This is a genomic window from Bacillus sp. GS3m_15504 (assembly GCF_055825275.1).
Genome location: NZ_JBVVNL010000002.1, coordinates 1 through 115,343 on the forward strand (window position 1 = coordinate 1; position 115,343 = coordinate 115,343).

The window sequence follows — 115,343 nt, forward strand, 5'->3', positions numbered from 1 at the left end:
ATTATATTTATTATTACAATAATAAAAGGATTAAGGCAAAATTAAAAGGATTGCCTCCTGTAAAATACAGAATTCAATCCTTATTAGCTGCTTAAATATATGTCTAACTTTTCGGGTCCAGTTCAAATTGCCGGCAAGCGAAAGGGCGGTTCTAAACGCAAAAAATAAGTTTAAGCAACCGACCACCTTGCGGTAGCAGTTACTTGAAGAGATGTGTCCAGCATCTCTTCTTTTATTATATACATACTGTATTACTGTAATACTAATACAGTAATTATATCAAATGCACATAAAAAATCAATGAGCACGTAATAGATATAATGTACAAAAGAAAAGACACCCTAAGGCGTCTTCTCTGACAGTTTTTTTAGCAGAAGCAGCTGCACCCGATAATAATCAATAAGATAAAGAGTACAACAAGTAAAGCAAATCCTCCAGCGAAACCACAGCCCTCGCCGCAACTACCACCATATCCCATAACAATAGTTCCTCCTTTACATCAGAGGGTAAAACTAGGGTTCATTCCGTGTAATTTAATGGGTTCACTTTACCTTATGTTTTTGCGAAGAAATTGAGCATGGCTATTTGAAAATAAAAAAAGACGCAATAAAGCGTCTCCTGTTGGGGAAATAAGAAGTAAGGTTTCTAAGATAACTGAAAAAAATAGAACAGGTGCTTAGATTTTATCACGATTTTTTTCTGAATGAACATGCATTATTACATATCATAACAAATCCCTCTATTTTCCATTTGATAAAATACATTACAAATATTGACAAAATTTAAACGGATATTTCTACAAATTCAAAATATTTACAAAATTACAAAAGTGATACATTTAAGGTACAAGTTATAGAAAATATTAAGGGGGATTTATTATGTTCAAGAAATTAGTAGTTGGAGCATTAGCGACAGGTATTGCATTAACTGGAGGAATTGGAGCAGCGTCAGCGAGTACAGAAGGTGTAGAGAACACTAAAAAAACAGCACCATCAATCGCAGAATTAGGAAATACAACATATTATTATAATTCTGATTATGACTTCTGGTACACACATGATAGCAATAGAGATGTATATAAAACTTATGAATTTTATAGTTCAGATGGCTATTTTGTTAACTATTTTGAGGATACAAATAAAAGAATTAAATGGTACTTTAAAGGTGTAGTTGGAGGTGCACCAGGTGGCGGTAAATATGGGCATTATGAAGGCAGACAATATTAATAATTTTACTAAAAATCCCTATTCAGGGCTTTTTCTTCATGAAAAAGACACCCAAAGGTACCTTCCGACTTGAACCACTTTAATTTTAATAATATGTATTGGACTCCCATCCAAATATTATTTTTTCAAACTCGCTTCGTATGCCTTAACTTGATCAACAGTATTGAATACTTTTAAATCAAATATTTTTTCTCCGTCAATACATACAACGAGTACACCATCTTGAGCTTGAAGAACACTACCCACATTACCTTTACCGAGAGAAATACTGAAAGGATTCTCTACATTTAATGATTTCTTTTTAGCAAGATAATCTTTAAATGGCATACCAATGGATAGTTCGTCTTTTAAGCCTTTAATAGTGTTACCAGAAGTTGTTGTTGGTTGTTCCTTTTTTGTAGACTCTTCTTGCTGTTTGCGTTGCTTTTCAGCCGTCTCTTGTTCTGCTTTCTCCTTTTTCACAGTCCCTTTTTCTTCAGCTTTCTTTTGTACTTCTTGCTCAACTTTAGATTCTTTGGAAGTACTTGCTGTCTCGTTAGATGAACATGCTGCTAATCCCATAAATAAAGTGAAACAAGTAAGTGTTGTTAATAGTTTTTTGTTCATAGTATGTATCCCCCAGCGTTTAAAATGTAAGATTTATCTGAACTATCATAACAAATATAATCACAACTATTTTGTCATATTATGTCGAAATGAAATAAAAAAAGACACCCAAAGGTGCCTTTCTCCGACTTGAACCATATTCATTTTGTATAAATTTATCCGTATTATCCCTTTGTTATACGTGTAAACACATCCTATAAAACAGAATCGTCTATATACACCAGATTGTTGGTTCACAAAGTACAAGAGATTTGAGATCAGTATTAGAGTGACGGTATATCTTTTATAATGGGCGATATGTTACGTCTTTTAAAAGAATCTGCTTTATAGAACGTGTCCACAATTTATATTTTACTACATGTAATATTCATTTAGTGTGAATTTTTCATATATGTATAATTACATAAAGTTTATGAGCAATAGAGAGTATAATTTGGTATTGTGTAATAAAGATAAGACCCATCTAGGGGAATAGGTGGGCCGTTAGGGTACTACTATCATATTGCACAAAAGGGACTTTGCAATAAAATGATAGCATATTTTTAAAGTTGTTATATTGAGAAATAAAGAAAAGACACCCTAAGGGGCCTTCTTCTGACTTAAACCACGTTTATTTAATTTAAACTTATCCGTATTATCCCTTTGTTATACGTGTAAATCTATGTTTAAAACGTATAGTATACAATTAAAAGAACTGTATTAAAATTGAAGAGTTTATCGTGAATTGTAAGGCTCCTCATAAATATATGGGTGAAAAAACTGATGACGATTTCCCCTTTTAAAATACATCGTAAAACATATTTTACGATGTATTTTGTTGTATGTTGGAGAGAATAAGGAATATTAAATAATTGTCCTGCTTTTGAGATGCCTTGAGGGGATTTTTCTCGTAATGTGGAAGAAAAACAGTTTTGGAAGGTGCTCAATTATATATCATATTCATTGGCAAGGGAGAGAAAAGAAGTGGAGAATTATGAATGAAAAGGGGGATATACTATGTGACGACAATTAAAGCCTTTGTATATGTGAAGTAGAAAAAGTAAAAGATTACCTGTAAAGGGCGGTTAAAAATCGGTCTTACTATTTATTTTTTAATGCTCTTTTTAAGAGTTCAACAATTTGTTCTAGCCATTCTATAGGAGTAAGGTTTAAAGCAGGAAAATAAATTTCGGCATTATATATAATGAATTCTTCTTTTTCATGAATAGATAAACCACTTTGAAGGAATGCTGTAATGTCTTCAATAGTATTCTCTAAACATATAGTAGTAACGGCAGTGATAAATTCGTTTATGGCAAATTCGAGTGATTCAATATCTTGATTGAAAGTTCCTGCTAAAAAACAACCTAATTCTTCATATTGTGTGTATTTATCTTGCATGTAAACTCTCCTTTATCTTTCTGGATATCCTGTACTCATAAAACTACTATTTTATGAGAATCTATTTCCAAATAATCTATTTCCTCAATTTAATATTTTTCAAGTTCCCAAAAACTAAAGTATTTACTGAATTCTTTATAAGGAGATAAAAAGCTTTTTAATTCTTGACTAATATCTTCTAGATCACCATATATATTATCTGTGGCTAAATTAATTTCCTCATTAAAATTATATAGCTGTTCATCTACATAACTAAATCCCTCACAGCAATTATTATGTATCAAATTAGATATAAATGGTTTTATTTTCAATACATTTTCTTCATTTAGAATAAATCTATCCCATAACAGTCCCATTATTATTTTTACAGGTAATTTTTTATCATACGTCCCTTTTACGTTTTTTAATTTAGGTACGATGTCAACCAACTTATCATTACTAGATAGAGAAATTTCTATAATTTCAATAGAAGGGCTATCTAATGCTTCAATTGTCTGATCAGCCCAATCAATTACTTCAGTTTTTGAAAATAAACCAATTTGTAACCCTATACTCAAAACCTCAGCTATTATTTTTATATTGGCCATATATATAACTCCTTAGATTTTTTGATAATTATACATCGCAGTAACCTAAATTTCAAAAAGGGTGTTGCTAGTATGCAGTAAATACAGGGATTTTTAAACTTAGGATCTCTTCACATTGTTACCAAGCTAAAAGATAAAATCCTTCCTAAAACGAAAAAAGATGAACAAAATAATAAAAAAGGTTCATTTCTATTTCTTTTTTAGTTTCTATTCTTTAGTAAAAGAACTTAGTAGATGAAAAGGGTAGATTGCACAATTAATTGGGAGATAAGTACAAGTAACTTTGAACAATATTAAGTTGACCATTTTTATGATGCCGCTTTTTCTATAACGGTAATAACGGTAAGTTCAAATTATGTTTCTATTAAATAAAAAATACATCCTAATAGGGATGTATTTTTTATTAATGATAATGTTATAAATTATTCTACATGAACCGATATGCTTTTAGATAATACTTGCATTGAGAAAGGAACTCTAGCTTCAAAAGCTATAGTGTTTGTTGAATTTGGTGTGTTTGAGAAGATGTACGAATCTTTGATACGTAATCTAAATGTTTTTTCAGATCCGAATGGACCAGTATAAGAACTGACTTCGTCTAAAGAACTTCCTGCATATCTAATGCCATTAATAGTTAAAGCTTCTGAATATGAATCCGGTGTACCTACTTCACTAACTTTAACATAAAGGTAATCGCCCTTAAGAACAGGAATAGATAAGTAAGAACTTGCACTATACATTTTGTTATTATCGCCTACAGCACTAATGCTAACACTTCGTAGTGGAGAAGAATCCGCTTTTGAAATTGTTGGTAAAAATGCTAGTGTAAGTGCAAAACACATAAATAACATGCTCATAAATTTTTTCATATTAACAACCCCTTAGGTATTTATTTAATATCCTGTATTTTACAGGTTAAAAATGTAAATTTCAATATTGTTATATAAAGAATAATTATGTAATTATGCATATTTAATATAAAGTACACCAAAACTCAGATACATAAATCCCTTGCTGTTACATTGGGGATACGAAAATAACTACAAGAAAAAGGCGTCTACAGAAAAAATTTCTATTCTTATATTTATAGAATAGTTTTAGATAAAAAAATAAAGAGTTTAGTAATATATATATGTCTTAATGTAAAATATATATTGCATTTATTTTGTTGATAATTTAATATATAAAATATAAGATATTGTGGTATGAAGTTAACTTTACAAATGAGGTTTATTTAATGTTTGTAAGTAAAGAGAAAATGGGAAGAATTAAAAAAGTCTAACTCAACAGGAGTTGGCCGATGTTGTAAACGTTACGCGACGAACCAGTAGCCTTATTGAAAGCAATAAGTGTAACCCTTCTTTAAAGCTTTGTATGCATATAGCTAAAACAATAGATAAGAATTTAGATAAATTATTTTGGGAGGAACTCTAAAATGGAAAAACTAAAAAAATGGTTTTCACTCAGTACACACTCAGATGAAAGAATTCAACAAATCGAAATGAAAATTTGGGCGCAATCTGGAATTATTGTCCTACTTTTAGCTTTTATAGATGTTGTAATAAGGGGAGCATATCTACACCGCCCATTCCTAGAATGGATTGCTTCATTAGCCATTATAATTTGTTATATGATATTCTTTTTTATTAAATCTATTCTGACTGGCGTTTATGAAACAGAGATTAATAATAAAGAACAATTAAATGAAAAATTAAAAGAAAAAATGAGTAATACCTTTATTTTTTGTTTTGTCGCAATAGGTGTTACTACATACAAATATTACTTCCCTGAAAATTTCGGTGGATGGTTAGTAGCAATAGCAAAATTCATTATACTTTTCGTTTTTCTATTTGGTATTCAATATCTTATTACAGTAATAGCTTGGAAGAGATCCAACAAAATTTAATAAATATGGACAAAAAAGCTTATCATTTAGTACTTAATGATAAGCTTTTTTATTATTTTTTTATCGTTTTTTTTGTTTTTGGTGTATTTCCTTCTCTTAGGTTGATAGCGATGTGGTGGTACTCCATCACTATCTATTTTAAAAAATGATTCCACGTTTTAAGAAGAAATTAAGTTGTTTTGATTGAAAATAGATTATAAAGTTAATATTTAAATATAAAGAATTTGAATATTAATATGTTATCATTTGAATGATTCAGATATGGTATACAAAGTTAATATTTGTATCTGAGGTCGTTTATACATATGAAAGAATTAAATTATGAAAAGGCGGTATTTATTATGAAAGCAATTAAATTAGCAGGCTTAACAATTGCAGCAGGTTTATTATTGGCAGCGTGTGGTACTGAAGAAGCGAAAATAGAGCAAGATGCGAAGAAAGAGGAACAAATAGAAAAAGTTAAAGCATTTCAGGTAGAAAAGCAGCAAGAACATAGGGAAGTACCTGTGCAACAATCGACGGATAAATCAAAACAGCATGAAAATGTAGAAAAGGAAACAGTTAAAGAAGAAGCAAAAGCAGAGCCAACGCCTGTTGAACAACCGAAAGCTAGTGGGTTAAATGAAGCACAAGCACAAGAAAAAATGGAACAATCAAAGACAGCACAAGGCCAGGGAGCACGTAATAAGGATGTGAAGTTAAGTCAATTAGGAATCCAAACAGCAAAGGATGGAATAAAGGTGGCTGCACAGGCACAAGACGTCCATATTGAAGCAGAAGATAGCCTAACTAGAATTGTTGTTATTGTTCCAGCTGGAACATCGAAAGAACGAGCACAACAAGTAGGCGACATAGCAGCACGCCAGGTGGCAAGTTTTGGAACAATGGGATTATATGTAGATTTGAAAACACCGTCAAAAGACTATTTAGGGGAATATTGGGAAAACTTCTCTGGTGATATCGGTATCTATGACAGCAACGAAAAACAATTAGTACGTGGATATATTTCCAAGTTAAATCCAACAAAAATTAAATGGTAAGAAAACAAGGTCCCTACACAATGTGTGGGGATTTTTCCATAAAAAAAAGACACCCAAATGTGCCTTTTCCAATAGTTTTTAGCAGAAACAACTGCATCTGATAATGATTAATAGTATAAAGAGTACAACGAGTAAAGCAAAGCCGCCGCCCCAACTACCACCATATCCCATAATAATGTTTTGAGGGCTGAAATCTGTCCAAATCCAGGCTTACCTCACTGTCGCTTGCCAAAATATGAAAAAAATAGCCCTCCATCTAATCAAAAAAGGGTTAGTGGAGGACTATTTTTAAATTCTATTATTTACTGTTGTTTTCTTTCATTAAAATCAAAAAAAATTTCAGAGTGTCTTTCAGATATTCGCCTTGCAGGAGCAGCAGTTCTAACTACAATTAATAGTAAGAGGGTATAGATATATCCTCTTACTATTGATTAAAGGCATGAAACATAAGAAAAGACACTATATAGTGTTTTTTCTTGTTGATATAGCTCTAAAGAAAATGTATTGATTAATCAAAGATTGTTGGATGCTTCTTGTTTAACCTTAGCATAACTTGAACTACCCCCACTTTCACTTCGTTTAGAAGTGAGGGATTCCTAAGTAAAGAGTTCTATCGAACTCTAATTGATTAGGCTAACTCCGCAGTCCCTGCGGTTAGAAGTCTTATTGCTTCATTCTTTATATTGATACTTGCGTTAATATCCCTATCATGGTGTGTACGACAAGAAGGACAGTCCCATTTACGTAGGTTTAGATTTTTAACGTCTTTGTTTTGATATCCACAACAAGAACATAATTGGCTGGAAGCAAATGTTTTCGATACGACAATGACTTGTTTACCATACCATTTTGCTTTATATTCCAACATGGTTCGAAACTGTGACCAAGATACTTCACTAATTGCTTTTGCTAACTTACGATTCTTTAACATATTCGATACTTGCAAATCTTCTATACCGATAACATCGTGGTTTTTGATGATTTCAGTTGAGATTTTGTCTAAGTAATCTTTTCTAGCATTTGATATGTATTCATGAATTCTAGCTACTTTTACTCGTTGTTTATTCCAGCGAGAAGATCCTTTCATTCTTCTAGAAAGGACACGCTGTGCTTTCGCCAACTTATCTTCTAATGATCGGAAAAACTTCGGGTTTTCATAGGGTTTTCCATCTGACAAAATAGCGAAATCTTTTAGTCCTACATCTATCCCAATGTAAGAATGTGTTTTCGGAAGTTCTTGTACTTCTGTTTCAACTAATAGTGACACAAAATATCTACCAGAAGGGTTACGTCTAACTGTCGCATTTACAATACGTCCCGTTATTTCACGACTTTTGGCAAATCGAACAAGACCTAGTTTTGGCAATTTTATTTTGTTTCCTACAACGGCAATGTTTTTATTTGTTTGTTTTGTGATATAAGATTGTACGTTATTCTTCTTGGATTTGAAACGCGGGGCACTATTTTGTTTTTTGAAAAATCGTGTATACGCATCCGCAAGGTTGCGAACAGACGACTGAATCGCAATACTATCCACTTCTTTGAGCCAAACAAACTCTTTCTTCATGGCAGGAAGTTTGGCAGAGCATGTACCATATGTTAAACCTTTTCCAGTTTCTTTGTATGCGTGATCCCATAGGGATAGGAAATGATTGAATACAAAGCGAGAACAACCTATCGTTTTATTAATTAGAATTGCTTGTGCATGATTTGGATAGATACGAAACTTAAAGGATTTATTAATTATCATTTGATTCACCTCCATTTCGGTATATGACTATTATACACCAAACGTACATTCGGTTTATAGTGAAGTAACACTTTATGTATGTCGAACAATTAAGATGGCTTCCTGCCATCCCTTGTTCGAAGCCAATTCATCTCCCGCCTACTCACTTCGCGTTCCTTGAGGAAGGAGTCTTCTTGGCTAAAATGATAAATATGAGATTTAATTAATGAAACTTTATATATTAATATTATATAACTGAGTTTATCTCAAATACTATTAGGAAAATCATATTTTTCTATATTTAGAACTAAGTTAGTAGGATTGGTAAACCAAAAGACTATTATGTTATACATAATAGTCTTTTTTATAGTTATATATTCAAATACTAATAATTGTAATAGGTAAATCGATTGTAAAATATATACATTTATAGTTAGTTGTATTAATATTAATATAAATATTGGAAATTGAGGGTGGTAAATGTAAATAATTTAGATGAAATTTGAAACTTTCTATAGTAAGTTTATAGTTTTGGGAGAAGAAGAAAAACTAAATTTTGGAGGTTAATTCACTATGTTAAAGAAAATGATGTTTATGTTAATGGCTCTTACTCTAGTTTTTGTCCCAACTCTCGCTTCAGCTACAACTATAGAGGATGGGAAAAAATACAACGTAACACACGAGGAATTAGAAGCTCAAGTTAAAGAATTAGAATATATATTTTCGGTATTAATGGTAAAAGATGAAGAAACAGGTAAGTATGTTCTTAATAAAGAAGAGTTAGCGAAATCTTCATATAACAATGAAGAAAAAGCAGCTATTATAGCTGGTGTTTATGTAATGAATGATGAAGAAATTCCATCTAATATGTACTCTAGTAACGTTTGGGAAAGATGTTGGCAGGATGCATTAGGTATTAGTAAATCATATTTTAATCAAATAAAATCGTATCTTAAGAAAGAGGATTACTGGGGAGCATTGGGAATGCTTTCGTTGCTTGGGCTACCATATAAGCCTGCGTTGTTATTTGCTTTTGCAGTAACTTGCGGGCCAGCTCCAGCTTATATTGCACCTAACCCTCATGAATAATAAGCCTGATATCTTATAGGTAAATGAACTAAAATTAGAATCTCTTTTGTGAATCTATTGATGCAAAAGAGATTCTTTTATCTTTTTAAACAAGTATTTCTGTTAAATATGAAAATATTAAGTATATTCTGTTGAAAAAAAGTAGATTTGAAGTAAGTTAAACTTTCATATGATATGCTTATTCTATACTAACTAATTTTCAGGTGAGGAGTTGATCGGTTATTACTAGTATAGAGAATATATATAATGTTTCTGTATTCTTAATGCTTTTATCTACTTTTTGTTTTTATCTGTATTTACGAAAAATAAAAAGAGAAAGAAAGCTCACTGGTTTCGAATTTACAATGTATATCATAACACAAGTTAGTTACATTCTTTGGGGAATCTATATTATTTATATAAACTTTGGATGATATTTTTTGTTTTATGAAAAAAAGGCTATTAAAAAAGGGTTTGAGATAAATATCAAACCCTTTTGACTATATATAATTATTTCACTGCCTCTTTTAATTCTTTTCCAGCTTTAAAAGCAGGTGCCTTTGAAGCGGCGATTTGCATTTCTTCACCTGTTTGTGGGTTACGTCCTGTACGTGCAGATCTTTCACGTACTTCAAATGTACCAAAACCAAGAATCTGTACTTTCTCCTCATTTGCTAACGCATTTGTTATTGTATCTAATAACGCTTGTGTTACAGCAGCAGCATCTTTTTGTGTAAGTTCAGCTTTTTCTGCTACTATTTTCGTTAATTCTGTTTTATTCATTTTCTGCACCTCTTCATATGTAATTAGGTGACTATTATAACGTGTGATTACTTATGATGCAATTATACTGTACATAGGAAAAGCAAGAGATAGGTGACAATTTCTGTGTAAAAGGCATAAGAAGTTTATTAATTATCGCGCTAAATCTTGTTCATATTTCTTTACTTCTTCCAAAGTTTTAAATGTTAACACATCAAAAACTCCTTTTTCATTCCCACATACAACAACAAAACCATCCGTTGCTTCCAGAACTCTACCGACGCCCCCATCTGTAAGCGTAATACTGGTGAGCTGTTTTACGTTCAGTTTTTCTTCTTTTCGAATGTAGGTAGTTATGGGTGTCCCAACAGGAAATGCGTCTGTGAGCTCTTTTGTTGTATAAGTGCCATCATCTATTGATTGAGTTTTAGCTGTAATAGAATCAGTTTGAGTGGCACATCCTGTTGAACATATTAAAAGAATTCCAGTAATAATACTTGCACAAGCTTTTTTTACCATTCACAAAATCCTCCTATAACTGATCGTATTGTCAACCCATTTAGGGTAACAAATTGTATATACAAAGTTTGTTGGATTATGTGAGTCGTAAATTAACAAAGATACAGGTATTTTGGCAGAATGTGTTTCAAACAAAAAAAGACACCCTAAGGTGCCTTCCTGCGACTTGAACCATCGTAATATGGTATTGGATGCCAATCCAATTATTATTTTATCACATTAAATAATTTTGGTTGTTGAGAAATATAATTCAAATCTATATGTTGTTTACTTTTGCTTTGTTAGCCTTTTGGGGTGTGGATTCTTGAATCTGTTCAGCTTTGCTTTTAATTTCATCGGTATTTGCTATGTCGACACTTCCTTGAGCCTTTTTATATTCTTGAATTGAAGCATTAACATTCTGATTAAATGAAATCAAGTTACCAGTTGGTGAAGACATTTTTTCATTGAGCGCCGTTATAATGTTATCTATCTTTTTATATTCTTTTGGGTGTTCTTTAGAAGCTTCTGAAACAAGTTTTAATTGTTCCTTCATTTCTGTATGGAATATATCAGCATGCTTAATTATGGGCTCAGATTCTATTTTTCAAGCGTATTCTTTTTGTAGATTCATAGGGGAGGAAGGGGAGATGAAGTGAGCTAAGATAAAGTTGCTTTAGTAGATTTGTTTTATTCTAAAATATGTTTGAACGAAGGGGATAATTTGCTAAATATACTATGTTGTTCATTTCCTTCTTGAATCATATTTGCTTGATAAGTTGAAAACCCTTTATACGTTTTTCTTTTCCATTGCCATAAGCCATTACTTTGATTGAATTCACCATAGTAATGATTGTAATCCAATTTGTTCCCAGTGTTTTTATTAAAATTATTGCTGATAAAAATACGGCTGTTACTTGCATAGATTTGGTTATTGGTAATTACATTATTACGGGTATCATAATTTAATTCGATTTGGCCATTCTCTTGATCTTTTGTATCATTTTTATAAATTACATTGTTCGTAATCGTGTTATTTTCAGCATATCCTTGCTGACTGTCATATCCACCAATTGCAATACCACTCATGATATTATTGGATAATGTATTGTCTCTAACGGTAATTTGGCTTGCGCTTTTTCCTGCATGTTCGCTTGCCACCTCAATACCAAGGTCGTTTTCATAGCTTTGATTTTGCTCAATGATAATTTCTTTTCCGCCATCCACGTAAATACCATCAGCTGAATATTCATTATAACTCGTATTATTAATTGATGAATTGTGATGAACAATGTTATTACGAACGACTCCATTCCGTGCTTGATCTAAATTAGCTACTGGAGATACTCCTTCATGTCCAATCAGAACAATTCCGATGTTGTTGTTATCATGTACTCTGTTATTGGTAACTTCAAAAGAATCTACATTCCCATTCACAGCAATTGCTTCACTAAGCCCTAATTTTAAATTTGTTACTTCATTATTATCAATGACAATATGATTTAAATTATTTTGTGCACTAGATGAAGTACCGTATACAGCAATGCCGTGTGCATTTCCATTCTTTACATTTGCTTCAATGTGATGGATATAATTATTTCTAATCTCAATATTACTTCCTGTTCCAGTAATATAAATACCAATAGGGGTTTCATTAACTTTTGTTGATTTTAAATTGCGAAACTCTAATCCTTTTACCTGGATATAATTTTTGTCCTCTATTGTAAATAACCCATCATCCTCTAACTTGACTGTGGAACCATCAAGGATTACTTTTTCGTCTTGGTAATTTTGAAAAGTAATAGGTGCTCCTGAGGCACCGGAATGAGTGGCACGAACCTTTTGGTTATAAATCCCGCCTCTTATGTAGATTATACTTCCTTCTTTTGCGACATTAGCAGCTTTTTGAATGGTAGCAAAAGGTCGATTTAATGTGCCGGGATTGAGGTCGTTACCTGTTGGAGATACATAGTAATTTGCACCAGAAATTACATTGTCATTGGATTGTGCAAAGGTAGAGGTAGGGAGTGTGAAAATTAACATACTGAAAGAAAGTATAAAGATAAAAAGCGATTTTGTTAATGAGGGAAATATTGTTTGATATTTCATTATGATCCTCCTTCTTTTTATAAGCATTCCTTCTCAACTATATAGTTAAAACTGACGATTTATATCTTGTACTAATAAAAAAGACCCAGTAATGTATTCTGGATTAAGAAACACCAACTCCTATGGTCTACGTCTTCTATCTCAAACTAAATTTTTAATAATTCATGGTTTTTCGTATAAAATCAAATCATATATACGTGTACTTAAAGAAATATGGATATTAGAATCGGTAGACGAGGGAATGAGGGATACTGATACTAATTTTAAGGAAAGTTATTCAAAATATGTTTTCTATTCAATTAAAGCTTACCTGTGTATCATGTTAACTGTTGTACTAATTGGATTGGTACGATTAACAGATAATTATTTAAAGTGGGGTATTTTCGAGGTAGATGGATTTCATATGTCATCAGTTTTTATGCTTTTGATAGCTGTGTTTATCGTGTTTAAATCGGTGACAGATTATTTCTTTCAACATTTCGTTAAGATACGAAAGAAATATCTTGTTATGGCAATAGGCATATCTATTTTTCCTGGAATTGGATTGCAAATATCATTTAGTTTTGTCGCTAATTTTATAAATGCATTCAATCCCAAACGTTATAGCATATCCCTTGTAAAAACTTTGTGAAATATTATGTATAGCATACTTTTATTTGAAACTTTATTAAATCAGAAATTAACACGGTTTAATATAAGTATTCGAAAAAAAGTTTATCAAGTTTTAATATTCAAAAAATCATTTATATAAACAAGTATATTGTGGTAACATTTAACAAAAGGGGGTAGCGTATATGAATGTTGAAATTATTTCTAAAGAAGAAATCACAAAATTATTAAACGACTGGTATCAAGCTATAATTTCACAACGTGTATTACAGTCTAATAAAATAAAAGAAGAGATTGCAGATAAAATCAATAATATTAAGGAAGACCAAACAATATTAGTCTACTATGCTTTATTGAATGCGCGGTATAATCTGCTAATTCGTGATATGGATAGTTCAAAAGATATTTTGGATAAAATTGAGCCATTACAAGAGCCTACAGAAACATTTTTAGAGTACTATCACCATTTATTTAAAGCAATTTATGCTACTAATACAGCAAACCATAGTGAAGCAAGAATACAATTTGAAGAAGCTGAAAAGTATTTAGAGTACATGCATGATGAAATCGAAAAAGCTGAATTTAATTATTGGCTTGCAGTTCATTACTATCACATATTGAAACCAATCTTAGCAGTTCAATTTGCTACGAAGGCAAATGAAGTATTTTCAATTAGTCCAGGGTATGAATTAAAAACTGCTGCTTGTTTGAATACTTTAGGGATGGCACACACTCGCTTAAGTGATTTCGAAAGTGCAGAAGAATATTTACTTTCAGCATTGGGTACTTTCCAAAAATCTAATGATGAAAGTCTTATTAAACGTGTAAAGCACAATTTAGGTCTTTTATATGCAAGTCAAAACATGTCAGAGTTAGCAATTAAGCATTTAGAGGAATCACTAGAAAACAACGCTAAAACGATGTTTCTTTTAGCAAGAGAACATTTTAAGTTAGGTCACAATCATAATGCTAATGAATATATTGAGAATGGCTATAAGATTAGTGACTTATGTTATCGTCATCATTTTCAAATTTTAAAAGCATTACATAACTATGCACCACAAGAAGAATTAGAAAAGGCGGTCATGGAAGGTATTTCGTATTTTGAAAGAGAAGAATTATATGATTGGGTAAAAGAATATGCTTATCTTTTAGGTAACATATTCTATGATTCAGAAAATCACGAAAAAGCCAGCAAGTATTTACACATCGCTTTAGATGCAGACAAAAAGAGTATAGAAAGAAGGGCGCTAAAATGAAAAAAGCAATCTTATTAATGATGATGTTATCTGCTGTTTTTACTTTTGGTCTTACTAATGTAAACGACGTATCACAAAATGAAACTATTCAAGTGTTTATGGATCATGGAGAGCATATTTAATTATCTAAAAAAAGACGGAGCTGCGAGCACCCTCTTTTTTAATTATGAACATATTGATTTAGAAATAACATAAGTAGCAGTAGGAATGAAAAATATAAGGGATAATGTTCCATAGTACCAAATACGGTCTGATTTACATTCTTAAATACCAAAACATACATTGTTCTTTACACCCAATGCTTTTAAGGGTGGAGTAGCGGCTAGAACGATTGAAACGCTTCTATTTACATCACCGACTACTGCTAACATTGTATGCATAGGATCTAATCCCATTTTGATGCAGCTTACTGAAGCGTAAAAACTTCATAGAACTACACATAAGATGATTTTATTCGTTAGGATTGAATAGTCAAACGCTGTGATTGCCCCTTCATAAAAGAGCGTGTGTTCTTTTATGAAGGGGAATTTTAAATATAATGTAAAAAGAATCTTTTATATTATAATTACTAAATGTTGTTAATTATGATTTTGAAAGGAGTGAAAATAATGGTAATGTATCCAATCGGTATTACATTGTTAATCTTTATTCCTATAAGAACAATGGGTATCAAGAACCAAAGGAGACTTTAGAATTTGGAAATCGAGATACTGATAAAAATGAATGGATGCATATTGAAATATATCCTGATGAAGTATTTATGCGTATAAATACTTTTTGGGGAAGAAAACATAGTAAGAAGATTAATATGAACCGTGATTTGAATAATGAAGCGTTAATTTTAGAAGCTATAGGGATATTTACAAATTATTGGGGATGAATAGTTTGTATCAAACTATTTTACATCAGGATTTAACAGCTATATTTTTTACCCCGTCCTATATTTAGGGTGGGGTTATGCGCTAGTTTGAGTTTGATTAAAGAGTAATCAGAACAATTCCAATGTTGTTCTTATCATGTACTTTGTTCTTGGCACTTCAAAGGAATCTACATACCCATTCACAGCAATTACCTCACTCAATCCTAATTTCAAATTTGCTACTTTGTTATTAAAGATAGAATTTTTAAAAGGAGAAATTATTTATGAGTTTCTAAATTAAGCATAAATTTTAGCTGTATTTCCAATTATATATTTATTAATAAATATATATAGTATATATGTTATAATATTTTAATTGGAAAATAAAGTTTATTTTAATTCTACAAAATAATATGGAGGAAAAAGAGTGGAAATCATTAAAGACATTAAACTAAAAAGACAATATTTACAGATGTTAGATGAGAAATGTTCTTGTATATTTCATAATTCACATAGGGTATGTGGAATATATGCTATTTTCAATAAAATTAATGGTAAAGTGTATATTGGTAAAACTACTAAAAAAATATTTCATTATCTTCGTACCGTACGTTTATATGCATTAAGAGAAGGGAGTATGCATAATAAACAGTTACAAAGCGATTTTAATACTTATGGTGAGGAAAATTTCGAATTTTTTATAATAGATAAATTTGCAATTGTTGATGAAGGTTCAACTATGTATGATGCTTTAAACCAAACTATAAATTATTTAGAGGTTTTCTATATTAGCCAATTAAAGACAAATGAAGCAGCCTTTGGCTATAATATTTTAATTGGAGGGGACAATGATATAACAATAACAGGGATTAATTCATTAGTTTATCAAGAAAAATTAAGGAGAGAACAATGGGTGTATGGAGATCTAGTTGGATCAAAAGAATTACCATTTGCCATTCCAGATATATATATTCCTAGAAAAAGGCTAAAATGTCCTAATAATCCACCAGGATTAGGCTCTATTATAGGTTCCTATATGAAAAAAGATCGAAAAGCAAATAGTTTTAATCAATACGTTAATATATTCTTAACAATGTATCGTGAAAGAGATTATGTTCAAGCACACATTCATTTAATACCATACTTACTGGCTCAGCAAGTACGAAAGGTATACCCAAACACTCCAATAATTAAAGTAGATGCGACTTGTGATTTTTGTAAGAAAGATGTCTCAGAAAAGGTTAAAACATATTGTCTTTCATATATAGATAAATTTCAAGGCCACATTTATTGTTTTGAACATCAAAACTTTAAAAAAATATTTAATATACAGTTTGAAGAATTATAAATCTTACTATTTTTAGCTCTAGGTTTAATTAAAGTATATTACATGTATATGTAATATATTGGGGGTGTTGCGGAATCTATCGATAGTCTTGTTACATTGTTTGTTTTACAAGTTTTTTTAATTTCTGGGACATGATAGCACGTTGAACGTTAAGTATAATTTAAAATGCTAAATTATTTACCTTTTTCGTTTTTTTCTATTATTTTAATTTTAGATATTTTAATCAGGAGTAATAAAAGAAAAATAATAAATATGCTTTCTGAGTGGAATTAAATTACACTGGTAAAATAAGGAGATATGTTATTGTTGAATTTAGGGGATTTATTTAAAAATTAGTTCATACTACCGAGCCATATGAATTTATTTTACGCGAAGCATGTATAAAAATAGTTTGGAAGAATACCAGTTAATTGCTTTGTCTGAAAAGTATAATAAGAATGTATACCCAATAGGTCTTGTGGATATTATTAATTAAATAGTAATGAGCTTATTATTTTGAAGAGGAAGAAATTAAAGAGTTAAAATACAAATGAGGGGGCAATGTAAAGTTTATGAAAAAAAAATATATGAATGAAGAGCAAGTTAAAAATACTGTTATAGTCCCATATTTTAAAAAAATGGGATTCTTGACAGACGAAATAGAATTCGAAACACATTTTAAAATAAATATTCCAAGGCAAGGAAAGATTCATATTGGGGAAGAAATAACAAAGAATGTTTACTCAGATATATTATATAAGACTTTAATAAATGGAAAGTTGAGGAATATTATTTTAGTAGAAGTTAAGAGGGAAAATCATACAATTGAACAAAAAGATATTGAGCAAGCCATTAACTATGCTAGATTGCTAGATGAAATAGCTCCTTATAGTGTTGTAACAAATGGAAGAAATACAAGGATATTTGATACTATAACTAAACTCGAATTAACTAATACAGATTTGAGTAAGAGTAGCTTTATTGTTTCAGGTTATAACTTAACGATATCAGAAGATATTCGAGAAATCGCTCTAAAAACTTTTATTGGATTAGATCGAAAAAATCTTCTTAATTTTTGTCAACTTCAGAGTGAGCGTAATTTTTATGATATAAGATCAAAAACGATTTCAAATAAAAGTATTATAGATGGAATTCATTGTAATAGAAATAAATATATGTCTGAATTTAAAAACTTTATGAATTCAAAGAGTAAAATTTATGCAGTGATTGGTAATTCAGGGGCTGGAAAGACAAATTATTTATACTCATTGTGGGAGAGTTATAAAGATCATTTTCCAATATTATTTTATAGTGCAGGTTTACTTAATCAGAGGTTAATCAATGCTATTCAGGAGGATTTTCAATTCCTATTAAATCAAGAATATAGTATATCAGAATTAATAAGAAGATTTGATGATATTACTAAAAGGCATGAAGATCAACGTTTTTATATTATAATTGATGGTCTAGACGAACATCCTAATAATATAGAACTACGTAATGAATTAAACGATTTAATAAAAAAAATTCAGGATTCCAATATATTTTTAATTGTATCCTGTAAGACCACAAATGAAATTAATGATATCTGGTATAAATTTACACATTTTAAGGGTGCATTAAATTCTCTTGGAGACAATATTTATATGCCTAAAAACTTATCATATAGAAATAAGTTAGGTGTATATGTAGATAAATTGGATGACCAGGAGCTAATTTATATTTGGAAACAATATAAAAAAACATATGGGATTAAAGGAGACCTTGATAATGAAAGTAGAGAACTTGCAAAAGAGCCCTTTTTAATGAGAATGATTGCCGAAGTATATCAGGGAAAGGAAGTAGTAAACCAGATTACTGAAATAGAATTGTACAATAAATGGTTACATCGAAAATTAGGAGAAACATCTAAACCAGAGATGTCTAAATTAATTTTTAAGAAAATTATAAATCATATGGTTGAACTTAAGAGTGAAACAATAGAACAAGATGATTTCATGGAGATATCGAGTATAGTGGATAATGGTTATTTGTATTTTCAAGAATTATTAAATATAGGATTGATAGCTATTACAAAAGATTCTAATCAAATCCAATATATATCTATATGTAACAGTACATTAATGAAATATACTTATTGTTATGAGATTAAAAAATGGCATACAAAAAGGATGACCGATTTAATTTATTTCTTCAATACTCATATAAAAGAAGAGTTTCTACGTCAATTTCCAATCTTTCTTATCACTTTTAAACAGCAAAGTCTATTTAAGAATGAAAATAAGATATGGAATGAAAGTTATATAAATAATGATCAACCAGTATGTATTTGTTGTAACAATACTATACAGATACAAGATAAAGTAACAATTGTATTAAGAGTAGATAAGAATAATATACTTGAGAAAATTCTAGGTGATTTTCATATTGTTCATGAGAAATGTGCATGGAATGGTCCGAGTATGCTAGATTTAAGAACTGAGATACAACATGCAATCTTAAATGTTAAAGATTTTTTAGATTTACATAAGATTTTTAGTTTGCTTAAGTTTATGACTGATGATCATAAAGTGAAATTAGAAAGAAGTGTTAAGAAAGAAAAAATAAAAAATTCCCCCAATTACGAATTTTTACCTTTAATAAAATCAAAAGGTGAGCCGTTTTGGACTATTATGGAATTTATTGATGAAGTTAATACAGGTAATATCAAGAGTTGGAAAATTAATACAAAAGACTATTTGTTATTTTTTGACTCGAAAGAAAAAGCTGAGTTTTACCTTAATTTTAATCAAAAAGCTGAGAATCCAGAGACAATAGAGAGAGTTGTTGGAATAGAGAAAAAATATATCAAGCGAATGGAGGACATTTACAAAGCAAGTAATGTTAATATGCCACCGGTGGCAGTTGCTATAGGGTTTAAAGATGGTGGAGAAGCATTAGTTATTCAATTAGAATTTAAAGAAGTTATAAATGTGGTAAAAAGCGGTTTATCTTTTCCTCAATATATAAAGAAAATAAGGGGGAAAATAAAATTTCAATATTAAAAATTTAAGGTTAGATTTAAGAAACGTTATTCGTATTAGAAGTATTTAGACTAACATTCTATAAAATATAGAAAAAATAAACAAGCACAGAAAGAAGAGCATAAACATCTATACTAATATTATTTTATGTTAAATCTGACTATATAAAATTAGTTATATTAACACAAGTTTTTTTATAATCACACTTAAGTAGGAAAAAAATTAAGAGATTTTGTAAATGAAAAACACGCTTTTTTAACAATAACGATTTATGCTATAGAAAATGGAGAGGAATATCACAATATAATCACACTTGCTAGACAGAGATATAATATTACTACTAATGATTGAAAAAAATTCCATTAAAGAATAAGAGAAAATGATTTGAAGCTTGTTTTTCTGCCGAGCAAGGATTAATACATTTCAAACATAATAAATCTTAATAATTATTGACGCTTCAAGATTTTTAGATGAGTGCACTGTATAAAAACAGACTTTTATGTACTACATTTCTACCCATATTAAAAATTTATTACGTGTGATTATTAATATTTTCTTTTAATCATTCACATTAAGTTGTTGAAGGAGTTATGTTTTTTATGTATTGAAGATTTTTGTTAATATAAAGATGATAAAAGAAGTTAATGCCCTAAATATACTAGATAATTAACTTCTTTTTATATGGATTTTTTTCAGTATCTTTTTAAAGAATGTAGTTTTTTAATTAATTGTCACTTAATTCTTTTAATACCTCATTATAGATCCTTTCAAGGTAAATTCTTTCTTCCACATCTGTTGTAATTTCGTTGAATTTATCAAAAGCCTCAATTATTGTAAGGGTATTATTGACTAAGGTAGAATTGTAATAATCTTTTGCCTTATCCCTAGCTTCTTTGCTTAGCTTTTGTGTGGAAGAATGAATTTTCTTAAATATCATAAATAATTGATTATCGCTTAATTTATTCATTTTAATACTCGTTATATGTTGTATATTAATATCTTTTAATTCATTTATTCTATCTGAAAAAGAAAGTTTTTCCTGAACGTTACTGATACCTGTCGAATGATTAATATTGAATACGTAGTTTGATAGACCGCTAAAGCTTTTACCTTGTTCATTTACTACGGTATATCTTAATTCTAGAGAGAACGTTCCCTCTTTTATCTCATTATTAGAAACATAGACTCCAAAGTAAATTTCTCCTAAATTCGGTATCTTTATTGGGTTTTGTTGACTGAAAAATATCTTAATTTCTGAATCAGATAAGTAAGCTTTTTCTAAATTAAATGACGTTTGATTTGCCTTTGAATATTTATGAAGAGAGATTAATGTTAGGTAAATAGCAAGGTGATTATCGTAGTTGTTGTATCTTGTGGAGGTTAATCCTCTTAAAAACCATTCATTTCTATTTTTAATTAATCTATATTGTTTTTTTAGAGAAGGTAATTTTTCAAATAATTGGGTTATGTTTTCTCTTAATAGATCATTATAAGAATTTGAGATGCAAAATTTCGAAAATTTCCCCATATTGAAAGCGTTATCTAAAAAATCATATGAAAAATCATAAATTCCAGTTGCGTTAAAATCTTCATCAAACAATTCATTGTTAAATCTTAAAATTATCTCATAATCGTCAGAAAGCCCAATATACTCAATGTTTTTTAATTCCTCAACTATATCTAGTTTTTCTTCATCAACTTTTTCAAAGTACAAGAGTAGCTCTTTAGAACCATTAATTAATAAGTTGGATTCTGAATCATACTCATTTAAAGGAAATGTCTCGCCTATTAATTTATCTAATTCTGATTCTCTAATTAGGTGTTTTAAGTCTTTAAATTGAGCAGGGGATGAATTTAATTGACTGTTTATTTCAACTTGGAAAATGTGATTTTTCATTATTTACCTCCAATTATATGATAGTTAAATTTTATCACATTTTGTATAAAAAAGTAAATTCGTGGTGAGTGATGTAGCGTTCTTATGAAAGGCAGATTCAAGTATAAAGATAGGGAATTATAATTAAATGACATAACAAATTTGATCGTTTTTATGTATCATTTCAAGATACATTTGTGATTCTGGAAATATTTCCTTATCTTTTATTAAGAACTTTATCGGAAATAACGAATAGGAATATTATTCGTTGAACAAGAAGAATTTTGTTATGTATATTTTTTATCTTTATATTCTTATAGACTCTTAATATAATAGAAATAAACGTTTAGAAATACCAATTGTGAGGAGAGTGGTAATTGTGTAAACGGATTCAGACACAAAAAAACAATATCACTTTTAGGAAGAAGGGAATGTATGTCTAGTAAAGATGTGTGGCGATGGTTGCTACCTAAATTTAGTAATGAAGTTTTGGTTCAAATATACATAGAAAAAGAAATTACATTTAAGAGTGTCCGGACTAATAAAATTAAGTCTATCATTAACAAAACAAATAGAAATATGCTTATTTCAAACTTGCTTGACACAAAGAATTATCCAAAATTAATGTCCTGGTCCAAAGGAATCGAGTCAAATCTATTAGAAGGATTATCGTTGGTAGATAAAGAGGTAAACGAACTAGTAAATATTGCAGAGCACAGTAATGCGGCTACGGTATTTGCAAAACTATTTTCTGAAGATCAAGAAAAAAAGGCAGTTCAATTGTATGCACTTTTAAAAGACGAACAGAGCGAATTATTAAATGTTCCGAATGAATCCATTACATTGAAATCAGAAAACACTAAATCGGACGATAAAAAAACGATGACAAAACAAAAACCAATTTCTAATGAAAAACTAAAAGAGGAAACGACGACCTCTAAAAAAGACCAAAAGAAGATACAACAACTCGAACAAAAGATAGACAATTTGACGAAGGAGTTACGAAAACGTGATGAGAATCATAAGAAAAAGATAGACGAGATGAAAGAAAGCAATAAGAAAACAACTGAAAAATTAAATGAAAAAACCCGATTGTATAGCGAGTTATTGAAAGAAAACGAGGTAGTGACTAACGAGTACAAGGGGGAACAAGAAAAATGGAACAAAGAAAAATCCGAGTACGAAGAAACAATAAAAAATTTGCAAGGACAATTAAATCATTTACATGCAAAACAAATGAACGAGAAACAACTACAAGAACTATCGAGGGAAGATTCTGATAACAAAACAACAACTGAAATGAAAGTAACTTTGAAGCAAACAAATAAAACTCGAATTCTTGTAATTGGAAAACCTCTATTTACACAACCATTCCAAGATGAAAGAATCGAATTTAATTTTGTAGAATCAGATGATGTCCATAAGTACCCATTTACAAGAGATTATGAAGATTATTGGATTTTATCATACGAACTTAATCACCAAAACCAGATGCTGTTGAATACAAACGATTCGTATTTACAGCTAGAAAAGAAAAAAATCAAAATTTGCAAAGATTTTAGTGAAGTAAGAGAGTTATTGAGTCAATATAATGGAAGAAGAGAGAGGGTTATGTAGTATGTACGGAGCAAAAAGATGGGATATTAATATTGCAGGGATTTTAGCAAATGATGGAGAGGTTTCAACAGGAAGAAGTTCTATTATTATCAATCGAAACAATAATTTACAATTTTATATAAAAATCATTTCTAATCCGCCTGAAAGTTTCCCTCGACAAATAAGAGATGTATGTTGTTATGCGGAGGAGTTAAATAATTGGGGATTTTATGACGATATTACTGGGAGCGACTTCGACAGAAAACAAGCGCTTCGCGACTTTTTGAATCGTTTTATTCTCTTTTTCAAAGTGGAGTTAAAAAAACCAAATGGAGCAATGGAGTTCCATGTGGCACGGGATATAACTATTGTTAAAAAGTCTGATTCCTTCCTTTCTGATACAATTTTGGAGACAATTCCAATGTTTTCAGAAGAAACAACTGAACGTACAAAAGAGGTGTTTGAGCAACAGTTACAGGGTCGAAAATATATAGGAGAAAATAAACAAATCTCTAAAGATGACGATGATACTCCATCTATGATTTTATGGAAAAACCAAACAGACAAACCAGAATACACTCTATACGGTTTATTTGAAAAACATGATTACGCTCATGGTGGTTTTCGATTCCACCCATCATCAAACCAAGTGAATTCTATCAATTTACAAACGGAATATGTCATGAATAGTTATGTACATGACCAAGTTCTTTTTATAAGTTCAAAACAATACGATGAAGTGCAAGGTTTGCTTGAATCGCATGGAGAACCTATTGGCGGTTTAGAAGCACAAGACGCTCAAAGAGAGCAAGTATTAGATGACAAACCTGTAGAAACTGTTACACCAGAAGAACACGGTATTGGTTACAGAGAGCATGAATTTATGGAAGTATTTCAAAATGAATGCAAACGTTTAGGACTCTACTATGATACTAAAGATTTATATAATTTCCATACTGCAATGAAAACGGGAAGTCTTGTAATTTTAGCTGGTATGAGTGGTACTGGGAAATCAAAGCTTGTCCAATGTTATGCAAATGCCTTGAAACTAACCAAAGACCAAATGTTATTTGTACCAGTTCGTCCGTTTTGGCAAGACGATGCAGATGTAATTGGTTATTTAGATACATTGCATAACGTATATCGACCAGGAGATTCCGGTGTGATGAATATCCTAGCTCGTGCCAAAGATTACGGGGAAGACTTGCATATTGTTTGCTTTGATGAAATGAATCTTGCTCGTGTTGAACATTATTTCTCACAATTCTTATCGGTACTTGAATTAGAAGAAAATAAACGAATCTTACGTTTGTATAATGAAGAGTTTAGTGCAAGAATTTACAATCAAAATGTATTTCCGCCTAATTTACGTATAGGAAGTAATGTAATTTTTGTTGGAACTGTAAATCTTGATGAATCTACATTCCAATTCTCTGATAAAGTATTAGACCGAGCAAATGTAATTACTTTAAACATGCAACCATATTCCAATGTGTTACAAATGGAAGAACAACGTAAACAAGAATCAACTATACCGCAGTCAGAACCATTTACATTTGATGAATACGAAACATTCAAAAGAAAAGAACGTGAAATTTCATTGCATGAAAATGAATCTAAATTCCTCTGGGATTTACACATTGAATTGCAAAATTGCAGTCGAAACTTGGGAATCGGATGGCGTATTATTCGTCAAATCAGCAATTTCCTAAATAACATTCCGTTAAATGCTCCTTTTAGTAGAGAAGAAGCCTTTGATATCCAGTTAGTACAACGTGTTTTAACAAAAGTTCGTGGGTCGGATGAACAATTTACAGAATTACTTGGTCAATATAATCCTGAAACAAGGCAAGTAGAAAATAGTAAACTGTTAGAGTTATTATCTACTATGCCAACTTCCTATGAATTTAAACAAACACGAAAATTGATAGCGGAAAAAACGAAGGAGTTACGTTTATATGGTCATACCGTTTAAAGTTATTTTTCGTCAAAACCCTAATCATCCAAGTGAAAAAGAAATACCTGTTACTAATTTCGTACAAGATGAAACGCATTTGTATCGAATGGAAGATGAAAATGTACCGGAAGTCGTAGAAAACAAACATTTATTATTAGAATTTATTTGTGAGGATGAAACAGCCCGTCTTTATATGGATGGGTTGGATACCCTTCCAGAAAGGGATTTAGAATTTGGGGAAGATGATATTGCATATATATCTCCTGAACTAAGTCCTGTATATTTATATACTAATGGTAGGGATTCAGACAATCGAGATGGATATTATCCACTGATCCCTGGACATTATCGTATCAAGGTAGTTGTAAAAAATGTATCTTACTATTCTTGGCTCAAGGTACAACCAAAACAAATTACAGAAGAACAATGGGTTTCAATGCGTGATGAAGTAGAAGAAACATTGAATGGACTAGCCCAGGACTTGGTAAGGAAAAATGCAAGTCTAGGAATTAATAGCTCTCTTCCTATTCCCATTCATATTCTCCGAAAGTTATATATAGTAAAAAAAGATTACTTAAAATGGGTTAATTCTTTAAAAACGATTCAAACCGAACCTCGTATGCGGGTTCGTAAGGAATATAATTTAGTGCCAGGAGGAAAAGCTGGAATTGTCGATGCTACTAGTATCCGCTATCGTTCTAGGCATCCAGAAAGTAGAGATTACGTTTACACACCTAAACATACTCGAAATCATAACTTATTAGAGAATCAATGGATTAAAAAAATCGTACGTTTTATCTCAAGAGAAATGAACGAATTATTGGACTATCTCCATAGTCATAAAGAAAAAATACAACGTGAAATTAAAGATGAACGACGTTTTCATCACGATGAACACATTAAAATTAGATTGAACTCTAAAGTATTAGATGAATTGATAGAATATGAACGATTTGTTCGACGTGTAAGAAGTGAATGCTTACTTGTATTAAAAGAAAAATGGATGGAAGAAGTGGAAGAGGCACAAGCATTGAGTATTCCTCATGTCTTGCATTTGGATTCAAGATACAGACAGTTATATCAATTATATCGATTGTTAAAAAATGAAGAGTTATCAATTACACTTGATACCAATTATGATTACTATTGGAAACGAACAGATTTATTGTATGAAATTTGGGGATTTTTACAATTGATAGACGGATTACAACAAGAAACTGTTGGATTTGAAGTGGTGAAGGGTTGGATTTTCGATACGAATCCTAATTCAAAAACAATTAAAGTTCCATTCTTAGAACCAGGAACGGTAGTTGAGTTTAAGAAAGAGAATATTCGATTGCGTTTGGTTTATGATGAAATCTTACCATTCGATAAGAAAAATACAGCTCTGGATAAACCAATTTATGCAAATGATACGCATAATCGACCAGATGCCCGAATGGATATATATAAAGATGATGAATATATTGGAACAATTATGGTCGATTTTAAATACAGACCTGTAAATGCTATATGGACAAATTCAAGGAGAAAAAAGAATGATGTTATGCGTCAATTAATTTCTTATCGTGAAAATATGAGTTCTCCGTTCCTATATAATAATAAGTTTTCAAGCCAATGGCATATATTTAGACCGGTGCATGAAGTTTGGGCAGTGTATCCGAAGCACGAGTATAATAGGCAACCTAAAAACCCTATGGATAGCTACCAAGTTCGTTTAATGGAATTAACACCATTAGAAGAAAAGAATGGTTTCCATCTTGGAATTGCAGAAGCAATTAAAAAAGTAGTAGATGATTATCATCATATTTTACAACAAGCTTAATATCATAATATAGTTAATAAAAAAGCATAAAAAAGCACCTTATAGGTGCTTTTTTAACGTTTTGATTTTACATATCCATTTTCTTGTGCTTCTTTTTCTGTGCAAAACCAGGAAATGTTACTTGTTGCTTTATCATAAAAATCTCCATCAGGAACATGATAAATCTTGCTGTTTGCATTATCTTTGATTTTCCTCTTACAATTTACGTTACTTTCCTTATTATCGTTTGAATTGTTTTGAGAAGAGGTAGAATTTGTTTTAGCTTGATTAGAGTTTGTTGAAGAACTTGTGTTGAAATCATTAGCAGCATAATTTTCAATGCTCGATATCCCAACTTCTTTTTTCTATGCTTCTTTTTGAATTGCATAAAATTCACCGATGTGAGTTGTGTTTAGCGCATATACATAAGCAAATTTATTTACCATTTTGTCCTTTTGAAATAAATTTGCATTATAAGTTGTAAAAAAAACTTGTTCCGACAAGCTCGAAGGCGTTTTTAAGATATACCATGTATTCATACTACTAAGTTAATGAAAGAGCAAATTCTACATGTTTGTGAACTGTATGTAACTGAGCCATGGTCACAGAAGACATTAGCAGATAAATTTAATGTTTCAGTATCACAAATTAGTAAGGCTGTGTGTGGCCAAGTAAAATAGCGACCTACGGTGCGGGATTCGAATGAATGTTGGGAATGGAGAGGAACGAAAGACCGTTATAGCTACGGAAGATTTAATCTAAATGGTAAAAAAGAGAAAGCACATAGAATTTCTTATGAGTTACACGTTGGACCGATTAGCCCAGGTCAAATTGTTAGGCACAAAGTGTGTCGTAACCGAGCATGTTATAATCCGAATCATTTGTTGTTAGGGACAGATAAAGATAATCAACTGGATAAAATAGAGGATGGAACAAACTGGAGAAATTTATCGTACATTAAGGTGTTGGAAGCGAAATTTCTAAGGGGAAACGGAGCGAGCGTGAGGAATATAGCAAAGTTTTTTGGTGTTAGTACTAGAGCAGTTTATGGTCAGTTAAGCCAATTATAGGCTGACGAAACGCAGTTGTTACACTCAGAACGCGGTAAGCGCATTACCGGTAAAAAAGAAGCTCAAAGTAGTTCGTCTATATCAGTAGTTATTGTCAGGATAATTGGGTAAATTGGTTAGCTTACTAGAGCAGATTTTTCATTGTTACCAATCAAAACAGAGCACCATCTTGTTATTTGTGAAAAGGAGGAAATACTAGAGTCAAGATATTCAATACTAGATAACGAAACGGGAGAGATTGTAAAAGAGATAAATGGGCGATTTATTTCTGAAGAGCAGGATTAGGCATTTCGTAAGAAGCTTGTAAAACAAAACGGACGCTGCGAAGGATTTACATTCATGGACATAGAGGCTGTACAAGAGATTATCGAACAATTGTCTACTGAGGATTTGGGACGATTATTATATTTGCAGACATACATTTATTACGGTACCGTCTTAGTAATTGGTCAGAAACATAAACCAATTACTAAAAGGGATATTCAGTACCTTATTGGACTTGAACCCCATGCATTTGGTCAATTTATGAAGCAACTGTTGTTTCGGAACATCCTGATAGAGAATATAGATGGGTTATTTTAAATGAACGAACTGTACCATTTGTTAATTTATCTTTGGAAGTATAGGTGTACCAAGCGTTCTGCTAATCATGTGAAATTAGTTGTAAAGGGAAAATGCTTAATGGTATGAAATTGATCATAAAGCGGATATTGACGCCAAAAAAATCCCTTTCGTAATTAATATAGAACAGTAATGGTCACTAAATGAAAGTGTGTTCACGAACCGTTCGGAATGTGAACGCCGACTACCTTGAAATGAGCATAAAACAGATGTAAACCGCATAACGACGGGCATTAATGCACCAAACGAACGAAACGACACAAGCCATCTCAGCACGAGAGCCGGCCACCACCGGAACCGCACTACGCCTGGTGTAACGTACACATTCGCACCAAAAACACGAACTTCGTCGACTGGTAACGTATGGGACCATCCCTGCTAAGAATGGCTGATCAGTGTGATAACGTATGTCGCAAAAAATTTTTACGAAAACTTTGCTGACGGACAAGGAGAATTTAAAAACTTTGTGCATATATGTATACGCTTGGAAAAGTAGTACGGGTGAATACGTTAAGTGAGATATTTATATATGTGATTTTATAAACGTACGAAGACTGACAAAACGACGGTAACGAATGCAGACGGCGCGAAAGTAGAGATGGACAAAAGTGTTACAAACGAATGGGGCGGTATCGCAACAATCGTCCTATCGGTGGCTATCGGAATAGTGTTGGTGATGCATCCGGAATATTTGGCCGACACGGTCGTACATCTGAAAGGTTTGCTGAAGAAATAGACGCACAACTCGTTGGTTGACGACCAGGACGCCGGGAACGTCTTCTGACGAGGTTCTTTCTATAGTCGATATTCTATAATTTTAGGTGTTATATCGATACAAGGGAAACACATATTGTTGCTTGGATTTTTAGTAGATACCCTTCATTCGTATTGTAATCCTCTTCGGTTTATGAAGGTATGGTATGGCATTAACTGATGTTTTGGTAAAACTGCAACGAGAAGGCGATGTCAATACAATTAAATTATGAATCTGGTTGTTTAACAAAGTAATAAAAAGCCAATTTTTAAGTTGGTACTAACCTTAAAAAATTTCATTTAACTATTGTTCTTTATGTAAACTTTGTCCATATATAAATTTATTAGATTTGTCACAATAACGAAGTTAAGAAAATAAGCAATAAAAATAAGCTCACCACCGGTTTAAGTGATGAACCTTATTTTTTGCCTGTAATTCCTACATGTAACTTTACTTATGTCGCAATGAACATACCTTAATATATCTTTACTTTTTTAAGCATAAAAGTTATCAATAGTTTTAAATGCTTTTTTCTTATGTAGATGTATTTGGTTAATTGGTATTATCTCATCTTCAATTTCAGTAGTAGATTTTTGAAATTCTATCTGCCAAGGATTATCTAAAAAATTTAGCAATTTATTTGATGTGAGTTTCCCTTGAAAAACCCCCTTCATTTTTAGTGGCATAAACTGTTTTACTGGTCTGCCATTTTGTAAAATAGTAGGTAACCTTTTATACAGTAAAGTGGTGAAAATTGTATAGTCGGTTATGATTACTCCATCTATAGCTAACTTACTAGCTAACTTACAAGAATAGATAACTATTCTGTATATTTGTCTCGGCCTCCAATCGGATGTATAAGTACTCCGATGCTTATTGTTAAACTCATCAATTACGTAATTTAGATTTGAACTGTAAAAATCACAGATTCTGTTAGTTTGTTCTACATCTCCAGGGATCTTCTGATTATAAAAATCATATCTCTTTCTTTGTGTAAGAGGCTGAACCGTATGTTTACATTCACACAGAAATAAATCTTCTCCCAAAATAAAAGCAACATCACACTGGTATTCTGCACTTTCAACCTTTCTTTTAATGCTTACTGCTGGAATTTTATTTGTATTCAAATCGTTAAGAATTCTATCTTCAAAGCAATAACCTTTAAAATCAAGATTCATATCTTCCTTAGTTGCCATCGAGATAAGTGCTAGAACGTCTTGAATCCTACTGGCTATTGATGGAATCGTTATTATTTTTTCACCAATTTCAATAAACGGAGAATCAAACCAATCTACAGAAGTTTTTTTAAACTTAAATTTATTGCAGATTATCTTTGCACTTTTTTCATCTATTCCATGCATAGTAAACAATTGAACCCACTTATCTAGAGTTGATACATAAAGCCAATTATCAGGAATACTATGTTCAGGGAAAAGGTTAGTATTTAAAAATTCTCTATTATAATGTCTAACCACAGCGTATGCCCTTAGCCATTTTACAATTTCAACACCGTTAACTTTATAATCTAGTTTTTCACTTGAAAAATACTCTAAATACTCATTATACGAGGTTTCTTCTGATTTATCCCAAAAAGCTTCTGGAGCTAATGTTGTAGCTAGGGATATCTTCTTTACGTCTTTATCTTTAACTCTATAGCCCCAAATGTTATGTTGTCTAAATGATTCAAACCTTTGAGTTTCGATATTCTCATCTAAAAAGCTTTTTAGGTCTTTAGGCATTATTTTTACATTTTTCTCATCTCGTTCTAGAACTTCATAATTCCCAAATTTCCAGTCTTCAAATAAATCAAATAGAACAGCCCTTAGGTCAATTAATGGAAGGTAATTAAATGATTTTTTGATATCGGAAATATCAAATTCTTTATCAAGTACACAATATTTAAATTTATTATTACTGTAAAGGTAACCATAAAAAATAAAAGCTTGAACGACTTTACTTGCTTGTTGAAAAAGATAATCAATGGCATCAGTGAACTGATTAGTTGATAATCCTTCAATCCCAACGATTTTACCATTAATATTTTTTTGTATATCCATATCTCCGTAAAAATCTTTATTTCTTCCATTATTAAATTTAAGATCATTTAATGCTCGTACATAGAATTCTAATGCTATAAGAAATGCAAAGAATTTGTTTTCGTCAGCAACCTGTGTCACTTCTTCAAACTGACTATTTGAATAAAAATCATGGAACAATCTATTCAACGTTTTTACTTCCTGATTATACTTGTCAACCATATGTTTCTTGTTTTCTGCTGATGCTTTTGAATAAATTTTAGGGAGAATATCCAAATATTCGTTATGTGATTTTGAGTTTGGGTAAGCATTTACCCCAAAACCATTACCTTTAAAAGCAATCAATACATCCTCTAGCATATATTTTTCAATAAAAGGGTCAAACTTATAATTTTTCTTTTTATCTTTTAAAACATCCATTAATTCATAAAAAGCTTTACTTTTCAACGTTTCACCAGCTTTCATGCAATTTTATTTAAGTGCCAACATTAACCACAATAATATTAAACAAAATCAGACATGTTAACTAATTAAACCACACTAGGTAGCTTTGACTTATTTATCGAAAAATCAAGTAACACCTGTTGAAATCCATTGGGTGATAATACTGGCATAAAAATGTGAGCTCTCACCTAATTATACTACCATTCAATCAGCATATAAGCGTTTATAGTGGGAAAATCTTAAAGAAACGCTAAAGTTATCTAATTAAAAATATCCTTCATTATCAAACAGTCAATTAAACGATACCATTACGCAAGTAAACGTCTAAGAGAGTCGGAATATTAAGATTGAGTATAAGGATCGGGCCACCCTATCATAAGAGAGAGGGGGACATCATCAGTGCAATATGCCTAGTGTTAAGCGAACGTATACGAAAAAACTCGAAATCTTGCATAGAAAGGTGACCTTGAAAACAGGAGGGTACCTTATTGCGTAACAGTCAATGGTACCCGGAAAAAATTTTTATGGTAATTCGGAAATCTCGGGAGTACTAATTATAAATACTACCTAAAGAAAGAACCGTCAGCTAATAGCTGCGGCTCGAATTGCTTCTTTTATTTGATCAACGCACCAATTGATGCGCTTTTTTATATCCGTTTTCCATAACACTAACATGCTGTGACCACATTTAATTAAGTAGGTTGCCTTGCTCTTGTCACGGCTCTTATTTTTTATTTGCACAGCAATTCGGTTACATTCATCATATACTTCAGGGTTACCGTGCCAATAATACATCGGCTTTTGTGATTCGTAATGTACATCCAATTTCCCTAGCTTTGCCTGTATAGCTCGTTCTATTGAGGTGTTTCCTAGCCGATCATTCTTGGCATTGACCTTCAAAGATATCAAATAGGCATCTTTAGGACCATGAAAGCTACCTTCGTAATTAGGGTTATGTTTACCAGATATTTGCTTACTATGATAAGCGTCAGCACATTTTCTATCACAAAAAAATCTTGCTTACCTTTTCTTAACCTTCGATAATAATATTCACCTATTTTTTCTTTTTCTCCACCACATTCAGAACATATTTTTGTAACTACATTGGGGTACAGTTTATTAAAGGTACTTAAATTTGGAATTTATATCAGGAGAAGTTATTCATTTAAGATAATGAATTAATGTTAATTTTGTTTAAGAAAACTGTGAATTGGATGGAGCAACGTGTGTTGATGAGTTATATAATCTCATATTTAGACCCGAAGATACATAATCGAGAAGAGGAACCGCTATTCTCAGAGTACTCTTATGGAGATGGTGAGAAAAATGGGAGGATTTTGAAAGCTCAAGTTTCAAAGGAAGGCTTCCTTTTTTATAAAAGTATAGAAAATATCCTCTGTATTACCGCATTTTTACGAAATGGAAAAAACGGATGTTCATAAAGCGGCCGCCGTTCCTAAGGTTCGCTTTCATGATTTACGTCATACCCATGCAATGCTACTACAAGATAAGGGTGTGAATATTAAGATTATTTCTGAGAGATTAGAACATAATAACATTAAAATCACATTAAATGCATACTCGCGTGTGCTGCGAACAATGCCAGAGGATGCATTCAACAAAATTGAGTAGATCTTGTAAGTAATGTGACCAATTCTATGAACATTGGTGTTATAAAGTATGAAACTAATCAAATAAACCTCCACCCTATCAAGGTGGAGGCCTTTTAGCTAATTTAGTCTTCCTTTTGTATTAAAAACTCCCAAAATCTCTTTAATTCCTCCTGCTTTTGAGGAGAGGCACTTTTAATAGCTTTAAACCACTGTTCTAATTCTGTATCAGTTACCTCAATATTATCTCTTGTAATGAATTCTATTTCTTCTAATAAGATTTTTGTACTTATATTCATGGCGTTTGCTATTTTTTCTATTACTAATAGTGTTGGTTCTACTGGTTTTCCAGTTCTGGAATCTACGCCTTTTTCAAGTTTGTCTATATAAGTATGACTAACATCACATTTTTGAGCAAACTCGCGTAAGGATAGTTTATTTGTTAAACGATAATTTTTTATAATTTCACCAAGAGTTTTCTTCATATATAATCCTCCTAGTACAATTGTAAACAATAATTTACAAAAAGAAACTAAAATAGAGAAAAAACATGTAAAACATTGTTGACGATTAAGTAAACTATGGTTTACAATTGTTTTGTAATCGTATGAATACATAAGTGGAGAGGAGTAGAGCAATGAATAAGATAGCTGAATTAAGGAAGGAAAAATTAATATCACAAGAAAAATTAGCGGCACAAGTTGGTTTATCGCGCACTTATATTTCTGAGATAGAGAATAATAAAAAACAACCTAGCGTTAAGTTAGCTATAAAAATAGCAAAAGTTTTAGGAACAAGCGTGGAATCTATTTTTAGCCCCTCTTGTAAACTATAGTTTACAATGATGGAGGTAGAGAATTTGATTGCCAATATAACTGTTCCATCATAATTTAGATAGTCCAATTAATAGTAAAAAATACAGAAGAGGAAGTGTTCAATATGAATTTGAAAACATTTGAAATGCGTGAAAAACGATTAGCAGAACTACTAGGTGCAAAAGTACTATGGGAGTTTATAAGTGCTGTAACAGAGGAAATAGAAAAGCAGGAATTAGAATCTACTCCAGGTTTATTAGAAGATCTATTCATACATGTGAAAGAAACCATTCAAATTCAAAATATGAATCAACGCATAACAAAAGCCCCTGTAAAAACAGAGGCAGGTAGTATAGATAAAGAGACATTATATATGGAAGCATATGTAGAATTAATTAATCATAAGTTTGTTATTTCTGAATTAGCTGTAGAGCTTTCATCTGTTCTAAAAGAATTAAATTGTTTTGTTCAATCATCTTTGCCACAGCTTCAAAATAAGCTTGATTCTCAAGAACCTCAATCTGCTTCTCTGTAGGGAGTGATTGAAGTATTTCTTTTATTTCTTTACACTCGTATATGTTATTCCTTGAGCCTTCATTATATATAATATAAAACCAATAATTATTAAAATATTAGTTATTAATAGTTATATAGTATGGAATACTATTAGTGATTTAAGTTTTTTAGGGAGGGCTGAGTCAAGAGCTTTGAAGATGACTAGAATTGATGGATTTGTTTCCAAGGAGACAATACGACTATGACTGGAGAATTACGAATCGTTCGCTGTAGGTGGATTGGTTCTCTGATAGGCCGCCTAACTTTATTGGACCTGTTACCAGGATTGTTGGATAGGTCTCGTCATATTTGAATTACGCGTTGCTAATACACCTAAAATGGTTCCTAATCCTAGTAAAGAAGCCCAAATCCATCCTCATTTATTGTTTTCATTCGCTAAAATCTACAAAGGTGTCAGAGTGTTGGGAAACCCCTAAAGGGTTTTCCGACACTCTGAGAAAAGGACGCTTGTGAGAACGTCCTTTTTTATTCCTTTAGAAGGTAGGTTACCTTGTTTAAAATAGCTTCAATTTGCTGTGCATTTTTACTATACATTTCACTTGCCGTTTTTGATTTCGTTTCTAAAGAAAATAGTTCAAGATCAGCATAGCATTTTTTTAAAGATGCTAGTAATAAAGGTTTGTTTTGAGGAGAAGGCATTTGGAGTTTATCATTATAAATGTCGATAGTAAGTTGTCCGTATGAATCAACTTGACCGAGAAAGACATTTTCAATGACAACACCGAGTTTTTCTAGTTCAGAATGTAACCAAGCGCGGTTATGCCCACTAGCTGAAAGAGGTTCATCTAGTACATTTCCATCCATAATAACAGTTTGTGGTTCCTTTTTATTTGGTACTTTCAAGCCAATATCTTTTGCTGTAAGTGGTTGAGATTCTTTCTTTAATAATACATTTAATTCTCCGCTTGGTTCTAAGACGGCAAATTCTACTTCGGATATACTTAAGGCTCCACTTCCTCTGAGAAGTTCAAGTAATTCATCACTGGTATACTTTTCTTTCTTTAAATTATCCTCAAGTATTTTGCCATCCTTTATTAAAACTGTGGACTTGCCTTCAAAGAAATCTCTTGCGGCTTTGTTTTTTAAGGAAAGAATTCCTACAAAAAAAGGTATCGAAGCGAAAATAAGTATGGCAAAGACACCATGGAAAAACTTTTGGTCTAGCCCTGTAGATACTTGAGAGGCGATACCACCGATTGTCATTCCAGCTACGTACTCAAAAAAGGAAAGTTGAGAGATTTGCCTTTTTCCTAAACATTTTGTGATAGTAAATAAAATAATTAATATGAATAAAGAGCGGAGAATGACAAGCATCCATTCGGGTAGGTGAGACATATTAATTTCCTCCAGTATACTTAAACCCTCTATATTAAGGTTCTTCACGTTCTAATACGGAAACTCTATCCTTTAAATCAGCAATGACGCTGTTCATTTCTAACATACATGACATACACGTTTTACTTCTTCATCTTTTGAATTTAATGAAAAGGAACTTAAGCTTGCTTGAGCGCCTCATAAACTAGTGAGTGAGGCATGTTTTTGCATTTTTACTGGTGCCGTTGGAGGTCCATTGTTATCACTAATTTAAATAAGTCATATATATAGTAAATGCCACTATAATTTTGGTAGTTTTTTTGCTGCTTTATTAAAGAGGATTGTAACCACCAATCAAAAATGTTTTTTTATCCTTATTAACCTAATTAGCTAGAAGAAAATAGAAAATAAGATTACTCAAACATACAAGCACCACTTACAATGGTGTTTGTATGTTTGAGTAATTATTTATTGAGGTAACATGTAATCAATTAATGTTCTATTAAGTTGGATAAAGGAATTTCTTGTTCATTCTCTGGTTCGTTAAGAGGATAAATTCTAGCTGTTTCATTATTTTCAGTCACATTTTGAATATAAATTGGAACTCCATTATACGTTACGTTAGCCATGACTGGTGAAGCGGCAATCTCTTGTGCTCTTTGTTTGTTCATTATAATGACCTCCTTTTGATTTGTAACAGTTATAATATTTACTTCAAACTACTTAAGTATTCTTATTACTCAATAATAAGTAAACAGGGAGCTAGTTTTACGGTTACTTGACTAATGAAGACAACGGTTAGATTTTGATTTCCTAGTTGGTTGCAGGATTAGTTTATGTAGAAAGTAAACTTTTTGTTTTAAAATCAGGATGCTTAGCATGAGTATTTTGAAAAGGCAAGTAGCCTGGTTACAGTGACAATTGTTAGGAAATAAGAAGTAACTGTATAAATTTCTGAAATGTACCTATAAACAGAAAACACCTCTTGTACCATATCTAATAAAATAAGGCATAAGACGTGTTTTTTCTTGTTTTATTCTATTGGATTACATTATATTGTTGTACTTCAATTAGGTTTTCCTAAATGTAAGAATCCGTTCTAAGCCAGTAATAATCTTTACATTAACCTATTATTGATTATTCTTTTCTTGAATTTCTTTAGAAGGTTCTTCACTTGGATCTGGTTCATTCTCATCAACGCCATTGCAATCGCACAAGAAACTTACAGATAAAATAGTAGACATGATAGCAAGTAAATATTTTCTTTTCTTTAAGTGATTATTGCTCCTTTCAGAGAAATATTTATCATTTTAGCCAAGAAGACTTCTTTCTCAAGGAACGTGAAGTGAGTAGGTGGGAGAAGAATTGGCTTCGAACAAGGGATGGCAGGAAGCCATCTTAATTGTTCGACATACATAAAGTGTTACTTCGCCATCCATCGAATGTATGTTTGGTGTATAATGATCATATATCGAAATGGAGGTGAATCAAATGATAATTAATAAAGCTTTTAAGTTTCGTATCTATCCAAATCAAGCACAAGCAATTCTAATTAATAAAACGATAGGTTGTTATCGTTTTGTATTCAATCATTTCCTATCCCTATGGGATCACGCATATAAAGAAACTGGAAAAGGTTTAACATATGGTACACGCTCTGCCAAACTTCCTGCCATGAAGAAAGAGTTTGTTTGGCTCAAAGAAGTGGATAGTATTGCGATTCAGTCGTCTGTTTGCAACCTTGCGGATGCGTATACACGCTTTTTCAAAAAACAAAATAGTGCCCCGCGTTTCAAATCCAAGAAGAATAACGTACAATCTTATATCACAAAACAAACAAATGAAAACATTGCCGTTGTAGGAAACAAAATAAAATTGCCAAAACTAGGTCTTGTTCGATTTGCCAAAAGTCGTGAAATAACGGGACGTATTGTAAATGCTACAGTTAGACGGAACCTTTCTGGTAGATATTTTGTGTCACTATTAGTTGAAACAGAAGTACAAGAACTTCCGAAAACACATTCTTACATTGGGATAGATGTAGGACTAAAAGATTTCGCTATTTTGTCAGATGGAAAACCCTATGAAAATCCGAAGTTTTTCCGATCATTAGAAAATAAGTTGGCGAAAGCACAGCGTGTTCTTTCTAGAAGAATGAAAGGATCTTCTCGTTGGAATAAACAACGAGTAAAAGTAGCTAGAATTCATGAATACATATCAAATGCTAGAAAAGATTACTTAGACAAAATCTCAACTGAAATCATCAAAAACCACGATGTTATCGGTATAGAGGATTTGCAAGTATCGAATATGTTAAAAAATCGTAAGTTAGCAAAAGCAATTAGTGAAGTATCTTGGTCACAGTTTCGAACCATGTTGGAATATAAAGCAAAATGGTATGGCAAACAAGTCATTGTCGTATCGAAAACATTTGCTTCCAGCCAATTATGTTCTTGTTGTGGATATCAAAACAAAGACGTTAAAAATCTAAGCCTACGTAAATGGGACTGTCCTTCTTGTCGTACACACCATGTAACGCAAGTATCAATATAAAGAATGAAGCAATAAGGCTTCTAACCGCAAGGACTGCGGGGTTAGCCTAATCTATTAGAGTTCGATAGAACTCTTTACTTAGGAATCCCCCACTTCTAAACGAAGTGAAAGTGGGGGTAGTTCAAGCTATTATCTTCTACTTAGAGAAAGAATATGCTAAAATTTTTTAACATTTTTTCCTTTATATCAAATTAGAATTTAATTCAATTATTAAGGGATTTCCTAGATATTTGTGAGTTTACCGCAAAATGTATTTCAAAGAAGAGTAACTTTAGTAAAAAATGTGCAAAATTATGTGCTGTGATTTATCAAAAATATCGTCAGGAATGTTTCAAATCCACAAAAATTAATTTTTTATATACATTTATAATCCAGGTAACAAAAGAATTAAATAAATATGTAGTATTGCCAATAGCTATACTGGTTAAGATTCCTATGAAGGCACTTCCTATGATATCAAATGGATAATGATGCCCTAGCCAGATACGTGAAAAACCTGTCAAAATTGCTAAGAACCACATGATTGAGCCAAATAAACGTTCACGAAGTAAGACGGAGGTCGCTAAGGCAAATGCTAAGACTGTATGTTTACTAGGAAATGAGGAATTATTCTTTGATGGGATAAGTAAACGCACACGATGTATAACAAATGGACGAGGTTTAAAATAAAAGAGCTGGATAAAGCGGTTTATAAATAATGCGAATCCTACTGATACCCCTGCAAATAAAATGATTTTTTTGTAGGAATTGTTTTTAAACCACATTAAGACTAATAAGAAAATGTACAGCAATCGAGTCTTTTGTGAAATAAATATCATAAATGTATCCAATGTTGAGTTACGACCAGCTAGACGATTGATAGCTCTAAACATCTTATAATTCATGCAGATGCTCTCCTTTATTTTTGAATTGTTATATACATACCATTCCCTCACGAAAGAGAAATATGTAGTGTGCATGCCCTTTCTTATTATTCTACTCCATTTAAATAGATAAATAATATATAGTTACCAATTGAACATGTTTAACTTGATAATGCTCCTCTTACTGGTTATATACATTTTTAGTTTAGTCACAAAAATTTATAGAAAGCGCACGCCCTATATTCTCTTGGCATTATTAACTTGACATTGATATAGAGCTACACCTTTTAGAGCATTTGACGAAGGCTGTGAATATGTCTATTTTCAATGTGAATATTTACTAGACAAAACCACTTTCCCCATTAAAAGAGCTGTTCTTAAGTGTAAACTAAGGCAAACAGTGCCAAGTAATTTGTATACGAAACTGTATTTTTTCAAATACTTTAAGCAGAAAGCCTTTCAATAGGAGTGAAAAAAGTGATAAGGGACAAAAGTAAAATGATTCATCTATTTTTATTATTAATTGTTACTGCAGTTTTTATATGGTCTGTTATTAAGCCTGCAAGATACTCGTCATGGGCAGCGGAAGCTATTCCTGCCGTTCTCGGTCTAATCATTATAATTGCAATATACAATAAGTTTCGCTTTACTACTCTCTCTTATATCATTATTGCAATACTAGCCATCATAATGTTCATCGGCGGTCATTACACATACTCAAAGGTTCCTCTTTTTAATTGGATAAAAGATGTCTTTGATTTAAATCGAAATCACTATGATCGATTTGGACATTTGATAAAAGGCTTGTTTACAATTGTGATAAGAGAAATATTATTACGGAAAACTCAACTCACCGAAGGTCCTTGGTTAGTTACGATTTGTATAAGTGTTTCGCTTGCTATTGCTGCGCTATACGAAATCATCGAATGGTTAGCTTTTAAAATAGCAAAGGGAGGAACAACAGCAAAAGACTTTTTAGGTATGCAAGGCGATATATGGGATGCACAATGGGATATGTCACTTGCCTTAGTAGGCTCGATTCTTGCGTTACTCACCCTTTCGACATTACATAACCGACTATTGAAAAAGAATTGATAAATTTCCAATCTAATAATACATACCTTTTCAGTTCTTTTTTGATTGAAAAGGTAATGGAAGAGCAAAATTTACCTAGCGGCAATTAGGAGACAACAAAAATAACTTCTACAAGGCAAGATGGCAAACGACGACATCAACTTTATATAGAAGGAATAAAGCACGTGTGGCCTATACACGTGCTTTTATTGCGTATATTTACATGGAAAATGAGTGGAAAGAACATCTTGAACGGCTTAGTTAGTATAAACGATAATTTTATTGGAAAGTGTACGTGGGTATGATAGCTCATGCGACTTAGTAAGTATGAGTAAAAAAATTCATGCTTTCTGCGCAAACTGAGTGAGTCTTGTGTCATATAGGGTGGAGAGGTTAAAGATCATAAAAAAATTGTGGAAAAGCGAGAGATTGTCATTTTTAGAGAGGTAGATAAACAAATCACAGGAAAAATCCAAGACGAAACAAAATACGAAAAAATGATACGTTATCTAAAGGAAGTGATAGTTAAGTGTACAGTGGGGAGCAAATAAATGAGGAATCTCTTTATTATTACAGCAATTAAGTCTTATAAAAGAATGGTTGCGAGGAAAGATGGAAATAACGAGAGATTGGAGTGCAGATGGCTAGTTTCCTTAAAATTATGACGGATGCTTTTACTGATTTGTAATCTGTTTGTGCACTACAGTTGTGGGCCTCGACATAAATAGGAGGTGTTGTTAGCACAGTTCGCAATAATAACAACAGCTTGCAGCACTTCCGCCACTTCTTATACATTGACGGTAACATTCCCAACGCGGGTCAGTTTGTTGCCCATAGGCATAAGTCAGATATTGCTGTGAACTATAAGGTGTTACTGTAGGTACTGTATACGATGGTTGTACTGAGTAGGAATAAGTAGGAACCATGTAAATAGGTTCACACCATATACGGCAATAATCGTAATCATGACCACTACCTAAACAAGCTTGCATACAAGTTGGACGACGAAACATACGTATCACTCCTTATTTTGACATTCGTTTCCATACAGTTTATTGAATTTAACATAAATTAGATGATTGTCTATCCATAAATAGGTAGTTGTCTAAATCAGTGGTACTGATAGTTAAGAAAGGTTTAAAAACACATGGTTACTAAAATACTATCTTTCTTTAATTGTTCATCTTTCATGTATCTGATATAACAGTTTCCTTATCTCATTTTTCCTACGAGTCATCCCAGCTTCAGAAACTGTGTAGCGGAAACCAAAGAAATATGAAGCCAATTAATATAATAATAAAAGAACAATTTAAAAATATGTTGAGATTATAAAATGGTGCCAAGAAAGGATTGCTCATTTTATGCTTCTACAGTTCATACAATAAATTGATGAATTTCTAAAAGCGGAAACATATTCGGAAATTTAGGTTGATGGTGAGTAAAGTGAAGAAGCTTGGTGTTGTGAAAAATGAGGGAGTTTAAAAGGGGACTTTTTATGAAGAATGAACGAGTAGTAACTTTAAATATTGAAAATGAAACAAATTTATAGGGGGCTTCCATTTCATATAGTTTGGCGGCGTAACGCAAATATTTCAGCTAAATTAATGAATAAATTATTGGACAAAAATAAGCGCTCTAACTTTGAATAGAACGCCATTTTACCGTAATATATGGGCCCCGGAAAGGGCTCGAACTCAAGACTTCCACACTGTAAAGGTGGGGGTTTAATTTATTACTTTTCTTCCTGCATTATAAAATTCCAAAAACGTTTTAATTCTTCACGCTTTTTGGATGGAGCAAGTTTTATATCATTTAACCATTGATCTAGTTCTTTATTGTTTCTGTCCTCTTTAACATTAGAATCTCGCCCTAGAAGGAAATCAGTAGATACATTAAAGTAATCTGCTAAACGTATCAAGGTATTGTAATCAGGTTGACGTTCATTACGCTCATACATACCAATTGTACTTTCACTTAGTTGAAGCGAGTGAGCAAGTTCTTTTTGTGTAATTCCTTTTTGTTTTCTTAAATCACGAATTATATTTCCAAACGTTTTCATTCTATCACCTGATAATATATTAACACAATATGTGTTAAATAATTAAAATTTTTAAAAGTCGATAATTAAAATCTATTGACAACACATTTCGTGCGGTTTATATTGTTAAATAACAACACGAAATGTGGTTTTGGGAGGGAGAATGCATGAATTATGAAAGAGTGGCTAAAAATCTAATTAATTTAAGAAATAGAAAATCTAGAGAAGAGGTGGCAAGAGCTGTAGGAATCAGTGTTAGTACATTGCAAATGTATGAAAATGGCCAGAGAATTCCACGGGATAATATAAAAATAAAATTAGCAAATTTTTATGGTGTTACAGTCCAAACAATTTTTTTTGATTCAGAACAACACGAAGTGTGTTAAATAACATTAGATTTTTAAAGTTATATAGTAATTTTCTAGAAAAGTGAATATAGAAAGTGTTTTAGGAAATTTTACATAAGAAATGATGTTTTTATCATTATATATAAATAATAGGAGTGTTTTTGTATGAACATGAAAACATTTGAAATGCGTGAAAAACGATTAGCAGAACTACTAGGTGCAAAGGTACTATGGGAATTTATAAGTGCTGTAACTGAGGAAATCGAAAAGCAAGAATTAGAATCTACTCCAGGTTTATTAGGGGATCTATTCATACATGTGAAAGAGACTATTCAAATCCAAAATATGAATAAGCGTATAACAAAAGCCCCTGTAAAAACAGAGGCTGATTGTATAAATAAAGATACAATATTTATGAAAGCGTATGTAGAATTAATTAATTAATTAATCATAAGTTTTTTATTTTTGAATTAGCTGTAGAGCTTTCATCTGTTCTAAAAGAATCAAATTGTTTTGTTCAATCATCTTTGCTACAGCTTCAAAATGAGCTTGATTCTCAAGAACTTCAATCTGCTTCTCTTTAGGGAGTGATTGAAGTATTTCTTTTATTTCTTTACACTCGTATATGTTATTCTCCGAGTCTTCAATTAATTTATTACGACGGTTGGTGTATTCAAGTGCACCTAAAGTCGCTAATGCACGAGGATTTAATCCTAGAATTTCCATGTATTCCTCTCCTTTCCTCTACAAATAATTCGATAGGGGAAAGGAGATTCCTTTAGTGATTTGGTAGAGTTTTTATATAGTTATATAATATGTTATTTATTAGTGGGAATGTTATTTAGCTGGAATACAATAGAATTAGACTTAAAAGAGCTTCAAAAAAGGATGAGAAGAAAGGGGAATCCAGTAAGTCTGACTCCTTTCCCTTAAATAATCTACTTATGGAACGGTTGTTTACTTGTAAAGTGAATTTTAAATCAGATTTCTTGAGGGAGATTTGATTGACGGAGGGAATGGATAGATAAACAAAATTAAAGAGAATTGTAATGGAAAGAACTATAGGAAATATTAAGGAGTTATTAGATAATATGTTTTTTAGTATTTAAGAAGGGCCCGTGTATAAATTATTAAATATCGAAATAAACGATTAGTCATTAACTAGACAGAAGGACACTAGTTGTTTGTATAAATGGAATACCAGAGAGTAGGAAATTAATATAAGTAGAGGGTGCAATCCTCAGTATTTCTTGAATGTTAATAAGCGTTAAACTTTATATTGCAATACTTACAGGTGATGCACCAACTGTTACTACTGTATTTACGGTATAGTCAACGGAGTTAAGGATAGTAACCGTGTTTTGTTCTGGTTGAGCAATATAGATAAATTCTCCATCAGGTGTAAACGCAGCGCTTTTTGGGTCGTTTATGGAAATAGTTCCTGTGGATTGGTGTTGTGCTGTATCAATAATATTGATTTCATCTATAGTTTCTTCTCCTAGCAAAGCTACAGGTTGATTAGGTGAAAGAGCAAGGAACGAGTAGTAATACGTTCCAGTAATAATACTGCCAATCTCTTGAAAAGTGGACAAGTCAATAACTGCAAGTAGGGTCCCAGCCCCCGGAAGTTCTTCTGTAACATAAGCTAAGCCATCAAGCAAACTAATTTCTATGATGCTTGGATAGTCCATTGAAGTAGGAAAATCTACTATAATTTCTCCTGTATTTAGATCAACCTTTACAATACTCCAAGTTGTATAATTTACGATGTAGGCGTATTGTCCATTCGGATCAATTGCTATACTTGAAAATCCAAATCCTCCAAGTGAGATGGTATTAGTAATGGTTTGAGTTAAGAGGTTAATAACAGTAATGCCCATTGAACCAGTTAAAAAATTTAGTATATACGCAAACTGATTATCCGGAGAAAACCCAATATCAATTGGATTGTTTATTGAGAAAGTAGAGATAATGGTAAGTGTTTCATTATTAATTGTAGAAACACGATTATCATTTGAGTGCAAAACTAAAGTGTATGTTTTGTTTGGATTAACAGCAACTTTAATTGGCTGATATGGAAGATTGATTACATGCTGGACAGCCTTTGTTGCTGTATTAATTACTGAAAGGGTATTATCATCTTTGTTTGCTGTAAAAGCATAAACCGGAGGATTTGGTGGCACTGGTAAAACAGAAAGGGTGCCATTTAAGATAAATGTATTTTCATCTTGTGGCGTAACTGTTAAACTCTTAAGTTTAAAGCTACTAAAATCAAAGCAGCAATTCGGATCAGTTGTATAATAAACAATCTGATTGATAGAGAATTTATGCCATTTAGAAAAAGCTGCATCTCCTTGTCCATATTGATTTTGAACAGGAGAAATACTAACAAGCATTGTAAGTACTCCATATATGCGAACACTGTGTACTGGATAGGAACCATCTGGTAGATCAGTTTGAAGAAGGCAAGGATTCGGTGTTTGCAGCGTACATGGTTCAAATGCACATTTTAATCGGTTTGTATTCCAGGTGACAGCACCGGTATAATTCGTATCATTAATCATATATCCTTCAGGAGTTGTAATTAAAACCTCAAAATCTACATATTGATTGCACATACCTTGGCAAGGTACCATGGACCTCACTTCCTTTATCAGATATTATGTTCTAATCAATTTGGTATATAAAATTGATTACATACCGTATTAAGACAAAAATTTAAAAAATTATGCTTTTTAGTAAAATAATCATGTTTGAAAGGCAGTTTCTATTTGATACAACATACAAATACATAGCGCTGTTCTATATTATGTCCCATATTCTCTAATGCTTGGACATATTGTGATTATTACTCTCAAGATAAAACCAGAACAAATAATGGTAAAACATTCTGATGAAAAATTAAAAAAGCGGAAGCACGTATTGCGTTTTTAGAAGCGGAATTGACATTCCTAAAAAAGTTAGACGAACTCGAAAGGAGGCGTTATAGAAGATGCGTTAACACCACGAGATACATACAAACTGATTGAACCAACTATACGTCGATTCCAATTCCCACGTATGTTTGGTTACCTTTGTACACTAGCTGTATTAACTCATTTTATTTTTTGAAGCAATATTTCTTATGGGCACTATCCTCGTAAGTCATTCTTCTCGGTATTCTTCAGCTAAGTGAGAGGGATATGATGAAATAGGAGGACCAATCTTAAAGTGGGATAAATTGGCCTTTGAAATCGGTATACAGTTCTTTAATAAATACAGTTTTTGCAATATGTCTTTATCTATGGGATGAAGCATGCCATCTGTCATTATGAAATAATTGTTATGATAGATAAATATTTTTCCTTCGGGTAGAATTGTGTGATTAGATAAGTTTGCATAAATAGGTGGCCCATCTGAAAATTGATCTAAGCTACGTTTTGAAACTTTAATAATTTCTTGAACTGTAAATTTAAATTTGCGAAATGCTATCGTGTTAATGAAAGGACGTTTTTGATTATTTTCTATATAAAATAACTCTTTTTTTTCATTTTGCACAACCCGTAGATTTGGAATTGATTCTGTAAGGGTTATGGGGGGACCTTCTGCATATTTGTAGATAAATGGATCGGGGATTAAGACAATTTCATTTTGATTATATTTGAAGTAGGAAAGCATGTCTTTCGAAATGAGCCTACGTTTTAAATTATCAATTAAAAACACTTCACCTTGTGAATTACTAAACAAAATACCATTTAAATCTTTTGAAGGGAGGTTAGCATATAGGTTTTGGAAAGAAAATGGTGTTTTAAAAGTAATATCGAGCACTTTGCTAATGGGATAAAAAGGTTGGAATGTATTTAGGCGTTTCCAATACATTGCATCTCCAACAAACCAATATAAAGGATTTGTATCCCAATATTCACAGTATTTTTCATAAGCTTTTAATAATATTCTTCTAGTATGCATAACTGAACAGTGATCTACAATATTTGCAGCTGTATATAAAATTTCTGAAGCTTCTCTCACAAATTCATGTATAGGTTGTAGGTTATAGTCAACATATTTTACGTATTGAGAAGAGTACACTACATCTATTTCAGGATGTTTTTCTAAGAAAGATAACATTTCAGCTAATCTATTTGGAAGGTACATAGTATCATCCGTTAAATAGCAAATATAATCCCCATGGGTTAATGGAAGTGCCTCATTGATAAGTGTTGCATATCTTGTGGTTTTATATCTCGCATTATCTTGTATAAAACTATTCTTATAATTAATTCGAGGATCATCTAAATGATTTTTTATGATATTTATAGTTTCTGGACAGGAGTTATCATCCATAATAAAAAGTTCCCATTTGTTATAAGTTTGCATTAGAACACTTTCAATAACTTGATTTATTAATGATGGTTTATTATAGCTAGTAAGGATAATTGAAATTAGCGGTTGCAAAGTCTTCACCTCTTCTGAGAATAATAAATAAAAATCCTTTATAGATACTCTCTTTTTTGTGCTTGAATAGTTTATTACTTTTTCATAGATATGGTATGGACTATAGTGGAATGAAAAAGGTACATGGGTGAATATAAATACTGCTATAAACTTTAATAGATGTATAAATCTTTTTAAAAAATATCGGAACGGATTGTCCTTACTGTTTATATAATAACGTAACTGTTTTTGTATTCGTTGATAAGGAGGAGAGGGATATTTGCCTAAAATTTCAGTAATAATGACAAGTTACAATAAGCCTATGTTTGTTGAAAAATCGATATTAAGTGTATTAAACCAAAGTTTTCAAGATTTTGAGCTTTTTATAATGGATGATGATTCTAATGAAATGACCCAGAAGGTAATTCAGCCATTCATAAATAAGAAAAATGTCCATTTTTATAAAAGTAATGTGGCCCATATTTCTGAACGGACAAAAAAAGTCAGATATGCTGCTTTAATTAATGAGGCACTTAAGCATGCGAAAGGGGAATATATCACTTATATTACAGATGATAATCAATATGAAAAAGAACGACTCGAAAAGATGTCTAGTTATCTTGATGAGAATAAAGATGTTCAAATTATTTACTCTGCATCAAAAACGATTCATATAGATGAATTAGATTTGCCTATTAAAACGGTTGAAAGACCTGCGAAAAAAATTACTAATAATGCCCCATGTACCATTGATCATTGTTCTATTATGCATAGAGCCTCTATTTTACCAATTATTGAAAAAAGGTGGAATTCTTACTGGGATGAAGATCCTCAGTTTTATCGGATAGGAGATGCACGCTTTTTTTGGAGATTAAATCACTATTGGGATTTTTATCCTTTAGATGAAATTTTAGATATCAATTATATTACTCCTTATTCAATACATGCGCAGTTATTTGCCGAAGAAAAAAATGAATTTATACAATTATTACCACCACAAAGAACATGTAAAGAATTAAGAGAAGACTTAAGAAGAAAAAGAGGGTGAAAAATTGAGTGACATTTATTTGAAAAATTACTGGTTATTAAATCTAGAGTATATAAATATTTTTTCCGAGTTAAAGCATTATAACATTCCTTTACCATTAATGAGTAATTTTTATCAATATTTAGATGCAGATGTAAAAAATAAAATGAAAGAAAATAATTTTTATAAGCAATTGTCAATTGAGCCTATAGAGGAAACACAGTTACAGTTAGAGTTTGAAAAAATAATGTCATCATTTCAATCAAAAATAAAAAGAAAAAATCGAAATGGAGCGATCCTCCTAAATTCAGATTATCTCCGTTTTTCAGTAAGTAACTTTACCCACTTTAATCCAAATCAAACAAAGATATTAACAAGATCAAAAAAGACAGAACTTTACGGTCTTCCTACAATTTGCGCACCAGATTATGTAAATAAAGCCTCTAATACCGCACATGTTTTCATAGAAAAAGCTAAAGAACTCTTTTTAAAGTTTAATAAACACCCACTATTATCAAACATGTTTTTTCAAAAAAAATTACTCAGCGATCTTCCTATCATGATTGAGAAACTTAATATGGCTTATTTTATTTTTAAAGAACAAGATATTTCTGGTGTGATTGTTGGTACTACGGAAGATATAACAAGTAGAGCTCTTACTTTTCTTTCTAGTAGTGAGGGGATACCAAGTTATTGTCTGCAGCATGGTGCAATAATGGGAGAAGAAGCATACTTTCCGGTTTTTGCATCAAAACAGGTCGTATATGGGAAATATGAAAAAGATTGGTACCTTCAAAAAGGGGTCAGTCAATCTCAAATTGAGATACTAGGGCACCCCAGATATGATGATATCTTCGATAGAGCATATATGGATAAAAAAACTATTTTTAATAAATTAAAAATAGACCCCTCTACAAAAGTGGTTTTTATTGCAACTCAGCCATTTAAAACTTCATTTTATATTGAACTGACAGAAGAATTAGTGAAAGACAAAAATATTACGGTTATTATAAAGCCTCATCCTTGGGAAAAAGGGCGTAACCTAGTGGGAGAATATATTAGGTTAAGTAACGTATATCCTAATGTTAAATATATAACAAATGAAGTGAACATGTATGATGTTATTTTACATGCAAATCTTGTGGTTATCTCGAATTCAACAGTAGGGTTAGAGGCAATGTTATTAGATATACCTGTAGTTGTTTATAAATCGTTATTAGAAGATAGAGATTATAAATATTATGATTCATTAGATTGGCTTGTAATTCACTCTATGGAGGATATGCTTAGCGCGGTTGAAACAATCCTAAATGATTCTTCACAATCAAATCTAGCGAAAGAAGTAAGAAGAAAATTTATAAATGAAAACTATCCGCAAGAAGCATGCACTAAAAAATTGATAAATTTAATTCAAAGTGAAAAAGATTGAGTCCATCATCACTTATTTATTTTTGAAGTAAGGGATTCCTAAAACAACACCATATTCTCAGATTTCAATGATCAATATGTAACATGAATTTGCAATGAAAACGTATGTTTCAATATACAAAAGCTAGTTTATCTCTCACTTAATTGTTTGCCTATAGAACTACACACAAATTGAGGGAGAGATTGTTCTTGGCTAAAAGTTATTTTAATAAGAGGAGGTATACATTTCTATGTTTTTTAAAGATAAAAACGTTTTAATTATTGGCGGAACAGGAACAATTGGAAAAAGTATTCTTTCTAATGTTCTACAGGAAAAGCCAAAAGTTGTAAGGATTTTTAGTAGAAGTGAATATAATCAATTTTTATTACAAGAAGAATTTAGGGGAAATAATCAAAATATTCGTTATTTAATCGGGGATATTCGCAATTATGATCGATTATTTAGTGCGATGGAAAATATTGATTATGTGTTCCATGTGGCAGCGATGAAGCATGTTTCTTTTTGTGAATATAATCCGTTTGAAGCTGTTTTGACCAATATTTTTGGAACACAAAATGTAATAAAAGCCGCAATTGCACAGAAAGTAAAAAAAGTGATTTTTACAAGCTCTGATAAAGCAATTTCACCAACAAATAATTACGGTGCAACAAAATTGACTGCTGAAAGATTGATTACGTCAGCGGAATATTCAAAAGGTTCGAGTGAGACTATATTTGCAAGTGTTCGTTTCGGAAATGTTATGGGGTCAAGAGGTTCTGTTATTCCCTTATTTGAAAAACAAATTAAAGAAAACCAAAAAATAACTGTAACGGATCTTAGTATGAGTAGGTTTATGATGACACTGAACCAAGCAACTATGTTAACAATGGAAGCAATGAAAATAGCAAAGGGTGGTGAAACTTTTATATTAAAAATGCCAGTTATTTCATTAAACGATTTAAGTGAAGTGATGATAGAAGAAGTCACAAAGTTATATGGGTTGCCCAAGGAGAATATTAAAATTGAAGAAATTGGGTTAAAACCTGGTGAAAAAATGTATGAAGAACTTATGACACATGATGAATCTTTACAGGCTTTTGAATTACCAGATATGTTTATCATTCCTAGCCCATTAAAAAAGGGTACTCAATATGAAAATGCAAAAAGGGCGAAGGCAGGGTTTTACCGTTCTGATAATCAAAATGCTATTTCAAAAGAAGAGCTTAGAAATTTAATATTAAACCAGCAACTATTAACAGGAGGGGAGAAACTATGAAAATATTAGTAACTGGTGGTGCAGGTTTTATTGGTAGGTGGGTTGTAAAAAGATTATTGCAGGATAAGCATGAAGTATGGATATTAGACAACTTAGCAAATTCAACTACTGCAAATATTACCGAGTTTGCACACGATCTAAATTTAAAACAATGCATTCAAGGAGATATTAAAGATAAAAAATTAGTTGCTCAATTATTTGAAAATAATTCATTTGACCTTTGTTATCATTTAGCAGCGAGTATTAATGTTCAAGATAGTATAGACGATGCTAGAACAACTTTTGAAAATGATACAGTAGGTACTTTTAATTTGTTAGAACAATGTCATAAGCATTATGTCAAAATGGTCTTTATGAGTACGTGTATGGTGTACGATAAAGCTACTAATCTACAAGGAATATCAGAATTAGACCCGATTAAACCAGCTTCTCCATATGCTGGGTCAAAAATTGCTGCTGAAAACATGGTTTTATCTTACTATTATGCTTACAAGCTGCCAGTTGTGGTTATTCGTCCATTTAATACGTATGGCCCATTCCAGAAAACTGGTGGTGAAGGTGGGGTTGTTGCTATTTTTATAAATAATAAATTAGATAATGTACCACTAAATATTTATGGAGATGGGAAACAAACGAGAGATCTTTTATATGTTGAAGATTGTGCGGATTTTGTTGTGGCAGCAGGATACTCTGCAAAAGCAAATGGCCATATTATTAACGCTGGAACAGGACAAGATATATCCATTAATAAATTAGCAGAATTGATTTCGGGAAATAAAGTAAGTATTCAACATGTAACTCATATCCATCCACAAAGTGAAATCCAAAAATTATTATGTAACTATGAAAAAGCAAAAACAATATTAAACTGGGAACCGAAAGTTTCTTTAGAAGATGGAGTTATTAAAACAGAAGAGTGGATTAAATCTTTAAAAATTACCTCTAAGGAGACAGAGTAATGGTAAGAGGAATCCTCGGTATGCATGGTGGAAAGCCTGTCAGAGAAACATATTTACCATATGGTCAGCAACAAATTGATGAATCTGACATTCAGGCGGTTGTAGATGTATTAAAAGGGGATTTTTTAACAACAGGGCCAATGATTCAACAGTTCGAGAAGGCTATAGCGAAATATGCGGGAGCAAAATACGCTGTTTCCTTTTCAAATGGTACAGCCGCATTGCATGCTGCCTGCTATGCAGCTGGCATAACTGAGGGAGATGAAGTAATTACAACTCCAATGACATTTGTAGCAAGCGCTAATTGCGTATTATACCAGGGTGGAAAGCCAGTATTCGCTGATATTGACTATGAAACATACAACATTAGTCCTAAATCTATTGAGGAAAAGATTACAAACAAAACAAAAGCCATCATTCCCGTACACTTTACGGGCCAACCTGTAGAGTTAGATGCAATAATAAAAATTGCAAGAGAAAATGATTTAATTATCATTGAAGATGCAGCCCACGCATTAGGAGCCACATATAAAAATAAAAAGATTGGTTCAATTGGTGATATGACAATGTTTAGTTTTCATCCAGTGAAACATATTACTACAGGAGAGGGTGGGGTCATTACTACAAATAATCCACTGTTTTATGAAAAACTTGTTCAATTTCGTACGCATGGAATTGAAAGGAACCCTCAAAAACTTCTTGAAAATCATGGGCCTTGGTATTATGAAATGCAAATCTTAGGTTACAACTACAGAATAACAGATATACAAGCTGCTCTTGGCTTATCACAGTTAAATAAATTAGACTCTTTTATTAAGATTAGAAAGAAATATGTAGACATCTATAATAAAGAATTTAGTTGTCTATCTGAAATTATCATACCAAAGCAATTACCCCAAACCGAATCAAGTTGGCATCTTTACATTATTCGTTTAAATACTAAATTATTAAAGGGCAATCGAAAAGAAATTTACGAGGCCTTACAAAAAGAAAATATCGGTGTGAATGTGCACTATATACCCGTATATTTACAACCGTTTTATCAAAATTTAGGTTATAAAAAAGGCATTTGTCCACAAGCAGAAAACGTATATGAGGAAATCATTACGCTGCCTCTATTTCCTAAAATGACAGAAGCTGATGTATGGGATGTAATAAAAGCAGTGAGAAAAGTTCTTTCGTTTTATAGAGTTGCTAAACATTAAGTGAAAGGGGTGTTATTAAGATTGCAAAATGAAAAATTGTTAAAAGCTGTTACAAAAGTTTATATTAAAAAAGGAGAGATTATTACAGCTAATAAAGTAGCTATGGAACTAGATGTTTTTGAAAATGCACTGAACCAGATTGAAGCAGAGGAATTGTTACCTCAGATAGCTTTATATAATTTGCCTGCAGGTACCCCATTATCAAAAGAGGTTATTGAACCTCCAAAAGTAGTAATAATTGTACTTTGCCGGTTAAAATCTACTAGGTTACCTTTAAAGGCATTATTACCAATACACGGAATTCCTTCCATTGAAAGATGTCTTATAAATACATTAGCTATTCCAGGAAAACATCAGGTCATACTTGCTACTTCAGATATTGCACAAGATGACCCTTTGGAAAAATTTGATTTAGATGGGAAAGTTAAGGTTTTTAGGGGTGATCCAGAAAATACCGCTGATCGCATATTCCAAGCTGCAAAACAAGAAAATGCAAATATTGTAATACGGATTACCGGAGATTGCCCAGTTGTATCACCAGAAATTAATAATTTTTTACTAAATCAACATTTGAAAAGCGGTGCAGACTATACCCAGGCAGAGTTAAGTACGTTGCCTGTCGGAACAGCAGGTGATATTTTTACTTTAGAGGCAATCGAACGATTGCTACAAACCCCAAAAACTTTAACCTATACAGAATACCTTCCGTTTTATTTTATTAATAATCCACATTTGTTCCGGGTCAATATAGTAAAACTCCCTCCACCATTTTGTTACCCTACTTGGAGGTTAACATTAGATGAACAACCAGATTTAGATATGTTCAATGAACTTTATAAAAGTCTGAATGTAAAATCTAAACCTTTATTTTTTCATCAAATAAAAGATTACATCCTTCGAAATCCTGAACTTATTCAAATTAATAGTCATGTGAAATTAAAATGGGCAAATCAACAATCATTAGTAGATGAACTAAATAGAGAAACGAAATTATAAATTAATAAATTGTAGCGCTTTTAGTGAGGAGGGAGTAACTTGCTTGAGAAAAAAATTGCCTTTCGCGCCGACGCATCTATTGAAATAGGTACCGGTCATATTATGCGTTGTTTAACACTGGCCCAGGTATTACGGGATAAAGGGGCTCGAATTTATTTTATTTGTCGTAAGCTGCAAGGTGATTTGCATCAATATATTTTAAATAAAGGATTTCATGTGTTTTTATTAGATGCAGATGGTGAAAATACGAATTTCTTAAGTACAGTACACGGGAGTTATTTAAATTGGCTAAAATATCATTGGTTTGTTGATGCACAACAGACCAATGATATTTTGTCGCAACTTCCCAACTTTGATTGGTTAATCGTGGATCATTATGGATTAGATAAAAAGTGGGAGTCTGGTTTAAGAAAAACTGCAAGAAAGATTATGGTAATCGATGACCTTGCAAATCGAATGCATGACTGTGATTTATTACTAGATCAAAATTTATATGATAACCTAAATACTCGCTATAAAGATTTATTACCAGAGCAATCATTAATGAAATTAGGACCTAAATATGCCATATTACGACCAGAGTTTCATGCTGCTAAAAAATTTTTAAGAAAAAGAACAGGCGAGATTGAACGCATCCTTGTATTTTTTGGGGGGCATGATGCAACGAATGAAACATTAAAAACATTAAGAGCTATACAAAATATAAGTAGTGATACTTTAAAAGTAGATGTAGTAGTAGGAAGTCAAAATCCCCATAAAGAAGAGATTGAATCTTATTGCAGGAGTATTTCTAATGCCTCATTCTATTGTCAAATAGAGAATATGGAAGAGTTTATCGTACGAGCGGATTTAGGGATAGGAGCTGGTGGCACAACCACATGGGAACGCTGCTTTCTTGGATTACCTTCTATAACAATTACAACTGCTCAAAATCAAATAGAAGTAACTAGGGCTGTGGCAAACGCTGGAGCTACATGGAATATTGGTACAGCTGAAAGTGTTTCGGATGAAACGATTACGAAATGTCTAAGCAAGCTTTTATCAAATTCTAATATAGTGAAAGAAATGTCTAATAAAGCTCTTTCTATACAGTGTGCCAGTAATTCAGATGAAATAGCAAAAATTATTTTAGGAGGATAGCATGTTAGATATAGGGGATTTTCAATTAAAAAGTTTAGAAAAGAATGATTTAGAACTTATTTTAAAGTGGAGGAATACAAAAGAAATTCGTTCGGTTATGTATGAAGATCATGAGATAACAATAGACGAACATTTAAAATGGTATGAAAAACTAGTAATGGACGATACAAAGGTTGCAAGATTATTAACATATAAAGAAAAGCCAATTGGATTTGTTAATTTTACAAAAATAGATGAAATGAATCAGACTTGCTATTGGGGATTTTATATAGGTGAAAAGGAAGGCGTAAGACGTGCTGGAACTGTATTAGGTTTATTAGCATTAGACTATATATTTGAAACAAAAGGCATACACAAAGTATGTGCAGAAATAATAGAATCAAATCGTATCAGTTTAAACTTCCATCAGAAACTTGGCTTCCAAGAAGATGGAAGATATGCAAACTATATTTGCAGGGATAATGATTATATGGATGTCATTATAATGACCCTGTTTCATGAACAGTGGACGGAAAGGAAAGAAACCATAAAAAAAGAACTTGAAGGTGAAAAAAATGAGTAATATATATATCGGAGGTAGAGAGATTGGCGATAGCTTGCCACCATTTATAATTGCAGAAATGTCAGGGAATCATAATCAATCATTAGATAGGGCTTTGCAAATTGTAGAAGCAGCTGCAGAGGCTGGAGCACAGGGATTTAAAATTCAAACATATACACCTGATACAATGACTTTAAATATAGAAAACGGTGATTTTTTAATTCAGGATACGAACAGCTTATGGAAAGGTAAATCACTTTATCATTTATATAAAGAAGCATATACACCATGGGAGTGGCATAAACCAATTTTTGATCGCTGTACAGAATTAGGAATGATACCATTTAGTACGCCATTTGATGAAACTGCTGTAGATTTTCTAGAATCTTTAAATGTTTCTTGTTATAAAATCGCATCTTTTGAAAATACTGATATTCCCCTCATACGTAAAGTAGCTGCAACAGGAAAACCAATAATCATTTCGACAGGTATGGCTTCGATTGCTGAATTAGATGAAACAGTAAGGGCTGCGAGAGAAGAGGGATGTAAAGAATTAATTCTATTAAAATGTACAAGTACGTATCCTGCATCACCAAAATCTACAAACATAGCTACCATACCTCATATGAAGGAGTTATTTAAATGTGAAATAGGTTTATCTGATCATACACTTGGAGTAGGGGTATCTGTAGCAAGTGTTGCTTTGGGGGCCACAGTAATTGAGAAACATTTAACACTCTCGAGGTCTGACGGAGGTGTAGACGCTGAATTTTCAATGGAACCTGCTGAATTTAAATTATTAGTAAGTGAAACTGAAAAAGCATGGGAATCTTTAGGTAATGTATATTATGGACCAACTAATTTAGAAAAAGATTCTTTAAAGTTTAGAAGGTCATTATATGTTGTAGAAGACATAAAAGCGGGAGAAGTATTCACGAATGAAAATATTAAAGCTATTAGACCAGGTAATGGTTTATTGCCAAAACACTTATCCAAAATTCTCGGAAAGAAAGCGAGTAAGAATATCAAAAAAGGAACACCTATTTCATGGGATTTAATTTGATAGAGTATACTGAAGTACTAATAGGAATTCATTTCAAGTATGTAGTAGTAAACATGTTAGCTTGTGCTAACCGATATGCATCTCCTATTTATTTATCGGTGCAATCACACCTTCAGGAAAATTAAGGATGGGGTCTTCTGGCGGAAAAAGATAAATTAAAATGCCTTTTCATAAAATTAAAAAGGCATTTTAATTTATTCAGAATGATTATAAAAGAAAAGAAATTTTTAATTTAATAAATCAATTAAGTTGTGATTGTAATATAGTCGTTATAAAATTGATTCTCTCATGAAAAGTATGTTGTGTAATAACTTTTTTGTAAATTTTTTCGACCATCAATTCTTTTGAAATCGTATCATTTAAATGAAAAGATGTTTTATTTAAACAGTCTTCAAAGCTGTTATAGGATATAATTTCATCTTTATTGAAAAAAGATGAAAGATCAGATTTTTCTTCAATAATTTGAAAGCCTTGGCAAGCTGCGATATCAAATGTACGATTATTAATGGTATTACTTTTTACTCTATTTTTATTTTTATTCTGTGGAAACAGATAACTACGATGAGGATTTAATATAAGACTAGCGTTATTATAATAGAACGCAACTTCTTGAGGTGGAATCCATTCTTCTATAATCTTAATTCTTCGGTGATTTTTCCATTTTTTAATTAACTTATTTCTCCAGTGTTGACCAATAACAGTATAGTGATAAGGAGTTTTTTCTAAAAGAAACTGTATCAATTTTACTCGGGTTGGATAAGGGTACCCAATGAACAATACTTCACTTTTATATTTTGAATTTTTTAGACCAGGTTTAAATACATCTATATTAGTTGCTAAGGGTAAATGATATACATTGGTATATCCTAAAGCTGTGTAATATTTAAGTGCTTCGCTATCAATAGTAAATATAAAATCAAAGTTATTTAATAGAGGAAGAGAAGTATCTATATAAAATGGGTCCTCAGTTAACCAGACAGCTAATTTAATATTCCTTTCTTTAAAATATTGAACTGCTTTTTGCGGTAGATAATTACCTAATAAGGTGAAAACAATATTAGGATGAAAAGTTGCTGTAATGAAATCCAATTGCTCTATTAATTCACTCGGCTGTACTGCTAACCATTCGAAATTTTGATTGATAAGTGTTTCCTGTATGCTTTGATCTAGATATTGATAGATTTTTGAGTAACCAGAAGTAATGTATAAGAGTTTCATATTTCAATCCCTGCTTTAGGTATAAAATATATTATGAGCTAAACGTAACACTTTCTATTTCTTTACAACTGATTTTAGTAATACTTATAGTCGGAGGAGTAATTGAATTTTCCTCCTCTAATGTGACGATACAAGTATTAGAATTGAAATTTGTAAAAACAGCAGGTCCAATAATATTTCCAGATTTACCAGTCACAGTAACGACTTCGCCTGGTTGTAAATTTTTAAAAATACTACATACTCCACCTGAACAACGAAATAAATTGCATAAGAACAAATTTTTCCCTCCTTTAAACAATATACTGTATCATATGAAAGTATGTAGAAGGATGTGTAGACAAGTAACCTTTAGAAGGGGGAAGAAATTTAAATTAAAGAATATTATTGAAATAAAAAAAGACATTCTAATGAATGTCTTAATTATAGATCGAACTAAAACCATTTGAATCATCTTAAGGGGTGGTTAATGTAACGCTTTCTATATCTTCACAACTTATGAATATAGTATTGGTTGAAGAGGGGGTTAGCACATCTTCTTCAACAAAAATCACCGCACAATTTTGCGGAATGAACTGTGTAAAAGTAGCAGGACCAATAATTTGACCGGATCTAGTAGTAACTGTAACAACCGTTCCCACTGGCCATGAAGAGAATATAACACAAGCTAAACCTTTACATGCTGCCATATTAAACCCTCCTAACTCTAATTTTTAATAATGTAGTAGATTCCAAATATTTTATATTGTATGGGGTAGCAGTATGAAGCGCTTGGACTATTAGAAGTCACCTTCCGGTTTTATCCCTTCATGATTAATATGGTAACTGTGAAATACTACGATACGCAGGTTTAAAAAATAAAAATGGTAAGGAGGTTTACGAGGAAGATATTGTGTGATTTATTGATTAGCTATTCCAAGGTCCAAATGATGAATGGAATTATAAGATAGGATGTAACGAGTACATGGAGTTATGCTACACGGTATTTGATTAGGATAAGATAGAAGGCTTAAGTTTTCGGCAGCATTTATGGAAATTCAGAGTAACTAGAAAAATAAATAAAATTCTTATTTGCGCGACTTGTTTTCTTATAAGTGTGCAAATACGAAATAGGAGGGTTATCAATTTAATGACAACAACTGTTCGACTGAAAGTAGGAATGAAAACCGTCAGGTTGAGCTGAAACTACTTATCTAATACTCCTACATGCAAGGCGTGATAGTAATCACAAATTGTATGAAGCTAGATGAAGTCGGCTGAACAAAACCTAATTGAGAACTCGTATGGTAATGGATAGGTCGGGATGCTACAAAATATCTATGGTGAGAATGTCCAAAATAACGGACTGGCAAACTTGCGAACGTACGGGTCTAAATTATTAATACATTAGAAATGTGTATGTCGTCAAGGAAGACGTTATCTACCGAAAAGTAAGAGTAAATAATATGAGATTCGGAACATCTAACGATGAGGATGTAAAGATAACAGGCTTAAAGTAAGCACCTAAGGATATATGTATAGCTAAGTCAATCGGAACGTGGTAAGCAAGAAACTGTCACTAACGCCTACTAGGAGACAGATGTATATAAGGTTCTAACGAACCAAAATTGCTTTATTCTTCACAGTACCAACGAGGCATGTAACAAATGTGGAGGGATAGTCCCTAATCTTGTTCGTTGAAAGCTAAATCAACTATATGTAACTCACAGAATCGAGTAAGATGATTGGACTTTTAGTAAGAAAAGGGAATGAATACATAGGTGAGTACAACATTGTTTGTAATCTAGTTGCTTTAGCCTAAAAGGATAAGATGGGACGCTGCAAGCAATGAAAGTCGCACGTAAAGTGTTAAGCCGGGGAATAGATGGAGATAACTTCAAATTTTTACCTATCGCAACGATATCTAAATTGTATATGTAGAAAGGAGCACCTAATTAAAGTGCTCCATAGGAGATTGATTATAAATGTCTGTTCATTAACTATTATTATGTTTATTTTATCGAATGGTGAAAAACTTGGACAAAAACTTCATTTTGCACAACAAAGCAGCTAGTTAATAAAACTAACTGCTCGTTGTACAAAAGAAACGCTACGCTTACAGAAATAATTTGTAACTTTAAGTTACAGAAATAGTATCAACAGGGTTAAAAATATTATTCGGAAATGAAAGATAGCTAAACAAAAACTTTATTTTAAAGCTGCACTTCGGTGATGGATTTTGTGTTATTTATATAAAACGATAATTATGATTTTTGTAGAATAAATAAGTCGGAAGAGGTGGGAAAATAATACTATATATGGATATGAAAACATTTAAAATGCGTGAAAAACGTTTAGTAGAACTATTAGGTGCAAAAGTACTATGGGAATTTGATCAGTGCTGTAACAGAGGAAATTGAAAAGCAGGAATTAGAATCTACAGCAGATTTACTAGAAGATCTATTCATACATGTGAAAGAAACCATCCAAATTCAAAATATGAACAAGAGCATAACAAAAGCCCCTGTAAAAACAGAGGCTGATTGTATAAATAAAGATACAATATTTATGAAAGCGTATGTAGAATTAATTAATTAATCATAAGTTTTTTATTTTTGAATTAGCTGTAGAGCTTTCATCTGTTCTAAAAGAATCAAATTGTTTTGTTCAATCATCTTTGCTACAGCTTCAAAATGAGCTTGATTCTCAAGAACTTCAATCTGCTTCTCTTTAGGGAGTGATTGAAGTATTTCTTTTATTTCTTTACACTCGTATATGTTATTCTCCGAGTCTTCAATTAATTTATTGCGACGGTTGGTGTATTCAAGTGCACCTAAAGTCGCTAATGCACGAGGATCTAATCCTAGAATTTCCATGTATTCCTCTCCTTTCCTCTACAAATAATTCGATAGGGGAAAGGGGATTCCTTTAGTAATTTGGTTGAGTCTTTATACAGTTATATAAATTGTTAATGATTAGTGGACATGTTATCTAGCAGGAACGTAGGAGAAATAGAGTAAAAAAATCCTTAAAGATAATGAGAAGAAAGGAGAATCCAGTAAAATACACTCACTTTCCCTAAGTAATCTTCATATGAAACGATTATTTACTTTTATTATAGATTTTAAATTAGATTCTTTGATGAAGAGTAGCTAGATATATGGAATAGGGGATGAATTAGCAGTTAAATTAGTATGATTTTTATGGAAGAATAAAAGATTTGTTAAAGTTTTTTAATGAATTCAATTTCATTATCTAATAATAATGGACGAGTTAAGTGTGAAGAGTTTTCTTCAACCTGTGTAGAATTTTTTGCACCAGGAATAGCAACTGAAACAGCTGGGTGACTTAAAACATACCGTAAGGCAATTTGCGTAATACTTCGATTTGATCGTACAAGTGAACGTAATTTATCTACTTTGTCTAAGCTATCTTTAAACCACTTTTCTTTGGGCCAATCTTTTCTTAAATCATCGTCTGAAAACTGGGTTTCATGATTAAATTTCCCAGTTAAAATTCCCATCTTAAGTGGACCTCTTATTACAGCACCTAAATTATGTTTTTCAATATAAGGAAGGATATCTTTTTCAGGTTCTTTATTTAAAATACTATAATCAAATTGCACAACATCTAAATCATCATTCTGATTAAAATGTTTAATATAATCTAAATCATTAGTAGAAACACCAACTGCTCTCACTTTACCAGATTTTTTTAAGGTTTGGAAAGCTTGTAAAAAGGCTTCTGTTTCTTCAGGTTTATCCCACCAAATATGACAAAAGTACACATCTATATAATCCGTTTTAAGCCGCAGTAAACTAGCATCAAACGCATCAATGACCTTTTGAGGATTTCCATAAACGGCTGGTTGATTGGGATCATAATGATGACCAATTAATCCACCTTTTGTAGAAAGAATAATATCCTGCCTACGTTTATTTATAGCTTTTGAAACGAGTGTTTCACTATGACCTAGTCCATAAACATCAGCAGTGTCAATAAAATTAACCCCTAGGTCAATCGCTTTCTCAATTGCATCAATGGATTCATTATCTTTTACTGTGCCCCATTCATCACCACCAATTGCCCAAGAGCCGAATCCTATCTCAGAAACTATTAATCCTGTGTTACCTAATAATCTATATTCCATTATGTACGAACTCCTCCTATTCAGATTATGTTATTAGAAATATATATAGTGATCAGTTGGAATATTCTAGAATTTATTTTCAGGATATAAATTAGAGTATATATTTTAATAAATATAATTGAAGGAGACTTGTCCTTGATAAATCTAGGTCTGGATCCAAAGAAAGTGGGTTATTTAAAGAGTAGCGTAGAGTTAATAATACTTTTGGGTGGAGAAGTTAGGTACTAAGGAGAACGTGAGCAATCTCAAAAGTTAAATGTTCAGTCTACAAAATTTTTATTAGAATTAGCTAAGGATGAAAATGCACGTTTTCATTATATATCGACTTTAATTGTGGTAGGGCAGGCTGAGAGCGATCTATATTCTTTGAGTCTAATTTTGATAGGGAGAAAAATTTAGATAATGTGTACTTAGAAAGTAAATTTTAAGGTGAGAAATGGTTAGAGAGGCAATTGGAAAAAGGAGCTCGTACCACGATATACTGTGTGGGGAATTTAGTTGGTAAATCTAAAACGGTTAAATTTTAATTCAATATGAATGAAAACAATTTCTGTAGATGATTGAAAGGGATGTGCTTATTTAACGTAGCACCTGAAATCAATACATATTTAGATTTAACGCCTGTCGACTATGAAAGTTTAGCTATTACTGAAATGTTTTATAAGTCTAATATAGTAACTAAAACCATGCATATTTTTAATCCGATTCTACTTAAATGGAACCAATCTATTCATAGTTTACAAGCTTTCGACTACGATATCATGTTAATGAAGCAAGAAACGTATATAGAACAGTTTTAATCCGAATCTCAATACTGATGATCAACAAGCTTTAGAGCTTATAATAACCGTTACTAGAATCTGTAGTAGAGCTATCAGTAGGTATTTCCATCTTGTTCGTATACGCCAGGATATCTGAAGAATGTACATTGTTTAGAGTCAAATCAAGAATATATCAATTTGTTATTAAATTATGCTATGAATATAGAGTATGTACCATTCATTAAAGAACCGATACTTTTATAGCATATATTATCGATTTTGAATAAAAAAGAACCTGTTTTCCATGGAGAACAGGTTCTTTTTCTGGAAAGATAACTAAGGGATATGGAAAAGATTCATTCTCAATAGGAGTGGGAACGCACTATTGAGAATATAAATATGCAATTATGCATTTTTATATAGATTATTATTATAGTAATAAAATTTAATATATAATTAAGAAGTTTTTTGAAAGCTGCATCTTTATATTGTGAGCATGTAGAAGAATGAATCTGTTCTAAAATTCATCGTTTACGGAAGTGCTAGCTATTAAATTTATAGGTGAAACATTTTATTAGTAAAATATAAATTAGACAGAATTACTTAGCTTGTCCTTATGAGAAATATCGGTATTTATATAACTATATATAATAAATGCTGGTTTTAAATTATATATTTAACAATGAAATAGGAGGTCTATTGTGAACAAAATTAAGAAATTATTTCTAAGTTTTATGGTATGTATTTTATTATTTGGTACATTAGGAACGACTTATGCAGAACAAAGTAGTCAAGGGAATTCATTATCTTTTATTGACGTTCCTAAAACCCACTGGGCGTATAAAGAAATGATGTATATGGCTGAGAATAAGATTATAACGGGATACGGAAATGGGTATTTCGGTGCTACGGACCCTATTACTCGTGAACATCTCGCTGCTTTCTTGTATCGATATTTAAAACCGCAAGATAGTACAAATAATCCATTTGTTGATATTGGTGAAAGTAATTTCAAAAAGGAAATCTTGGCACTAACAGCACGAGGTATTTTCAGTGTAAATGCTGAGAAAAAATTCAATCCCAAGAATATTATGACACGCGCTGAAATGGCTACTGTGCTTGTAAGAACATTTGATTTAAAATCACAAGGAAATGTTGAATTTACGGATATGAAAGGTCATTGGGCCAATGAATATGTGAAAATTCTAGCTGGAAACCAGATAACAAGTGGTACGGGTGATGGTAATTTTAATCCAAATGGAATTGTTACTAGAGAGCAATTTTCTATGTTCTTATATAGGGCGATTATGAAAGTAACAGATATGAAAAATGATGAATCAGCTGGCTGGGTGAAGGAGAAAGAGAATTGGTACTATTACAACAAAGATGGGAGTAAGCAAAGAGATAATATTACGTTAGATGGAATAGAGTACTCCTTTTTTAAAGATGGAAGGCTATTCCAAGGAAGAAAGCAAGTAGGGAGAGATACTTTATATTATAGTGAACCTGGTAAACTAAAGACTGGATGGAGTTTTTCTGCAACTTCATGGAGCTATTTAAAAGATGGGAAGTATGTGACAGGAACATTTACCTATCAAGGAAAACCATTTGAAATTAATAAGTACGGGGATATGGAAAAGGGATGGATTACTTTACGTTCTGCTGTTAAAAGAATCTATCCAAAGCCAGAAACAAAATTTCTATTTAAATCTAAGACTGTAAAGGATGGAGATGTTTTAGAGGTCATATCCAAGCAAGGTTTATGGTATCAGGTAAAATACCAAGGAGAAATTGGATATGTTCGAGTACTGGAGTCTGTTGTAATTGGTGAATCACCAGTTCGTTCATGGGATGTAGCAAAAGAAGCAACGAATTTGTCTCAGTTTATGATAACTGAGTATCATAAAGATCCAGAAAAATATTTTCCACAAAATATTCAAAAGAAATTTGATAAACAATTAGATAGTGATACAGAGATTCTTGCGAATGGATTACAATGGATTGATAAATTAAAAGAAGCACTCTATTTAGATAATAAACAAGGGTGGGTACAAGAAGAAGGAAAATGGACGTATTATAAAAAAGATGGCCAAAAAATAACTGGTTTCCAAACAATTGATGGAAAACGATATTATTTTGGTACCGATGGGTTTATGCAAACGGGATGGGTACATACAAATGGATCAGATTATTATCTGGGAACAGATGGTGTAGTACAAACCGGAATCCAACATATAGATGGGAAAATCTATTACTTTAGTCCGTTAGGTTCTGTACAATCAGGTTTTACACATGTTGATGGAAAACCATATTATTTCGATGCTTCTCATGAGTCAAAAAATGGTTGGATGAAGCAAAAGTTTAATTGGTACTTACTACAGCCTTCAGGTGCATTACAAACAGGAGATTTTACATATAAAGACAAGAAATTCTCGTTTAATCAAGACGGAGAAATGATTAAAGGGTGGGTTACATTAGAATCCCTTGTTAAAAAAATATATCCTGAGCCAGACTTAAGAAAAACATTACGTGCAAAAAGTGTGAATAAGGGTGAAGTGATAGAAGTAGTGGGGAAAGTCGGTTCTTGGTATGAGGTTAATTATCAAGGAGAAAAAGGATATGTACGTATTCATGATGCCATTATTTTTGATCAGGAGGCTAAAAGTCCACTTACTTTGCTTGATGGAAAAGTAAAGATATTTGAAGGTGTATTAGATTACTTAAAAAGTGACGAAACATACATAAATAACACGATCAAAATTTTAGAGGAAGAAGAACAACGTTGGGTAGATGATGCAGAAAACTTAGAGAATCTTTCCAGAGACATTAATGATGCAAAGCAGGATGTTCAGTATAAAAGGCAAGTCATTAAAGAAGCGCATGATAAGTTAGAAGAATTAGTGAATGCCATGAAAGGTGACATAAGAAACTTAACGGTTACGCAAAGGAAAGAGTTAGTAAAATTGCTTGGAGCCGATGGGAAAGAATTACTAGACTTTGGTATGGATACATATGTTTTTATACTTCAACAATATGTATCTATGGCTCAAGCGTATGAGAAAACCTATCAAGAATTAGATGTGGTTGCGGGTAAAGTTCTTGAATTGCAAAAAGATATTAACGCACTTATTCATCAAATCACATTGGATATGCAAGTGTTATCGAAGGGATTATCTGGTGTCATTAAAGACTTAGGGCCAGTCGTAAATAGCTCCATTCGCTTGAAACATTCCATAGATGAGGCGAAACCTGGGATGGAGGAACTTGTACAAGTAACAAGGAAAAATATTCCAGTCATTGCACAAGACTTACAAGCATTGGATGCGAAAGTCCCAGGATTCTTCACAGATTTCAATATGGGAATAGATCTTGCAAATACATTGATGGACTCCGCTAATAGAATAGCAAGTCATAAAATTGATATTCCTGCGGCTGCCATCAATGTTGGAAATATTGACTTGAGTAATGCACTACGCGATTTAGGTGGCGATCCATCTAGGGTATATGATCGAAAGAATGATGGAGATTTATCATTCGTATTAGGTATGACGCCTATAATTGGTACAGGAAAAGAAATTGGACAACTCGTCAAAGGTGAAGACTTGGTAACAGGTCAAAAATACGGTCCAGAAGATTATGCGTGGGGTACACTGGCCGCCGTATCTGGTGGTACAACACGAGTTGTTGGTAAAGTTGTTGGAAAGATTGGAGACCTAGAAAAGAAAGCGAAAAATCTTGAAAAAGCAACACAAGGTACTTCAGGTATCGGATGGAGTATGCCAAGAGGTGGAGGGGTCATCAATGGTCGTAAATATTCTGAGCATGCTTTAGAAAGAATGGCTCCCGATACAATACAAGTACGCGCTGAATTAGAGGCACGCGCGAAAAGTAGAGGGCTTGTACCTGGTACACAGAAATTTAAAGAATTTGTGGATCCTAGAGGTATTACACCTTCTGTAGTAGAGGATATAATCAAAAATGGGACAAAAAAAGCTGGAAATAAACCTGATTCATGGGAATATACTGGACGCGACGCTAGGGTCATTACTAATGGTAAAGGTGATGTAGTAACCGTTGTCCCTTATTAAGGATAAAAGGAGTCATCGCGATGGGAATTATTTATGATGAATTGGAATTATTAGAGATTTTCTGCAATGAACCTAAGGTTATAGATGCTAATGCAAGTATATATAGTTACAAATCGACAGATACGTTAGGATATACCTTGGAATTATTTATATCTGTTTATGAAAACTATGTAAGCCTTGAATTGACGCACGAGAACTTAAAATTGCTTATTTACGATGTTGTAGTGGTTAATGTAAATAAAATAAAAACTTGGGAAAATACTTTAAAAGTTTACGATGAAAGTGAAAAACAACTATTACAAGTTGCTTTTAAACCAAATTTTTCATTACAGACTAAGTTTTAAAATAATAAAAAGGGTTATTTTCGTAATCCTTTTTATTTTATGTTTAAGACCTAGAACACCGTACATACCTTGAACATGATATAAAAAAGTGAGGCATAACCAAACTTCTTCTAACTCATTCGTTTGCACATTAATTTATATTTACCGTAATAATGAAGGTTTATTACCAAGTGCTTCAAATAGGACTTGGTATGAAGCGAATATAAATTATATATGAGAGTATCGAGGAAATGATAGAATTATTTATTCCAGTGATAGATTTAGTGTATAAAACTTCTAATCATTATAAAACGTTTACAGAAGTAAAATGGGAAATAGAGGGATTAAATTTATGGAAATAGTAAAATTGGATGGAAGAAAATTCACTAGTAAAGAAGTATTGCATCAAACATTAAAAAAACAATTAGACTTCCCTAGTTTTTATGGGGAAAATGCGGATGCTTTGTGGGATTGTTTAACTGGGTTTATAGGTCTTCCCATAACAATAGAATGGGAGTTTTATAAAGAAAGCCAGATTATGTTAGGAGAAGAAGCAGATTTGATTTTAAAAACATTTCAAGATGCTCAAGAAGAAATGATAGACAAATTCTATATTATTGTAAAATAGTAGAAAGAGCCTTAGGTAAACATAAAACCGTTGAAATATTTAATTTCTGGGGTTTATATTATATCAATTTGATTCTTTTTCATATTGGTTCTTCATACTTCAATCCGTTTCTGTACCTCTGCAATATTATAAATCTCTTTTTAAACGCTATGCTTGTTATAATCAAGCATTAGATGTGGGGCAGGTGAAACTGTTGAATTTTAAGTTTAAAGATAAAAATATATAAGGGGAATGTGTTATGAAAGTAACTTGTTTATATAATACCGGTAATGACCTATCTAAGATAACAGAGGAAACATTTAATTTAGCCATTGAAGAAGAGTATATTGTTTATGGAATATGCAAATTACAAAGTGGTGAATTAACATATTTAATCTTAGGAGAACGTGAAAATATGCCATCATGGTATCCAGCAGAATTATTTAAAATATCTGATGCGTTACAACCTATAGAATGGTATTGTGCAGAACACAGACATGTCAAAGATGCAACTATAGATTATATATGGGGATATAAAGAGTTAGCATTGGATGATACACATGCTCTTGGTTTAATAGAAAGAGAGAATAAGGATATAGAACTATTTTTAAAACGTAAAGCTGAAATTGATGAATTTGAGGAATTGTAATAGTAAGTGAATGAATTGATTAGCCTATAAAAAGCGTAGAAATTAAATATTTCTACGCTTTCTTGTACATAACATTTAAATAAACAGCTTATTTTTTGAAAAAGTTGAAAGATGTCATTTATGTTGGCGCGAATATCTATTACAATGTACTTTATATAAAAAAGTAGCTGCAAGTGCAACTACTTTTTTCACAAAAACATTTTTATTCAAATAACACCTTTAGCGTAAACTTGCGCTTAATGGTACTTGAGAATAAATTGTGAAATTGTTACCATAAGTACCGTGTCTTGAAAATGAGGAAGAAATTGAACCGTTCCAACTTTTGTAGGTAGCCCCAGATGTATCTGTTCTTAGAAGTACGTTTGAAAAGCTAGCTTGGCTAAAGTAATTACGTCCAGTATCTTCAACCCCCTGAAACATTTTTACTGGTTCATATTGAGAAAATGAGCCATATACAGGTTGATTTGCATATCTAGGGCTTCCATTTACATACATAGTAACCGTACCATTTCCGTTATTAACTATTTTCAGATTTACTCGATCACCATCTTTAATTGACGCATCATACTGTGTGTTCCAATACTTACTGTTTTGACCCGATTCATTATATCCTGAATTTAGAAATACTTTATATCCACTTGGTGTTTTGGAAATACCACCCTCAACTTTAGATGCTCCAATACCTAAATACCAATTCACATACCCATCTTTAACAACAACTGATTTTGGTAGATTTATATCAGCTGCAATCCCGGTATAGGTACTATTTGTAACACTTTTTACAGCACCTTCTGTAGCTGCAAAACTAGTAGTTAAAAACATTGATAGAGAAATTAGAAGTGAACCAACTAGATACATCATTTTTTTCTTACTTTTCCTTAATACTTGATTCATGTTAGATCCCCCATATTTTAAATTATTAAATTGTATGGAAAGTTGGCCAACTAACTACAACTTACAAATTAAAGATAAATCAGGTTTTATTTAATGTATATATTTTCCTGTTATAAGTCATTGAAATGTCAAATAAATTTATTTTTTCATATTTATCAATATAGGTGGAGTTGACAGATTAAAGTGGTATGTCTATTTAAATGTAAGAAGATTTTGTTAAAAATACAATTAAAACCTATCAATGTGTTGGGGATAATATGTACTACGATTCATTTAGAGGAGAGAAATATGGAATGAATATAGTTTGATTTATCAAAGAGTATATCTGAAATGTTTAGAAATGGATGAAAAACAAAGAAAATAAATGAATCGTTTTTGTTAAGGAATTCATTGAAATAGTTCGTAGATGAAGGGGAATATATGATTTATAAGACATGGATTTCCTATATAAAAGAAGAAAGGGGATCCAGCTATGGGAAATACAAAATCAAAGTTAGATAAAGCAGCTATTGAAGAGGATATAGAGGCATTAAAAGATGAAAATGAATGTTTACGTATGGAAATCGATTACTTAAAAAAGTTAAAGGCCTTCTTTCAAAAAGAGATGGAATTACAGAACAAGACAAAGCGAAAGTAATTTATCTTACAAAAATCGGAAGTTCGGAACATATTAAGATAGTATTAGATAATTATATAGGTCATTACAATCGCAAAAGAATCCAAGTACAGTTAAAAGGAATGAGTCCAGTACAATACCGGACTCACATTCAAATAGCTGCTTAATTTTTTGTTTAATTCTTCAGGTCCATTTCATCATAGGTGATTGATTGTTGGTTTGCTACGCTCAGTGATTGTTATTCTTTAAATCATCTCATATTACGTTAGTTTAAGTATTGAGAGTAAAAGAATAGGAATAGAAAAATGAATGTTTTGCTAAATAATCTATTAAAGAAACTTAAAGGAATAACAAGTTCTCCTATTGTAAGGATTTTAAGTTTATCCTTATTTAGTCCTTTTATTAATTCTTTTAATGTTTGGAAGTTTATTTTATTAACGAAAGACCAACTTGGCACAGCTTTTGTATCTGAACCTATTTTGAAAATGATATGAATACTATGTGCATGAAAACCGCTTATTATTAAAATAAGCATAAATCCTAAAATAATGAACCAAGTCATTTTTCAACATCTCCTTTCAGTATTTAATATTAAGATATTAAAACTGTTGAGAAAGTGTGCTGTTGTCCATGAAAAATATTGAGAATTTGTTGAGGAAATGTTGAGAATGTTGCAATGTTATTGATTGTAGCGGAGTTAATAATGCTTGTCATATTATATGTGTGAAAAAAGGAAATAGGAAAGAGAACAGTTGCGGAGACTGTTCTCTTAAGGAGCGGAAGTGCTGAACATTTTCAATGACAATGATTCAACCATTCCGTTAATAGTATGTGCAAATATTTATAATTCATGCAAGAAAGGCGGCTATTTTTAATAGCCGCCTTGCCTCAGGGAGAATTCAAGAAAATTAGAGATTGATTATGGATACAGATTGGCTGTTACCAATTTATTTATATTATTAGTAAGGATGCAATAAATTATTCATAAGTTAAAATCTAGATTCATCGTAGCATGAGTGATATGCAAAGTAAAAAAGGCAGTTTTTAAGATGTGCATTAGGACTTGAAAGAGGCATCAATGACAATTTAGAAGGAGATTATCACTATACAACATATGGGGATGTTATGGAAAAGTGACAATAATTTTCTTGTTAATAATTGATTTTCATAATGTGAATTCCTTTTTTGGAAAACCATGTTGTTACAATGGATTTTTCTGAAATTATATATGCTATTAACTGTAGAATGGAAGCTTCAGTAGCATAAAAGCGGGTACGAAAAATTGTTGTGCGAAGTTTTTAGCTGTTGCTTTTGGATAATCTAAAAATATTTGATGTATTAATAATTGATTACTAGAATGAAATAGGATATGACAGATCCCATGGCTAAAATCCTCCCATTGTTCTTGCTGAGAGATATGATTATCAATAACTCAGTTTGCTATTTAATTTCTTGAGTGACTTGCAAATGGATTACAATACAGTCAAATGTTTAGCTATTTGCAATCTCAATCCTGCCAATCTGCTTGGGAGCAATAATAGATAAGCATTTGTGCAAGTGCTGGATACAGTCTTAAGGTTATGAGTGGTTTATGTTTCCAATAAATTAATACATGATTAAATTATAATGTTTTATATATAGAAAGTTAAAATAAATAGTATTCAAGACGAGATTATAGATAGATGAAATAAGAAATTCGATTTCTATTAAATCTATAATGCGTGAGTAGCATTTTAGGTTTGGTGGGGAATTATTGACCAATATATATGATAATATCTGTTTATGTTTTGAAAAATAAGGTAATATATATATGGTAAATTATTCATGAATTTTCGTTTTTTACAGTAGGAGTGAGAATGTGATTAAAAAGGCAATTGACTTTGTTTTAACTGAAGTTGACGTACCAGCACTTAATCATCCTGGGATAAGTAAGGAGATTAAGTATAAAGTCACAAATACTAAGGTTAGAATTAATTCTTTCAGGAAGATAGGAGATTTGAAAATTTATATGAATAGATTTTAGGATACCTCTAAAAATGGAAATTATTTAGTGTATAAATCGCTAAAGAATAAAGGACTGAAAACTTACGAGGATATATATCCTGAGTTCAAAGAGAAGTTTCAATGTTATTTTGATGATATTACAGTTTTAAATGATTTTGTTATAGGAAAAACATATACATCGTGGGATATTTCTAATTTTGCTAGAGATTATGATAATAGAAAAGGTATTTATTTAATAGGAGGAACCTCTAATTTAAAGGCGATTTTTATTAAAGTGACGTTAGAAAATGGGAAATATGCTAATGAATGGTTAGAAGAAAATAGAGTCCTCAAATATTATTTTAAAAATAGAGCAAATAAGTTTAAGTTAGAGTACCAAGATAATTTCGCTATTTATAGTACGAAAGAAACGGATGTACCAATCTATGTATTTATTAAAGAAGATACAAGGTGTGTATTACATGGTGTGTTTAAATATATACAGCATGTGGAAGAGACAGATGGATCAAAGTGGTTTGAATTAGAAAAGATTGATTATTATCAAACTTTACATGCTTTAACTAATCAAGAATATGAGAATGACTTGGATATAAAAGTAAAACAATCTCAAATTTCTAATGGCTCTGCACGTAAAGAGCGCTTAAAAAAAGCCGCCAGGAAACCTGACGTAGTGGAAGTGGTTACTACGCAATACAAAAGAAATCCAGATGTTATTGCGGAAGTATTAGAGAGAGCAAATGGATATTGTGAAGAATGTAAACAAGAAGCACCATTTAAAAGAGCTAAAGATGGTACCCCTTATTTAGAGGTTCACCATGTTATTCCTCTTGCTCAGGGAGGAGAAGATTCGGTAGAAAATGCTGTAGGCCTATGTCCAAATTGCCATAGAAAGGCACATTATGGATAATGATTTTAGTAGATAGGGGCAATATTTATGGATATATACAAGGAACTTGGAAATGCCTTAGTAAAAATTTATAAAGATGAAAGTTTGAATGATGAATATAATTGGAAGGTAACTGTAGACAATTTAACATATGGGTTTAAGCATATAAGAAATTATGGTGGAAAAATGGCACAACCAAAAAATGAAAATGCATTTGATGGTAAACCTAAGCTAGGATTATTTGATTTTAAGGTAAAAACTGAATCTAAAAGGTACAATGTAACTCATAGAGAAACTATAATAAATTTACTAAATTACTCCACCCTAACGAACTGCGAGAATATTTGGTACGGCAGAGATCCTGAACGGTATGCGACTAGTTTAGTAGAATATCAAACATTAATAACATTAGCATTATTAATGTTTGAGCAAGAAATAAATTGGGGCGATGAAATTTTTCAAAGAAATACCTTTTTTTCACCTCATAAAAATGCAAGACCTAGAGATATGTTAATGGGCTTCATAAGAATGTTTTTTTGGCTGAATAATATTGATAGTTATCCGTTTTGGATAGAGAATAAGTCGACACCTACATTTCCTAAAGGAAATTACAACAAATTAGATAAGGAAATGAAGGAATTCTTTGAGTATTATAAAACAATACATTTAAATGAAAATCCTCCTCTTATTTATGGGGAAAGTAGAAAATATATGAACAAGCTAGCTGCTAATGCTAATGATAATGAGAGATATCTTTTAAATAAAGGACGAAAACGCTGAAGTAGTTGATGTCTTTGTATTGCATCAATTCGTAAATGAATTTGAATAAATATTTAGGGAACAGAAGCTAAAAAATATTTCGTTAGATGTTTTGTTTGAGAAAACAAGTAAAGGATATGTATTGATTAAGTACAATACCTAATAATGATATGGAAGAAGAAAGGTAAAAAGTCTCGTTCTTTCTGTTCATTTCCATTCTTTTCGTCTATACTGAAGTAATATGTCGAAAGGATGTTCGTGAAATATGATAAATGTTATAGAACTATTTGCAGGAGTGGGTGGATTTAGAATCGGATTAGAGAAAATCGGCCACTTTCAAATAGTATGGGGAAACCAGTGGGAACCTTCAAAAAAGGCACAGGATGCTTTTCATTGTTATGCACAACGATTTCAGGATAAGGGGATTCATTGTAACCAAGATATTGCTACCGTAACCGATGAAGAGATTCAAAAAATAGAAGCAGAAATGATTGTAGGTGGTTTTCCATGCCAAGATTATTCAGTTGCACGTAGCTTATCTGGAGAAAAGGGTATACAAGGAAAAAAAGGCGTATTATTTTGGGAAATCAAGAGATTAGTAAATATAAAACGCCCTAAGTATGTGTTGCTTGAGAATGTAGACAGGTTATTAAAGTCACCATCTAAACAAAGAGGTAGAGATTTTTCTGTAATGTTAGCTACGTTTAGAGATTTGGGTTATCATGTAGAATGGCGTGTCATTAATGCAGCTGAGTATGGACAAGCACAAAGAAGGCGTCGCATTTTTATTTTTGCATATCGAAATGATATCCCTTATACGATTACGCATAAGGATGAGACAGATTATAGTTTATTACATCATAAAGGCTTCTTCGCCATTCCATTTCCTGTACAGGCTGAATCCTCACCGAAACACCCAGCTAAAGAGTTTGAGTTACCGCTTGATATTGTTGATGTATCTGATAATTTTTCAGCAGGTTACTGGAATGCAGGGATTATGAGGGATGGGCGAATTTATACAGCCCAGCTTATAGCGATAGAAGAAAGTCCTATTCCATTAAGATCTATATTAGAAAAAAATGTAGATGATAAATATTACCTAAGTGAGATGGCTATTGAAAAATTTGAGTATCTAAAAGGTCCTAAAAAAATTGAAAGAACCGCAGCAAGTGGTCATAAATATATTTTTTCTGAGGGTGGAATGGCATTCCCGGAATTGTTAGATAAACCAGGCAGAACAATGCTAACAAGTGAAGCGAGTATAAATCGAAGTACGCATGTAGTAAAAGATGAAAAAGGACTTCGATTTTTAACACCGATTGAATGTGAACGACTAAATGGTTTTCCAGATGATTGGACAAATACAGGAATGTCTAATCGGATGCGGTATTTCTGTATGGGAAACGCGCTAGTTGTAGGGTTAATTGAGCGTATGGCCAAAAGGGTATATGATATAGATAATATAGTTGAAAAACAACAAGAGATTAAATTTCAGGAGATGGTATAAGCCATCTCCTTTATTGTTGCATTAATAAGAACTATATTAGGCAGTTTTCATTTGTTTTTTTAAAGGAAAATTCGGAATTGATTTACCTTGTGTAAAGGATTTTCATACCAATGGTTATATTACAAAGAAGTTTAGAAAAACAATAGTTTGAACTACCCCCACTTTCACTTCTAAACGAAGTGAAAGTGGGGGTAGTTCAAATTCGATATTAAAATAATTGAGCTCTGCTTGTGCAAGGATAATGTTCACCTAATTTATAGAAAAGACATGGATTGAAAACAAATCCATGTGTTATCTCATCTCTCGTGATATTATTTTGGAAATAAAAAAAGCTACAACGGATTAAGTTACTATTTTATCTGCAGAAATGCGAAGAGTTGCAATAGTTATTATCAGATTAACATCACGTTCGCTAGATATTAAAAAATTTAAAAACACAAATCACACCCAAATGAATAGCTACAAATGATCGTACCTAATGATTGATTCTGCTAACAAATCATATACCTGCTCAAGTCTATATCCATTGCCGGCTCCCAGCGGTTTAATCAGAACCATGTTCATGTAATCCAGTGGTTCTGTAAGCTGGTTGTCAAACGTATAGTGATGAGCAATAAATACTTGATTTTTCCCTACTTCAGGCGTTGATTCAAGTAATTGCGGCAATTCGGGTTGGATAAGGCGCTCTTCTAGCTGAATCTGTTCTTCTCCGAATGCAATCTGAGCGGTTTCCTTTGCTCGATTAATTGGACTGGAACGGACAGGAGTTTGAAACGGGATGTGTCTATCAACGAACAGTCCTCCCATTTTTCCTGCCTGTTCTCGACCAGTTTCGCTAAGAGAGGGATTTTCAGGGCCTGCATTTTCAGGCTGCGCGTGCCGAAAATATAAATTATATCCTCCTGTTTGAAGCAAAGAAAATGGATTTTGTGTGGGTCTGATTAGCCGCCACAATGCCCACTGTGTTTTTGAGAAGCTTTTCCCTGTCATCAACTTCTTATCCTTGAGTTGTTGTTTCATTTGTTCTCGTTTTTCTCTTGCATCCTCGCCGCCTTTAGCCTTTAAAGAAATTTCAACAATTGTACCATTTGTGATATACCAGCTTTCGACACTCGTTTTTAAGCCATGCCAGTTTCCTTTGTTTTTTTGTGCTCGTATTGGGCCTAAAACATTTAATTGATTGACGAGTTCTGCAAAATCCAATCTCTCCCATTCTTTTAAACGGAGCGGCTGAGGCGCATGTTGCATAATAAGATTTCTCCACGCTTCACTCCTGTCAGGAGAAGCGATTGGGATGTTAACCTTGTAGGACAAACTAAGCGTTTTTTGTTCCTCACTCCACTCTAATTCTAATTCATAGTTCGGGTCGGATAAATCAAAGCCTGACGAAGCTGCAGCTTGCAATGCTTGCTCCAAAGCAATCGACGGCTCCTCGCTTTGCGAAAGCTTGATTCTGTACTTAAAGGTTAGTTCCCATTCGTCTTTAATCGTCCGCGTATAATCCAGCCATTCTGATACAAGGTTAAATCTGGGCTATCCAAAAAAAGAATGTCGAACATATCAATTTCTTGAATTTTCATGTCTAATTGGTCTAACTGAAGTTGATTCTCTTCAGTCAGCACTTGGTTTGCATCAAGCAGTAGTTTGACTTCAAATGGGATTTCGGAATAATTCATATAAACACTCCTTAGAGAATTATAGACCATAAATAGGTATGGCAGAAATTACAGTAGAACGCCTCTATGTAGGATTCCTGGGCTCTGCAGAATCATTGAGCTGCAAGCCAATCGAGTACGATTCCAAATTTAGTCTAGCAACAGGGCATGCTCCATACGAAATACGCCCTGTTGTATATTTTGTTACTTTAATTCAACTGATAAGAGTTCCCAATGTTCGATTAAAGATAAGGGGTTAAATCTGGTGGATTCTGCTTCCAATACTCCGCAAGTAAAGCTGGAGCTGTAAGGAATAGCAGTCCGTTTCCTTCTATCGATTTTTCCGTACCTAAGGGAACGGTGTGCTTGACCAACTGTGCATACAATTCATCCTCTGTCAGCTGTCGGTTGAATTGATTGGAGGCTTTACAATAATTCAGCAAAAGCGCCAAAGCCCCGGCCACATGAGGTGTAGCCATCGAGGTACCAGACAATACTTTGTACGGATTACTTGGATCCGATACCAAATCGAGGGGATATGCAGACAGAATGTTTACCCCGGGAGCTGTCAAATCCACTTCGTTGTTGCATGATAAGAAATCGGCTGCTTTGCCGGTAAAATCAACGGCACCGACGGAGGTAGCTTCGTTATATCCTGCCGGGTAGCGCAATTCGGATCTCCCACCGTTACCAGCAGCACAAGTGACGATAATACCTTGTCCTACCGCTTGCTGAATTACCTTATGAATCTTCGGATTATCTTTGGTGGTAGATAACGACATGGTGATGATATGGACGTTCTGCTGAATGGCGTACTCTATGGCCCGAACAATCCATTCTGGTTTACCAGAACCATGACGATTTAGTACCTTGAGAATTAGCAGGTTTGCTTTAGGAGCGACTCCGACAACGCCGTTATCATTCTTGGAAGCAGCAATGGTACCTGCTACATGGGTTCCGTGACCATTATAGTCTTTATAGTTGTCAACAGCTCCGTTGTCATCATCGGTGAAATTTCTCCCGTCGATAATTCTGTCTCGCAGGTCGGGATGATTAACATCACAGCCGGTATCAAGAACGGCGATGGTTACACCTTGGCCATAGTTACCATTTTCCCAGAATTGCGGGGCTTGGATCATTTGAACACCTTTAGGGATTTCCTTGATTGGTCGGTTGACCTCTTCTGTTTGGAAGGGGAGCAGATTGACTGTATCCTCATTCCGATTCGCTACTGACATATAGAATCAAAACCTTTCTTTTAATGTTATTGGTGAAATACTCCAAAATCGATGATCTCCGCCAGCTCGGGAAGATCAATTAAAGGGTTGCGGTTTCCCTGAATGTCGAAAATTGCTTGGTTGCGATGCTTTTCGTACAAGTGTCCTGGAGGATCCTGTTTATGCCATTGAAGCAACACGTTTGTATCGATCTTACCGTGAATGTTTGCATCGACGGCATCGGGATAACGCAGGAAGAAGTATAGCATCGCGCGGGCTACGAAACCTTTACCATATTCGGGTTCGAAGACGCCGCCTTCCTCACCACTTCCGCCTTCGCCTTTTCCACACTCATCGAGTACCCATTCTGTACGAAATTCTTCTGGGGTGTAGTCGGCGAAATCCTTATACACCTTGTTACCTCTTTTGTTATTACATTCTTTTTCACAGTAAAATAAGTGATGCATATCTCCTCTCATAGGCTCTTGCTCATTAAACCAAGACTGCGAAACTACGTGCTCGATGTTTGCAATATGCCCTGTAGATGTAGTTACATCCGCTGTCAATTGCGTAAGACTCTCCTCAATAACAACTCTAGGATCCGCCTCTTTTCCAGAATAAATGCTTCGAAAGGATCTATCTTCATGTAAATCGACCCATGTTTTTAAATGCTCATCGCTATTGGAATAGCGTACTTTTGTGCTGTGTGTATTCTCTAGCAATTCAGAGAGTTGCTGAAATAAAGCCTTGCCGTTCGTTTCATGAGGATTTATTCCTGTATAATACTTCTTGATATCCTCTTCATCTCGTACTGCATCATAATATGCTCTTTCCTCAGATTGAATTCGTTCTAAATTCGTTTCGAGCGTGGCAATCAGCGCCTTCTTAGAATCTACTATGCTTTCTTGATCTTGCTGTTTCGTGTTTTTCATTTCTGTCTTGTACCTCCCTTGATGTTATCCCATTTTTTATAAAAAATTCTTGTAGCGTTTTTATTTCTTGATGTTTCAATTGATTATGAAGAATATAAACGTTACTTTCTAATCTCTCTAAATGGATATGTACAGTAGACGGGGGAAGATATCCTGAAATATACTCCAACTGTATATACGGATTTAACGAATTTATATCAATGTATTCTTTGTTGAGTAAAATTTCACATTCAAAATTACCTGTTAGTGAATAGTTTCATCAAGTTAAATACTCACTTTTTTTGAGAGTATTTAACTTGATGATAACAAAAACAATTAAATAACTTTTTTATCAATCTACAAAGATTATTAATAATTATGCTTAATCGAAGTAGTGAAATACACTACGGGACTTTAAAAAATAAAGAAAATAGGTAGTTTTAATGTTCGGTTTTATGATCTATTTTTAGGATTATTCTATAAGGTGAAAAATTAATTATTTCACATAAGACGTATAATCTTTATTATCTTGAGCATAATAATTTTACAAAATTTATTAATAAGGTACTATATCTTTGTTTTTTAGTGGCAAAAATATAGAAAAGTTTCTTACTGGTACATAGGGAAGAAGGTTCTCATAGATCGTTTTCCAAAAGAATATAATGCTAAGTCATAATTTTGATTATTTAACTCAATTGTATGATGTTCGCTAAGTGTGTCAGCAAAACGAGCTGCTCCTAGAGCTAATAATCCTTCGGGACTAATACCTATAAAAAAGCCACCCTTCGGTTTATATAGTAAATAACTATCAGTTTGAACGTCTGAAGCTTCTAACGTGAAAGCAAAAGTAATGACGTCGGGAACTGAATTTTTATCTCGTGGACCTAAATAAGTAATTTTATCATTTTCTCCAAGTTGATCTTCCAGATAATACTTATACCAGAAATGATATCCACTTAGACTACTGCCTTTTTTCTTTTTTTCTCCAACGAATACATGTTCAAACCCACTTAGGTTTACACCAGATTTGCTGTTGAACTGTAAAAACCATATGTTATGCAAATACGTATACCATTGTTCATCAGATAAACTCGTACCTTTTCTTGTTTCAACAAAAGTTCTACAAAGCTTCATAGGATGAGATTGTATAGCATACTTTAAAAGTTCATCTACTTCTTTTTGTTCTTCAACAGTATTATCTTCTCTTAAGTGTGGATTTAAAAAGAAATTATTAAATAATTTTTTAACTAAATCATATGATTGTATTTTACTATTTGGTATGTGTACTTCTTTTATTAACATATGGTCTTGTTTTTCTTCTTTTGTTCTAACTTTTGTAGGTTCAACTAATACATAGCCCTTGTTGTTATCTACATTATCTTTATTAAATGTAGGTTGTATCCCATTTCCAAGCATATCTGCATCCCATATTTCCTGATAAATATTTGACATATATTTATCACTCCTTTTCCTTAATAAAATTGTTCATTCAAGATATATTGTTTGTTAAATCACAAAATCTATTCATAATAAAAATGAAAAATTTTAGAAAAAGGAAGAGTAAAGAATCCTATGTCTTGAGAACTGTAAAATTGATATTTGTAAATAAGTTTATACAGATTTTATTATATTAATAGACCTATCAACTGTGTTTCCTAGTAATTCATTTAAGTGATATTTTTTCAGGAGCTAAGAATGAGATATATTCCAATCATTAAGTGTGTTATCCGAAATTAAAGAACTTAATATATTGGTGATAATAGTATGTATTGCTCCACTTTCTTCCTTTCATGAAAGGAAGAAAATAATGTCATTATTAAAAGAACAAGTCAAGCAAATATGTAATCGACTTGCTCCGCATGGATGGGGAGAGTTGCTTTATGCAGTAAACTTATTCTTATCATTGATAATGAGGCCAGTTATGCTTATAAGGATTAAAACATAACAATTTAATTACATTGTTGTTATATCTAATAGCGATTAATATCGCAATCTTATATTTTATATAAAAATTAATATAAAAATATATTAATTATCAAAATGAATATGAACATAAAAAGTAGGTGAGTATATAAGTTGATATGCCTTATTGACCAGTATTGGAGGAAAGAATAATGAATGAAAAATATTTATTATTCGCCATGGTGAAGCGGAAGATAATGATTACGATGGTCCTTTAAAACCAGAGGGAGTAAAAAAGCAAAACATATGGTAGTGTCACTTCTACAAAAAAAGATATAAAAGAGCGCTAAATAATTTCTAGTAGATATCTTAGGGCGATACAAATAGTTCACATCTTTTCTTAATATTTAAATTTAGATTATTGTACATATTCTAGATTGAATGAAATTAATGACGAAAGCACAAAAGAAAATCTCAAGGAGGAATTTAAATGAATTACCCTTTTAAAAATTTAGTTTTTGAGGGAGGCGGAATTAAAGGTATTGGATATGTAGGTGCCTTAGAATATTTAGAAAATGACAAAAAAATACTGTCAAATATTCAAAGGTTTGGAGGTACATCTGCAGGTGCAATTACAGCTTTAATTCTGGGACTAGGATACTCAGTTAAGGATCTAACGGAAAAATTAAAGAAGGTACAATTTGAAAAATTTAAAGATGATGATGGAATAATTATAGATACATTTCGGTTACTAGTAGGTGGATATGGTAGATACAAAGGGGATGAGTTTTTAAAATGGATAAAAGAAGATATCATTAAACCAAAGATGGAAGAATGGGCTCAAAAAGGAATTATTAAAGAAGAAATGAAGGATAAAGATTTAACTTTTGAAGAAATAGTCAAAATAACAGGGAAAGAAATATATTTCCAGGGCACAAATGTCTCAACTAGACAAGTTGTAACTTTTTCACATGAAACAACACCTGATATGCCTGTAGCAGAAGCGGTTAGAATTTCTATATCTATTCCATTTTTTTTCGAACCCATTGTTTGGAAAGGGGAATATTTTGTAGATGGAGGGGTATTAAATAATTACCCTGTTAGATTATTTGACCAAAAAAAGTATGTATTAGATGAAAAACATTATGAAGTCACTTCTTATTATGAAAGAGCGGCAGAATTTTTAGAAACAATATCTGCAGAAAGAGTTAGTGCTAATTTGGAAGATGTGCAGGTTTATAATAAAGAAACATTAGGATTTCGTTTAGATTCAAAAGCAGAAATAGATGTCATGAGAAATATTGCTGCACCAGTCTCTCACGAAATAGACAACTTTTTTGATTTTACTTGGAATTTAATGGGGACTATTGTGAAAGGGCAGGATAGTATGCATTTACATAAAGATGATACTGTACGAACTATTTACATTAACACAGTAGGGGTAACGGCGATAGATTTTAATATTTCAGAAGAGAAGCAACTGGAATTAATAGCATCTGGTAAACAGGCAGCGGAAGAATTCTTCCAAACATATGATGATCCAAACAATCAAAGTATAAATAAAGTCATCCCGAGTGTTTGAAAATCCCCCTAATTTACTTTAATGTTATTTACTTTTGTAGCCTATGTTCAGCTTCAACAATTGCTTTTAATTACAAATAAAGATGTTGAAATATGTCAGTCATGTTATTCAGTTAAATGGCAATTTTCTTAAATGATAGAAAGGATTATTTGTAAGTAAATTGAAGTTGATTCAGAAGCAGTTATTAAGTTAGCATCTGGACGTACTACTCACTATTAAGGAGGAAATTGATTATGAGCAATACACAGACATTCCGAGGACTAACGACAGTCAGTTTGTGGACAAATAATCTAACAGCGGCAAAGAAGTGGTATGCCGAACTATTGGGCTTAGAACCATACTGCGAACGTCCTGGATATGCCGAGTTTCGCCTTGACGATTATTAGCACGAACTGGGCCTGATTGATAGCCGCTACGCACCTAATGGTTCAGCGACCGGTCCAGCAGGTGCTGTAGTGTATTGGCATGTCGATGATGTAACAGCCACATTCAAAAAGCTGTTGTCTATGGGAGCAAAAGAGTGCGAGGCACCAACAGAGCGAGGTGAGGGATTCATTACTGCTTCTTTGACACTCCCACGGCTAAAGCCGCAAGCTGACTAACGTCAGTGGGATTCTTACTACCAAAGGCGAAGTCCATTTCTGGTATCGCTGACGTGCAAGATTGCGGTGTGCCATCACCACTTCCACAACAGACCATATAGGTTCGTGGGCTACGGTACTGTGACCATACCGTACAGATTGTTGGTTCTCAAATGTTTTTACGTCTTGTTCTTGACGACTTAATACATTTTACGGAGTAGAAGAATTTGCTACTCCAACCTCATATGTATTCTGTTTTCAGAGAACAGTCGTTTTAAAGTCTTTTGCATGACTATGAATAGAGTATACCATGTTTTGCTATGCAAAAACGATACTTTCATCCCACGTCTAAAGACGGACTAAAGTCCTGTGTGGGCTTTCTCGTATCATAAGTTCTGTAATGTGTTAACTTTAATTAAAACTTCTTGAAATATATAACGTTATTATATAATATATAGTTGTATTGCTAGTTTGATTGATTCCGTTTATTCCCACACCTTTTTGTGTTGTGGTTGAGTTGTAGAAGCAAGTTACGTCTTGTTTCAATTGTGAAAGGGCTTCTTTGAGCCGATTAGTGTATATATAGCTTATTTTGCTATGCACATTTTTAATCGACTTGAAGAAGCCTTTTTTGTACTGTTTTCAAGTTCGCAGGCTAGGTTATGAATCTTAACAAACTACAAGAAAGAGGAGATATGAAAATGAAAAAAGATAACATTTGGACAGTATTAGATGATTCAAAAGAGCAGGAAACAAGACAGTAATCCAAAGAGCTGGATGATATATTTGCTGGAAGGGATGCGCTATCTAAAATTACAGGTGAAGAACTGCCATTTTAATAAAAACTAGGTAGTTTACTGAGGGGAAAAGGAAGAACTGAGTGATGTATATACTTGGATCTTCCTTTTTTATTGCAAAAAAGAACTGGGGGGTAATTATTATGAGTGTAGGAAATGTTTTAGTCGTGAGATTTTATCTACCCACACTAATAGTAGGGAAACACTGAATGCGGATAAGCGTATGCTTGTACATAAACAAGATTTTGTATTCTAGGATAAATGGATTGTTGAAGTAGATACTTCTCAAAAGAAAGGGAATGAAAAAGCAAAGTAATCGATGCGTAATTTGAATTCGATTTATTTGCATAATGGAGAGGGGAATACCATGGTTACAAACATTTTCATCGGTCTATTTTGTTATGTATTTTTTGTAGTTTGTAATTCAAGAAAAAAATTTCTAATAGAAGAAGCCAAGAGGGAAGAAAAAGAAAATACACCGGTAGAACGTCCCGTTTATTGGTGCCCGAGAGAAAATAGACCTATTGGTAGGGAACAAGAGCGTATTACTGTCCTAACAAAAGAAATCACCTTAGAAAAAGATGTAGCAGGTATATATGATTTAGTTGCTATTACTGTTCAAAAGAATTTGGATGAAGAATTCAGTAATAAGTTAGAACAGGAAATTGATGCTGAAGTAGTGGAGTATGTTAAGAGTTTTCACTATACTCCTGCTTCTGAAACAGTATATGATACCTCATTTCCGAGTGATGAGGATATAACATTTTACAGCAATATGGATACACTAGAGGAATTATTAGGATATGAAGATACATTTCCTGAACTAGAACAGCTGAAAATCCCACAAGAAACAGCACATGCTACTTCTGTTCAAAATTTAGTGTCAGAAGAGAAAGAATTTCAGGTTGTGATATGGGCGGCTAAATTGGTAGAACGAGAGCAAGAATTCACCTGCGTCATAAACATATCTAATAACAAGGGCTATTGGATTCATACAGGGGGAGAAATATTACCAGAAAATCAACTGCTGTATTTAGAAGTGAAAATTGATTCATCGTATTCCTATACATTAGTTAGATGGAGTGGTAGATAACTAGGAAATATCTAAATGTATTTCCTGGTTGTATTTTCTTAGTTAAATAGCATGAAAAACAGCATTTTCTCACTCATTTGTACAAGGGTAAATTTTTTTATTTTTGTACAAATGAGTGAGATAGAATGATTCACTATATTAGGATATTCTACTATAATGGAACACTGTACGTCATTGTGATATTAAAATGTTTTGAGATTGAAGTGATTAACAGTCTTAAAACAGGAGAATTGAGAACTCTTCGTAATATTACAATGCTTTAAATAGATAGCATCAAATCATGAGAAGTGTATGAAGAATTATTTTATCAAAGTAAATAGGAGTGATAATATATGGCAATCGATCATATAAGCAACAACGTAGTAGAAAAATTAGAACAAACGGTGCGCTATGAAAAGAAACAAATCCAGGTATTACGTGTAAGTAAAAGTAAAAGTAGCTCTAATATACATGCTTACATGATTTTTCCGGAATTCTCAGAGGTTAAAATTTCAAATACCGAACTGGATGAATATATAGAAAATCTATCAATAAGCTTGAAATATGTCATTGATCGGAAGTTGAGTCAACAAGAAATTGAAAAACAAAATCATTCTTTCATTATGACATGTGCAGTTGAGGAGGATGGAGTGATAGATGATGAAACAATTCATTTTAATACGACGTATGTCAAACCACCAACAATTGCAAATAAAGTATTTAAGTTAGTGTGTGGATTAGGCAATCGCTTAGATAGCTTAAAAGAGTTACATATTACAGTATTAAATAATAATATTAATCGAATTGAAATTGAGTTTTACAATGAAAATGAAACATATGTGGCAGTAGAAAAAGAAGAAATTGCAAATGCAATTATGGGGGCATATACAAAAGCAAATATCTATTATGCAGCAGACCTATATTATGTTGCAGAAGGAAATCAAATCAAATTAAAGAGCGTTAAACCAAAATTAGCGGGTGATGTGTGATGAAACAAGAAAAAGGGATGATAGGAGTCTTATGTATGCTTGTTTTAATGGTTTTACTTCTTACCCCCTTACAAGCAGCTCAGGCTTCTGTAAAAGTAGATTTTAATAAATTGAAGGGGAACGATGTTTCGTCATCCTTTAAAGAGGGATTAAACAATCGAAAGAAAACAACTGAGAAAGATGATTCATTTGGTTCATCAATCATACAAAAAGTTGAAGGTATGTATGCACCGGCTTTTAAAGTAGGAGTAAATATCTTTTCTATTTCATTTATATTAGGCGTTATTGTCATGGTTATGGCATTAATTACAAAGAATGGTCAATGGATGAAGTGGGCAACCGGAAGTATGATTTTCTCATTTATTAGTATGATGTTTATGAGACTAAGTGTGTATTTTCTGTTCAGTTCCGATGTATTTTCGTTTATGAACATCTTTACGGATTTTTTAGACCTGTTTAAAGCAACAGCACTTATTTTCACACCATTTATGTTAACCACGGGTATTCGTTTAAGAAAAATTCATGAGAGCACGAAACAGCCTGAGTATTACCGTTGGTCCAATCGTGTCATAACGGGCTCTTGTTTGCTGTGTATGTTAGCTGTACTCGCTCCATGGCTATTTGCTAATATGTAAAGAACCTTATATAAGGATGAAAAAGGTACTGAATCTACATTCAGTACCTTTTATCTACCCATTAGGTTGTTTCTTTCATATTCTTCAAAGACTTCTTCTGAAATTGGCGATAGTATGCCGCTCAAATACACAGCGGTATATAAAAAGTATTGCTCATCCCTTGTTTTAATTGTATGAGTACCGTGTTCCTCATTGTTTGGAATAATTCGTTCAATTTTGAGTTGTTTTTTATCACAAATGATCTCTTTTACTCTATATAAATTATGTATCGGTAAACGATCAATATACAAACAAAGGTACTCTAGTAGAAATAGAATAACAGTCATTTGTAGAATGAAAGCAATCTTTAATAGAGTTGGTATGGATGCAAATAATACTAGAAATATAGAGACCAAGAAAACATTTAACTTTGAAAACCACTTTTCGTTTTGATTTAAAGAAATAATACTTTTCTTATTCTGAAACACCTGGAACCTCGTTATAAGAAAAATAATTGCAAAGATTCCTTCATAACTAAACCAGGTTTTCCACTCCGTATCAGTAAGTTCTAGCAATATATATATGATACCGGTAGATACGAGCAGTGGTACCAGCTGTACCAAACTAAATAGTATGGTATGTTCTAACATTCTTTTCTTGTAGATACGATTAGTAATTGAATCCAAGTTTCTTAACTCCTTCTGCAATTTTCATGATGACACCACCAATAAGAAGATGGTATTCGCCAATTCCTTTTTCATTTACGTACCAACACATATAGTGCCGGATACCATCTTTTGCACCATGGTCATGTAAAGGGAAAGGAGATGCGTATTTTTTAGATGACATATTATTATCAACGAAAGGTACCTGTTCTGCAAGTGCAAAACGTTTCTTCGAATCATTTATAATCCAACAACCATAGTTTACTGACCCATACCATATTGCGTCTTTATGAATTGGATCAATAGAAGGTTGTGCTGGATAGCTTTCAGCTAGTATTTGCGCTTTTTCTTCGCGAAGTTGCTGATGTATGTGTGAATTTAATGGATCTTCCGTTCCGATTTCATAGGTTTCCTCAAAATTCCCACACTCATAAGGAACAAGAGGATTATTTGAATCAGCTGCTAATTGTAGACTGCAAGAATCTGATTTTGAAAGATAGTATACACAGTCTTTGCAAGTGAAAAAGTTTGAAAAAGCTGAATCTGTTTCTTGTTCTGTTACGGTATTATCTACTACAAGTTTTAACACGTCTATCACAATCCTTTTTAAGCTAGTTCGTAAATTAATATAGACGTATCATATCATGCTTATAAATAAATGTAAATATTTTCCAAATAAAAATAACCTTATTAATTTTGAAAGGACTGTTTGTATTGAATAGAAATCGAGAATATATTGCTTTGCGAAATTCTATATTAATAGGCTGGTTACTGACATGCATCGTAATAGGCTTATCTATCTATTTTTCTTCTGTTGTTTATTTATTAATCGGATGTTTCATTCTATCGTTAAAATACGGATTAATGGGTACCGTGAAAAATGTGGAAAAACGTTTGCCTACCTGGGCCAACTTTGGCGTCATTGAAAAACCAGTAAATAGAAGGGTGACCAGACCTTTTCAGTTTCGAGGTGGGCTCCTTGTTTCATTAGCATTAGGATTCGTAGAGATGGTGATAAAAGGCTTATGTATCTCATATTTTATTTTAGGATTAGAAACACATGTATTTCGTTTAATGCGCAGAAACGCAAGGATGTAAAAAGGGGGGCTTCTATTATGAAAGTGTTGATATTTGAATTAATTCTCATTGCGGTTCTGATTCCGTTGAATATTGTTGTAAAAAAACATGTCCCAAAATGGAAAGGGAAAGTGGGAGAAAAATTAGTAAAACGTATATTAAGTAAATTGGATTCAAAAAGTTACTATGTGTTACATAATGTGACGGTTTATACGGAGTATGGTGATACAACGCAAATTGACCATATTGTTATCGCGGAAACCGGTGTATTTGTTATAGAGACGAAAAACTACGAGGGATGGATCTACGGAAATGAGAAATCTGCAAGGTGGACACAGGGTATTTTTAGAAAGAAATCCTCTTTTCAAAACCCATTTCGCCAAAACTATAAACATATAAAAGCCATTGAATGGTTAATAGAACAACAGCTGCCGTGTATCTCTATTGCAGCGTTCCATCCAAAATGCAGTCTAAAAAGAGTAAATGTTCATTCTAAAGAGAAACATGTCCTGTATTATAACGATCTACAAAAATGTATTGAATCATATACTGACGTGCAACTAACAAATGATGAGATCCAGCACATCTACCTAACAATATTGCGAGCGAACATTATGGATAAGGATATTGAAAAGAAACATGTGAAGTATTTACATAATAAGTTCGCTAAACAATAAGAAATGGGGAGAGAGACATGTTATATGTAATAGGGTTCTTAGTAATCTCCATAGTAGCTATTCGTCTTAACATGAAGTATTACAAGTTAAAAGGAAACAAAAAAGATTTTGTGATGAAAAAGAATGGTTAAAAAATATATTTTAGAAATAAAAAGTGTTATAATTATTGTAAATTAATATAGTGATATTATGTTGCAAAAGGACACACCTACGCTATGGTTATGCGTAGGTGTGTCCTTTTTTGTTTAAGGAGGAAAAAGTTATGGGGAAAACATTATTTATTGCAGAAAAACCAAAAGTGGCCAATGAAATTATAAAATCACTTTGATTCTAACTTTTAAAAGGAACAGACACCCTAAGATGTTGATTTGAAATAAAGTCGTACCGTTTAGAAAAAAGATGTACCGTTTAAAATAAAGTTGCACCGTTTTAACCCTTTGGATTATGTTGTGTCCAAAGGGTTTATTTATCGAAAAACAGTATTCCACAAACGGGCCATTTAATCCCAGGCGCCGGACGTCTTTTAATTACTGGCGACGAGATTTACCGTATATACTACCTCGATTTTGTGGCCCTCGGTAGTGTTATAGAGCGTAGGGAATGTTTGGAACCCAGCGATATCGTCAAATGGTACCTTTTTGCTGTACGGGCCAAAATATCTCAACTCTTCAGCGTTCCCGGAGACAACATAGTGTTGCGTCAGGTCGTACTGAAAGACCAACATTTGGTTAAGATGCCCTTCGCTCTCCTCGCCGAAGTAATGTACTGTAAGTCGCTTATTTACGCCGATAGTCCGACTCTGTCCTGGCGGAATGTCCATTGGCCCATCGTATAGGGTCTCTGACTGAAATATCTGATCATCGTCTACAGCGCGGACAATCCTGCCCCAAATAAAGCCATCTGGCGAGACGTGCTTAGAACCATAGTTTCTTATAGTTGCGATTGAGACGTCAATAATCTTGGTTGACATAGGTACCCTCCTAAAATGTTGTGATCAAACTACACGCATTTGCCCGTGGAGGAAAAGATTTACAATCGGTCTTTACTTCCATGCCAACCCAGCGCCTTTATTTTGTCGGCAATGATATGTAACTCCCCGTTCTGCATGCGGACGACGTCTTCAAGTAATATGCCCTGAGGGTTCAATTCGTATTCCCGGGCGTAAAAGGAATTTCTCTCTTTTATAATCTTGGCATTGGTTTATCTCTTTCCAATGCCAAGATTTTTTATTGTTTTCTTGTATTATTGTGTTGTAAAGTAAATAGGTTATAAATGGACTTGTCCCTCCTGTAACGCTATTCTACGAACAACTAAGTCAGAAATGAACATAATCTTCGGTGATTGTGATATTCCCTTTGAGATAGAAAATTAGTTATAGCAGGGAAATAGAGGACTATATCTTCTATTTCCTATTTTCGGGAGAAAAAAAGCAATTAGGTAGTTCATCTCGAAGTGGTATGTTATTCCATTAAAGGGCGCGATTGTGGAGCAATATAGATAGGAAATGATCAAACTTTTTTATAAAAGAATGAGTCAATTGAAAATATTAAGAGCGTGTTTTGATCAAACTTTTTTCAAAACACGCTCTTTTCTATGAACGTTTATCAAGGTTATTAGTATTAATTTGATCAAACTTTATTTTAAAGCAACATAAGATACCTGTTTACCCTGTAACAAATATAAATACATAGTACATGAAAAATAATAGAGATAGACTTGCAATTCTGCCAGCAATCGACTCTTTCATAAATTTCATAAGTATAACTTTGACAATTAATGCTAGGAATAACGGTATAAATAGTACCATGGCAAGTTTGATTGCTATGTCATTCATAACTGGACTTAATGGCTCGAAATTAATTATGATATACACCTCATTTACTTATAATTACTATATATTTATAATATAATTTATATTACTTTGTCCATAAGAAAAGACACTCATTTGAGTGCCTTTTCTTCGACTTGATAACCACTTTAAATTTAATAAGATGTATACGAGCTACCATCCAAATATAATCATATCATATTTTCTGAAAAATGAAAGCGGATTCCTTAACTTACTTAATTATTTTGTCCATTACTTCTTTATATTTGTTAAATTGGGCATCTTCCATGTCACCATTCATTTGTAAAAGAAAATTACCTTTTGCGTAAGTATGAGAGAATAACATATGATTACCGTTACCTAAATCGTCATAGTACTTTTTCGCTTGTTCAAGATCTTGTTTGTTTTTAAACTCAAATATTCTACCACCACTATCTTCTCCTAGTACTGGTACAAGAATGCGTTTCGCATCTTTTCTAGTATTCCCAAATTCTTTTTCCGGTAGATCACTAGGCTGTTCTGCTTTAAGTCCTGCAGCCTTAAATTCTTCAATTACTTTTCCTACTGTAACATCGCTAGCCACCGATTTGATGCTATCACAGGCTGCTAAACCAAATAATAGCAAAGTACCAATAAGAAATACTGATAATTTTTTTAACATATTTATGCGTTCCTCCTACTGTAGATAAATCCTTCGATATCATAACACAATATACATTTATAAAATGTTATATATTGCCGAACGGATATTTATATGGCAAATTTTTTTCGAATTAGAATAATATCCTTACATTTATGATAAACAATCGTCTTCTCTTTAAATATTAAAACATTAGTTCCGTTACGAGTGGGACAGGGTACTACATTTTAGTATGTATTTTAATGCAGCACAAATAAGGATAAAAGCAAAACAGAAATGTACCCTTTTGCTTAGTATATTTTTTAATAAAACGGTGACGTGATATATTTGAGCATAGCTGTAAGAGTAATGAAATACCTGATATCTACAAAATGTATTAAGTCATATACTGGTTTGCAACTAACAAATGATGAGGTCCAGCATATCTACCAAACAATATTGCGAGCAAATATTACGGATAAGGATATTAAAAAGAAACATGTGAAGTATTTACATAATAAGTTCGCAAAACAATAAGAAATGGAGAGAGGGACATGTTATATGTTAATAGGGTTTATTGTATTGTAATCTCTGTAGTAGCTATTCGTCATAACATGAAGTATAACGATCTAAAAGGAGATCCAAAAGAATTTGTAATGAAGAAAAATAAGTAAATTTGCTATATAAACTTTTAAATTAGAAGATAAAATGAATGCGGTCACACATTATTAAAATGGAAATAAAAGTGGGTTCTTTAACTTACTAAAGTATTTAGGTCATAAGAATTCAAAACTACATCAAATTCTTTGTTACATGTAGTTTTGAATTTACTTATCTATTATATTTAAATGTTTAGCAAATAGTGTGTTGATCTCGATATTGTTTTGGAGTAAATCCTGTGTATTTTTTAAAAACTTTATTAAAATAACTTTGGTTATTAAAATTTAGAAAAGTACTAATTTCCAATAAAGAATAGTTAGTTAAAGTTAAAAGTTTCTTTGTTTCTTCAACTTTTTCTCTATGAATATATTCACTTATAGATATTCCAACCTCTTTTTTAAATAGTGTAGATAAGTACATGGGATTCTTATTGGTAATATGTGAAAGTTGTTTGAGGGATATTTCTTGATATATGTTTTTAGAAATATAATTTTTACAATCCATGATGGTTTTTGAGTAATTTTGATTTTGATATCTTTTTACACAATCCGTAAAAATACAAAAGGCTTCTTCAATTAATTGTCCTATAGATTTTATATCTTTTAGTTTTTCAAGACTTTCTATGTAAAAATCACTAATTGTAAAGGCTTTATCAGAAGGGACACCACCTTCAATTGCATATCTAGTAGCTACCGCAATCCCAGCGATGGCCTGATTTTTTCGATTTCTCAATTCGCTATTAGAGCACAACACTCCAACTCGCTCAATAGGAAATGAATGCCAAGTCTTTAATAATTCTTCTTTATCTCCTTTTTTTATTGTTTCAAACATTTGTATGGACAATGGGATTTCATTACGTAAAACAGTATTCTGATGACAAATTGAAATTTGTAAATCAATTTCCTTATCATTACATATAGGTTTATTTAACAAACGGTTTCTATTTGCAACTGTATTGAAATTTAATTCTTTTTGATAAATTAGGTAATATAATAAAGTGCTAATATTTAACAATTTTTTCTTTTTTATAACTGGGGTTAACTGATAGTAATTCAATACTGTTTTCTTATTTAAAGTAACATGAAAATCATTCAGCAATCGTTCTATCTTCTTTTCTAAAAGTTTCGAGTATGTAGATGGTCCGATAATAAACGTTCCATCCGTACCTCCATACTTTTCAACATGAATTAAAATGTAATTTTCTAAATATTTGTTCGTTCGGATAATAGGGAAATTAACAAAGTCATTCTCTACATAAAGTTCATCTAATTGTTCGATTGTAGAAGAATAAAAAGGGTTTGGGATATCATTAAAACTATATTTATGAAGGATATTTTTATTTTTGTCTAAAAAACGAACAGGAATCTCAAATGTCTGAAATATTAAAAGGCAAATATATTCTTTATTTATTGAGTAATCATCTTTTCTCATAATTGCACCTCTTAGAATCGTGATAACTTTATAATTTTTATAAATTTCATCTACTTTATGTTAAAAAATACTAACTTAATATCACATAATTACTAAATTCAAGTAAAAATCGTTATATTTTTCTAATTATATTATCAAAAAAAAGTTTATATAGCGTGTAATATTTGAAATGAAGAGTATGTAATAATGCATATGTGTTACTTACTCTTTATTTATTTAGCAAGGGAATTCTAATAAATAATTTATCAGGAGTGATGAATGTGCTTAGTAACAGTATGGTACCTTATAATGTCTTAAGGAATATAAACATGCCCACCATATCGGGTACTAGGTGGGATAAAGAAATGTTTAGCAGTGCGCTTGATAATACCTCTGTTCTTTTAAATCTTATCGAAAAAGGGATTAATGAGGGCGATGATCTGTTAGGCTTGTTCAGTTTTATTGGATTAACTGCATTAGAAGCGATTCCTATTGTGGGTGGAGCTTTGTCTAAACTTATTTCAATAATCTTCTTCTCGTCAAAACCTAGTATTAGTTACCAAAAAATATGGGAGGAATTAGTTAAAGCAATTAATCAAATAGTTGATAAAAAAATAGAAGAAGCACTTGTATCGGAACTAATACAAGAATTATCCGGTTTTGCTAATGTGTTAAAAGAATATAGAGATGCCTATGATTTATATAATGGTAAAAGAGTTTTTGAAATACCAGATAATCAAACACCTGGGGAATTTTTAGTAGCTGTATTTACTTCAGCAAATCTGCAATTTCTACAAAGAATACCGAGATTCCAAAACCCTAAATTTGATGTAGTATTTCTTCCATTCTTTGTTCACGTTGCAGAGATGCATATTCTTTTAATTAGAGATGCAGCAATACATGGTTTAGAGTGGGGAATGGATGTAAAAATACATCAGAAATTCAAAAGGGATTTTAAAAGTTATATAGGAGAATATACTGCTTATTTGTTGAAGATATACAAAAAAGGATTGAAAGAAGCATCAGAAAGAGAACTAAAAGATAAAGATTTTCCAACAACTAGAGACAAAAACCATTATATTAATACAGTCAGATGGAATGTAATTAATCAATATAAAAGAGGGATGACTTTAACTGTCTTTGATTTTGCTTATAGATGGAAATATTATCAGGAGGATTATCAAAATAATATAACATTAAATCCAATTAGAACAATTTATTCAGATATTGCTGGTTCAGTATATCCTTATGAAAAAACTACAAATGAAATCGATATTACTATTAAAGACCGTAATCTTAAATATCGTGGATTATTAAAAAAATTACAAGTTTATCATGCGGAGAGAATTGATAGTATACAAAGCACTTATTTAAGAAATCATGAAATAATTAATGGTAATAAAATAGGTGGGAATGGTGGGAGAATATCATCACTTGATTTAGAAGATCACATAAATAACCCTCTAATACAAGTAAATATGTGGTCCGAATTAGTACCAATTTCTCTAGGGTTCAAATTTTATAATGAAAAAGAACAAAATATTGGAGGGGGTTCTTGGTGGCCTAATCCCCATAAGTTTGGTGCTTATCACTTTGTAGGAAATAAAGTATCCTCTATTATAGGTTTCGGAAAAAATGAAACTGGTGGATTTAACTCACTAGATGCAATGGCAGTTGGTTTTAAGTTAGATGATTATGATTCTAAAAATAGATTATTTGGTATAAATAAAAATGGTGAACCTGTCACCAAAGTAATAGATGCAGGAAATTTTTACAAAGAAAATTTTAAATCAAATATACATGTAGCCGATGAACCAATCTTTGGAGATGGAATTTTACAATTTACAAATTACTCAAGCCATCAAAATCAAGATAGCTCTGTGACGTATCAAATTGATGTTGATATAGAAGGAATTTATCAATTACACACAATTATAGGTGCAAAGAAACAGAGAGATAAATTATCAATAAAGGTAATTCTTAATGATGAACAACAAGAAAACTTAATAACTGATTACTTTGATAGTAGTAATACTTGGACTGGAATGTCATTAAACAATGAATGGGTTTATAAAAGAGTATTAATAGGGAATTTTCATCTTAAGAGAGGAATAAATAACATTACTATTCACAATAGTATCCTTCAAGCTTCAGCAAATATAAAAACATGGAATCTAGGTTCAATTGAATTAACTATGGATCCTAATAGTATAAAAGACCCTGATGTGACAACTTTATATGATAGAGATAATTATGCTGGAACAAAAAGGTTTATTTTTGAGGATACAAGACGTTTGATTGATTTCAATGATAGAACATCTTCAATAAAAGTTGGTTCTTATGTACCAGGCCTTAGATTTTATGAACATTATGATTATAGGGGAGATTTTATTGATCTTGGGAGTGGGGAGAAATTAAGCTTAAAAAATCATAAGCTTAATAAGAAATTATCATCTGCAAAGTTTGCTAATTTAGTCTTATATCAAGACGATGATTACAAAGGAGAAAAGACACTAATTTTTCATGACATTCCGGCTCTAGCAGATTTTAATGATAAGACATCTTCATTAATTGTTAGTCCTAATGTATCTAGTACTGTTAGACTATTTGAACACAATTTTTATAATGGTGAATATATGGATGTTTCAGGAGGACAAAAAATTAGTTTAAAGGGGCACAATTTGAATAGAAAAATAAGTTCAATTAAGTTTTTAAAAGAGCATGAAGATTTTAATGGTTTATATGAAATTGTTACAGCTATAAATAATAAAAGTGTTGTAGATTGGTCAAAAGATAAAAATTCGAATGTTCATTTATGGGAACGGCGTAATCAAGATAATCAAAAGTGGTATTTTAAATATGATAGTAAAAAACAAGCTTTCCAAATTATAAGTAAGGCTGATGAATATGAAGTGCTAGCTTGGAATGATTTTAAAAATTCAATGAATGTATTTGCTACATATAATTCAAAGAAGGATGAACATTACTGGATATTAGACTATTTAGGAGAAGGTAATTATCTAATTAGAAATAAAAAGAAACAAAATCTTGTGTTAGATGTTGATGGACATAAAACTGCAAATGGCACAAATATTAAAGTAAATGAGCAACATGCTTTAGATAATCCATCGCTAGAAGCGCAAAAATTCAAGATAAATCTTGTGGATAATTAATAGTTACTTAATTTTTAAATATTCTAATGTAAGCTCTAAATTCGTTATTATTTTTTGCGGCAAGTATTGTTATTGATTAAGTAATACTGCCTATATATTGAATTTGTATATTAAATTAAATAAAGTTAATTTGTTTTTTAATTCATTACAAATTATTAAAGTAACTAATATTCTAGGAGTGGTAATATGACATATATGAATAAAAAAATGGGTAAAAGCATAGTACTTTCAGAATGGATGCGGAAAATACCAGATTCATGGACACTAGCACAATTGTCGATTCCAGGGACACATGACAGTGGTACTTTTAAGTTAAGTGAAGGTTTGATAAACAGAATATGGGCAAAGACTCAAAATCGGGATTTTACTGAGCAGATGCTTATGGGTGTGAGATTTTTTGATATCAGAGGGCGTGTAACTGATGATAATACAATTGTTCTACACCATGGTTCTATATATCTAGAGGTAACACTCCATCAATTCATTAATACTGCGAAAAAATTTTTAAAAGATTATCCAAGTGAAACCATTATTATGTCCCTCAAAGAAGAATATAAAGCTATGCCAGGAGCGGAAGATACATTTGTTGATACGTTTGAAAAAAGATACTTTAAAGACTCTATCTTTTTGAAAAAGGAGGGAAATATAACAATGGGAGATGCCCGCGGAAAAATTGTACTACTAAGAAGATACAAGGGCGGTAATATGACAGGAGGTTATAGGTATTTTGGGTGGGCTGATAACAAAACATTTACTTCTACTACAAATGGAAATATAAAAGTAACTGTGCAAGATCAATACGATGTTAAAGAAGATGTAAAGAAAGATGCAATTAACAATATGTTAATTGATTCAGTAGCCAATAACCTTAATCCTAATCATATTCATATAAATTTTACTAGCGTATCTTCTGGTGGTACAGACTGGAGTAGCCCGAAACATTTTGCTTCTATTTTAAATAGTTGGACTGCGGCAAATGTAAAAAAATTGAGGGCCAAATCCGGTTGGGTTATTATGGATTATGTTGGAGATGAGTGGAATCCTAAACTTTATTGGGATGTTATAGACACAAATTTTCATCTTCCAAATAGATATAAAATAAAAACAGCTTTAAACGGTACAAGCGGTGTTGATGTTTCAGTCACTCGAGATCCAAATGGAAATAGGAATGTACATTTGTATAATGAAAACCCAAGTAAAAGACATCAATGGGACCTTCATTATGATAGCCTTTACAAAGCATATCAAATACATTGTGTAGAGGAACCTAATAAAGTAGTAGCTTGGAATGGCGATATTGAGTCAAGAAATGTATTTATTACAGAAAATAAGGACAAAAAAGAATATTATTGGATATTAGAGAATGTAGGAAATGACTATTGTATTATAAAAAATTACAAAAATCCTGATCTTGTATTGGATATTCAAGGTGGAAAAACAAACAACAATACTAATATTCAAGTACACGAAAGAAATGAAACAAACGCTCAAAAGTTCAAATTTAAGCCAGTAATAATACAAAGCGTATACAAAATAAAAACAGCTTTAAATGGTACAAGTGGTGTTGATGTTTCTAGCGCTGGAGATAAAAATGTACACCTGCACCGAGATAACTCTGTTACAAGATCTCACTGGGAGTTTCACTATGATAAACATAAAGATGCCTATCAAATTGTTAATATAGGGTTTGAAAACGAAGTAATGGCATGGAATGATTTTAAGCAATCAAGAAATGTATTTGTTACAAAAAATCAGCATAAAGATGAACATTATTGGATATTAGAGGATGTAGGAGAGGATTATTATCTTATAAAGAATTACAAAAATCCTGATCTTGTATTGGATATTGATGGTGGAAAAACAAACGACTTTACTAATATTCAGGTATATAAAAGAAATGGAACAAATGCTCAAAAGTTTAAATTAGTTAAAGTAGATGTAGATTTAGCGACATCATATCAGCAGCAAAATCCATTAGAACAAGAATTTGAAAATAAATTACAGTTAAATAGTTAATTTATATACCTTTAACAAGTAATGTAAGACCACCATGCCTTTACATATAAAAAGACATGGTGGTCAAAACTTACTATGGAAAATTTATATAATCCATCAACTGAATCACCTTCTTCTAATTGATGATTGTACTGTAGGAAAATGTCCTTTTTGCCAAGGAAGGGTAATTATAGGGAAAATGACTTATTTATGTGAACATTATAAAAATCCTTGTGAATTCATTGTGTCTGGAACCATTTTGAAAAAGAAAAAAACTAGCGGGCAAGTAAAAAATTTATTAGAGAAGAATATGACCGATACAATCTCAGGATTTGAAAGTAAGAAAAAGCAGGAAAATTCGATGCAAAATTAACCTATAATGTACAAAAATAACGTATTACGTTTTTAAAGAATAAAAAGAAATAACATCTTAAAATCTTAAATTTCATATATAAAATTAACAAGAACTATGATATGATGAAAGTAACAAAATACTTCTAAAACTATCTTGCAAAAGGACACACCTACGCATATATATGCCATAGGTGTGTCCTTTTTTATGTATTTTTAAGATTTCAAGACTCAAAAGGGGGATTTATATTGTGTACCACTAGTGTAGCATCTACTAATGTTTCTTTTGGGAAATTGAAAAGTCAGGAAGAGAATGAAAAAAGCATGGCGTCAATATGCCCGAATTGTAAGAAACGTTCATTTAAAGAACTATATAATGATTATCCAAAATGGATACAGTTTTGCCTATGTTGTAATTATCGAGAAGTAAATACATTGGAAAGTCCGTTTGTTTATTAGACGTAGCTATTTACGTATTTTAAGTAGGAGGAAGAAATTTCGATATGAAAATATGGATTAAAGCTATTTGTATAACATCATTCGTATTTCAAATGTCAGCATGTAGTAGTTCGACGCAAATGAATGATTCAAAACCTGCTCAAACAGTACAAAAGGGAATGCAACAGCACGTAGAAGGGAAAGGTATTGTTAATATCCCAGAAGCTTATAAGGGGAAATTAAAAGGCTTAGAGACAGTTAATGGGAAGGTAATACATATAAAGGACGGAGATACGATAGACGTGAATGTAAAGGGGAAGAAACAAACGGTAAGGTTGCTGTTATTAGATACCCCTGAGTCTGTATCTCAAAAAATCCCACCACAAAAGATGGGAAAAGAAGCCTCTACCTTTTTAAAGAAACAGCTAGAAGGGAAAAGTGTAACATTGGTTTATGATCGGGGACCAAAAGAAGACAAATACGGTAGGAAATTGGCTTATGTATTTTGTGATGGAACACACATCAATGAATTAATGATCAAGTCGGGTTATGGGATTATAGCCTATATTTCTAGACCAAATACTACATTTCTACCTGAAATGCTAGAAGCAGAAAACGAAGCAAAAGAATCAAAGGCTGGTGTGTGGAGCATTAAAGGCTTTGTAGATGAAAAGAACCGGCATTATAAGCGTAATGATGCAGCATAGCACCCTAACTAATGCATTGCAATACAAATATTTCTGCAAAATGGAGGTTTTTTGAATGAATGAAAACAAAAGAAATATGCTCTTATCCTTTATCATTTCAATTTTATTTATTTTCGTGAGCCTATTGCCATTTAGTAATAATGAATATGTATATGTTATCTCCAAAATTGGTGCTGCAGCTGGTGTAATAAATATTGTGATGATGAGCGTTTTCTTATATTTTCAAAGCAAAAAAACAAGACATTTATTAAATTAAGACTTAATAGTTTTCCTTACTCGTATCTTTTCAACCTCGGTAAGGAAAACCGTAAAGGAGTGTAAATGTTGAGTCAAGTACCTGGATTTTTGAAGTTTGTTTTAGCGAAAGAAAGACGGTATGTATATTTAGCTGTAGCAGAAAAGAAAAATAAAAGGGTACATACACATATTGTATATGGATTTGGTCCGCTAGAAAAAGCATTAGAAACCATGTACGAAATGTTTGATGATTTTGAGAATCTTTTCCCTCTAGAATTAAAAGAGAGGGGATACGATTGGGAAGATATCAACGATTGGATACTTTCTATTGAAACAGGGTACTCGAAACACGGAAATAAACTAGTCATATATTAGCAAGTGTTTTGCATTTAAAAAACAGGTGAGGCGAAAATAAGATGTCAATCATTCAAAAGTATCACATTGCAATTGCTTGGACGATAGCTACTAGTGCAATGCTTATAAGTTTAATTTTTAGTGAATGGATGAAGCTGCCTCCATGTGATTTGTGCTGGTATCAAAGGATGGCCATGTATCCATTAGTATTAATATTGGGTATAGGAATGTATAGAAAAGATCCATATGTAAGTACATATGCATTTCCATTTGCATGTATTGGCCTATTAATAGCCGTTTATCAAATCACAATTCAGGCTTTTCCAACAAGTGAAATGAAGATATGTTCAGTAGGTGTTTCTTGTACAGAAGATTATTTGAATTTGTTTGGCTTCATCTCGATACCTATGCTATCTTTTGTTGGATTTCTAGCCATCATAATGCTTTTATATATTAAACCTGATAGAGAGACAAAAGATCGAGCGACAAAGTGTTTATGAAATATATATTTAAACAAACTAAAAATACTCATAAATTGATAATAAAAACAAAAAGAAATAAAAAAGGAGAAATAAAAAATGACAACAATACAAGTAAGTAATGAAATGTGCAAAATTCCAGAAGCGGATGTAGAATTATTAAAGATTATGGCCCATCCAGTTAGATTACAGATCGTGAAAGAACTAGAACGTCGCAAAGTTTGTAATGTAACAGAGTTAACAGATCTATTAAAAGTACCGCAATCAACCGTATCTCAGCATTTATCTAAGATGCGTGACAAGATTTTACGCTCGGAAAGAAAAGGGTTAGAGATGTACTATCATATTGCGAATTCCAAAGCATGCCAGATTGTTAGTGTGTTAGATTTATAAATAACTTAAACTAAATAGTAGGTTACAGAAATAAACATAAAAAAAGGGCAGCTATGCCAGGCTACTCTTTTTTTATTTGTGATTTTGCATATATTTGCGCGCATTTAGTATAGCAAACATTTTTCTTTTCTATCAAATAAAAAGAGCCTGTATGCATAGGCTAAAATTACGTATGAAAAAGAGATCATGATACTCAATCTCTTTTTCATACAAGGGTTAGGGATTAGTTGCTATTCGACTCATACTCATTTTATGTTTAATGGTTAGAATATTCAATCTAATTATTTATTTCTCAATATGTTTTATTTGTTTTTATATTATAATATACTTAATTCTTTTTATTTATGTATCTCTTTATATTTTCCTGGGGTGAATCCTTTTAATAAGGATTCCTTTTTTATTGTTTCATATAATATAATTCAAATCTAATTTTAAAGTGGAGAATATTAATAATGAAACATCAAAATTTACGGTATTTTATATAGCGACCGTTGAAATTGCTTGTTTATATAGGAATTGTTGCTTTCCATTGCTGGAGATCAGCACTGAAAATTTATCCACAGCAATAATGATTCCAGGTATTCTAACTCCGTTGATTAGGATAATATTTACTATTTTTTGTTCCTCAATTAATTTTTTATAAAAATTGTCTTGTGTATACATTAATAGTTTCCTCCTCTCTTTAAATATTCTAATCTTTTTAAATTCTTCTTATGAATATAAGAGGAATGGAGTAATTATAACATTTCTAGGATGGATTTTTATAAAAAATAAAAGCCCTTACAATGAAGTATGAACTGTCCCCCGAATCATGGACACTTAATAAAAGCCCCATGATTTGGGGTGTTTGTGTATTCTTATCAAAAAAACCTCGCTAAAGAAGAGAATTTTTAGAATAAAAGTAAACATATTCTTTATACTCAGCAACGTTCATTTAATTTAATTCAATTAAATAGCGTATACCGACAACGTGTAGTAATTGCTAGGGCACTATCTTGCTATGTTGTTTTATTTATTGCTGATGAACCACAGCAAATAAACTTATTGAGTGTTCCAGGAACTCGCGCATAAAGAAGTTAATTGTGTAATTGTTGTTATGCATTCTCAAGAAGTTTTAAAAAATCAAACTGAGTAGTTTATTTAAGTGAATAGAAGTTAGAATAGTTAAGGAAAAGGATACTTTCGTTTTCAATTAACATAATTTTCAAAAATAAAATCTAAGGATGTTAATATTTGTTATATAATATAGTTGTCAAAGTACTACCCCTGTAGTTTCTATGATGAATCGGTAAGATAGTTTATTTGTCCCATATATTCACCTGCTTTAAAAAACTTGTAGAGATTCCTGCAAGTTCTTTTTTTTAGGATTAAATGTGAATCTGAAATAAAGTAACGATTTTTTGAGGGGAGAAAAGTAAATGTTTATAGAAGCAGAAAGATTACTAATACGAAAATTTGAATTCAAGGATTGGGAAGCTGTTCATGAGTATACATCAGATAGCAATGTTATGAAATACATACCTGAAAGGGTTTTCATCGAAGAAGATACAAGAAACTTTGTAAATAAAAATATGGGTGAAAATGCTAAGAACTTTCCTGTGATACTAATAGATGAAAATATCCTGATTGGTCATATTGTTTTTCATAAATATTTTGGTGAGCATACTTATGAGATGGGTTGGGTATTCAATCCTAAATATTTCAATAAAGGATATGCTTCTGAAGCAGCACAAGCTACATTGAAATATGGGTTTAAGGAAATGAAATTACATAGAATTATAGCTACATGTCAGCCAGAAAATACCCCATCATATCGAGTGATGGAGAAAATTGGAATGAGGAGAGAAGGCTATTTCAGGAAGTGTATACCCCATGGAAATGAATGGTGGGATGAATATTATTACGCTATTTTAGAAGAAGAGTAGTGTTTCAGAGTGCATTATTTAAATCAAAATCACAATTTAAATTGTGATTTTGATTTTTGAGAATCGCTTGGTGTATAAAATCGTTAAAACATGCCATTGTTGAAGTATTCTGGCTCAGGGTTTTTGATATAAATCCGTGTATTCAGCTTCAACCGCGAGATGTAGTAAACTCCTTTATCATGAATAGTTTGTAAGTCTCCTAAATCAAAGTAACCAAGATCTCGTAAACACAAATCGCCCGCCTCTATGGTTTCAAGGCAGTTGGTACCGTATGTTTTATCATTATTCTTTCCTGATCCAAGCTGCACGTTAAGGAATTGACCACTAAGCAAATCATATTCTAATTGAATTTTCACGCCTGCCGTATTACTACTCCCACCGCAACCTTGATAGTCAGTGGCGAATTGATTAGGCAACTGAAATACTGTTGCATCTAGAATACGGATACGATTGAAAGTAGAGATTATATGTGCAGAAAGTGAGTGATTTGAACAGAGTTTTTGTGTGAGAAGAGAAGTAAAGACTTCTCGAAGAAAGGCGACAGCTGCTGGATTAAAGCGTTGATTCAGTCCTTTTGGGCTCATTAGTACCCCCAGTAGAAGCTTCTAACCGACTGCACAATTGTGCTAGCGATTTCCTGACTGAGCCATACGCAAAGGGCAATGAGTTCGTTAGCTTGATATTTACTGGATTGCTGTACAAAGCCAACTTGTCTGGCGATGTCTTGTAGGACTACTGGAGATAGAAAGCATTGTAATTCTTCAGAAAGCGAGAAATCCATAAAAAAACGCCATCCTTTCCTATGATTCTACAGAAAGAATAGCGTATTTTTTCATTCTAGGGGGTATTTCTTTTTATTAGCTTGATAGCGATGTGGAAGGCTAAAAAATACTAAAAACTAATACCATTCTTTTTAATAAGTTGATAACAAACGTAAATCGTAATGATTATTATTTATTGCGAATTTCGAAAAGATGTATTATACTAGGTTCGCAAACTAAAACGTAATCATTACGTTTTGTGTTGAAAGGATATTTTCTTCATAGAATTGGAGGAAATAAACTTGGAAAAAAGAAAAGAGGAGAATTTCATGCCAAAGAATTTAACTATGTTTTCATTCCTACTTATTTTCACTTTAATTTTTGCTGGATGTTCTAATAAAAAAGAAGATGCAGTAAAAAAAGAGGAGAAACTTTCTGTGTATACAACTATTTTCCCACTTGCTGATTTCGTAAAAAAAATCGGTGGTGACTATATAACGGTTAAAGCAATCTATCCACCTGGTGCAGATTCTCATACATTTGAACCAAGCCAAAAACAAACAGTGAAAGTTGCAAAAGCCGATTTATTCATTTATAACGGTGCAGAATTAGAACCGTTTGCTGAAAAAATGGAAAAAACATTACAAAAAGAAAATGTTAAAATTGTAAATGCATCAAGAGGCATCGAACTGCGTGCCGCAACCGAAGATGAACACCATGATCATGGAGATGGACATAAAGAACATGAACATCATCACGATAAAGACCCACACTTGTGGTTAGATCCTATACTAGCTATGAAACAAGCTGAAAAAATCAAAGATGCTCTTGTAGAAATACAGCCTGATCATAAACAAGAATTCGAAAAGAATTTTGCAGCACTTCAAACTAAATTTACAGATTTAGATGATCAATTCAAAGCTGCTGTAGCAAATGCAAAAACGAAAGAAATTTTAGTTTCCCATGCAGCCTATGGCTACTGGGAACAACGCTATGGTTTAAAACAAATTCCTATTGCTGGGATTTCAGCTTCTGATGAACCATCTCAAAAAAAGCTTGCTGAAATTACAAAAACAGTTAAAGAATACGGTCTAAAATACATTTTATTCGAAACGTTTTCTACTCCAAAAGTAGCATCAGTTATTCAGAAAGAAACTGGTACAAAAATTTTACGCTTAAATCACCTTGCTACTATTTCTGAAGACGATGCGAAGAGCAATAAAGATTACTTCACTTTAATGGAAGAAAACGTGAATACTTTAAAAGAAGCAACACAATTCGCATCAGTTGCAGAAAAACCTTCTGAAAAGCAAGAGCAAACAACTGAAAGTCATACACATGAAAATGAACACGATCACAGTCATAACCATAGTCATGCTCATGATAAATCAACAGAAAGAATTTTTGAAGGATATTTTGAAGACAACCAAGTGAAGGATCGACCACTTTCCGATTGGAAAGGAGACTGGCAATCTGTATATCCGTATTTACAAGATGGAACGCTTGATGAGGTATTTGCTCACAAAGCGAAACATGAAGGTAAAATGTCAGCCAAAGAATATAAGGAGTATTATAATGAAGGATATCAAACAGATGTGAACCGTATCGTGATTCAAGGAGATACTGTAACATTCTACAAAAACAAAGAAGAATATTCTGGTAAGTATATCTATGATGGGTACAAAATTTTGACATATGATGCAGGGAATAGAGGTGTAAGATACATATTTAAACTAGCAGAAAAAACAGAAGAGGTTCCTCAGTATATTCAATTCAGTGATCATGGTATTTATCCGAATAAAGCTGGTCACTACCACTTGTATTGGGGTGACAATCGTGAAACTTTATTTGATGAAATGATACACTGGCCTACCTTCTACCCATCGGATATGAATGGACATGATATTGTGCATGAAATGACGGCACATTAAATTAGGAGTCATGATAATTACTTCTTTGAACAAAGTATAAAATTCAAAGATTATCAATCTAGAATTATATTTTTTATAGTAACAAATGATTTAATGAGATTAGGAGTATAAAATAACTAAATATTTAACGATAGTAAGAGCGTGTTTTAATAACAATTTTTAAAACACGCTTTTTTATTTACTCTGTTATTAAGTTTATTCCAGATGTATCATTTACGCTTGAAATACTACAAATTACTTTTTTGTATTCAATCGCTTTAGCAAATGTAGAGTAATTTGAATCTAACTAATAGCATCTATCGTAAATGACATTATAGGAGTCACCCATAGCCGCCAAGCTAACAATCGATATATCCCAAAAATAAAAAATTTAAGCTTTATCCAGTAAAGTACTTCTAAAATTTTCGTTTTGGGGGTAATTGTTTTTCTTAGCTTGATGGGCATGTGACGGTACCTAAAATATAAAAAACACCTTATAGTGAACTGAACCCAAAAAGTTAGACAAATATCTTAAGCAGCTAATAAGGATTGAACTCTGTATTGCACAGGAGACAATCCTTTTAGTTTTGTTTTAATTCTTTTGTGATTGTAGTAATGAATATAATTTTCTAATTCTATTTTAAAGTGTTCCATGCTATCAAATTCTTTAAGATAAAGTAATTCAGACTTTAATAAGCCAAAGAAATTTTCCATGACTGCATTATCTAAGCAATTTCCCTTACGGGACATACTTTGGAGAACGTTATGTTTTTTAAGCGACTGATGATATTGTCGCATTTGATAATGCCAACCTTGATCCGAGTGTAAAATAGGAGTTTCCTTATCATTTAAACGTTGAAACGCCTTATTTAACAGGGAATAGGCAGGTCTATGTTCTATATTGTAAGCTATAATTTCTCCATTATATAAGTCTAAAATGGATGATAGGTATAGTTTTTTACCATGTAAGTGGAACTCTGTCACATCTGTTACCCATTTTTCATTTGGTTTTGATGCGTGAAAATTACGCTTTAAAATATTAGGAGCGAATTTCCCGACAGTCCCTTTATATGAACGATATTTTTTTAATCGAACAAGACATTTTAATCCCAGGACATTCATTAAACGTCGCACAGTTTTATGATTTAATACATGACCTCGATTACATAATTCTAATGTGATACGACGATAACCATACCTCCCAAAATTCTCACTAAAGATCTCTTTCATTAATTCTTTGACTTTCTTATATTTATCTGGACGTTTCGCTTGTTTCATCCAGTCATAGTACGTACTATGAGCGATATTAGCGACTTTTACAAGGTCAACGACCTTGTATTTATGCCTTAATTCATAAATTACTTCCGCTCTGTCTTGATCTGTGATTTGTTCTTTTTCTGAACTAAGGCATTTAACTTTTTTAAATAATCATTTTCCATACGTAAACGTTCATTTTCTGCTTGTAGTGCCTCTATAGACCCTTCAATTAGTACTGGATCTTTTTTCGGCTGTTACCTTAACTTCTTATTTTTCATAGCTGGAGGCCCCTTCCTCCCTGGACGTAGGGCATCCACACCATTTGAATCATAAGCTACTTTCCATCTACGAAGTACTTCGTAGATGGAAATATTAAAAATTGCCGCTGTTTCTCTAATAGATGTCCCTTGCGTATCCATATAATTAAGCACACCTAGTTTATATTGAAGTGAATAAGTTGTATAGCGTTTTTCATAACCTTTTTCCCAAAATGCTTCATATTGTTTAACCCACTGATAAATCACACTAGAATGAATTCCTAGGGATTTAGCAATCCTTTTCCCATCATCTACTCCATTAAAATATTGTTTTACTATCTGTAGCTTTTCTTTAGGAGAAAACTTTCCCATAAAAAATGCACCTCCAATTGTTAATTGTGTCTAACAATTGGGGTGCATATCAATTGGATGGCTCTTTTCGTTTAAAGAATTAATATTACTATTCAATAGTTTATTCATTAAATTTTAAATTTAACGTCTTCTTTTTATCAATTGTATACTAATTACCCTCAATTATTAATCGAAGGTAAGGAAGTAACTGTTGAGACTAAGTTTACTGCAAAAGAAAAGAATGGTTTTGTAACGTTAGCCATTACTTTCGTTGGTGCTGAACGGCAAGGGAGAGAAGTAGTAGTGTTTGAAGACTTATTACATGAAGGCCAAGTAATTGTAACTTACGCTGACATTAATCAGGTTTGGAAAAAGAAAAACAAATCTGTACACCATACTGGGCATCTAGATGAGACTTATATCAAAGTCAAAGGAAAGTGGTGTTATCTTTATTGCAGAATGGAGCAAGAAGGAGTCAATGATGACTAGTTAATTTTATAATTAAGAAATAGTTAAGAAATAGTTAAGCCTGGTTTAAAATTTACTTTCTATACTAAAATCATAAGCATACAAGAAAGTTGGTGTTCAGACATGAGTGCAATAATAAAGACTACAAATTTAACAAAGATTTATGGCAATCAGAAATCAGTTGATAATCTTAATATAACTGTAAATCAAGGAGAAATTTACGGCTTTTTAGGTCGAAATGGTGCAGGGAAGACGACTACAATTAGAATGTTATTAGGATTGATAAAGCCCACCCATGGAAAGATTGAAATATTTGGAGAAAATTTATTTAAAAATCAAAAAGAAATCCTTAAAAGAATTGGGTCTATTGTTGAAGTTCCTGGATTTTATGAGAACCTTACAGCACGGGAAAATCTACTAATTAATGCAAAAATTATTGGGATACACAAAAAAAATGCAATTGATGAAGCGTTAGAAATCGTAGGATTGCAACATGAAACTAAAAAGCTTGTGGGTAAATATTCTTTAGGGATGAAGCAAAGATTAGGGATTGCTAGATCTCTTCTTCATTACCCAGAATTATTAATATTAGATGAACCTACTAATGGTTTGGATCCAATAGGAATTAAGGAAATTAGAAGATTAATAAAAAATTTGGCCAAAGAAAGAAAAATTACTTTATTAATATCCAGCCACATTTTATCAGAAATAGAACAGTTAGTAGATCATATGGGGATTATTCATGAAGGCAAGCTCTTAGAGGAAATCGATTTTAACAGCCTTAGAAAAAAGAATCGTAAATATATTGAGTTTCAAGTATCGAATGACAATAAAGCTACAACAATCTTAGAGAAGAACTTTGGTATTTTCGATTATGAAGTTCATGATGAGGGGATTATTCGTGTATATTCTAAACTTGGGCAACAAGGCGATATTAATAAAATATTTGTACAAAATGATATTCAGGTTTTGAAAATTTTGATGAGTGAAGACAGATTAGAAGATTACTTCACAAAATTAGTTGGAGGTGGAACAATTGGTTAATCTGTTATATACAGAATTATTAAAGCTAAAACGATCCCATATGTTCTTAATAAGTATTCTCGGTGCATCGGTAGCACCTTTTATGGTAGTAGTAGCATCATTTGTAAGCTTAAAAACTAAACATCCTACTCCTACTATTGTATTTAGTCAATTGTTTGGTGAAGTAAATTTATATACTGTTCTAATAATTGGAGTACCACTATATGGGGTTGTAACCGCCTATCTATTTATTCGGGAATATACAGAAGATACATTAAAGAATTTATTAACTATACCTGTATCACGTATGAATTTTCTTATAAGTAAAATCATACTTCTATTTTCCTGGATTATGATGTTAACTTTTGTAGCATGGGTATTAACATTAATATTAGGAATAATATTTCAATTTGATGGACTAAGTTCATCCTTAATGAGGGAATCTTTCGTACAATTTTTGATAGGTGGATTATTGCTTTTTATTTTATCAACACCAATCATACTTTTAACAATTGTGCTTAAGAATTACGTACCGACCATTGTATTTACAGTTGTAATAACCATGATTAATTTAATGACAGCAAATTCAGAACATAGAGCATTGTTTCCATGGGCAGCAGCAGGTGATATTTCAAGAAATACGCTTCAGCCCACTTATCCTCCTGAGTACTCCTATATAGGCATATTCGGAACATCTATTATTGGATTAGTATTATTAATTTCACATTTTAAAAAGGTAGATATCCATTAAGAAAAATAACATGGGACCATCTAAAACTATTAGGTAGTAACAAAAAGTAGATTAAAAAATTATAATTAGCGTTTGATTTATATATATCGTAAGGAGGAGTTTAAAAATGTCTTTTTCTCAATTCAATATTGATGCTTTTCGAGCCGTCAATGATTTAGGTAAACAGTTCCCATTTCTCAATTCTACTATGACGTTCGTGGCAGAATATATGGTATATTTCTTAGCTTTAATTGTTGTAGTGTATTGGTTTACTCGATCTAACCAAAATCGAATGATGGTTGTTCAAGCGATGATTGCTTTTGTGATTGCTGAGGTTATCGGAAAAATAGCAGGAAAGTTTTATTCAAATTATCAACCATTTGCAGAGTTACCTAATGTTAATAAATTGGTAGAGCATGCTGTTGATAATTCATTTCCAAGTGACCATACAATTTTATTTTTTGCAATTTGTTTTTCATTTTGGCTTGTTCATAAAAAGATTGGTTGGCTATGGATCACACTTGCATTCTGTGTAGCTATTTCTCGTATCTGGGTGGGAGTTCATTATCCTTTCGATGTGATGACAGGTGCTATATTAGGGATTGTTTCAGCGATATTTGCTTATTGGTTAGTACCAAAAGTTACTTTCTTGAAAAGAATACTTTCTATATATGAAAAAGGGGAAAACTACATTTTACCTGCAAAAGATAAATCAAAAAATTTTTAAGGAAAAAGCATTTGAATTATAAGTAGCTTTTTGTCTATAATGTTAGTTTGATGTTAGGTAAAGATGCAGTATTTTTAGGATAAGGAGTGGCTTAAACTTGCCACTTCAATTGTCCTAGAATAACTGAGTAAAAATATGGTTTATATATGTATTATAAATACGAACTACGTTTTCTTGGTAAGAAGATACTCATTACAATTGTTTTTTGGAAGACTAAACCTCATAGACATACCCCACATCATTTTCACTTCAAAAATGAATTTCATACTTAAGTTAAAACAGTTACAGGGATAGGATAACATTGTTGTTTATTCCTTTATGTAATAATTGAGGATATACATAATTATTTTTTGGAAAACAATTTACAGTAATATTACGTTTTTTAGAGAAGAAAACAAGTTATCAAAATTACAAAAATTATGATGTATTGGTGATTTGAATACTTGAGAAAATAATTGGTTTGTTATTTTGATTACAATATAAGGTAGTATTAGAATGTAGCGTGGAAAGGTAGGAAAAATAAACTGTATATCAAAAGGAGGATGCTTTTGGATAGCTATGTTTGGATTATGAATATCAGAATAAAAAACTATAAACTTTAATGAGTGGTAGTGTACATTTGGTCGTGCAATTCGCGATAGAAATCTTAATGATAAACTATATCTTAAACCAGTGTGCTAAGGCTTCAACCCACAGGAACTGCAATGAACGACAAAAATTATTAGCGATTTAGATATTCTAAGTTTCAAACATAGCAAAGGCATTAAATGCTGAATAATTTAAATTAAGTCAAATTAAATGGGGAGTCCTTATGAAAAAACTTTTAGTTCTATTTCAAAATGGGAATTACTTGAGGCTATTTTTGGGATCTTTTACTTCACAAATGGGTAGTACAATTGGTTTAACTGCACTTATGTTTTATTTTTTAAATCGTTTTTCGCACCAACCTGCATATGCTACTATTACGGAGTTGATGTTGTCTTTGCCTACATTAGTAGTATTTTTTCTTGTTGGTGTAGTTACTGATAGGATTGATCGACAAAAAATAGCTCAAAACTGTGATTGGATTTGTTCTATATTATCGCTCTTATTATTGTGGTCTCTTTTTATAAACTGGATGCCAGTAGCATTTGCACTGTTATTTTTAAGAAGTATGGTAAAGAGCTTTTTTACACCTGCACAATCATCCCTTGTACAAGGTGTTTTAACAAGAGATGATTATACTACTGCAGTTGGTTTGAATCAGATGGTTACAAGTTTGTTTATGCTTTTTGGTAGTGGTATCGGGATTTATTGTTATTGGGTAATCGGTATTTATGGTGCAATCTTAATTGATGCAATTAGTTTTTTTATTAGTGGTCTTCTTATAAAATCTTGTAGAATGTCAGAAGAAATTCGTATGCCAAACGGAAAACATAATATCAAAGATTTGAACATTTCAATTGTAATGAAGGATTTTATGAAGGGAATACGTTATATTTTGAACCACAACTTGTTACTTACGCTTATCTCCGGATTTATAGTTTTTGGAATTTTAAATGGAGGGCTCTCAGTGATGCAGGTATTTATTTTAAAATACAAACTAGCCCCAAGAAACTATGAAGAAGTTTCAATTATATTAAGTATAGTCTTTGGTATAGGAATTTTACTTGGTAGTGTTATAGCATCTATACTTTCCCAAAAAATAAAGCTTTATCATTTACTTATTTTAGCTTTGTTTATTGGAGGAGGAGCGACTATTTTGAGTTCATTGGTCAATACAGTTTGGCTGTATATTATCTGTACGGGCATAGTTGCCCTAGCGCTTCCGATGATTAATGTAGCTATTGGAGGTTGGATTCCGAAAATAGTGAATCCAAAAATGATGGGAAGAGTACAAGGGTGTATTAATCCTTTGATGATGCTTTCACAGTCACTAACCTTACTTTTTATTGCAGGATTTTATCCAGGTATTCTTGCAGTTGAAACTCTTTTTTGGATAGTAGGCGGATGTTTAATATTTGTAGGAATTTTTTACATGATTAGTATTCCACGATTTATGGAAGTAGAAAAATCAGTTAGCATAACGCTCGAATAATTGTAGTTGATCAATTAACTTAACTAGGGTTTGTGAGGGGTTTTATGGAAATTTATGTTGTCAAAATTAAAGATATAAATGATCGGAAATTAGAAAATATTTGTTCGTGGATAGATGAAGAGAAAAGATCTAGAATAAAAAAATTTATTAATAAAAAAGATAAAATTAGAACCTTGATTGGTGAATTACTAGTAAGGACTCTGACAAATAGAAAGCTTAAAATCGGTAATGAAAGAATAGTATGGGAGAAAAATCATTATGGAAAACCTTACTTAAAGGGGTATCCGAATTATTACTTTAACATTTCACATTCGGGGGAATTTGTAGTATGTGCAATTAGCAATAACCCTGTTGGAATTGATATTGAACGAATAAAACACATTGAATACGAAGAAATAGCAAAAAGTTTTTTTTGTGATAGTGAATATGCTTATATACAAAAAGGTAATATTAATCAGCAATTGAGAAAGTTTTATGAGGTATGGACATTGAAAGAAAGTTATATTAAATGCTATGGAAGCGGATTATCAATGTCACTAAAATCATTTTCTATTAAAATAGATAGTTACAAAGCTGTTCGTATACTTTCCGATAATGGAGAAAAAAGTAATTCTTATTCAATGGAAATTTTTGATATAGAGTTAGAATACAAAATGGCTGTATGTTCATTAAATGAAGAAATTTCTAGTAATATAACAGTGATTGACCAAGATAGTATTATTAATGATTTTTACAAAATTTTATCAGATAGAGGTGCATTCTAATGTTGTTATTTTGTTTGCCTTATGCAGGAGGATCAGAGGCATTGTATTATAAATGGAGTGATTATTTAAGCCCATCTATAAAGCTATGTCCAGTACTGTTAAAGGGAAGAGGGAAAAGATTCAATGAACCATTTTATAATAGCTTAGAAGAAGCGGTAGATGACATCTTTAATAATATTCAGGGTAAAATAGGTGAAGAAGATTATGCAATTTATGGACATAGTATGGGGAGCCTATTAGCGTATGAATTATACTATAAAATAATAGGAATGGGCTTGAAGAAACCTAAGCATATCTTTTTTTCTGGATACAAAGCACCGAGTGAAAGGGAAAAGAAGGAGATAACTTATAATTTACCAAAGAACGAGTTTAAAAATAGAGTTATAGAATTAGGGGGAACACCAGAAGAATTAATTCGTAACGAAGAATTGTTCGAATTTTTCATTCCTTTACTAAAACATGATTTTAAAATAGTTGAAACATATGAATATAAAGAAAAAGCGGACAAAATCACATGCGATATTACTGTATTAAACGGAACAGAAGATTTAATTAGTCTAAAAGGCATAATAGGTTGGAAGAAGCATACTTGTGGAAATTTTAAGATTTATAATTTGGAAGGAAATCACTTTTTTATAAATAACAATGTGGAAAAAATTACAACAATAATAAATGATACGTTAACTGAGGTTGTGAACTACTCGCCACTTAGCAAAGCTTGAAGTGGGAGCTTCTCAGTTCCACGACGAAAGTAACCTTTCGTCTCCCTAAGCGTTGCTTCGGGGTGTTCTACCCCTAGATGCCCAACGCATGGATGCTCTTTTGGTACGGTATTTTACGCAGGAACCGAATGGCTTGGTTTTCGCACTCTATTTTCTTCCTGCAACCTTCTATATCAAGTTATCAAA

101 protein-coding genes and 18 pseudogenes are annotated in these 115,343 nt (G+C 32.0%); 71 read left to right on the plus strand and 48 right to left on the minus strand.

Annotated features, from left to right (window positions below; genetic code table 11):
• A partial coding sequence (locus AC0L0O_RS19610; RefSeq protein ID WP_153012141.1) for an IS3 family transposase occupies positions 1 to 95 on the plus strand: 95 nt, incomplete at its 5' end.
• A gap of 272 nt (positions 96 to 367) precedes the next feature.
• Here the strand turns inward: AC0L0O_RS19610 and AC0L0O_RS19615 are convergent.
• Positions 368 to 478: a YjcZ family sporulation protein gene (locus AC0L0O_RS19615; RefSeq protein WP_000540371.1), complete on the minus strand. Its 111-nt coding sequence runs from the start codon at positions 476 to 478 to the stop codon at positions 368 to 370.
• Positions 479 to 878: 400 nt separating this feature from the next.
• Here AC0L0O_RS19615 and AC0L0O_RS19620 point away from each other — a divergent pair, with 400 nt between their 5' ends.
• Positions 879 to 1,226 carry a hypothetical protein gene (locus tag AC0L0O_RS19620; RefSeq protein WP_000473817.1) on the plus strand — a complete coding sequence of 116 codons (348 nt, stop codon included), beginning with the start codon at positions 879 to 881 and terminating at the stop codon, positions 1,224 to 1,226.
• A 117-nt stretch (positions 1,227 to 1,343) separates the two neighbouring features.
• On the opposite strand, the gene AC0L0O_RS19625 is transcribed toward AC0L0O_RS19620, so the two are convergent.
• The 4 genes from AC0L0O_RS19625 to AC0L0O_RS19640 form a co-directional block, all read right to left on the minus strand.
• Entirely contained in the window at positions 1,344 to 1,832 is a 489-nt protein-coding gene (locus AC0L0O_RS19625) for a hypothetical protein (RefSeq protein WP_001035638.1), read from the minus strand.
• Between the two features lie 1,080 nt (positions 1,833 to 2,912).
• Positions 2,913 to 3,212, minus strand: a complete 300-nt coding sequence (locus tag AC0L0O_RS19630; RefSeq protein ID WP_473785928.1) for a contact-dependent growth inhibition system immunity protein — start codon at positions 3,210 to 3,212, stop codon at positions 2,913 to 2,915.
• Positions 3,213 to 3,301: 89 nt separating this feature from the next.
• Positions 3,302 to 3,799, minus strand: a complete 498-nt coding sequence (locus AC0L0O_RS19635) for a hypothetical protein (protein WP_171856667.1) — start codon at positions 3,797 to 3,799, stop codon at positions 3,302 to 3,304.
• 422 nt (positions 3,800 to 4,221) lie between these two features.
• Positions 4,222 to 4,668 carry a hypothetical protein gene (locus tag AC0L0O_RS19640; RefSeq protein WP_000714347.1) on the minus strand — a complete coding sequence of 149 codons (447 nt, stop codon included), beginning with the start codon at positions 4,666 to 4,668 and terminating at the stop codon, positions 4,222 to 4,224.
• Positions 4,669 to 5,036: 368 nt separating this feature from the next.
• Here AC0L0O_RS19640 and AC0L0O_RS19645 point away from each other — a divergent pair.
• The 3 genes and pseudogenes from AC0L0O_RS19645 to AC0L0O_RS19655 all read left to right on the plus strand — a co-directional run bounded on the left by AC0L0O_RS19645 (position 5,037) and on the right by AC0L0O_RS19655 (position 6,745).
• Positions 5,037 to 5,233 (plus strand): annotated as a pseudogene (locus AC0L0O_RS19645) (helix-turn-helix transcriptional regulator).
• Between the two features lies 1 nt (position 5,234).
• A complete protein-coding gene (locus tag AC0L0O_RS19650) occupies positions 5,235 to 5,705 on the plus strand; it encodes a DUF6773 family protein (protein ID WP_000413133.1) in 471 nt (156 codons plus the stop codon).
• Positions 5,706 to 6,010: 305 nt separating this feature from the next.
• The gene (locus AC0L0O_RS19655; RefSeq protein ID WP_003305767.1) at positions 6,011 to 6,745 is read left to right on the plus strand and encodes a DUF874 domain-containing protein; all 735 of its coding nucleotides are present in this window, start codon (positions 6,011 to 6,013) and stop codon (positions 6,743 to 6,745) included.
• Between the two features lie 78 nt (positions 6,746 to 6,823).
• Here the strand turns inward: AC0L0O_RS19655 and AC0L0O_RS19660 are convergent, their stop codons facing one another.
• Positions 6,824 to 6,916 carry a YjcZ family sporulation protein gene (locus AC0L0O_RS19660; RefSeq protein ID WP_080548958.1) on the minus strand — a complete coding sequence of 31 codons (93 nt, stop codon included), beginning with the start codon at positions 6,914 to 6,916 and terminating at the stop codon, positions 6,824 to 6,826.
• A 457-nt stretch (positions 6,917 to 7,373) separates the two neighbouring features.
• A complete protein-coding gene (gene tnpB / locus AC0L0O_RS19665) occupies positions 7,374 to 8,495 on the minus strand; it encodes an IS200/IS605 family element RNA-guided endonuclease TnpB (protein ID WP_171856663.1) in 1,122 nt (373 codons plus the stop codon).
• Between the two features lie 552 nt (positions 8,496 to 9,047).
• Between tnpB (AC0L0O_RS19665) and AC0L0O_RS19670 the strand changes: the two genes are divergently transcribed.
• Positions 9,048 to 9,563, plus strand: a complete 516-nt coding sequence (locus AC0L0O_RS19670) for a hypothetical protein (protein WP_000914526.1) — start codon at positions 9,048 to 9,050, stop codon at positions 9,561 to 9,563.
• A gap of 489 nt (positions 9,564 to 10,052) precedes the next feature.
• Here AC0L0O_RS19670 and AC0L0O_RS19675 read toward each other — a convergent pair whose 3' ends face one another.
• The 4 genes and pseudogenes from AC0L0O_RS19675 to AC0L0O_RS19690 all read right to left on the minus strand — a co-directional run bounded on the left by AC0L0O_RS19675 (position 10,053) and on the right by AC0L0O_RS19690 (position 12,911).
• Positions 10,053 to 10,325, minus strand: a complete 273-nt coding sequence (locus AC0L0O_RS19675; RefSeq protein ID WP_473785929.1) for an HU family DNA-binding protein — start codon at positions 10,323 to 10,325, stop codon at positions 10,053 to 10,055.
• 132 nt (positions 10,326 to 10,457) lie between these two features.
• Positions 10,458 to 10,823, minus strand: a complete 366-nt coding sequence (locus AC0L0O_RS19680; RefSeq protein ID WP_072180972.1) for a hypothetical protein — start codon at positions 10,821 to 10,823, stop codon at positions 10,458 to 10,460.
• 256 nt (positions 10,824 to 11,079) lie between these two features.
• Positions 11,080 to 11,409: pseudogene (locus tag AC0L0O_RS19685) on the minus strand (hypothetical protein); the annotation flags it as partial.
• 83 nt (positions 11,410 to 11,492) lie between these two features.
• Positions 11,493 to 12,911 carry a right-handed parallel beta-helix repeat-containing protein gene (locus tag AC0L0O_RS19690; RefSeq protein WP_473785930.1) on the minus strand — a complete coding sequence of 473 codons (1,419 nt, stop codon included), beginning with the start codon at positions 12,909 to 12,911 and terminating at the stop codon, positions 11,493 to 11,495.
• A gap of 794 nt (positions 12,912 to 13,705) precedes the next feature.
• Between AC0L0O_RS19690 and AC0L0O_RS19695 the strand changes: the two genes are divergently transcribed.
• Together AC0L0O_RS19695 and AC0L0O_RS19700 are read left to right on the plus strand one after the other, a co-directional pair.
• Positions 13,706 to 14,779, plus strand: a complete 1,074-nt coding sequence (locus tag AC0L0O_RS19695; protein WP_473785931.1) for a response regulator aspartate phosphatase — start codon at positions 13,706 to 13,708, stop codon at positions 14,777 to 14,779.
• Positions 14,776 to 14,901, plus strand: coding sequence for an aspartate phosphatase (locus tag AC0L0O_RS19700; RefSeq protein ID WP_332282339.1), 126 nt, complete (start codon positions 14,776 to 14,778; stop codon positions 14,899 to 14,901). Before AC0L0O_RS19695 ends, AC0L0O_RS19700 begins: the two co-directional genes overlap by 4 nt.
• Before the next feature lie 165 nt (positions 14,902 to 15,066).
• On the opposite strand, the pseudogene AC0L0O_RS19705 reads toward AC0L0O_RS19700, so the two are convergent.
• Positions 15,067 to 15,264 (minus strand): annotated as a pseudogene (locus AC0L0O_RS19705) (Y-family DNA polymerase); the annotation flags it as partial.
• 801 nt (positions 15,265 to 16,065) lie between these two features.
• Between AC0L0O_RS19705 and AC0L0O_RS19710 the strand changes: the two are divergent.
• Positions 16,066 to 16,986 (plus strand): GIY-YIG nuclease family protein, encoded by a 921-nt coding sequence (locus AC0L0O_RS19710; RefSeq protein ID WP_088120165.1) that lies wholly within the window; start codon positions 16,066 to 16,068, stop codon positions 16,984 to 16,986.
• A 551-nt stretch (positions 16,987 to 17,537) separates the two neighbouring features.
• On the plus strand, positions 17,538 to 20,009 hold the full coding sequence (locus tag AC0L0O_RS19715) for a type I restriction enzyme HsdR N-terminal domain-containing protein (RefSeq protein WP_473785932.1): 2,472 nt from the start codon (positions 17,538 to 17,540) through the stop codon (positions 20,007 to 20,009).
• 703 nt (positions 20,010 to 20,712) lie between these two features.
• Here AC0L0O_RS19715 and AC0L0O_RS19720 read toward each other — a convergent pair.
• Positions 20,713 to 21,885, minus strand: a complete 1,173-nt coding sequence (locus AC0L0O_RS19720) for a hypothetical protein (protein ID WP_088120167.1) — start codon at positions 21,883 to 21,885, stop codon at positions 20,713 to 20,715.
• A gap of 414 nt (positions 21,886 to 22,299) precedes the next feature.
• Between AC0L0O_RS19720 and AC0L0O_RS19725 the strand changes: the two genes are divergently transcribed.
• From AC0L0O_RS19725 to AC0L0O_RS19735, 3 genes are read left to right on the plus strand one after another with little or no spacing between them, the layout of a single operon-like run.
• Positions 22,300 to 23,481, plus strand: a complete 1,182-nt coding sequence (locus tag AC0L0O_RS19725; RefSeq protein ID WP_473785933.1) for a hypothetical protein — start codon at positions 22,300 to 22,302, stop codon at positions 23,479 to 23,481.
• Positions 23,456 to 25,435 carry an McrB family protein gene (locus tag AC0L0O_RS19730; protein WP_252367774.1) on the plus strand — a complete coding sequence of 660 codons (1,980 nt, stop codon included), beginning with the start codon at positions 23,456 to 23,458 and terminating at the stop codon, positions 25,433 to 25,435. The genes AC0L0O_RS19725 and AC0L0O_RS19730 overlap by 26 nt, the downstream gene beginning before the upstream one ends.
• On the plus strand, positions 25,419 to 27,242 hold the full coding sequence (locus AC0L0O_RS19735) for a DUF2357 domain-containing protein (protein WP_088120170.1): 1,824 nt from the start codon (positions 25,419 to 25,421) through the stop codon (positions 27,240 to 27,242). Before AC0L0O_RS19730 ends, AC0L0O_RS19735 begins: the two co-directional genes overlap by 17 nt.
• A 53-nt stretch (positions 27,243 to 27,295) precedes the next feature.
• Here the strand turns inward: AC0L0O_RS19735 and AC0L0O_RS19740 are convergent, their stop codons facing one another.
• Positions 27,296 to 27,571, minus strand: a complete 276-nt coding sequence (locus AC0L0O_RS19740; protein ID WP_473786119.1) for a sunset domain-containing protein — start codon at positions 27,569 to 27,571, stop codon at positions 27,296 to 27,298.
• 339 nt (positions 27,572 to 27,910) lie between these two features.
• On the opposite strand from AC0L0O_RS19740, the gene AC0L0O_RS19745 reads away from it, so the two are divergent.
• The 3 genes from AC0L0O_RS19745 to AC0L0O_RS19755 all read left to right on the plus strand — a co-directional run bounded on the left by AC0L0O_RS19745 (position 27,911) and on the right by AC0L0O_RS19755 (position 29,668).
• Complete coding sequence (locus AC0L0O_RS19745) at positions 27,911 to 28,291, plus strand: HNH endonuclease signature motif containing protein (RefSeq protein ID WP_473785934.1); 381 nt, start codon at positions 27,911 to 27,913, stop codon at positions 28,289 to 28,291.
• Between the two features lie 339 nt (positions 28,292 to 28,630).
• Positions 28,631 to 28,873 (plus strand): hypothetical protein, encoded by a 243-nt coding sequence (locus AC0L0O_RS19750; protein ID WP_473785935.1) that lies wholly within the window; start codon positions 28,631 to 28,633, stop codon positions 28,871 to 28,873.
• 660 nt (positions 28,874 to 29,533) lie between these two features.
• Complete coding sequence (locus AC0L0O_RS19755) at positions 29,534 to 29,668, plus strand: hypothetical protein (RefSeq protein WP_473785936.1); 135 nt, start codon at positions 29,534 to 29,536, stop codon at positions 29,666 to 29,668.
• 492 nt (positions 29,669 to 30,160) lie between these two features.
• Here AC0L0O_RS19755 and AC0L0O_RS19760 read toward each other — a convergent pair whose 3' ends face one another.
• Both AC0L0O_RS19760 and AC0L0O_RS19765 read right to left on the minus strand, forming a co-directional pair.
• Entirely contained in the window at positions 30,161 to 32,149 is a 1,989-nt protein-coding gene (locus AC0L0O_RS19760) for a hypothetical protein (protein WP_473785937.1), read from the minus strand.
• A 579-nt stretch (positions 32,150 to 32,728) separates the two neighbouring features.
• A complete protein-coding gene (locus tag AC0L0O_RS19765; protein ID WP_473785938.1) occupies positions 32,729 to 33,046 on the minus strand; it encodes a PDDEXK family nuclease in 318 nt (105 codons plus the stop codon).
• Between the two features lie 540 nt (positions 33,047 to 33,586).
• Between AC0L0O_RS19765 and AC0L0O_RS19770 the strand changes: the two are divergent.
• Positions 33,587 to 33,778: pseudogene (locus tag AC0L0O_RS19770) on the plus strand (tyrosine-type recombinase/integrase); the annotation flags it as partial.
• 103 nt (positions 33,779 to 33,881) lie between these two features.
• On the opposite strand, the gene AC0L0O_RS19775 reads toward AC0L0O_RS19770, so the two are convergent.
• Entirely contained in the window at positions 33,882 to 34,241 is a 360-nt protein-coding gene (locus AC0L0O_RS19775) for a helix-turn-helix domain-containing protein (protein WP_473785939.1), read from the minus strand.
• Positions 34,242 to 34,393: 152 nt separating this feature from the next.
• Here AC0L0O_RS19775 and AC0L0O_RS19780 point away from each other — a divergent pair, with 152 nt between their 5' ends.
• Together AC0L0O_RS19780 and AC0L0O_RS19785 are read left to right on the plus strand one after the other, a co-directional pair.
• A complete protein-coding gene (locus tag AC0L0O_RS19780; protein ID WP_087986112.1) occupies positions 34,394 to 34,591 on the plus strand; it encodes a helix-turn-helix transcriptional regulator in 198 nt (65 codons plus the stop codon).
• 104 nt (positions 34,592 to 34,695) lie between these two features.
• Positions 34,696 to 35,106: a hypothetical protein gene (locus AC0L0O_RS19785; protein ID WP_473785940.1), complete on the plus strand. Its 411-nt coding sequence runs from the start codon at positions 34,696 to 34,698 to the stop codon at positions 35,104 to 35,106.
• A 506-nt stretch (positions 35,107 to 35,612) separates the two neighbouring features.
• Here the strand turns inward: AC0L0O_RS19785 and AC0L0O_RS19790 are convergent.
• The 3 genes and pseudogenes from AC0L0O_RS19790 to AC0L0O_RS19800 all read right to left on the minus strand — a co-directional run bounded on the left by AC0L0O_RS19790 (position 35,613) and on the right by AC0L0O_RS19800 (position 37,132).
• Complete coding sequence (locus AC0L0O_RS19790; protein ID WP_473785941.1) at positions 35,613 to 36,482, minus strand: DUF421 domain-containing protein; 870 nt, start codon at positions 36,480 to 36,482, stop codon at positions 35,613 to 35,615.
• Between the two features lie 34 nt (positions 36,483 to 36,516).
• Positions 36,517 to 36,659, minus strand: a pseudogene (locus AC0L0O_RS19795) (DUF1657 domain-containing protein); the annotation flags it as partial.
• Positions 36,660 to 36,952: 293 nt separating this feature from the next.
• Entirely contained in the window at positions 36,953 to 37,132 is a 180-nt protein-coding gene (locus tag AC0L0O_RS19800; RefSeq protein WP_048524953.1) for a small acid-soluble spore protein H, read from the minus strand.
• A gap of 820 nt (positions 37,133 to 37,952) precedes the next feature.
• Between AC0L0O_RS19800 and tnpB (AC0L0O_RS19805) the strand changes: the two are divergent.
• Positions 37,953 to 39,064: pseudogene (gene tnpB / locus AC0L0O_RS19805) on the plus strand (IS200/IS605 family element RNA-guided endonuclease TnpB).
• Positions 39,065 to 39,334: 270 nt separating this feature from the next.
• Here tnpB (AC0L0O_RS19805) and AC0L0O_RS19810 read toward each other — a convergent pair.
• Positions 39,335 to 39,898 (minus strand): undecaprenyl-diphosphatase, encoded by a 564-nt coding sequence (locus AC0L0O_RS19810; protein WP_473785942.1) that lies wholly within the window; start codon positions 39,896 to 39,898, stop codon positions 39,335 to 39,337.
• Positions 39,899 to 40,354: 456 nt separating this feature from the next.
• Here AC0L0O_RS19810 and AC0L0O_RS19815 point away from each other — a divergent pair, with 456 nt between their 5' ends.
• Positions 40,355 to 40,972 (plus strand): DUF2238 domain-containing protein, encoded by a 618-nt coding sequence (locus AC0L0O_RS19815; RefSeq protein WP_473785943.1) that lies wholly within the window; start codon positions 40,355 to 40,357, stop codon positions 40,970 to 40,972.
• 716 nt (positions 40,973 to 41,688) lie between these two features.
• On the opposite strand, the gene AC0L0O_RS19820 is transcribed toward AC0L0O_RS19815, so the two are convergent.
• Entirely contained in the window at positions 41,689 to 41,964 is a 276-nt protein-coding gene (locus AC0L0O_RS19820) for a hypothetical protein (protein WP_473785944.1), read from the minus strand.
• A gap of 719 nt (positions 41,965 to 42,683) precedes the next feature.
• Positions 42,684 to 43,010 (minus strand): helix-turn-helix domain-containing protein, encoded by a 327-nt coding sequence (locus tag AC0L0O_RS19825; RefSeq protein ID WP_473785945.1) that lies wholly within the window; start codon positions 43,008 to 43,010, stop codon positions 42,684 to 42,686.
• A gap of 146 nt (positions 43,011 to 43,156) precedes the next feature.
• On the opposite strand from AC0L0O_RS19825, the gene AC0L0O_RS19830 reads away from it, so the two are divergent.
• Together AC0L0O_RS19830 and AC0L0O_RS19835 are read left to right on the plus strand one after the other, a co-directional pair.
• On the plus strand, positions 43,157 to 43,375 hold the full coding sequence (locus AC0L0O_RS19830) for a helix-turn-helix transcriptional regulator (RefSeq protein WP_048524936.1): 219 nt from the start codon (positions 43,157 to 43,159) through the stop codon (positions 43,373 to 43,375).
• A gap of 126 nt (positions 43,376 to 43,501) precedes the next feature.
• On the plus strand, positions 43,502 to 43,780 hold the full coding sequence (locus AC0L0O_RS19835) for a hypothetical protein (RefSeq protein WP_473785946.1): 279 nt from the start codon (positions 43,502 to 43,504) through the stop codon (positions 43,778 to 43,780).
• 15 nt (positions 43,781 to 43,795) lie between these two features.
• Here the strand turns inward: AC0L0O_RS19835 and AC0L0O_RS19840 are convergent, their stop codons facing one another.
• From AC0L0O_RS19840 to AC0L0O_RS19850, 3 genes are all read right to left on the minus strand, one after another.
• Complete coding sequence (locus tag AC0L0O_RS19840) at positions 43,796 to 44,062, minus strand: hypothetical protein (RefSeq protein WP_473785947.1); 267 nt, start codon at positions 44,060 to 44,062, stop codon at positions 43,796 to 43,798.
• A gap of 548 nt (positions 44,063 to 44,610) precedes the next feature.
• Positions 44,611 to 45,972 carry a YncE family protein gene (locus AC0L0O_RS19845; RefSeq protein ID WP_473785948.1) on the minus strand — a complete coding sequence of 454 codons (1,362 nt, stop codon included), beginning with the start codon at positions 45,970 to 45,972 and terminating at the stop codon, positions 44,611 to 44,613.
• Between the two features lie 508 nt (positions 45,973 to 46,480).
• Entirely contained in the window at positions 46,481 to 47,770 is a 1,290-nt protein-coding gene (locus tag AC0L0O_RS19850; protein WP_473785949.1) for a glycosyltransferase family A protein, read from the minus strand.
• A 259-nt stretch (positions 47,771 to 48,029) separates the two neighbouring features.
• On the opposite strand from AC0L0O_RS19850, the gene AC0L0O_RS19855 reads away from it, so the two are divergent.
• The 9 genes from AC0L0O_RS19855 to pseI all read left to right on the plus strand — a co-directional run bounded on the left by AC0L0O_RS19855 (position 48,030) and on the right by pseI (position 57,364).
• The gene (locus AC0L0O_RS19855) at positions 48,030 to 48,797 is read left to right on the plus strand and encodes a glycosyltransferase family 2 protein (RefSeq protein WP_048524929.1); all 768 of its coding nucleotides are present in this window, start codon (positions 48,030 to 48,032) and stop codon (positions 48,795 to 48,797) included.
• Between the two features lie 4 nt (positions 48,798 to 48,801).
• The gene (locus tag AC0L0O_RS19860; RefSeq protein WP_473785950.1) at positions 48,802 to 50,205 is read left to right on the plus strand and encodes a CDP-glycerol glycerophosphotransferase family protein; all 1,404 of its coding nucleotides are present in this window, start codon (positions 48,802 to 48,804) and stop codon (positions 50,203 to 50,205) included.
• Positions 50,206 to 50,434: 229 nt separating this feature from the next.
• Positions 50,435 to 51,460, plus strand: coding sequence for an SDR family NAD(P)-dependent oxidoreductase (locus AC0L0O_RS19865; RefSeq protein ID WP_473785951.1), 1,026 nt, complete (start codon positions 50,435 to 50,437; stop codon positions 51,458 to 51,460).
• Positions 51,457 to 52,419, plus strand: coding sequence for a dTDP-glucose 4,6-dehydratase (locus AC0L0O_RS19870; RefSeq protein ID WP_473785952.1), 963 nt, complete (start codon positions 51,457 to 51,459; stop codon positions 52,417 to 52,419). The genes AC0L0O_RS19865 and AC0L0O_RS19870 overlap by 4 nt, the downstream gene beginning before the upstream one ends.
• Entirely contained in the window at positions 52,419 to 53,624 is a 1,206-nt protein-coding gene (gene pseC / locus AC0L0O_RS19875; RefSeq protein ID WP_332279797.1) for a UDP-4-amino-4,6-dideoxy-N-acetyl-beta-L-altrosamine transaminase, read from the plus strand. The genes AC0L0O_RS19870 and pseC overlap by 1 nt, the downstream gene beginning before the upstream one ends.
• Entirely contained in the window at positions 53,625 to 54,620 is a 996-nt protein-coding gene (locus tag AC0L0O_RS19880) for a cytidylyltransferase domain-containing protein (protein ID WP_473785953.1), read from the plus strand.
• Between the two features lie 39 nt (positions 54,621 to 54,659).
• Positions 54,660 to 55,760, plus strand: a complete 1,101-nt coding sequence (gene pseG / locus AC0L0O_RS19885; protein ID WP_473785954.1) for a UDP-2,4-diacetamido-2,4,6-trideoxy-beta-L-altropyranose hydrolase — start codon at positions 54,660 to 54,662, stop codon at positions 55,758 to 55,760.
• 1 nt (position 55,761) lies between these two features.
• Complete coding sequence (gene pseH, locus AC0L0O_RS19890) at positions 55,762 to 56,322, plus strand: UDP-4-amino-4,6-dideoxy-N-acetyl-beta-L-altrosamine N-acetyltransferase (protein ID WP_332298306.1); 561 nt, start codon at positions 55,762 to 55,764, stop codon at positions 56,320 to 56,322.
• A complete protein-coding gene (gene pseI, locus AC0L0O_RS19895) occupies positions 56,315 to 57,364 on the plus strand; it encodes a pseudaminic acid synthase (RefSeq protein WP_473785955.1) in 1,050 nt (349 codons plus the stop codon). The genes pseH and pseI overlap by 8 nt, the downstream gene beginning before the upstream one ends.
• A gap of 240 nt (positions 57,365 to 57,604) precedes the next feature.
• On the opposite strand, the gene AC0L0O_RS19900 is transcribed toward pseI, so the two are convergent.
• The 3 genes from AC0L0O_RS19900 to AC0L0O_RS19910 form a co-directional block, all read right to left on the minus strand.
• Positions 57,605 to 58,582: a CgeB family protein gene (locus AC0L0O_RS19900; RefSeq protein ID WP_473785956.1), complete on the minus strand. Its 978-nt coding sequence runs from the start codon at positions 58,580 to 58,582 to the stop codon at positions 57,605 to 57,607.
• Between the two features lie 31 nt (positions 58,583 to 58,613).
• Positions 58,614 to 58,859: a CGEA protein gene (locus AC0L0O_RS19905; RefSeq protein ID WP_088120800.1), complete on the minus strand. Its 246-nt coding sequence runs from the start codon at positions 58,857 to 58,859 to the stop codon at positions 58,614 to 58,616.
• 175 nt (positions 58,860 to 59,034) lie between these two features.
• Positions 59,035 to 59,268, minus strand: coding sequence for a CGEA protein (locus tag AC0L0O_RS19910; protein WP_473785957.1), 234 nt, complete (start codon positions 59,266 to 59,268; stop codon positions 59,035 to 59,037).
• Positions 59,269 to 59,411: 143 nt separating this feature from the next.
• Here AC0L0O_RS19910 and AC0L0O_RS19915 point away from each other — a divergent pair, with 143 nt between their 5' ends.
• Positions 59,412 to 59,477 (plus strand): YopX family protein, encoded by a 66-nt coding sequence (locus tag AC0L0O_RS19915; protein WP_371746632.1) that lies wholly within the window; start codon positions 59,412 to 59,414, stop codon positions 59,475 to 59,477.
• Positions 59,478 to 60,928: 1,451 nt separating this feature from the next.
• Positions 60,929 to 61,156 carry a hypothetical protein gene (locus AC0L0O_RS19920; protein WP_283730913.1) on the plus strand — a complete coding sequence of 76 codons (228 nt, stop codon included), beginning with the start codon at positions 60,929 to 60,931 and terminating at the stop codon, positions 61,154 to 61,156.
• An 11-nt stretch (positions 61,157 to 61,167) separates the two neighbouring features.
• Here AC0L0O_RS19920 and AC0L0O_RS19925 read toward each other — a convergent pair whose 3' ends face one another.
• Complete coding sequence (locus tag AC0L0O_RS19925) at positions 61,168 to 61,434, minus strand: hypothetical protein (protein ID WP_000404243.1); 267 nt, start codon at positions 61,432 to 61,434, stop codon at positions 61,168 to 61,170.
• Between the two features lie 347 nt (positions 61,435 to 61,781).
• Positions 61,782 to 62,708, minus strand: a complete 927-nt coding sequence (locus AC0L0O_RS19930; protein ID WP_473785958.1) for an aldo/keto reductase — start codon at positions 62,706 to 62,708, stop codon at positions 61,782 to 61,784.
• Positions 62,709 to 62,816: 108 nt separating this feature from the next.
• Here AC0L0O_RS19930 and AC0L0O_RS19935 point away from each other — a divergent pair.
• The 5 genes and pseudogenes from AC0L0O_RS19935 to AC0L0O_RS19955 form a co-directional block, all read left to right on the plus strand.
• Positions 62,817 to 63,733 (plus strand): annotated as a pseudogene (locus AC0L0O_RS19935) (SDR family oxidoreductase); the annotation flags it as partial.
• Between the two features lie 437 nt (positions 63,734 to 64,170).
• Positions 64,171 to 67,557, plus strand: a complete 3,387-nt coding sequence (locus tag AC0L0O_RS19940; RefSeq protein WP_473785959.1) for an S-layer homology domain-containing protein — start codon at positions 64,171 to 64,173, stop codon at positions 67,555 to 67,557.
• 20 nt (positions 67,558 to 67,577) lie between these two features.
• A complete protein-coding gene (locus tag AC0L0O_RS19945; RefSeq protein WP_264460042.1) occupies positions 67,578 to 67,901 on the plus strand; it encodes a hypothetical protein in 324 nt (107 codons plus the stop codon).
• 331 nt (positions 67,902 to 68,232) lie between these two features.
• Positions 68,233 to 68,508 (plus strand): barstar family protein, encoded by a 276-nt coding sequence (locus AC0L0O_RS19950; protein ID WP_264460043.1) that lies wholly within the window; start codon positions 68,233 to 68,235, stop codon positions 68,506 to 68,508.
• A 238-nt stretch (positions 68,509 to 68,746) separates the two neighbouring features.
• Entirely contained in the window at positions 68,747 to 69,136 is a 390-nt protein-coding gene (locus AC0L0O_RS19955; RefSeq protein ID WP_473785960.1) for a hypothetical protein, read from the plus strand.
• Positions 69,137 to 69,355: 219 nt separating this feature from the next.
• Here AC0L0O_RS19955 and AC0L0O_RS19960 read toward each other — a convergent pair whose 3' ends face one another.
• Complete coding sequence (locus AC0L0O_RS19960) at positions 69,356 to 70,030, minus strand: hypothetical protein (RefSeq protein ID WP_473785961.1); 675 nt, start codon at positions 70,028 to 70,030, stop codon at positions 69,356 to 69,358.
• A 472-nt stretch (positions 70,031 to 70,502) separates the two neighbouring features.
• On the opposite strand from AC0L0O_RS19960, the gene AC0L0O_RS19965 reads away from it, so the two are divergent.
• Entirely contained in the window at positions 70,503 to 70,667 is a 165-nt protein-coding gene (locus AC0L0O_RS19965; protein WP_473785962.1) for a hypothetical protein, read from the plus strand.
• Positions 70,668 to 70,687: 20 nt separating this feature from the next.
• Positions 70,688 to 70,813: pseudogene (locus tag AC0L0O_RS19970) on the plus strand (IS3 family transposase); the annotation flags it as partial.
• Between the two features lie 98 nt (positions 70,814 to 70,911).
• On the opposite strand, the gene AC0L0O_RS19975 reads toward AC0L0O_RS19970, so the two are convergent.
• Together AC0L0O_RS19975 and AC0L0O_RS19980 are read right to left on the minus strand one after the other, a co-directional pair.
• On the minus strand, positions 70,912 to 71,208 hold the full coding sequence (locus AC0L0O_RS19975) for a hypothetical protein (protein ID WP_071680174.1): 297 nt from the start codon (positions 71,206 to 71,208) through the stop codon (positions 70,912 to 70,914).
• A 524-nt stretch (positions 71,209 to 71,732) separates the two neighbouring features.
• Positions 71,733 to 72,212, minus strand: a pseudogene (locus tag AC0L0O_RS19980) (ImmA/IrrE family metallo-endopeptidase).
• 484 nt (positions 72,213 to 72,696) lie between these two features.
• On the opposite strand from AC0L0O_RS19980, the gene AC0L0O_RS19985 reads away from it, so the two are divergent.
• The 3 genes from AC0L0O_RS19985 (at position 72,697) to dcm (ending at position 75,802) form a co-directional block, all read left to right on the plus strand.
• The gene (locus AC0L0O_RS19985) at positions 72,697 to 73,557 is read left to right on the plus strand and encodes an HNH endonuclease (protein ID WP_473785963.1); all 861 of its coding nucleotides are present in this window, start codon (positions 72,697 to 72,699) and stop codon (positions 73,555 to 73,557) included.
• Positions 73,558 to 73,584: 27 nt separating this feature from the next.
• Positions 73,585 to 74,316, plus strand: a complete 732-nt coding sequence (locus tag AC0L0O_RS19990; protein ID WP_473785964.1) for a hypothetical protein — start codon at positions 73,585 to 73,587, stop codon at positions 74,314 to 74,316.
• Between the two features lie 244 nt (positions 74,317 to 74,560).
• Positions 74,561 to 75,802: a DNA (cytosine-5-)-methyltransferase gene (dcm, locus tag AC0L0O_RS19995; protein WP_473785965.1), complete on the plus strand. Its 1,242-nt coding sequence runs from the start codon at positions 74,561 to 74,563 to the stop codon at positions 75,800 to 75,802.
• Positions 75,803 to 76,261: 459 nt separating this feature from the next.
• Here dcm and AC0L0O_RS20000 read toward each other — a convergent pair whose 3' ends face one another.
• The 5 genes from AC0L0O_RS20000 to AC0L0O_RS20020 form a co-directional block, all read right to left on the minus strand.
• Positions 76,262 to 77,218, minus strand: coding sequence for a histidine phosphatase family protein (locus AC0L0O_RS20000; RefSeq protein ID WP_473785966.1), 957 nt, complete (start codon positions 77,216 to 77,218; stop codon positions 76,262 to 76,264).
• A gap of 50 nt (positions 77,219 to 77,268) precedes the next feature.
• A complete protein-coding gene (locus tag AC0L0O_RS20005) occupies positions 77,269 to 77,478 on the minus strand; it encodes a hypothetical protein (RefSeq protein WP_473785967.1) in 210 nt (69 codons plus the stop codon).
• A gap of 221 nt (positions 77,479 to 77,699) precedes the next feature.
• Positions 77,700 to 78,695: a S8 family peptidase gene (locus AC0L0O_RS20010; RefSeq protein ID WP_000109450.1), complete on the minus strand. Its 996-nt coding sequence runs from the start codon at positions 78,693 to 78,695 to the stop codon at positions 77,700 to 77,702.
• A gap of 26 nt (positions 78,696 to 78,721) precedes the next feature.
• Positions 78,722 to 79,606, minus strand: a complete 885-nt coding sequence (locus AC0L0O_RS20015) for an endonuclease I family protein (protein ID WP_473785968.1) — start codon at positions 79,604 to 79,606, stop codon at positions 78,722 to 78,724.
• 588 nt (positions 79,607 to 80,194) lie between these two features.
• A complete protein-coding gene (locus tag AC0L0O_RS20020) occupies positions 80,195 to 81,037 on the minus strand; it encodes a hypothetical protein (protein WP_000066030.1) in 843 nt (280 codons plus the stop codon).
• A gap of 940 nt (positions 81,038 to 81,977) precedes the next feature.
• On the opposite strand from AC0L0O_RS20020, the gene AC0L0O_RS20025 reads away from it, so the two are divergent.
• The 5 genes and pseudogenes from AC0L0O_RS20025 to AC0L0O_RS20045 all read left to right on the plus strand — a co-directional run bounded on the left by AC0L0O_RS20025 (position 81,978) and on the right by AC0L0O_RS20045 (position 87,143).
• Positions 81,978 to 83,069 (plus strand): patatin-like phospholipase family protein, encoded by a 1,092-nt coding sequence (locus tag AC0L0O_RS20025; protein ID WP_171856616.1) that lies wholly within the window; start codon positions 81,978 to 81,980, stop codon positions 83,067 to 83,069.
• 233 nt (positions 83,070 to 83,302) lie between these two features.
• Positions 83,303 to 83,647, plus strand: a pseudogene (locus tag AC0L0O_RS20030) (VOC family protein); the annotation flags it as partial.
• Between the two features lie 1,167 nt (positions 83,648 to 84,814).
• The gene (locus AC0L0O_RS20035; RefSeq protein WP_473785969.1) at positions 84,815 to 85,540 is read left to right on the plus strand and encodes a hypothetical protein; all 726 of its coding nucleotides are present in this window, start codon (positions 84,815 to 84,817) and stop codon (positions 85,538 to 85,540) included.
• Between the two features lie 332 nt (positions 85,541 to 85,872).
• Entirely contained in the window at positions 85,873 to 86,508 is a 636-nt protein-coding gene (locus AC0L0O_RS20040) for a hypothetical protein (protein ID WP_473785970.1), read from the plus strand.
• Positions 86,508 to 87,143, plus strand: coding sequence for a hypothetical protein (locus AC0L0O_RS20045; protein ID WP_473785971.1), 636 nt, complete (start codon positions 86,508 to 86,510; stop codon positions 87,141 to 87,143). The genes AC0L0O_RS20040 and AC0L0O_RS20045 overlap by 1 nt, the downstream gene beginning before the upstream one ends.
• A gap of 50 nt (positions 87,144 to 87,193) precedes the next feature.
• Here the strand turns inward: AC0L0O_RS20045 and AC0L0O_RS20050 are convergent, their stop codons facing one another.
• Together AC0L0O_RS20050 and AC0L0O_RS20055 are read right to left on the minus strand one after the other, a co-directional pair.
• Positions 87,194 to 87,772 carry a hypothetical protein gene (locus tag AC0L0O_RS20050; protein ID WP_473786120.1) on the minus strand — a complete coding sequence of 193 codons (579 nt, stop codon included), beginning with the start codon at positions 87,770 to 87,772 and terminating at the stop codon, positions 87,194 to 87,196.
• 19 nt (positions 87,773 to 87,791) lie between these two features.
• Positions 87,792 to 88,376 carry a hypothetical protein gene (locus AC0L0O_RS20055; RefSeq protein ID WP_473785972.1) on the minus strand — a complete coding sequence of 195 codons (585 nt, stop codon included), beginning with the start codon at positions 88,374 to 88,376 and terminating at the stop codon, positions 87,792 to 87,794.
• A 125-nt stretch (positions 88,377 to 88,501) separates the two neighbouring features.
• On the opposite strand from AC0L0O_RS20055, the gene AC0L0O_RS20060 reads away from it, so the two are divergent.
• The gene (locus tag AC0L0O_RS20060) at positions 88,502 to 88,885 is read left to right on the plus strand and encodes a hypothetical protein (RefSeq protein WP_473785973.1); all 384 of its coding nucleotides are present in this window, start codon (positions 88,502 to 88,504) and stop codon (positions 88,883 to 88,885) included.
• Between the two features lie 17 nt (positions 88,886 to 88,902).
• On the plus strand, positions 88,903 to 89,541 hold the full coding sequence (locus AC0L0O_RS20065) for a nuclease-related domain-containing protein (protein ID WP_326043036.1): 639 nt from the start codon (positions 88,903 to 88,905) through the stop codon (positions 89,539 to 89,541).
• A 523-nt stretch (positions 89,542 to 90,064) separates the two neighbouring features.
• Here AC0L0O_RS20065 and AC0L0O_RS20070 read toward each other — a convergent pair.
• The 3 genes from AC0L0O_RS20070 to AC0L0O_RS20080 all read right to left on the minus strand — a co-directional run bounded on the left by AC0L0O_RS20070 (position 90,065) and on the right by AC0L0O_RS20080 (position 92,030).
• The gene (locus AC0L0O_RS20070; RefSeq protein WP_072180979.1) at positions 90,065 to 90,511 is read right to left on the minus strand and encodes a hypothetical protein; all 447 of its coding nucleotides are present in this window, start codon (positions 90,509 to 90,511) and stop codon (positions 90,065 to 90,067) included.
• Positions 90,512 to 91,204: 693 nt separating this feature from the next.
• A complete protein-coding gene (locus tag AC0L0O_RS20075; protein ID WP_003171438.1) occupies positions 91,205 to 91,414 on the minus strand; it encodes a hypothetical protein in 210 nt (69 codons plus the stop codon).
• A 187-nt stretch (positions 91,415 to 91,601) separates the two neighbouring features.
• Positions 91,602 to 92,030 carry a stress protein gene (locus tag AC0L0O_RS20080; RefSeq protein ID WP_326043035.1) on the minus strand — a complete coding sequence of 143 codons (429 nt, stop codon included), beginning with the start codon at positions 92,028 to 92,030 and terminating at the stop codon, positions 91,602 to 91,604.
• A gap of 342 nt (positions 92,031 to 92,372) precedes the next feature.
• On the opposite strand from AC0L0O_RS20080, the pseudogene AC0L0O_RS20085 reads away from it, so the two are divergent.
• Positions 92,373 to 92,525: pseudogene (locus tag AC0L0O_RS20085) on the plus strand (nuclease-related domain-containing protein); the annotation flags it as partial.
• A 315-nt stretch (positions 92,526 to 92,840) separates the two neighbouring features.
• Here AC0L0O_RS20085 and AC0L0O_RS20090 read toward each other — a convergent pair.
• On the minus strand, positions 92,841 to 94,079 hold the full coding sequence (locus tag AC0L0O_RS20090) for an AraC family transcriptional regulator (RefSeq protein ID WP_326043034.1): 1,239 nt from the start codon (positions 94,077 to 94,079) through the stop codon (positions 92,841 to 92,843).
• A 344-nt stretch (positions 94,080 to 94,423) separates the two neighbouring features.
• On the opposite strand from AC0L0O_RS20090, the gene AC0L0O_RS20095 reads away from it, so the two are divergent.
• From AC0L0O_RS20095 to AC0L0O_RS20130, 8 genes and pseudogenes are all read left to right on the plus strand, one after another.
• Positions 94,424 to 97,231: an insecticidal delta-endotoxin Cry8Ea1 family protein gene (locus AC0L0O_RS20095; RefSeq protein WP_326043033.1), complete on the plus strand. Its 2,808-nt coding sequence runs from the start codon at positions 94,424 to 94,426 to the stop codon at positions 97,229 to 97,231.
• Between the two features lie 186 nt (positions 97,232 to 97,417).
• Positions 97,418 to 99,247: a phosphatidylinositol-specific phospholipase C domain-containing protein gene (locus tag AC0L0O_RS20100; RefSeq protein WP_326043032.1), complete on the plus strand. Its 1,830-nt coding sequence runs from the start codon at positions 97,418 to 97,420 to the stop codon at positions 99,245 to 99,247.
• 121 nt (positions 99,248 to 99,368) lie between these two features.
• Positions 99,369 to 99,619, plus strand: a pseudogene (locus tag AC0L0O_RS20105) (topoisomerase C-terminal repeat-containing protein); the annotation flags it as partial.
• 461 nt (positions 99,620 to 100,080) lie between these two features.
• A complete protein-coding gene (locus AC0L0O_RS20110; protein WP_153597159.1) occupies positions 100,081 to 100,722 on the plus strand; it encodes a thermonuclease family protein in 642 nt (213 codons plus the stop codon).
• 55 nt (positions 100,723 to 100,777) lie between these two features.
• Positions 100,778 to 100,978 (plus strand): hypothetical protein, encoded by a 201-nt coding sequence (locus AC0L0O_RS20115; RefSeq protein WP_086420044.1) that lies wholly within the window; start codon positions 100,778 to 100,780, stop codon positions 100,976 to 100,978.
• A gap of 68 nt (positions 100,979 to 101,046) precedes the next feature.
• Positions 101,047 to 101,334, plus strand: coding sequence for a hypothetical protein (locus tag AC0L0O_RS20120; RefSeq protein ID WP_326043031.1), 288 nt, complete (start codon positions 101,047 to 101,049; stop codon positions 101,332 to 101,334).
• Positions 101,335 to 101,375: 41 nt separating this feature from the next.
• On the plus strand, positions 101,376 to 101,813 hold the full coding sequence (locus AC0L0O_RS20125) for a disulfide bond formation protein B (RefSeq protein ID WP_242277924.1): 438 nt from the start codon (positions 101,376 to 101,378) through the stop codon (positions 101,811 to 101,813).
• Between the two features lie 78 nt (positions 101,814 to 101,891).
• Positions 101,892 to 102,185, plus strand: a complete 294-nt coding sequence (locus tag AC0L0O_RS20130; RefSeq protein WP_473785974.1) for an ArsR/SmtB family transcription factor — start codon at positions 101,892 to 101,894, stop codon at positions 102,183 to 102,185.
• 477 nt (positions 102,186 to 102,662) lie between these two features.
• Here AC0L0O_RS20130 and hfq read toward each other — a convergent pair whose 3' ends face one another.
• Positions 102,663 to 102,848 (minus strand): RNA chaperone Hfq, encoded by a 186-nt coding sequence (gene hfq, locus AC0L0O_RS20135; protein ID WP_048529230.1) that lies wholly within the window; start codon positions 102,846 to 102,848, stop codon positions 102,663 to 102,665.
• A gap of 273 nt (positions 102,849 to 103,121) precedes the next feature.
• On the opposite strand from hfq, the pseudogene AC0L0O_RS20140 reads away from it, so the two are divergent.
• Both AC0L0O_RS20140 and AC0L0O_RS20145 read left to right on the plus strand, forming a co-directional pair.
• Positions 103,122 to 103,320 (plus strand): annotated as a pseudogene (locus AC0L0O_RS20140) (ABC transporter ATP-binding protein); the annotation flags it as partial.
• A gap of 283 nt (positions 103,321 to 103,603) precedes the next feature.
• On the plus strand, positions 103,604 to 104,110 hold the full coding sequence (locus AC0L0O_RS20145) for a GNAT family N-acetyltransferase (protein ID WP_473785975.1): 507 nt from the start codon (positions 103,604 to 103,606) through the stop codon (positions 104,108 to 104,110).
• 92 nt (positions 104,111 to 104,202) lie between these two features.
• On the opposite strand, the pseudogene AC0L0O_RS20150 reads toward AC0L0O_RS20145, so the two are convergent.
• Positions 104,203 to 104,891, minus strand: a pseudogene (locus tag AC0L0O_RS20150) (IS4 family transposase); the annotation flags it as partial.
• 309 nt (positions 104,892 to 105,200) lie between these two features.
• On the opposite strand from AC0L0O_RS20150, the pseudogene AC0L0O_RS20155 reads away from it, so the two are divergent.
• Together AC0L0O_RS20155 and AC0L0O_RS20160 are read left to right on the plus strand one after the other, a co-directional pair.
• A pseudogene (locus AC0L0O_RS20155) lies at positions 105,201 to 106,145 on the plus strand (metal ABC transporter substrate-binding protein); the annotation flags it as partial.
• Between the two features lie 18 nt (positions 106,146 to 106,163).
• A pseudogene (locus AC0L0O_RS20160) lies at positions 106,164 to 106,802 on the plus strand (ZinT family metal-binding protein); the annotation flags it as partial.
• Between the two features lie 510 nt (positions 106,803 to 107,312).
• Here AC0L0O_RS20160 and AC0L0O_RS20165 read toward each other — a convergent pair.
• Positions 107,313 to 108,667: pseudogene (locus tag AC0L0O_RS20165) on the minus strand (IS3 family transposase).
• A gap of 111 nt (positions 108,668 to 108,778) precedes the next feature.
• Here AC0L0O_RS20165 and AC0L0O_RS20170 point away from each other — a divergent pair.
• From AC0L0O_RS20170 to AC0L0O_RS20200, 7 genes and pseudogenes are all read left to right on the plus strand, one after another.
• A pseudogene (locus tag AC0L0O_RS20170) lies at positions 108,779 to 109,120 on the plus strand (VaFE repeat-containing surface-anchored protein); the annotation flags it as partial.
• 117 nt (positions 109,121 to 109,237) lie between these two features.
• Positions 109,238 to 110,158 (plus strand): ABC transporter ATP-binding protein, encoded by a 921-nt coding sequence (locus AC0L0O_RS20175; protein ID WP_473785976.1) that lies wholly within the window; start codon positions 109,238 to 109,240, stop codon positions 110,156 to 110,158.
• Positions 110,151 to 110,888: an ABC transporter permease gene (locus AC0L0O_RS20180; RefSeq protein ID WP_128975466.1), complete on the plus strand. Its 738-nt coding sequence runs from the start codon at positions 110,151 to 110,153 to the stop codon at positions 110,886 to 110,888. Before AC0L0O_RS20175 ends, AC0L0O_RS20180 begins: the two co-directional genes overlap by 8 nt.
• A gap of 106 nt (positions 110,889 to 110,994) precedes the next feature.
• A complete protein-coding gene (locus AC0L0O_RS20185) occupies positions 110,995 to 111,594 on the plus strand; it encodes an undecaprenyl-diphosphatase (RefSeq protein ID WP_000010572.1) in 600 nt (199 codons plus the stop codon).
• An 811-nt stretch (positions 111,595 to 112,405) separates the two neighbouring features.
• Positions 112,406 to 113,671: an MFS transporter gene (locus AC0L0O_RS20190; RefSeq protein WP_473785977.1), complete on the plus strand. Its 1,266-nt coding sequence runs from the start codon at positions 112,406 to 112,408 to the stop codon at positions 113,669 to 113,671.
• Positions 113,672 to 113,715: 44 nt separating this feature from the next.
• Positions 113,716 to 114,435 carry a 4'-phosphopantetheinyl transferase family protein gene (locus AC0L0O_RS20195; protein WP_473785978.1) on the plus strand — a complete coding sequence of 240 codons (720 nt, stop codon included), beginning with the start codon at positions 113,716 to 113,718 and terminating at the stop codon, positions 114,433 to 114,435.
• Positions 114,435 to 115,157: a thioesterase II family protein gene (locus AC0L0O_RS20200; protein ID WP_000923846.1), complete on the plus strand. Its 723-nt coding sequence runs from the start codon at positions 114,435 to 114,437 to the stop codon at positions 115,155 to 115,157. Before AC0L0O_RS20195 ends, AC0L0O_RS20200 begins: the two co-directional genes overlap by 1 nt.
• The last annotated feature ends 186 nt before the right edge of the window (positions 115,158 to 115,343 follow it).

Coding starts and splice junctions, on each gene's coding strand:
- AC0L0O_RS19825 (WP_473785945.1), bottom strand. CDS start 43,010: ATGAAAACGTTTGGAAATATAATTCGTGATTTAAGAAAACAAAAAGGA.
- AC0L0O_RS20125 (WP_242277924.1), top strand. CDS start 101,376: ATGTCAATCATTCAAAAGTATCACATTGCAATTGCTTGGACGATAGCT.
- AC0L0O_RS19755 (WP_473785936.1), top strand. CDS start 29,534: ATGGGGCGGTATCGCAACAATCGTCCTATCGGTGGCTATCGGAATAGT.
- AC0L0O_RS20065 (WP_326043036.1), top strand. CDS start 88,903: ATGAAAGTGTTGATATTTGAATTAATTCTCATTGCGGTTCTGATTCCG.
- AC0L0O_RS19960 (WP_473785961.1), bottom strand. CDS start 70,030: ATGAATCAAGTATTAAGGAAAAGTAAGAAAAAAATGATGTATCTAGTT.
- AC0L0O_RS19695 (WP_473785931.1), top strand. CDS start 13,706: ATGAATGTTGAAATTATTTCTAAAGAAGAAATCACAAAATTATTAAAC.
- AC0L0O_RS19780 (WP_087986112.1), top strand. CDS start 34,394: ATGAATAAGATAGCTGAATTAAGGAAGGAAAAATTAATATCACAAGAA.
- pseI (WP_473785955.1), top strand. CDS start 56,315: ATGAGTAATATATATATCGGAGGTAGAGAGATTGGCGATAGCTTGCCA.
- dcm (WP_473785965.1), top strand. CDS start 74,561: ATGATAAATGTTATAGAACTATTTGCAGGAGTGGGTGGATTTAGAATC.
- AC0L0O_RS20015 (WP_473785968.1), bottom strand. CDS start 79,606: ATGAAAAACACGAAACAGCAAGATCAAGAAAGCATAGTAGATTCTAAG.
- AC0L0O_RS19840 (WP_473785947.1), bottom strand. CDS start 44,062: ATGGAAATTCTAGGATTAAATCCTCGTGCATTAGCGACTTTAGGTGCA.
- AC0L0O_RS19965 (WP_473785962.1), top strand. CDS start 70,503: ATGGGAAATACAAAATCAAAGTTAGATAAAGCAGCTATTGAAGAGGAT.
- AC0L0O_RS20040 (WP_473785970.1), top strand. CDS start 85,873: ATGGCAATCGATCATATAAGCAACAACGTAGTAGAAAAATTAGAACAA.
- AC0L0O_RS19615 (WP_000540371.1), bottom strand. CDS start 478: ATGGGATATGGTGGTAGTTGCGGCGAGGGCTGTGGTTTCGCTGGAGGA.
- AC0L0O_RS19670 (WP_000914526.1), top strand. CDS start 9,048: ATGTTAAAGAAAATGATGTTTATGTTAATGGCTCTTACTCTAGTTTTT.
- AC0L0O_RS20025 (WP_171856616.1), top strand. CDS start 81,978: ATGAATTACCCTTTTAAAAATTTAGTTTTTGAGGGAGGCGGAATTAAA.
- AC0L0O_RS19790 (WP_473785941.1), bottom strand. CDS start 36,482: ATGTCTCACCTACCCGAATGGATGCTTGTCATTCTCCGCTCTTTATTC.
- AC0L0O_RS19955 (WP_473785960.1), top strand. CDS start 68,747: ATGAAAGTAACTTGTTTATATAATACCGGTAATGACCTATCTAAGATA.
- AC0L0O_RS20090 (WP_326043034.1), bottom strand. CDS start 94,079: ATGAGAAAAGATGATTACTCAATAAATAAAGAATATATTTGCCTTTTA.
- AC0L0O_RS19655 (WP_003305767.1), top strand. CDS start 6,011: ATGAAAGAATTAAATTATGAAAAGGCGGTATTTATTATGAAAGCAATT.
- AC0L0O_RS20010 (WP_000109450.1), bottom strand. CDS start 78,695: ATGTCAGTAGCGAATCGGAATGAGGATACAGTCAATCTGCTCCCCTTC.
- AC0L0O_RS19865 (WP_473785951.1), top strand. CDS start 50,435: ATGTTTTTTAAAGATAAAAACGTTTTAATTATTGGCGGAACAGGAACA.
- AC0L0O_RS20045 (WP_473785971.1), top strand. CDS start 86,508: ATGAAACAAGAAAAAGGGATGATAGGAGTCTTATGTATGCTTGTTTTA.
- AC0L0O_RS20185 (WP_000010572.1), top strand. CDS start 110,995: ATGTCTTTTTCTCAATTCAATATTGATGCTTTTCGAGCCGTCAATGAT.
- AC0L0O_RS20005 (WP_473785967.1), bottom strand. CDS start 77,478: ATGAATTATTCCGAAATCCCATTTGAAGTCAAACTACTGCTTGATGCA.
- AC0L0O_RS19650 (WP_000413133.1), top strand. CDS start 5,235: ATGGAAAAACTAAAAAAATGGTTTTCACTCAGTACACACTCAGATGAA.
- AC0L0O_RS19680 (WP_072180972.1), bottom strand. CDS start 10,823: ATGGTAAAAAAAGCTTGTGCAAGTATTATTACTGGAATTCTTTTAATA.
- AC0L0O_RS19810 (WP_473785942.1), bottom strand. CDS start 39,898: ATGAATTATAAGATGTTTAGAGCTATCAATCGTCTAGCTGGTCGTAAC.
- AC0L0O_RS19990 (WP_473785964.1), top strand. CDS start 73,585: ATGGATATATACAAGGAACTTGGAAATGCCTTAGTAAAAATTTATAAA.
- AC0L0O_RS20100 (WP_326043032.1), top strand. CDS start 97,418: ATGACATATATGAATAAAAAAATGGGTAAAAGCATAGTACTTTCAGAA.
- AC0L0O_RS19735 (WP_088120170.1), top strand. CDS start 25,419: ATGGTCATACCGTTTAAAGTTATTTTTCGTCAAAACCCTAATCATCCA.
- AC0L0O_RS19715 (WP_473785932.1), top strand. CDS start 17,538: ATGAAAAAAAAATATATGAATGAAGAGCAAGTTAAAAATACTGTTATA.
- AC0L0O_RS19700 (WP_332282339.1), top strand. CDS start 14,776: ATGAAAAAAGCAATCTTATTAATGATGATGTTATCTGCTGTTTTTACT.
- AC0L0O_RS19720 (WP_088120167.1), bottom strand. CDS start 21,885: ATGAAAAATCACATTTTCCAAGTTGAAATAAACAGTCAATTAAATTCA.
- AC0L0O_RS20145 (WP_473785975.1), top strand. CDS start 103,604: ATGTTTATAGAAGCAGAAAGATTACTAATACGAAAATTTGAATTCAAG.
- AC0L0O_RS20110 (WP_153597159.1), top strand. CDS start 100,081: ATGAAAATATGGATTAAAGCTATTTGTATAACATCATTCGTATTTCAA.
- AC0L0O_RS19660 (WP_080548958.1), bottom strand. CDS start 6,916: ATGGGATATGGTGGTAGTTGGGGCGGCGGCTTTGCTTTACTCGTTGTA.
- AC0L0O_RS20115 (WP_086420044.1), top strand. CDS start 100,778: ATGAATGAAAACAAAAGAAATATGCTCTTATCCTTTATCATTTCAATT.
- AC0L0O_RS20200 (WP_000923846.1), top strand. CDS start 114,435: ATGTTGTTATTTTGTTTGCCTTATGCAGGAGGATCAGAGGCATTGTAT.
- AC0L0O_RS19820 (WP_473785944.1), bottom strand. CDS start 41,964: ATGTTTCGTCGTCCAACTTGTATGCAAGCTTGTTTAGGTAGTGGTCAT.
- AC0L0O_RS20020 (WP_000066030.1), bottom strand. CDS start 81,037: ATGTCAAATATTTATCAGGAAATATGGGATGCAGATATGCTTGGAAAT.
- AC0L0O_RS20095 (WP_326043033.1), top strand. CDS start 94,424: ATGTTTAGCAGTGCGCTTGATAATACCTCTGTTCTTTTAAATCTTATC.
- AC0L0O_RS19900 (WP_473785956.1), bottom strand. CDS start 58,582: ATGAAACTCTTATACATTACTTCTGGTTACTCAAAAATCTATCAATAT.
- hfq (WP_048529230.1), bottom strand. CDS start 102,848: ATGTATACACAAGACAATTTTTATAAAAAATTAATTGAGGAACAAAAA.
- pseH (WP_332298306.1), top strand. CDS start 55,762: ATGTTAGATATAGGGGATTTTCAATTAAAAAGTTTAGAAAAGAATGAT.
- AC0L0O_RS19620 (WP_000473817.1), top strand. CDS start 879: ATGTTCAAGAAATTAGTAGTTGGAGCATTAGCGACAGGTATTGCATTA.
- AC0L0O_RS19635 (WP_171856667.1), bottom strand. CDS start 3,799: ATGGCCAATATAAAAATAATAGCTGAGGTTTTGAGTATAGGGTTACAA.
- AC0L0O_RS19910 (WP_473785957.1), bottom strand. CDS start 59,268: ATGGCAGCATGTAAAGGTTTAGCTTGTGTTATATTCTCTTCATGGCCA.
- AC0L0O_RS20050 (WP_473786120.1), bottom strand. CDS start 87,772: ATGTTAGAACATACCATACTATTTAGTTTGGTACAGCTGGTACCACTG.
- AC0L0O_RS19630 (WP_473785928.1), bottom strand. CDS start 3,212: ATGCAAGATAAATACACACAATATGAAGAATTAGGTTGTTTTTTAGCA.
- AC0L0O_RS19975 (WP_071680174.1), bottom strand. CDS start 71,208: ATGACTTGGTTCATTATTTTAGGATTTATGCTTATTTTAATAATAAGC.
- AC0L0O_RS20175 (WP_473785976.1), top strand. CDS start 109,238: ATGAGTGCAATAATAAAGACTACAAATTTAACAAAGATTTATGGCAAT.
- AC0L0O_RS19625 (WP_001035638.1), bottom strand. CDS start 1,832: ATGAACAAAAAACTATTAACAACACTTACTTGTTTCACTTTATTTATG.
- AC0L0O_RS19690 (WP_473785930.1), bottom strand. CDS start 12,911: ATGAAATATCAAACAATATTTCCCTCATTAACAAAATCGCTTTTTATC.
- AC0L0O_RS20080 (WP_326043035.1), bottom strand. CDS start 92,030: ATGTTAAAAAAATTATCAGTATTTCTTATTGGTACTTTGCTATTATTT.
- AC0L0O_RS19845 (WP_473785948.1), bottom strand. CDS start 45,972: ATGGTACCTTGCCAAGGTATGTGCAATCAATATGTAGATTTTGAGGTT.
- AC0L0O_RS19830 (WP_048524936.1), top strand. CDS start 43,157: ATGAATTATGAAAGAGTGGCTAAAAATCTAATTAATTTAAGAAATAGA.
- AC0L0O_RS19725 (WP_473785933.1), top strand. CDS start 22,300: ATGTCTAGTAAAGATGTGTGGCGATGGTTGCTACCTAAATTTAGTAAT.
- AC0L0O_RS20070 (WP_072180979.1), bottom strand. CDS start 90,511: ATGTCAACCAAGATTATTGACGTCTCAATCGCAACTATAAGAAACTAT.
- tnpB (WP_171856663.1), bottom strand. CDS start 8,495: ATGATAATTAATAAATCCTTTAAGTTTCGTATCTATCCAAATCATGCA.
- AC0L0O_RS20035 (WP_473785969.1), top strand. CDS start 84,815: ATGGTTACAAACATTTTCATCGGTCTATTTTGTTATGTATTTTTTGTA.
- AC0L0O_RS19950 (WP_264460043.1), top strand. CDS start 68,233: ATGGAAATAGTAAAATTGGATGGAAGAAAATTCACTAGTAAAGAAGTA.
- pseC (WP_332279797.1), top strand. CDS start 52,419: ATGGTAAGAGGAATCCTCGGTATGCATGGTGGAAAGCCTGTCAGAGAA.
- AC0L0O_RS20190 (WP_473785977.1), top strand. CDS start 112,406: ATGAAAAAACTTTTAGTTCTATTTCAAAATGGGAATTACTTGAGGCTA.
- AC0L0O_RS19870 (WP_473785952.1), top strand. CDS start 51,457: ATGAAAATATTAGTAACTGGTGGTGCAGGTTTTATTGGTAGGTGGGTT.
- AC0L0O_RS19640 (WP_000714347.1), bottom strand. CDS start 4,668: ATGAAAAAATTTATGAGCATGTTATTTATGTGTTTTGCACTTACACTA.
- AC0L0O_RS19930 (WP_473785958.1), bottom strand. CDS start 62,708: ATGGAATATAGATTATTAGGTAACACAGGATTAATAGTTTCTGAGATA.
- AC0L0O_RS19925 (WP_000404243.1), bottom strand. CDS start 61,434: ATGGAAATTCTAGGATTAGATCCTCGTGCATTAGCGACTTTAGGTGCA.
- AC0L0O_RS19835 (WP_473785946.1), top strand. CDS start 43,502: ATGAACATGAAAACATTTGAAATGCGTGAAAAACGATTAGCAGAACTA.
- AC0L0O_RS19675 (WP_473785929.1), bottom strand. CDS start 10,325: ATGAATAAAACAGAATTAACGAAAATAGTAGCAGAAAAAGCTGAACTT.
- AC0L0O_RS19730 (WP_252367774.1), top strand. CDS start 23,456: ATGGAAGAAGAGAGAGGGTTATGTAGTATGTACGGAGCAAAAAGATGG.
- AC0L0O_RS19775 (WP_473785939.1), bottom strand. CDS start 34,241: ATGAAGAAAACTCTTGGTGAAATTATAAAAAATTATCGTTTAACAAAT.
- AC0L0O_RS20130 (WP_473785974.1), top strand. CDS start 101,892: ATGACAACAATACAAGTAAGTAATGAAATGTGCAAAATTCCAGAAGCG.
- AC0L0O_RS19945 (WP_264460042.1), top strand. CDS start 67,578: ATGGGAATTATTTATGATGAATTGGAATTATTAGAGATTTTCTGCAAT.
- AC0L0O_RS19750 (WP_473785935.1), top strand. CDS start 28,631: ATGGACATAGAGGCTGTACAAGAGATTATCGAACAATTGTCTACTGAG.
- AC0L0O_RS20195 (WP_473785978.1), top strand. CDS start 113,716: ATGGAAATTTATGTTGTCAAAATTAAAGATATAAATGATCGGAAATTA.
- AC0L0O_RS19785 (WP_473785940.1), top strand. CDS start 34,696: ATGAATTTGAAAACATTTGAAATGCGTGAAAAACGATTAGCAGAACTA.
- AC0L0O_RS19800 (WP_048524953.1), bottom strand. CDS start 37,132: ATGAACAAACAAAGAGCACAAGAGATTGCCGCTTCACCAGTCATGGCT.